Source organism: Shinella sp. GW821-FHT11G07, assembly GCF_058808115.1.
This window is the reverse complement of the sequence record NZ_JBXARJ010000014.1, coordinates 56,890-171,519: the sequence shown is the minus strand read 5'-3', so window position 1 is coordinate 171,519 and position 114,630 is coordinate 56,890. Positions and strand designations below refer to the sequence as shown.

General features: G+C 61.8%; 105 protein-coding genes, 4 pseudogenes and 2 riboswitches (1 of these 111 only partly in view). Of the genes and pseudogenes, 43 read left to right on the top strand and 66 right to left on the bottom strand.

What is annotated here, in order from left to right; translation table 11 throughout:
* The first annotated feature begins 98 nt into the window (after window positions 1-98).
* Window positions 99-221, top strand: a complete 123-nt coding sequence (locus tag AC1RT2_RS24750) for a hypothetical protein (protein WP_493106184.1) — start codon at window positions 99-101, stop codon at window positions 219-221.
* A 45-nt stretch (window positions 222-266) separates the two neighbouring features.
* Here AC1RT2_RS24750 and AC1RT2_RS24745 read toward each other — a convergent pair whose 3' ends face one another.
* Together AC1RT2_RS24745 and AC1RT2_RS24740 are read right to left on the bottom strand one after the other, a co-directional pair.
* On the bottom strand, window positions 267-773 hold the full coding sequence (locus tag AC1RT2_RS24745) for a LysE family translocator (RefSeq protein ID WP_493106183.1): 507 nt from the start codon (window positions 771-773) through the stop codon (window positions 267-269).
* Window positions 774-1,004: 231 nt separating this feature from the next.
* A pseudogene (locus AC1RT2_RS24740) lies at window positions 1,005-1,628 on the bottom strand (Dyp-type peroxidase); the annotation flags it as partial.
* A gap of 50 nt (window positions 1,629-1,678) precedes the next feature.
* On the opposite strand from AC1RT2_RS24740, the gene AC1RT2_RS24735 reads away from it, so the two are divergent.
* The 4 genes and pseudogenes from AC1RT2_RS24735 to AC1RT2_RS24720 all read left to right on the top strand — a co-directional run bounded on the left by AC1RT2_RS24735 (window position 1,679) and on the right by AC1RT2_RS24720 (window position 6,052).
* Window positions 1,679-2,380, top strand: a complete 702-nt coding sequence (locus tag AC1RT2_RS24735; RefSeq protein ID WP_493106182.1) for an IS6 family transposase — start codon at window positions 1,679-1,681, stop codon at window positions 2,378-2,380.
* A 622-nt stretch (window positions 2,381-3,002) separates the two neighbouring features.
* On the top strand, window positions 3,003-4,922 hold the full coding sequence (locus AC1RT2_RS24730; protein WP_493106222.1) for an AI-2E family transporter: 1,920 nt from the start codon (window positions 3,003-3,005) through the stop codon (window positions 4,920-4,922).
* 53 nt (window positions 4,923-4,975) lie between these two features.
* A pseudogene (locus AC1RT2_RS24725) lies at window positions 4,976-5,236 on the top strand (IS66 family transposase); the annotation flags it as partial.
* A 153-nt stretch (window positions 5,237-5,389) separates the two neighbouring features.
* Window positions 5,390-6,052 carry a GNAT family N-acetyltransferase gene (locus tag AC1RT2_RS24720; protein WP_493106180.1) on the top strand — a complete coding sequence of 221 codons (663 nt, stop codon included), beginning with the start codon at window positions 5,390-5,392 and terminating at the stop codon, window positions 6,050-6,052.
* A gap of 152 nt (window positions 6,053-6,204) precedes the next feature.
* Here the strand turns inward: AC1RT2_RS24720 and AC1RT2_RS24715 are convergent, their stop codons facing one another.
* Window positions 6,205-6,690: an NUDIX hydrolase gene (locus tag AC1RT2_RS24715; protein WP_493106178.1), complete on the bottom strand. Its 486-nt coding sequence runs from the start codon at window positions 6,688-6,690 to the stop codon at window positions 6,205-6,207.
* Between the two features lie 175 nt (window positions 6,691-6,865).
* Entirely contained in the window at window positions 6,866-7,753 is an 888-nt protein-coding gene (locus tag AC1RT2_RS24710; protein ID WP_493106176.1) for an NmrA family NAD(P)-binding protein, read from the bottom strand.
* 75 nt (window positions 7,754-7,828) lie between these two features.
* On the opposite strand from AC1RT2_RS24710, the gene AC1RT2_RS24705 reads away from it, so the two are divergent.
* Window positions 7,829-8,767, top strand: coding sequence for a LysR family transcriptional regulator (locus tag AC1RT2_RS24705; RefSeq protein WP_493106174.1), 939 nt, complete (start codon window positions 7,829-7,831; stop codon window positions 8,765-8,767).
* 52 nt (window positions 8,768-8,819) lie between these two features.
* Here the strand turns inward: AC1RT2_RS24705 and AC1RT2_RS24700 are convergent, their stop codons facing one another.
* Window positions 8,820-9,425: a TetR/AcrR family transcriptional regulator gene (locus AC1RT2_RS24700; protein WP_493106172.1), complete on the bottom strand. Its 606-nt coding sequence runs from the start codon at window positions 9,423-9,425 to the stop codon at window positions 8,820-8,822.
* A 653-nt stretch (window positions 9,426-10,078) separates the two neighbouring features.
* Between AC1RT2_RS24700 and AC1RT2_RS24695 the strand changes: the two genes are divergently transcribed.
* The 4 genes from AC1RT2_RS24695 to AC1RT2_RS24680 all read left to right on the top strand — a co-directional run bounded on the left by AC1RT2_RS24695 (window position 10,079) and on the right by AC1RT2_RS24680 (window position 13,258).
* Window positions 10,079-10,831, top strand: coding sequence for an aspartate/glutamate racemase family protein (locus AC1RT2_RS24695; protein ID WP_493106170.1), 753 nt, complete (start codon window positions 10,079-10,081; stop codon window positions 10,829-10,831).
* A gap of 92 nt (window positions 10,832-10,923) precedes the next feature.
* Complete coding sequence (locus AC1RT2_RS24690) at window positions 10,924-11,481, top strand: GNAT family N-acetyltransferase (RefSeq protein ID WP_493106168.1); 558 nt, start codon at window positions 10,924-10,926, stop codon at window positions 11,479-11,481.
* Window positions 11,478-12,389, top strand: a complete 912-nt coding sequence (locus tag AC1RT2_RS24685; protein WP_493106166.1) for a phosphotransferase family protein — start codon at window positions 11,478-11,480, stop codon at window positions 12,387-12,389. The genes AC1RT2_RS24690 and AC1RT2_RS24685 overlap by 4 nt, the downstream gene beginning before the upstream one ends.
* A 53-nt stretch (window positions 12,390-12,442) precedes the next feature.
* Window positions 12,443-13,258, top strand: a complete 816-nt coding sequence (locus AC1RT2_RS24680; protein WP_493106165.1) for an APH(3')-II family aminoglycoside O-phosphotransferase — start codon at window positions 12,443-12,445, stop codon at window positions 13,256-13,258.
* 96 nt (window positions 13,259-13,354) lie between these two features.
* Here AC1RT2_RS24680 and AC1RT2_RS24675 read toward each other — a convergent pair whose 3' ends face one another.
* Together AC1RT2_RS24675 and AC1RT2_RS24670 are read right to left on the bottom strand one after the other, a co-directional pair.
* Window positions 13,355-13,936 (bottom strand): CGNR zinc finger domain-containing protein, encoded by a 582-nt coding sequence (locus tag AC1RT2_RS24675; RefSeq protein ID WP_493106220.1) that lies wholly within the window; start codon window positions 13,934-13,936, stop codon window positions 13,355-13,357.
* 371 nt (window positions 13,937-14,307) lie between these two features.
* Window positions 14,308-14,853: a GNAT family N-acetyltransferase gene (locus tag AC1RT2_RS24670; protein ID WP_493106163.1), complete on the bottom strand. Its 546-nt coding sequence runs from the start codon at window positions 14,851-14,853 to the stop codon at window positions 14,308-14,310.
* Between the two features lie 253 nt (window positions 14,854-15,106).
* Here AC1RT2_RS24670 and AC1RT2_RS24665 point away from each other — a divergent pair, with 253 nt between their 5' ends.
* Both AC1RT2_RS24665 and AC1RT2_RS24660 read left to right on the top strand, forming a co-directional pair.
* Window positions 15,107-16,036: an alpha/beta fold hydrolase gene (locus AC1RT2_RS24665; RefSeq protein WP_493106161.1), complete on the top strand. Its 930-nt coding sequence runs from the start codon at window positions 15,107-15,109 to the stop codon at window positions 16,034-16,036.
* A gap of 145 nt (window positions 16,037-16,181) precedes the next feature.
* On the top strand, window positions 16,182-16,895 hold the full coding sequence (locus AC1RT2_RS24660; RefSeq protein ID WP_493106159.1) for an IS6 family transposase: 714 nt from the start codon (window positions 16,182-16,184) through the stop codon (window positions 16,893-16,895).
* 385 nt (window positions 16,896-17,280) lie between these two features.
* Here AC1RT2_RS24660 and AC1RT2_RS24655 read toward each other — a convergent pair whose 3' ends face one another.
* From AC1RT2_RS24655 to AC1RT2_RS24645, 3 genes are read right to left on the bottom strand one after another with little or no spacing between them, the layout of a single operon-like run.
* Window positions 17,281-18,360 carry a DUF2218 domain-containing protein gene (locus tag AC1RT2_RS24655; RefSeq protein ID WP_493106157.1) on the bottom strand — a complete coding sequence of 360 codons (1,080 nt, stop codon included), beginning with the start codon at window positions 18,358-18,360 and terminating at the stop codon, window positions 17,281-17,283.
* A gap of 9 nt (window positions 18,361-18,369) precedes the next feature.
* Entirely contained in the window at window positions 18,370-19,473 is a 1,104-nt protein-coding gene (locus AC1RT2_RS24650; RefSeq protein ID WP_493106155.1) for an ABC transporter substrate-binding protein, read from the bottom strand.
* A 41-nt stretch (window positions 19,474-19,514) separates the two neighbouring features.
* Window positions 19,515-21,656, bottom strand: coding sequence for a TonB-dependent siderophore receptor (locus AC1RT2_RS24645; protein ID WP_493106153.1), 2,142 nt, complete (start codon window positions 21,654-21,656; stop codon window positions 19,515-19,517).
* A 179-nt stretch (window positions 21,657-21,835) separates the two neighbouring features.
* On the opposite strand from AC1RT2_RS24645, the gene AC1RT2_RS24640 reads away from it, so the two are divergent.
* Complete coding sequence (locus AC1RT2_RS24640; RefSeq protein ID WP_493106151.1) at window positions 21,836-22,978, top strand: helix-turn-helix transcriptional regulator; 1,143 nt, start codon at window positions 21,836-21,838, stop codon at window positions 22,976-22,978.
* A gap of 91 nt (window positions 22,979-23,069) precedes the next feature.
* On the opposite strand, the gene AC1RT2_RS24635 is transcribed toward AC1RT2_RS24640, so the two are convergent.
* From AC1RT2_RS24635 to AC1RT2_RS24610, 6 genes are all read right to left on the bottom strand, one after another.
* Complete coding sequence (locus tag AC1RT2_RS24635; RefSeq protein ID WP_493106149.1) at window positions 23,070-23,360, bottom strand: putative quinol monooxygenase; 291 nt, start codon at window positions 23,358-23,360, stop codon at window positions 23,070-23,072.
* 2 nt (window positions 23,361-23,362) lie between these two features.
* Window positions 23,363-24,298 (bottom strand): ABC transporter permease, encoded by a 936-nt coding sequence (locus AC1RT2_RS24630; protein WP_493106147.1) that lies wholly within the window; start codon window positions 24,296-24,298, stop codon window positions 23,363-23,365.
* The gene (locus AC1RT2_RS24625) at window positions 24,291-25,865 is read right to left on the bottom strand and encodes a sugar ABC transporter ATP-binding protein (protein WP_493106145.1); all 1,575 of its coding nucleotides are present in this window, start codon (window positions 25,863-25,865) and stop codon (window positions 24,291-24,293) included. The genes AC1RT2_RS24630 and AC1RT2_RS24625 overlap by 8 nt, the downstream gene beginning before the upstream one ends.
* Window positions 25,862-27,028 (bottom strand): levoglucosan dehydrogenase, encoded by a 1,167-nt coding sequence (locus AC1RT2_RS24620; protein WP_493106143.1) that lies wholly within the window; start codon window positions 27,026-27,028, stop codon window positions 25,862-25,864. Before AC1RT2_RS24620 ends, AC1RT2_RS24625 begins: the two co-directional genes overlap by 4 nt.
* Before the next feature lie 90 nt (window positions 27,029-27,118).
* Window positions 27,119-28,237: a substrate-binding domain-containing protein gene (locus AC1RT2_RS24615; RefSeq protein ID WP_493106218.1), complete on the bottom strand. Its 1,119-nt coding sequence runs from the start codon at window positions 28,235-28,237 to the stop codon at window positions 27,119-27,121.
* 48 nt (window positions 28,238-28,285) lie between these two features.
* A complete protein-coding gene (locus tag AC1RT2_RS24610) occupies window positions 28,286-29,098 on the bottom strand; it encodes a sugar phosphate isomerase/epimerase family protein (RefSeq protein WP_493106141.1) in 813 nt (270 codons plus the stop codon).
* A gap of 186 nt (window positions 29,099-29,284) precedes the next feature.
* On the opposite strand from AC1RT2_RS24610, the gene AC1RT2_RS24605 reads away from it, so the two are divergent.
* The gene (locus tag AC1RT2_RS24605; RefSeq protein ID WP_493106139.1) at window positions 29,285-30,637 is read left to right on the top strand and encodes an ROK family protein; all 1,353 of its coding nucleotides are present in this window, start codon (window positions 29,285-29,287) and stop codon (window positions 30,635-30,637) included.
* A gap of 10 nt (window positions 30,638-30,647) precedes the next feature.
* A complete protein-coding gene (locus tag AC1RT2_RS24600; RefSeq protein ID WP_493106137.1) occupies window positions 30,648-31,661 on the top strand; it encodes a substrate-binding domain-containing protein in 1,014 nt (337 codons plus the stop codon).
* A 259-nt stretch (window positions 31,662-31,920) separates the two neighbouring features.
* Here the strand turns inward: AC1RT2_RS24600 and AC1RT2_RS24595 are convergent, their stop codons facing one another.
* The 16 genes from AC1RT2_RS24595 to msuE form a co-directional block, all read right to left on the bottom strand.
* Window positions 31,921-32,775, bottom strand: coding sequence for an ABC transporter ATP-binding protein (locus tag AC1RT2_RS24595; RefSeq protein ID WP_493106135.1), 855 nt, complete (start codon window positions 32,773-32,775; stop codon window positions 31,921-31,923).
* Window positions 32,772-33,830, bottom strand: a complete 1,059-nt coding sequence (locus AC1RT2_RS24590; RefSeq protein WP_493106134.1) for a FecCD family ABC transporter permease — start codon at window positions 33,828-33,830, stop codon at window positions 32,772-32,774. Before AC1RT2_RS24590 ends, AC1RT2_RS24595 begins: the two co-directional genes overlap by 4 nt.
* Window positions 33,827-34,870, bottom strand: a complete 1,044-nt coding sequence (locus AC1RT2_RS24585; RefSeq protein ID WP_493106132.1) for a FecCD family ABC transporter permease — start codon at window positions 34,868-34,870, stop codon at window positions 33,827-33,829. The genes AC1RT2_RS24590 and AC1RT2_RS24585 overlap by 4 nt, the downstream gene beginning before the upstream one ends.
* Window positions 34,867-35,670 (bottom strand): siderophore-interacting protein, encoded by an 804-nt coding sequence (locus AC1RT2_RS24580; protein WP_493106130.1) that lies wholly within the window; start codon window positions 35,668-35,670, stop codon window positions 34,867-34,869. The genes AC1RT2_RS24585 and AC1RT2_RS24580 overlap by 4 nt, the downstream gene beginning before the upstream one ends.
* 15 nt (window positions 35,671-35,685) lie before the next feature.
* Window positions 35,686-36,603 carry an ABC transporter substrate-binding protein gene (locus tag AC1RT2_RS24575; protein ID WP_493106128.1) on the bottom strand — a complete coding sequence of 306 codons (918 nt, stop codon included), beginning with the start codon at window positions 36,601-36,603 and terminating at the stop codon, window positions 35,686-35,688.
* Window positions 36,604-36,671: 68 nt separating this feature from the next.
* Entirely contained in the window at window positions 36,672-39,164 is a 2,493-nt protein-coding gene (locus AC1RT2_RS24570) for a TonB-dependent siderophore receptor (protein ID WP_493106126.1), read from the bottom strand.
* A 129-nt stretch (window positions 39,165-39,293) separates the two neighbouring features.
* Window positions 39,294-40,220 carry a FecR family protein gene (locus AC1RT2_RS24565; RefSeq protein WP_493106124.1) on the bottom strand — a complete coding sequence of 309 codons (927 nt, stop codon included), beginning with the start codon at window positions 40,218-40,220 and terminating at the stop codon, window positions 39,294-39,296.
* Between the two features lie 103 nt (window positions 40,221-40,323).
* Entirely contained in the window at window positions 40,324-40,827 is a 504-nt protein-coding gene (locus AC1RT2_RS24560) for an RNA polymerase sigma factor (protein WP_493106122.1), read from the bottom strand.
* Between the two features lie 233 nt (window positions 40,828-41,060).
* Window positions 41,061-42,308 carry an SfnB family sulfur acquisition oxidoreductase gene (locus AC1RT2_RS24555; RefSeq protein WP_493106120.1) on the bottom strand — a complete coding sequence of 416 codons (1,248 nt, stop codon included), beginning with the start codon at window positions 42,306-42,308 and terminating at the stop codon, window positions 41,061-41,063.
* A gap of 25 nt (window positions 42,309-42,333) precedes the next feature.
* Window positions 42,334-43,113: an ABC transporter ATP-binding protein gene (locus AC1RT2_RS24550; protein ID WP_493106118.1), complete on the bottom strand. Its 780-nt coding sequence runs from the start codon at window positions 43,111-43,113 to the stop codon at window positions 42,334-42,336.
* 124 nt (window positions 43,114-43,237) lie between these two features.
* Complete coding sequence (locus AC1RT2_RS24545) at window positions 43,238-44,572, bottom strand: ABC transporter substrate-binding protein (RefSeq protein ID WP_493106116.1); 1,335 nt, start codon at window positions 44,570-44,572, stop codon at window positions 43,238-43,240.
* Window positions 44,573-44,671: 99 nt separating this feature from the next.
* Entirely contained in the window at window positions 44,672-45,712 is a 1,041-nt protein-coding gene (locus AC1RT2_RS24540; RefSeq protein ID WP_493106114.1) for a branched-chain amino acid ABC transporter permease, read from the bottom strand.
* 4 nt (window positions 45,713-45,716) lie between these two features.
* Window positions 45,717-46,613 carry a branched-chain amino acid ABC transporter permease gene (locus tag AC1RT2_RS24535; protein WP_493106112.1) on the bottom strand — a complete coding sequence of 299 codons (897 nt, stop codon included), beginning with the start codon at window positions 46,611-46,613 and terminating at the stop codon, window positions 45,717-45,719.
* Entirely contained in the window at window positions 46,613-47,530 is a 918-nt protein-coding gene (locus tag AC1RT2_RS24530; RefSeq protein WP_493106110.1) for an ABC transporter ATP-binding protein, read from the bottom strand. The genes AC1RT2_RS24535 and AC1RT2_RS24530 overlap by 1 nt, the downstream gene beginning before the upstream one ends.
* A gap of 112 nt (window positions 47,531-47,642) precedes the next feature.
* Window positions 47,643-48,746, bottom strand: a complete 1,104-nt coding sequence (sfnG, locus tag AC1RT2_RS24525; RefSeq protein ID WP_493106108.1) for a dimethylsulfone monooxygenase SfnG — start codon at window positions 48,744-48,746, stop codon at window positions 47,643-47,645.
* A gap of 23 nt (window positions 48,747-48,769) precedes the next feature.
* Entirely contained in the window at window positions 48,770-49,363 is a 594-nt protein-coding gene (gene msuE / locus AC1RT2_RS24520) for an FMN reductase (RefSeq protein ID WP_493106106.1), read from the bottom strand.
* Between the two features lie 393 nt (window positions 49,364-49,756).
* Between msuE and AC1RT2_RS24515 the strand changes: the two genes are divergently transcribed.
* Genes AC1RT2_RS24515 through AC1RT2_RS24500 form a run of 4 tightly spaced genes read left to right on the top strand, consistent with a single transcriptional unit; the run spans window position 49,757 to window position 54,452 of the window.
* Window positions 49,757-51,106, top strand: a complete 1,350-nt coding sequence (locus tag AC1RT2_RS24515; RefSeq protein ID WP_493106104.1) for an LLM class flavin-dependent oxidoreductase — start codon at window positions 49,757-49,759, stop codon at window positions 51,104-51,106.
* A gap of 31 nt (window positions 51,107-51,137) precedes the next feature.
* On the top strand, window positions 51,138-52,106 hold the full coding sequence (locus AC1RT2_RS24510) for an ABC transporter substrate-binding protein (RefSeq protein ID WP_069062078.1): 969 nt from the start codon (window positions 51,138-51,140) through the stop codon (window positions 52,104-52,106).
* 4 nt (window positions 52,107-52,110) lie between these two features.
* A complete protein-coding gene (locus tag AC1RT2_RS24505; RefSeq protein WP_493106101.1) occupies window positions 52,111-52,959 on the top strand; it encodes an ATP-binding cassette domain-containing protein in 849 nt (282 codons plus the stop codon).
* Window positions 52,956-54,452: an ABC transporter permease gene (locus tag AC1RT2_RS24500; RefSeq protein ID WP_493106099.1), complete on the top strand. Its 1,497-nt coding sequence runs from the start codon at window positions 52,956-52,958 to the stop codon at window positions 54,450-54,452. The genes AC1RT2_RS24505 and AC1RT2_RS24500 overlap by 4 nt, the downstream gene beginning before the upstream one ends.
* A gap of 178 nt (window positions 54,453-54,630) precedes the next feature.
* Here the strand turns inward: AC1RT2_RS24500 and AC1RT2_RS24495 are convergent, their stop codons facing one another.
* The 14 genes from AC1RT2_RS24495 to AC1RT2_RS24430 form a co-directional block, all read right to left on the bottom strand.
* The gene (locus AC1RT2_RS24495; RefSeq protein WP_493106097.1) at window positions 54,631-56,583 is read right to left on the bottom strand and encodes a caspase family protein; all 1,953 of its coding nucleotides are present in this window, start codon (window positions 56,581-56,583) and stop codon (window positions 54,631-54,633) included.
* 233 nt (window positions 56,584-56,816) lie between these two features.
* Entirely contained in the window at window positions 56,817-58,007 is a 1,191-nt protein-coding gene (fdhA, locus tag AC1RT2_RS24490) for a formaldehyde dehydrogenase, glutathione-independent (RefSeq protein WP_493106095.1), read from the bottom strand.
* Between the two features lie 185 nt (window positions 58,008-58,192).
* Window positions 58,193-58,392, bottom strand: a riboswitch (cobalamin riboswitch).
* 334 nt (window positions 58,393-58,726) lie between these two features.
* The gene (locus AC1RT2_RS24485) at window positions 58,727-59,842 is read right to left on the bottom strand and encodes an ABC transporter substrate-binding protein (RefSeq protein WP_493106093.1); all 1,116 of its coding nucleotides are present in this window, start codon (window positions 59,840-59,842) and stop codon (window positions 58,727-58,729) included.
* A gap of 58 nt (window positions 59,843-59,900) precedes the next feature.
* Window positions 59,901-60,431: a sarcosine oxidase subunit gamma family protein gene (locus tag AC1RT2_RS24480; protein ID WP_493106091.1), complete on the bottom strand. Its 531-nt coding sequence runs from the start codon at window positions 60,429-60,431 to the stop codon at window positions 59,901-59,903.
* Window positions 60,424-63,231, bottom strand: a complete 2,808-nt coding sequence (locus AC1RT2_RS24475) for a 2Fe-2S iron-sulfur cluster-binding protein (RefSeq protein WP_493106089.1) — start codon at window positions 63,229-63,231, stop codon at window positions 60,424-60,426. Before AC1RT2_RS24475 ends, AC1RT2_RS24480 begins: the two co-directional genes overlap by 8 nt.
* A complete protein-coding gene (locus tag AC1RT2_RS24470) occupies window positions 63,212-63,496 on the bottom strand; it encodes a sarcosine oxidase subunit delta (protein WP_493106087.1) in 285 nt (94 codons plus the stop codon). The genes AC1RT2_RS24475 and AC1RT2_RS24470 overlap by 20 nt, the downstream gene beginning before the upstream one ends.
* Window positions 63,497-63,505: 9 nt before the next feature.
* The gene (locus tag AC1RT2_RS24465; protein WP_493106085.1) at window positions 63,506-64,759 is read right to left on the bottom strand and encodes a sarcosine oxidase subunit beta family protein; all 1,254 of its coding nucleotides are present in this window, start codon (window positions 64,757-64,759) and stop codon (window positions 63,506-63,508) included.
* A 241-nt stretch (window positions 64,760-65,000) separates the two neighbouring features.
* Complete coding sequence (locus tag AC1RT2_RS24460) at window positions 65,001-65,603, bottom strand: TetR/AcrR family transcriptional regulator (RefSeq protein WP_493106083.1); 603 nt, start codon at window positions 65,601-65,603, stop codon at window positions 65,001-65,003.
* Window positions 65,604-65,881: 278 nt separating this feature from the next.
* Window positions 65,882-66,997: a histone deacetylase family protein gene (locus AC1RT2_RS24455; RefSeq protein WP_493106081.1), complete on the bottom strand. Its 1,116-nt coding sequence runs from the start codon at window positions 66,995-66,997 to the stop codon at window positions 65,882-65,884.
* Window positions 66,912-68,297, bottom strand: a complete 1,386-nt coding sequence (locus AC1RT2_RS24450) for an aminotransferase (protein WP_493106079.1) — start codon at window positions 68,295-68,297, stop codon at window positions 66,912-66,914. Before AC1RT2_RS24450 ends, AC1RT2_RS24455 begins: the two co-directional genes overlap by 86 nt.
* A 39-nt stretch (window positions 68,298-68,336) precedes the next feature.
* On the bottom strand, window positions 68,337-69,146 hold the full coding sequence (locus AC1RT2_RS24445; protein WP_493106077.1) for an ABC transporter permease: 810 nt from the start codon (window positions 69,144-69,146) through the stop codon (window positions 68,337-68,339).
* The gene (locus tag AC1RT2_RS24440) at window positions 69,146-70,048 is read right to left on the bottom strand and encodes an ABC transporter permease (RefSeq protein WP_493106075.1); all 903 of its coding nucleotides are present in this window, start codon (window positions 70,046-70,048) and stop codon (window positions 69,146-69,148) included. The genes AC1RT2_RS24445 and AC1RT2_RS24440 overlap by 1 nt, the downstream gene beginning before the upstream one ends.
* Window positions 70,045-71,112: an ABC transporter ATP-binding protein gene (locus AC1RT2_RS24435; RefSeq protein WP_493106073.1), complete on the bottom strand. Its 1,068-nt coding sequence runs from the start codon at window positions 71,110-71,112 to the stop codon at window positions 70,045-70,047. The genes AC1RT2_RS24440 and AC1RT2_RS24435 overlap by 4 nt, the downstream gene beginning before the upstream one ends.
* A 22-nt stretch (window positions 71,113-71,134) precedes the next feature.
* Complete coding sequence (locus tag AC1RT2_RS24430; protein ID WP_493106071.1) at window positions 71,135-72,178, bottom strand: ABC transporter substrate-binding protein; 1,044 nt, start codon at window positions 72,176-72,178, stop codon at window positions 71,135-71,137.
* A 177-nt stretch (window positions 72,179-72,355) separates the two neighbouring features.
* Between AC1RT2_RS24430 and AC1RT2_RS24425 the strand changes: the two genes are divergently transcribed.
* The 10 genes and pseudogenes from AC1RT2_RS24425 to AC1RT2_RS24380 form a co-directional block, all read left to right on the top strand.
* Window positions 72,356-72,931 carry a MarR family winged helix-turn-helix transcriptional regulator gene (locus AC1RT2_RS24425; protein ID WP_069062092.1) on the top strand — a complete coding sequence of 192 codons (576 nt, stop codon included), beginning with the start codon at window positions 72,356-72,358 and terminating at the stop codon, window positions 72,929-72,931.
* 78 nt (window positions 72,932-73,009) lie between these two features.
* Window positions 73,010-73,936 (top strand): hydroxymethylglutaryl-CoA lyase, encoded by a 927-nt coding sequence (locus tag AC1RT2_RS24420; protein ID WP_493106069.1) that lies wholly within the window; start codon window positions 73,010-73,012, stop codon window positions 73,934-73,936.
* A 9-nt stretch (window positions 73,937-73,945) separates the two neighbouring features.
* Entirely contained in the window at window positions 73,946-74,695 is a 750-nt protein-coding gene (locus AC1RT2_RS24415) for an enoyl-CoA hydratase/isomerase family protein (protein WP_493106067.1), read from the top strand.
* Complete coding sequence (locus AC1RT2_RS24410) at window positions 74,692-75,879, top strand: CaiB/BaiF CoA transferase family protein (RefSeq protein WP_493106065.1); 1,188 nt, start codon at window positions 74,692-74,694, stop codon at window positions 75,877-75,879. The genes AC1RT2_RS24415 and AC1RT2_RS24410 overlap by 4 nt, the downstream gene beginning before the upstream one ends.
* Entirely contained in the window at window positions 75,879-76,649 is a 771-nt protein-coding gene (locus AC1RT2_RS24405) for an enoyl-CoA hydratase/isomerase family protein (protein WP_493106063.1), read from the top strand. The genes AC1RT2_RS24410 and AC1RT2_RS24405 overlap by 1 nt, the downstream gene beginning before the upstream one ends.
* The gene (locus AC1RT2_RS24400) at window positions 76,646-78,268 is read left to right on the top strand and encodes an AMP-binding protein (RefSeq protein ID WP_493106061.1); all 1,623 of its coding nucleotides are present in this window, start codon (window positions 76,646-76,648) and stop codon (window positions 78,266-78,268) included. The genes AC1RT2_RS24405 and AC1RT2_RS24400 overlap by 4 nt, the downstream gene beginning before the upstream one ends.
* 5 nt (window positions 78,269-78,273) lie before the next feature.
* Entirely contained in the window at window positions 78,274-79,263 is a 990-nt protein-coding gene (locus AC1RT2_RS24395; protein ID WP_493106059.1) for an NAD(P)H-dependent flavin oxidoreductase, read from the top strand.
* A complete protein-coding gene (locus tag AC1RT2_RS24390; protein ID WP_493106057.1) occupies window positions 79,253-80,683 on the top strand; it encodes an NAD-dependent succinate-semialdehyde dehydrogenase in 1,431 nt (476 codons plus the stop codon). Before AC1RT2_RS24395 ends, AC1RT2_RS24390 begins: the two co-directional genes overlap by 11 nt.
* A gap of 27 nt (window positions 80,684-80,710) precedes the next feature.
* On the top strand, window positions 80,711-82,291 hold the full coding sequence (locus tag AC1RT2_RS24385) for a GMC family oxidoreductase (protein ID WP_493106055.1): 1,581 nt from the start codon (window positions 80,711-80,713) through the stop codon (window positions 82,289-82,291).
* A 189-nt stretch (window positions 82,292-82,480) separates the two neighbouring features.
* Window positions 82,481-82,687 (top strand): annotated as a pseudogene (locus AC1RT2_RS24380) (IS5/IS1182 family transposase); the annotation flags it as partial.
* A 33-nt stretch (window positions 82,688-82,720) separates the two neighbouring features.
* Here AC1RT2_RS24380 and AC1RT2_RS24375 read toward each other — a convergent pair.
* The gene (locus AC1RT2_RS24375; protein ID WP_493106226.1) at window positions 82,721-83,071 is read right to left on the bottom strand and encodes a hypothetical protein; all 351 of its coding nucleotides are present in this window, start codon (window positions 83,069-83,071) and stop codon (window positions 82,721-82,723) included.
* A 340-nt stretch (window positions 83,072-83,411) separates the two neighbouring features.
* On the opposite strand from AC1RT2_RS24375, the gene AC1RT2_RS24370 reads away from it, so the two are divergent.
* Window positions 83,412-83,846 (top strand): pyridoxamine 5'-phosphate oxidase family protein, encoded by a 435-nt coding sequence (locus AC1RT2_RS24370; RefSeq protein ID WP_493106053.1) that lies wholly within the window; start codon window positions 83,412-83,414, stop codon window positions 83,844-83,846.
* Window positions 83,847-83,869: 23 nt separating this feature from the next.
* On the opposite strand, the gene AC1RT2_RS24365 is transcribed toward AC1RT2_RS24370, so the two are convergent.
* The 13 genes and pseudogenes from AC1RT2_RS24365 to AC1RT2_RS24305 form a co-directional block, all read right to left on the bottom strand.
* A complete protein-coding gene (locus AC1RT2_RS24365; RefSeq protein WP_493106051.1) occupies window positions 83,870-85,333 on the bottom strand; it encodes a UdgX family uracil-DNA binding protein in 1,464 nt (487 codons plus the stop codon).
* Window positions 85,333-86,562: a putative DNA modification/repair radical SAM protein gene (locus AC1RT2_RS24360; RefSeq protein ID WP_493106049.1), complete on the bottom strand. Its 1,230-nt coding sequence runs from the start codon at window positions 86,560-86,562 to the stop codon at window positions 85,333-85,335. Before AC1RT2_RS24360 ends, AC1RT2_RS24365 begins: the two co-directional genes overlap by 1 nt.
* Before the next feature lie 383 nt (window positions 86,563-86,945).
* Window positions 86,946-87,410: an MgtC/SapB family protein gene (locus AC1RT2_RS24355; protein ID WP_069062409.1), complete on the bottom strand. Its 465-nt coding sequence runs from the start codon at window positions 87,408-87,410 to the stop codon at window positions 86,946-86,948.
* Window positions 87,411-87,554: 144 nt separating this feature from the next.
* Window positions 87,555-88,298, bottom strand: coding sequence for a siderophore-iron reductase FhuF (gene fhuF, locus AC1RT2_RS24350; protein ID WP_493106047.1), 744 nt, complete (start codon window positions 88,296-88,298; stop codon window positions 87,555-87,557).
* The gene (locus AC1RT2_RS24345) at window positions 88,295-89,131 is read right to left on the bottom strand and encodes an ABC transporter ATP-binding protein (RefSeq protein ID WP_493106045.1); all 837 of its coding nucleotides are present in this window, start codon (window positions 89,129-89,131) and stop codon (window positions 88,295-88,297) included. The genes fhuF and AC1RT2_RS24345 overlap by 4 nt, the downstream gene beginning before the upstream one ends.
* The gene (locus tag AC1RT2_RS24340) at window positions 89,118-90,101 is read right to left on the bottom strand and encodes a FecCD family ABC transporter permease (RefSeq protein ID WP_493106043.1); all 984 of its coding nucleotides are present in this window, start codon (window positions 90,099-90,101) and stop codon (window positions 89,118-89,120) included. Before AC1RT2_RS24340 ends, AC1RT2_RS24345 begins: the two co-directional genes overlap by 14 nt.
* On the bottom strand, window positions 90,098-91,099 hold the full coding sequence (locus AC1RT2_RS24335) for a FecCD family ABC transporter permease (RefSeq protein WP_493106216.1): 1,002 nt from the start codon (window positions 91,097-91,099) through the stop codon (window positions 90,098-90,100). The genes AC1RT2_RS24340 and AC1RT2_RS24335 overlap by 4 nt, the downstream gene beginning before the upstream one ends.
* Before the next feature lie 44 nt (window positions 91,100-91,143).
* A complete protein-coding gene (locus AC1RT2_RS24330; protein WP_493106041.1) occupies window positions 91,144-92,082 on the bottom strand; it encodes an iron-siderophore ABC transporter substrate-binding protein in 939 nt (312 codons plus the stop codon).
* Between the two features lie 137 nt (window positions 92,083-92,219).
* Window positions 92,220-94,694: a TonB-dependent receptor gene (locus AC1RT2_RS24325; RefSeq protein ID WP_493106040.1), complete on the bottom strand. Its 2,475-nt coding sequence runs from the start codon at window positions 94,692-94,694 to the stop codon at window positions 92,220-92,222.
* 77 nt (window positions 94,695-94,771) lie between these two features.
* Window positions 94,772-95,716: a FecR family protein gene (locus AC1RT2_RS24320; protein ID WP_493106038.1), complete on the bottom strand. Its 945-nt coding sequence runs from the start codon at window positions 95,714-95,716 to the stop codon at window positions 94,772-94,774.
* Between the two features lie 94 nt (window positions 95,717-95,810).
* Window positions 95,811-96,308 carry an RNA polymerase sigma factor gene (locus AC1RT2_RS24315; protein ID WP_493106036.1) on the bottom strand — a complete coding sequence of 166 codons (498 nt, stop codon included), beginning with the start codon at window positions 96,306-96,308 and terminating at the stop codon, window positions 95,811-95,813.
* Between the two features lie 320 nt (window positions 96,309-96,628).
* Window positions 96,629-97,389 (bottom strand): annotated as a pseudogene (locus tag AC1RT2_RS24310) (iron ABC transporter ATP-binding protein).
* Window positions 97,386-97,922, bottom strand: a complete 537-nt coding sequence (locus tag AC1RT2_RS24305; protein ID WP_493106034.1) for an iron chelate uptake ABC transporter family permease subunit — start codon at window positions 97,920-97,922, stop codon at window positions 97,386-97,388. Before AC1RT2_RS24305 ends, AC1RT2_RS24310 begins: the two are co-directional and overlap by 4 nt.
* Between AC1RT2_RS24305 and AC1RT2_RS24300 the strand changes: the two genes are divergently transcribed.
* From AC1RT2_RS24300 to AC1RT2_RS24270, 7 genes are all read left to right on the top strand, one after another.
* Window positions 97,869-98,102 (top strand): helix-turn-helix domain-containing protein, encoded by a 234-nt coding sequence (locus tag AC1RT2_RS24300; protein ID WP_493106032.1) that lies wholly within the window; start codon window positions 97,869-97,871, stop codon window positions 98,100-98,102. The genes AC1RT2_RS24305 and AC1RT2_RS24300 overlap by 54 nt on opposite strands.
* Window positions 98,103-98,322: 220 nt before the next feature.
* Window positions 98,323-98,526, top strand: a riboswitch (cobalamin riboswitch).
* A gap of 160 nt (window positions 98,527-98,686) precedes the next feature.
* Entirely contained in the window at window positions 98,687-100,606 is a 1,920-nt protein-coding gene (locus AC1RT2_RS24295; protein WP_493106030.1) for a TonB-dependent receptor plug domain-containing protein, read from the top strand.
* Window positions 100,606-101,454 (top strand): ABC transporter substrate-binding protein, encoded by an 849-nt coding sequence (locus AC1RT2_RS24290; RefSeq protein WP_493106028.1) that lies wholly within the window; start codon window positions 100,606-100,608, stop codon window positions 101,452-101,454. The genes AC1RT2_RS24295 and AC1RT2_RS24290 overlap by 1 nt, the downstream gene beginning before the upstream one ends.
* Window positions 101,451-102,452: a FecCD family ABC transporter permease gene (locus tag AC1RT2_RS24285; protein WP_493106026.1), complete on the top strand. Its 1,002-nt coding sequence runs from the start codon at window positions 101,451-101,453 to the stop codon at window positions 102,450-102,452. Before AC1RT2_RS24290 ends, AC1RT2_RS24285 begins: the two co-directional genes overlap by 4 nt.
* Window positions 102,449-103,246, top strand: coding sequence for an ABC transporter ATP-binding protein (locus AC1RT2_RS24280; RefSeq protein WP_493106024.1), 798 nt, complete (start codon window positions 102,449-102,451; stop codon window positions 103,244-103,246). Before AC1RT2_RS24285 ends, AC1RT2_RS24280 begins: the two co-directional genes overlap by 4 nt.
* The gene (locus AC1RT2_RS24275; protein WP_493106022.1) at window positions 103,227-104,273 is read left to right on the top strand and encodes a DUF6925 family protein; all 1,047 of its coding nucleotides are present in this window, start codon (window positions 103,227-103,229) and stop codon (window positions 104,271-104,273) included. Before AC1RT2_RS24280 ends, AC1RT2_RS24275 begins: the two co-directional genes overlap by 20 nt.
* Window positions 104,274-104,288: 15 nt before the next feature.
* A complete protein-coding gene (locus AC1RT2_RS24270) occupies window positions 104,289-104,951 on the top strand; it encodes an adenosylcobinamide amidohydrolase (RefSeq protein WP_493106020.1) in 663 nt (220 codons plus the stop codon).
* Window positions 104,952-105,270: 319 nt separating this feature from the next.
* Here the strand turns inward: AC1RT2_RS24270 and AC1RT2_RS24265 are convergent, their stop codons facing one another.
* The 6 genes from AC1RT2_RS24265 to AC1RT2_RS24240 form a co-directional block, all read right to left on the bottom strand.
* Window positions 105,271-105,462 (bottom strand): IclR family transcriptional regulator domain-containing protein, encoded by a 192-nt coding sequence (locus AC1RT2_RS24265; RefSeq protein ID WP_493106214.1) that lies wholly within the window; start codon window positions 105,460-105,462, stop codon window positions 105,271-105,273.
* Between the two features lie 96 nt (window positions 105,463-105,558).
* On the bottom strand, window positions 105,559-106,365 hold the full coding sequence (locus AC1RT2_RS24260) for an NAD-dependent epimerase/dehydratase family protein (protein WP_493106018.1): 807 nt from the start codon (window positions 106,363-106,365) through the stop codon (window positions 105,559-105,561).
* Entirely contained in the window at window positions 106,362-107,087 is a 726-nt protein-coding gene (locus tag AC1RT2_RS24255) for an enolase C-terminal domain-like protein (protein WP_493106016.1), read from the bottom strand. The genes AC1RT2_RS24260 and AC1RT2_RS24255 overlap by 4 nt, the downstream gene beginning before the upstream one ends.
* 15 nt (window positions 107,088-107,102) lie before the next feature.
* Window positions 107,103-107,252: a hypothetical protein gene (locus tag AC1RT2_RS24250; protein ID WP_493106211.1), complete on the bottom strand. Its 150-nt coding sequence runs from the start codon at window positions 107,250-107,252 to the stop codon at window positions 107,103-107,105.
* A gap of 93 nt (window positions 107,253-107,345) precedes the next feature.
* A complete protein-coding gene (locus tag AC1RT2_RS24245) occupies window positions 107,346-107,657 on the bottom strand; it encodes an NAD(P)H-binding protein (protein ID WP_493106014.1) in 312 nt (103 codons plus the stop codon).
* A gap of 53 nt (window positions 107,658-107,710) precedes the next feature.
* A complete protein-coding gene (locus tag AC1RT2_RS24240; protein ID WP_493106012.1) occupies window positions 107,711-108,367 on the bottom strand; it encodes an O-methyltransferase in 657 nt (218 codons plus the stop codon).
* A 91-nt stretch (window positions 108,368-108,458) separates the two neighbouring features.
* Here AC1RT2_RS24240 and AC1RT2_RS24235 point away from each other — a divergent pair, with 91 nt between their 5' ends.
* The 6 genes from AC1RT2_RS24235 to AC1RT2_RS24210 form a co-directional block, all read left to right on the top strand.
* A complete protein-coding gene (locus tag AC1RT2_RS24235; protein ID WP_493106010.1) occupies window positions 108,459-109,097 on the top strand; it encodes a TetR/AcrR family transcriptional regulator in 639 nt (212 codons plus the stop codon).
* A gap of 292 nt (window positions 109,098-109,389) precedes the next feature.
* Window positions 109,390-110,382 carry an LLM class flavin-dependent oxidoreductase gene (locus tag AC1RT2_RS24230; RefSeq protein ID WP_493106008.1) on the top strand — a complete coding sequence of 331 codons (993 nt, stop codon included), beginning with the start codon at window positions 109,390-109,392 and terminating at the stop codon, window positions 110,380-110,382.
* A 22-nt stretch (window positions 110,383-110,404) separates the two neighbouring features.
* On the top strand, window positions 110,405-111,754 hold the full coding sequence (locus tag AC1RT2_RS24225) for an LLM class flavin-dependent oxidoreductase (protein ID WP_493106006.1): 1,350 nt from the start codon (window positions 110,405-110,407) through the stop codon (window positions 111,752-111,754).
* 16 nt (window positions 111,755-111,770) lie between these two features.
* Window positions 111,771-112,958, top strand: a complete 1,188-nt coding sequence (locus tag AC1RT2_RS24220; protein WP_493106004.1) for a M20 aminoacylase family protein — start codon at window positions 111,771-111,773, stop codon at window positions 112,956-112,958.
* Window positions 112,959-112,980: 22 nt separating this feature from the next.
* Window positions 112,981-113,523: a GNAT family N-acetyltransferase gene (locus AC1RT2_RS24215; RefSeq protein ID WP_493106002.1), complete on the top strand. Its 543-nt coding sequence runs from the start codon at window positions 112,981-112,983 to the stop codon at window positions 113,521-113,523.
* 33 nt (window positions 113,524-113,556) lie between these two features.
* Window positions 113,557-114,630 carry the 5' portion of an amino acid ABC transporter permease/ATP-binding protein gene (locus AC1RT2_RS24210; RefSeq protein ID WP_493106000.1) on the top strand. Its footprint extends 705 nt past the window's final position, so the window shows 1,074 of its 1,779 coding nt (coding positions 1-1,074); the start codon lies at window positions 113,557-113,559; its stop codon lies beyond the right edge, outside the window.

Here is a 114,630-nt window from a genome sequence, read left to right as displayed (position 1 = left end):
GACCGCAAGATTTAACGGGTTGTCTTGCGCCATCGTCAAAGACAGATTTGCGCCGCCGCAAATATCGTAGCGGCTTGCATGCCTATGAAGGGACGAACATGGCCTACGACTGGACCGGAGAAACGACGCGCAAACGCAATCGATTGAAACTGGCAACGGCCATTTTCCTCACCCTCGTCATCGTTCTCGGCATCCCCGCAGCCCTCGCCCCGCTTATCTGACTGCCTCCGCCATGCTTGGCATCCTGACGCGAAAATTGACCGCACCTAACGAAACCGCTTGGAGGCAAGCCAGGCACCGCCCAATATCAACACCCCTCCTCCGATCCGGCCAATGGGGCGCCTTGCCACCACATTCAAACTGAGCCCGATGTACCCTGCGACAAGGGCATAGCTGCCGTCCGAGAGCGCGGTGAAGACAATCGCGGTTCTTCCGGAGGTCACCATCTGCCACAACTGATTGCGGGTAGGATCGATGAGCTGCGGCAAGAGAGCGCCAAAGAACAGAAGCTGTTTCGGGTTGCCCAACGAGACGAGCAGACCTTGCAGATAGAACCCTCTTCGCGGGAACGCGGACTGCGGGCCTTCCACGTACGCATCCTGGTCGTGGATCATCGTCCAGCCGATCCAGCATAGGTAGACGGCGTCTGCCGGCCTGAGCCAGTCAAACCAGCGACCCGCCAGGGTAATGAGAGGCGCCAGGCCAAGGCCGGGTATAGTGATCATCACGGCGAGGCGAGCAAGTATACCCCTCCACCATATCCGATGGGACATTGTCCTTCAGGCAGCCGGCAAAATCGCGGCATTCGTGCCGCAGCTTCCTTCCGAAGTCGCGGAGGATAGTATCAAGCCTCCCGCAGGGTGGGGTTCAGCATGAATCCACAGACATGACCAACCCAAGGAGCGGCATCGACCCGTCGCCCAGGGCTGGAGCCACAATCCGGCCAACTAGGTTAAACGCGCTTTGCCGAGCAGGAGATTTTCACTTCCAGAAAGAGCGTAAGGTCAGATGCAGGAATGGTGACTAGCGGCGGTAAGTTTCTCCAGCGTGGTCTGAACAAGGGCCTTAAGTGTTGGCCGAGCGGGAGCGAAGAACGTCGTGCCGGTGTGTGGCGACGAGAAATCAAGGAGGCGATCATAGTCGCCTGGCGGGTCGCCGACATACATACGTTGCAGCATCTTCTCGATCACCCAAAGATGTCGGGAATAGCCGATAAAATACGTCCCGAACTCCCGCTGCCCTGGACGGCCGAACGGCATGTTGTCACGCAGGATGTCATACTCGGTCCCCTCGGCATCCGTGATGGTGGCCAGCGACTTGTGCGATTTGCGCGGCGCATCGTCGTCGTCGATTTCGATATTGTCGATCTTCGTCCGGCCAATGATCGCCTTCTGGAGAGGAGTCGGAACCTGCGCCCATGCGCTCAGGTCATGGAGATATTTCTGAACGACGACATAACTGCCGCCCGCGAAATCGGCATCTTCGTCTCCAACGAGCGACGATGCGGGCAAATCGGACCCGGTCGGGTTAGCCGCCCCATCGACAAACCCGAGAAGGTCGCGCGCATCAAAATAGCGAAACCCCGAGACCTCGTCGACCACCGTCACGCTGACACCGAGGCTATCTAGGGGCATCGTAAACTTAACGGAATTTGAAATTCGATTTGGGATGAGGGGCGATGACAGATCGTGATCCTCTATATCGCCGCCATCGCTTTCCGGCTGAAATCATTGCCCACGCTGTGTGGCTCTATCTCCGTTTCCCTCTCAGCCTGCGAATGGTCGAGGATCTGCTGGCTGCCCGTGGGGTTGTGGTCTCGCATCAAACGGTCCGGCTTTGGGCGGAGAAATTCGGCCGTACCTTCGCCAACGAAATCCGCCGTCGTTCATCCGGTCGGCTCGGCGACAAGTGGCACCTCGATGAGGCCGTCGTTTCGATCCGGGGCAAGAGGCACTGGCTGTGGCGCGCTGTCGATCAGGACGGTTTCGTCCTGGAGGTTCTGGTACAAAATCGCCGCAACGCCAAGGCGGCAAAGCGCCTGATGCGCAAGCTGTTGCGGAGCCAGGGCAGAGCGCCGCGGGTGATGATCACCGACAAACTTCGATCCTACGACGCCGCAAAGCGGGATCTCATGCCCGGCGTCGAGCATCGTTCACACAAAAGATTGAACAATCGGGCGGAGAATTCTCATCAGCCGATCCGGCGACGAGAGCGGATCATGAAGCGCTTCAAGTCACAGCGACATCTGCAACGCTTCGTCTCCATCCATGATCCGATTGCCAACCTGTTTCACATCCCGCGCCACGACATTCCCTCCGGCCATCATCGCGAATTGCGAGCAGCAGCGATGGGCCTGTGGGCGAAAATCGCCCGGGCATGAGCGGTGCTTGCCGCTCGTGCAGTACCTTGGATTCTCAGCCGTTAAGTTTACGATGCCCCACCGACGAGAAATAGAAAAGCCAAAATATGGAGAGGTCAACAACGCAGGCGTGCGAGCGCGACGATGGCTTTTGCCGCCCGCGCCGCCTGGCGACATTCATCACCCAGGCTTTCAGCCACGACGATTTCTTCACCCGACTCAACGTGACTTCGGCTGCCTCGTAAAGGGCCGCAAAATAAGCTTCGGAGTATATCAACAAAAAGCTCTGAGTGGTTCGCTAACGCCGCAGTAGCAGCGCTATGAGCAATAAGCGGCGGCGTAAAACCTCATCTTCTACCGTCTGGTTTTGGCGCCGCCGTCTTTCAAGGCCTAAGCGTTTTGGTCCGTTCACCGAACATGCGGCTCCTGTCGGCAACCGGTATGTTTATATCTAAAAGGCGGCAGTTCGCGCGATCGCTGGGCTTGCCCCCCACCGTAGCTGGGCTGAACATATTTCTTCCGACGGCTCGAAATCTTTCCTTCCTGAAGCATTTATATGACTATGCCGGGCCTTCGGCGGCAACACTTTGAATCGAGGATGGCATTGAGCGGCACAGAGCAAAGACCTGACGCAGCAGCGGGAATACCGAACGGATCGGCTTCGCTGACGGCCACAACCCTTTCCGGGCGCACGATCCTCATTCTCATCGGTGTTGCCGTTATTCTGTACGTCGGGCAGGAGGTGTTTGTGCCTATGGCGCTCGCGCTGCTGCTGACCTTCACACTCGCGCCGGTCGTAGGTTTTCTGCGCAAACGCTGCGTTCCCAAAATCGCCGCAGTCCTTCTCGCCGTCACCACCGCGTTCCTCCTCATCACAGTGTTCGGTTTCATCGTCGCCGGACAGGTCGCCAATCTGGCGGACAATATTCCGAGCTATCAGCGCAACATCGTCGCGAAGGTCCAGGCGCTCAGCCAGGCTGGGTCCGGTGACGGTGTTCTCGCGCACCTCAGCAAGGTGGTCGAGCGGATCGGATCAGAAATGAAAGATACCGCAGAGGAAAGCAAGGAGGATTCGCTGCCACAATCCGTCCCTCGCGAACCGATACCCGTGGAAATTATCGCGCGGTCCAATCCCATCCAGACGCTGGGAAATTTCATCCTGCCTCTGATCAGTCCGTTCGCCACCGCTGGGCTCGTCATCGTTCTCGTGATTTTCATGTTGCTGGAGCGAGAAGAACTGCGCGACAGGTTTATCCGCCTTGTCGGACTGGGCGATCTGCATCGGACGACAGCGGCGCTTCAAGATGCCGGGAAACGCGTCGGCAAATATCTCCTGATGCAGCTCGTCGTGAACGCGCTTTATGCGCTGCCGATTTCGATCGGGCTATGGCTTCTTGGCATTCCGAACGCGATCCTCTGGGGATTGCTCACGCTCGTCTTGCGCTTCGTGCCCTATATTGGGCCGATCATCGGGATGATCCTGCCGTTATTTCTGGCGTTGGCGATAGCACCAGGCTGGTCGCTGGTGGCCTGGGTCGCAACTCTGTTCGTGATAACGGAACTCGTCAGCAACAACGTAGTCGAGCCTTGGCTCTATGGAAGCCATACAGGCCTGTCCCCGCTTGCTATCATCATCTCCGCGATCTTCTGGTCATGGCTCTGGGGTCCGGTGGGCCTTATCCTCTCAACGCCCCTTACCGTATGCCTTGTGGTACTTGGACGGCATGTTCCGCAATTTAGTTTCCTCGACGTTCTGCTTGGTAACGAGGCCGTCCTGCAACCAGAGGAAAAACTCTATCAGAGACTGCTTGCCGGAGACCCGAACGAGGCGACTGACAATGCCGAGGAATATCTCGAGAACGAGTACCTCGTCGATTATTACGAGAAAGTCGGATTTCCGGCGCTGTTGCTCGGCGAGCTGGATCGCCAGCGTGGCGTGATGACGGAGGCGCAGCTTGCCTTGTTCGCATCGACCACACAGACTTTGATCGGCAATCTCGCCGAAATTGCGATTGAAGAAGAAGCGGAAGACGACCCGGTTGAAACCGAAGCGGCCGCGATCACGTCAGAACAGACCGGCGACGAAACCGACCTGCCGAGTGGCGACGGCAAAGCTATCCTATGCCTTGGCGGAAGAGGACCGATCGATGATGCCGCCGCCTCGATGATCTCGCAGATTCTGGCGATACAAGGCGCGAGCGTCTCGCAGCTAGATCATCTGGCAGTCAGCGGCAAAACCATCACCCTACAGCGCCTTGCAGAGATCGATACCGTCCTCATCGCATTTCTCAATGCAGGCTCCAAGGCCCATGCTCGTCAGGCTGTGCGCCAACTGAAACGGCAGAAGCCGTCGCTCCGGGTCGGCATCATTATGGCGGCTATCGAGAGCCAGCGTGGAGGCATGGTAGCAGCCGAGGAAATCGATGCCGACTTTGTTGTGTCCTCCATATCCGACGCCGTTCGCAGCGCCCTCACCAACACCCGAGCTGTGGAAGTGAAGGCTGCAAAGCGCATCGGAAGATCGCGCAGGCAGAGGACCGCGCATCCCGTCAACTCAGCATAGTACCGCTGCTCACGTCAGGGGCGCTTCGGCAGGCGGTCTTTAAGTTGATGTGCTCCAACGGGCGCAGGAAGCTGATCAAGGCCACACCGAAGAGCGGATCGCCCATCGTCGACGAGGCGCTGGTTCGCATCGCTGCGCTCTACAAGATCGAAGACTGTACCCGGGGCTCAGATCCCGAACATCGCCGGGCAGTTCGACAGGACCTGTCCCTCCCGCTGGTGGACGCGTTCTTCACCTGGCTGGCAGCACAGGCCAAGCGTCAGGTCAGATATTTTCCACTCAGCGCCCCCAAAGCGTCGAAGATTGTCAGGGAAACGATCTAAAAAAACGTATCGGCTTCCCATCATACGAATAAGCCATCGTTCCGTGACAGTGGAGAACATTGAATATTGCCTCACAGTTCTGACTATCATTGGTTGCAGACCCAATATCACACGCTCTATCGGCTAAGTCCGGACGGGCGCATAGTGGGCGAAAATGATCCGGATTGCTCGCCGGGGCCGCGATTCTGGCTAGCCGGCTCTGCAGAGCGCAACCTGTTTGGGCTTCGCGACGATCTTTCCCCTGACCTGGTGGCGGAGGTGAAAGATCTCGCCGCTACCGAGCCGCCCCTTACCCGCTCGGCGACACCGCAGCATCTTGCGCGCTACCTGTCGTTGTTTTGCAGCGAGAAAGCGACGGCAGCCCATGATCTCGGTCTGATTTATGAATTACCGCACGCGCATCCGTACACCAGCACGGCACGGCTCCTCAGCAGCGAATCGAACGTGGGGCAGGATCTCGTGCGCAGCTGGCGGTCGATCGGAGTGCCCGATAACCTGTTTGAACTTGGCTTCCGCGAGGTAGCCGACTTCTGGGCACCTTGGTGCGCAGCCATGGTAGACGGCGAAGTCGCCTCTCTCGCATTTGCGGCGCGGCTTGCGGATAACGGCGCTGAACTCGGGCTCGTAACAACGAAGGCGTTTAGAGCACAAGGGTTTGCCGCCGCTGCGACAGCTGGTTGGACGCGCCTCCCCACGTTCCGTTCGCGTACCCTTTTCTACAGCACCGACCGAGACAATATCTCATCGCAGCGTGTTGCGGCGCGACTGGGCCTTAAGCTCCGGGGCGCTAGCTTAAGAATTTCCTAAACGATGTGTCCGGGCGCTCTGGGCATTCGGCGGTTGCCAGACTTCGCCTGATGGCCCGCCGCGGATGAGGGTTGGGGTCTTAGGGACGCTGGTCTGTTCCAAGCGAAAATTGGTACGAACCGTGCCACCCGACACTGACGTCTCGTTGACGCTCAAGAGGTTTGCTGACCCGGCGCTAAAGTTTTGGTCACAACAAGGTTGGCGGCCTGCCGGGCGACCTCTGCAACATCGAGGCTTAACGCGAGACGTGCGTCATAAAGTTCATCCATGGAAAACCAATGGGCTTCAAGGGCGTCATCGCCTGCGATTGGGTCGCCCGACTTCCACTGGCATAGCACCGCGACCAGAATGAAGTGTTGAATGATGTTGCCGCTCTCGTCGCGGTCGAAGGCGTCGAGGGCAGTAACGACTGTGCGCGCTTCAGCAAGGACACCAGTCTCTTCGAACAACTCGCGAACCGCGGCTGCTTCGATTGTCTCTCCGCCTTCGATTTTGCCGCCGGGAAACCCCCAGCGTCCGGCATCAGGCGGATTAGCCCTCCGTACCAGTAGTACTTTATCGTGGTGGAAAACTGCGGCGATTGCCGCCGCAACAGGGCGGATGGGCAATCTTGGCCCAGGCGTTTGCGGAACCGACATCTATAAGTGCCTTTGCGCGACAAGGGATAAGGCGTTCAGTCCCTTTTTCGAACTAGCGTGAAGACGGTTGGGGAACCAGTTCATGGGGATTGTAGCTTTGGCTACGTCACCGCCGCCATTCTAGGGCCGACCACCCTTGGTGCCAACCGGAAACCGCCCGCCGAAACAAACCTAATCAGACCGTACCAACTACGGACGAAGTATCAGAAGCCTTCAGAATGCGCGCTATAGCCTCAACTAAGGAGACTGTCCCGCGCCGCCACTCTTGTCCATCCTCTCGTTGGAATTTACCGTTGGCAATTCCGTCGTACATACCGAGAAGTGCATTCCCGATCTCTGGATCCACTCCATCGCTATGCAAAATAGCCGCACGCTGGTCTTGCGGAACAAACGCTGTTTCTACGGGATGGTGGAGCAAATCAGCGAAGGCCTTCGCGACGTCATCGGCGCTGAGGTCCAAAGGCGCGCTCAGTTCGACGACACGGGTGCCGCTCCAGGTCTCAGCAATCAGACTCGCAGCTGTCCGTCCTACATCGACAGTGCTGACCATAGGGATGCGCTGATTGGGCGCGATAAAGCTTGGCAAAACGCCTGATTTCGCGGATTCTGCAACGTCACCCCATGTCTCGACAAAGTAAGCGGACCTTAGGAAAACAACTGACGGCGCCGCGACATCAAGAAGCGATTCAAACTGGTGCAGTGTCTTGATGATCCCGGTACCATCAACATGCTGTGCGCCAATCGACGATAGGGCAACCAGCTTCGGGACGCTCGCAAGTTTCACCGCCCTTGCGAGCGTGTTTCCGACTTGAAGAGTTCGGGCATACGGATCTCCCTCCAATGGCGTGGGGTTTAAGACGAATGCCCCCGATGCCCCGTCAAGCGCCGAGACGATAGACATCATGTCATCTAGATCCGCTATAGCCACCTCGGCGCCAAGCGTCCTCCAAAAATCGCCGTGTTCGGCACGCCTCACTACTACGCGCACGGCGGCGCCCTGCTCAAGCAAAGCACGTGCGGTTTCACCGCCTGCTCTCCCGTTTGCTCCCATGACTACGTACATGATTTCCTCCACTGAAGTCATGCCAACGTAATCTTTCAGATGGCATGCGTCGAATGCATGGTATATATACTTACTATGCACGAAGTGGATTTGAGAAGCGTCGACCTGAACCTCTTGGTAGCCCTTAATGCGTTCATAGAGGAACGGAGCGTCACGCGCGCCGCCCGCCGGCTCGGCATGAGCCAGCCCGCTGCAAGCCGTGCATTGGGTCGACTACGGATCCTCTTTGTCGACGTGCTGCTGGCCGACGGACCCGGCGGCTATATCCTCACCGCTCGCGCAGAAGAATTACGTCCATCGCTACAAACGGCGTTGTCGACGATCGGCGAGATGCTTGAGGGACGTGGCTTCGCTCCTCTCACGGCAACTGGCCAGATGCGGCTCGTAATTCCAGATTTCCTAGCCGCGTCCATCATGCCTCATGTGCTCGACCGTGTGGCGGTAGAAGCGCCCTTGCTGGATTTTGATGTTTCTTCATCGAGCACGGATACCCTTACCGCGTTGGAAACTGGTGCCGCGGACGTGATGATAGGAATAATTGACGACGCGCCAGCGGGGATACGGCGCAGGCACCTGTACGATGAAGAGATGGTCACTCTTATGCGGGCTGAACACCCCGCAGCCAGCAATGAGCTCACACTCGACTTGTTTATGGCGCTTGAGCATGTCGTGGTAAGTGTTCCAGGGCTCCAGATGGCTCCCGTTGATGAGGCGCTTGCTCATCTCGGCCGCAGGCGCCGGATCAAACTTAAAATTTCGAACTTCTTCGCGGCGGTAGAGATCGTCGCTCGCGCGGACCTGGTTATGACTCTCCCGGCGAGTTTAGCGCGGACTGCCGTGGATAGCAGGCGCTTCGTCATGCGAACACCACCTCTTGACCTCGGAAGCTTTCCCATGAGCCTTGCTTGGCACGCCCGTTTTCAGGACTCGCCTCGCCACATTTGGCTGAGAAGGATAATCGTCGAGGCAGCGGCAGCGGCGCATTCTCCAGGCAAGCGTCGGAGCGCGAAATAATCACCTGTTACTTAAGACTAATGCATCTCAGGCGATCCGACCGAGACAGCGATCAGCCGCTCTCTGCACCTCGATCTCTGCGCAATCCACGCAGGAGTTGCCCGAGCGCCTCTATGTATCCCTTGATTGCTTCCTCAGGTGCATCACTGTTTGCGCAAGCGATACCTGCCTCGGTGACGGCGCCGAGAATTAGCGTTGATAGTGGTTCGATTGGCTGATTGTCGATGAGTCCCCGTTTCATCGCTGCAGATAGTGCCGACGGCACCTTCGCGCCAAAATGCTCTCGGTCGATATCGCGCCAAAGCTGCCAGCCTAGAACCGACGGGCCATCCGTCAACATAATGCGGCCGAGAGGACCTTCACTGCAGACCTTAAAGTAGGTTTGCGTACCTTGGATTATTCCTTCAAGCGGATCCTTCGCGAGGCGACCGGCCTCCGACACTTTCTCGACGACCTCTATCGCGGCCTGCTCAAAAACCGCCCCGAAAATCGCCTCCTTGTTGGCGAAATGGTGGTACACGGCCCCTTTCGCGACACCGGCGACAGCTGCGACCTGGTCTACGGTGGTGGACGCGAATCCTGCGCCACCGAACAGCTCCCTCGCTGCATCGATGATTGCCTTGCGTGTTGCTTCCCGTCGATCCGCCTGCGTTACCATCCCGTTGTCTTATCCCATCGATCCTGGAAGTCTATTGACTTTTTGACCGCCAGTCGGTTATTTACCGACTCACGGTCGGTATTTGCATTAGTACCAGCTTCCTGAGGAGAGTAATCACTCCCTTCACGCATGCGGGCGCAAACCTTCGTATCTCGGTTCCAGAATTCTTGAGGGCGATGAGCGATGATGTGGTCAGGTTGGACGCAAGGACAGGAAAGCCCAGATAGTCTTGAGGGCGCGAACAAGTTGTTCGTGAGCGTCACGCATTTCCAGGCGTCTAAAATTACGCATATGCCACGAATCGTCTTTGACGGGTGGCGTTTAAAGCGCCGGTGGCCTGAACTTACCGGCGCTGTTGGCACCTGGCTCTGGATGGATTGGCAACAGCTGAGTTCAGGATCGGTTTCGGTTTGGCGTACCCCTGCAGACATGCGGGCGTTTGTATCCTGGCCACCCCATAAAGTTGTCGCAGCCCGGTACAGAAAAGTCGGCCGAATGACCTCAACCAGCTGGGTCGTGAATAAGCTGAATCGAAGAGAGATTCGCATCGCCGCCATGCAGTGGCTTTCCACCGGCCGGCCGAGTGTTGACCGCGAAGATGCTAATGCGCTGGATTAGGCGACTTCAACTGTATTTTGGGAGAGTAGACGAGCATGAAACACATTGGCGTCCTGGCCCACAGTGCCGAAGGTTCTGCCCTATGCTATCTGACCATCTGTCACGCTGGCTCCGCGCGTCTCGGGGCGCACCTTCATCCGGACATCACGATGAGCGTCATCCCGATGGGCTTGAGTATGCCCGCGTGGGAGGCCGGCAATCTGCCGGAGATACGCGACACCCTAGCTTCGACGGTTGAAAGCCTTGCAAAGAGCGAGTGTGATTTCTTCGTTTGCCCGGACAATACAGCCCATCTCGCTTTGGAGGTCGAAGGGCGGAATTTGGCGCTGCCGGGACTGCATATCGCGGACGTGGTCATGGCCGAGGCCGCAAATCGTGGCCTTTCCAAAGTGGGTATCCTCGGCACTAAGTGGATTACCGGCGAACGGATGTACTTCGATGCGGCACGCCGTCGGGGGCTTGAGGCCATCGCTCCACCCAGCGCGGATCGATATTACGTGAATACCGTGATCTTCGAGCAATTATGTCGGGGAATCTTCACTGATGAAGCCCGGGCAGAGCACTCGCGGATCATATCAGAGTTTGGCAACGCTGGTTGTGACGCGGTTGTGCTCGGATGCACGGAGCTTCCTCTCCTCGTGTCGCAAGAGGATTCGATACTTCCAATTCTGGACTCTACGCGGCTGCTTGCCACCTACGCGCTCGACACGGCGCTCGGTGTTCATGCCATGCCGATTTGGAAAGGCGGCGCGATGGTCTCTGATCAATTGCCGAGCAACAGGCCATAAAGCCAAGGCAGCCCGATTTCCATCTCCGCAATCAACCTTTCCCATCGAACGTTTCAACCCAACTTTAGCAATACGCCGGGAGTGGAGTATCAATGCAGCTTGATAGCCTTCGTCTACCGATTACGACCGATCGGCTCTCTTTGAGACATTTTGTCGACAGCGATTTTGAAGCCTATGCCTCCTATCACTCCCTGCCGGAAGTCTATCGATATCTGTATGCAGATCCGCCCAGCGGGTCTGATCTGACGCAAAAATTTCGCTCGTCCCTCGCGGCGCAGTTCGCCGTCGACGGCGATTACCTGGTCTTGGCTGTTTGCAGGTCGCACGACGAAACGCTTGTAGGCGAGGTCGTTCTAAAGCTTGCCAGCACCGCGGCTCAACAGGGCGAAATTGGCTACATCTTTCATCCTGCATTCCGCGGAATGGGATATGCGACTGAGGCTGTGTCTGCACTAGTCACCGCTGCCTTTTCCACGCTTCGCTTTCATCGCCTCTTCGCGCGCCTGGATCCAAAAAACCTCGGATCAGTTGGCGTCGTTGAACGGCTGAAATTTCGAAAAGAAGCACATCTCCATCAAAATGATTACTTCAATGGCAAGTGGGGTGACGAGTTCATCTATGCCGTTCTGGCGTCGGAATGGGGGGCATGAGTAAGCCTGTCATAACAATTCAATCCGTCGGCGCATTTCTCGCGCGCGAATTTGGCGATGTCACGAGTTTAGTGCAGCTCGTCGAGGGGGAGGAATCCCGGGCATTCGGGTTCACTCTTGGCGCCCAGGGATACGTGTTGCGCATTAACGAAGCGATGGAAGATTTCCGTAAAGACGCCTTCGCTGCGCAGGCATTTGGATCAGTTGATGTTCCCATCCCGGCGATCATCCGCATCGGCGCGTTCGATGACGTTTACAGTTTCTGTGTCTCGCGGAGAGCCCCGGGCCTGACGGTTCAGGACCTGCCCGAAGCCGATCTCCCGGCGTCCGTTGGGTCCGTTGCGCATGTACTGGATGCCATTTCCACGTCAGATACTTCCCTCTTGAAAGGCTTTGGTCGCTTCGGGCCGGATGGGATTGGCACGCATAGGACGTGGAAGAGTTATGTGCTGGCGATCACCCGCCCGGATGAATACGATTGGCCGATCGTGTCAACCCGCCCGATGATGCAGCAAATTCTCCCATTATTGGATGAGCTCGAACGGTGTGCAGAGCACTGCCCCGAACGCTGCGCTCTCGTGCACGGTGATTTTGGGTCAAACAACGTATTGATGGATAAACAGCGGGTCACGGCGGTTATAGACTGGAGTGAAGCTCTCATTGGCGATCCACTCTACGATGTTGCAAACCTATTTTTCTGGCGCACCTGGCTTCCTTGCATGGAGTACCAAGCGCGCTACTACGAGCGTCGAAATCCTTCGCTTCTTCACGCTCCTAGCCTTCGAGCATATCAATTGCGTATCGGCCTCGATCAACTTTACCAAGGTCTGCGAGACCAGGAACATCAAGATGCAACTTGGGCGCTTGCGCGATGTGAAGAGCTCGTCGCCCATGGCGAACTCCCCTGAGACAGGCAGAACTTAAGTCGCGACATAGCGACCCATAGACGGAAAATTTCTTTATGCAGAACCTCAACGATTCACACGGCGTCCTTCCAGCCGCGCTAGCAAGCTTCGCGCCAGATTGGGTGCTAGACCTTACTTCTTACACTTGGACCCGACAGACAGAAGGCTGCTCGGAGGCAACTGTGTTTCGGCTGGACAGTGACGGCCTACCGTCATTGTTTCTCAAGACTGAGCCCAGTGGCCCTCTAAGCGAGATCGAAGATGAAGCGCATCGGCTCCGCTGGTTGGCATCGTCCGGGATTTCGGCGGCGCTGGTAATCAATGAGCATTACGACGCCCGAGGAAACTGGGTGCTACTAAGCGCCGTGCCAGGTTCAAACCTCCTTTCCGCTGACATCGATGCAGCCCAGAAAGTCACCATTTTGGCCGATGCACTTCGCCTTCTTCACGGCATCGACCCCTCCAATTGTCCCTTCGACCATCGGGCTGCAAATCGTATCAAAATCGCGCGTGCCAGGATGGAAGCCGGCCTGATCGACCAAGACGACCTTGACGAGGAACATCAGGGCCTGCAGCCCGCCGAGTTATTCGCGGCGCTAAAGGCGAGACAGCCAGAGAGCGAAGATCTTATCGTAACCCATGGCGATGCCTGCTTGCCGAATGTCATGGCATATAACGGCAGCTTCTCCGGGTTCATAGACTGCGGTCGCTTGGGCCTCGCCGACCGCTACCAGGATATCGCGTTGGCCACGCGAGATATCGCGGAAGAGCTAGGCGAGGAGTGGGTCCGACCCTTTCTCGACCGCTACGGAATTAGCGAGCTGGCCTCCAAGAAGGTCGCCTTTTATCGCCTACTCGACGAGTTCTATTGACTAGGGCCGGTTTTGACGCCCGCTGGAAATGCTCCGGGCACCGGCGCGCTTCTGGTTCTATCGTTGTCATCTAGGGTCGCGACAGATTGGTCAGTGTCAGTGGTCAGCCCCTTCGCGGTGACGCGTCACCTTCTCCCGGTTTCCGCAAATCCGCATGTTGCACCAGCGGCGCTTCCCCCCGCGTGACCTATCAACAAAGAGCCAGCCGCAACGCGGGCACGCGTGTATGCGATCACGCGGGAGGACGAAGAATGCTTCGATCGACAAAAGCGCCAATATCGAGGTGACTACGTGAGGATCCTTCCATTGGCTGATGCTGGGTTTCGGTCTGAAGTCTGAAATTGTCAGCGCGTCTGTCGTTAAACCGTGTCCGACGCACCTGAACAGACAACCTAGCTCGCTCGCGGACGGCTCCCCTTCGGAAGCAATGGCATTAAAAACTCCAAAGCTGGCTTCCCTAACCTCGCGAACCAGCGGGACAAACTCTTTGCTGGTAATACCCGCAACCGCCTCGGCTTGGCGGCCCTCGACAAGCCCAGAGGCGAGGAACCAGTTCCCAACGTCCCGAGCAGACGTGAGTAGCTCATTGCTTTTGATGGGATTCCGCCGATCATAAACCGCGTTGCAAAGATCCAAGGCGGGATGGCCGCCAATGAAGTGCTCTGGCACCCAGGTCATGTGCGAATTCGCCATGGAACTTAACCACATTAATCGTATTATCAGGTTACAGAATACGTAACCTTTAACAGCTTTTTATCCAGTTTCACAGCTGAGAGGAATATTAAATACGAACGATACTGGAGCTTATGTCCGATCAAACCTCGGCAATGCCAATCGATCGGACTAACCTCGCCTTGATTCCATCCCGGTTAGAAGGTAACGTCAACGCGCTCCCACGCTAATGCTGGACACGATATTTGAAACAACCGGACACCCGCGAGCTAAGGCGCGTTTGTCTCTGGCATGAGCCAATCGCCCCAGTCTCTGACGGCCCCCAACGCAACTGTGCCAGACGACCGTGATGGTGAGGTCCCCACGTGGCGGGTAGGTTATGAGGCGTCCTCACCGCCGTCCTCGTTGATCAAAGCAAGCATGCGGTAATCGAGAACCCGGTAGCCGCCTCGACCATAAACCAACAGCGCATCGTCATTGCTCTTGGTAACGAAAACCTCCGATACCGGCACGTTCTTAGCTCTCAACCACTCATGACCTTCAGCCATGAGCTGGCGTGCAATATTACGGCGCCGGTGGGACCGCGCCACATAGATCCAAGATAAGACGCCGGTCTTTATCGTCAGATAGCGATCCGTGCGCTGCTCTAAATAGATGATGCCTACCAAGGCACCTTCTACTACCGCCAGACGAACAAACCGTTCGGGATCGGCAGCCGCAGCAGCAATCTCCTCCCATTCCCGCTCCACAAGACCATGCTCCGCTATGTGCGTGTCGATGTCGGCGGTAGTCCAGGTCAGCCCATAGGCTTCACACCAGCCTGCAACATGCTCGACCAGCCAATCTGCAAGCCACGCACGGATGCATTCTCCATCACTCCCGGTAATTGTTCGAACACTGACGTCTTGTTTCGCAAGCTCCATTGCCCCCATCCCTTATTCCCGCAAGACGATTCCGGCCTCCTCAAGGCGCCGCCGACGCTGAAGTGTGTCTCACCGACACATCGATCGATTCCTCGCTGGCAGGCATCAGGATCTCGCATGGCGTGCAAATTCATTATGGAACGTAACCGTATGAACGGCGTTATCAGGTTACAAATTCTGTAACCTTTTTCAGCTTATTATCCGGTTTCAGGGCTGAGAGGAATGTTAAAACACACAAGACAGGGAGAAGGAGATGCAGAGCCCTTTGCATAGAACCGTTCATCGCACGATCGATATCGAAGGCTTGGAAATATTCTATCGGCATGCAGGTAACCCCACTCGGCCGGCGATCTTGCTGCTTCATGGCTTTCCTAGCTCCTCGCATATGTTTCGCAATGTCATCGAGCCTCTCGCGCAAGTAGCCTATGTAGTCGCGCCCGATTTGCCCGGGTTCGGCTTCTCTTCTGCTCCCTCAGCGGAGGCGTATAAGTATACTTTTGAGAACCTTGCGCACACGATCGAGGCTTTCCTCGACACTTTAGGGATCGATCGCTTCTACCTGTTCGTCAACGACTTCGGCACGCCCGTCGGGTACCACATTGCTACGCGGCACCCACATCGCATCCTGGGTCTGATTGTGCAGAACGGGAACGCGCACGATGAGGGATTGGGACCTGAATGGGATGCCCCAAAGGCATTCTGGGCCGATCCGAGCGAGGCGAATAGGAGCAAACTGCCAGATTGGCTTAATTTTGAAGGAACCCGCGATCAGTATACCGGCGGCCTTCCCGAGCGCCTCAAACCTTTGTATCCCCCGGAAGCTTGGCACCTTGATTGGGAGCGCATGCAAAGGCCCGGCAACATTGATATCCAGTTTCGTATCTTTACGGACTACCGGAGCCACGTTGAACGGTTTGCGGCAATCAAACTGTACCATGAAGAGCACCAACCCGCTTGCCTCATTCTATGGGGTCGGCATGACAGCTTTTTTCAGCTCGATGAAATCATGGCGTATAGCCGAAACTTGAACGATCTTGAGATCCATGTCTTCGAGAGCGGCCATTTTTTGTTAGAAACCCATCATCGCGAGTGCGCCGCTCTAATCAATCGCTTCATTGGCCAGGTGGAGACGGGTGTTTCCAGTGAACCCTCGGGTGGTGAATCCAAATTGAGTCTCGGGTAAATTATTCGGGGGCAAAGTTGTCCGTGAGTACAGATCTCAGTATTGGCGACAGAAACAAATCGAAGTGTCCCTTTTTGCGCCTCAAATTGGGGGGGCGGCATCGTCAACTTAACGGCTTGTGGAGATTGATCTGGGAAGATGCGGCATGACCCGTTGCCATGATCCACTGTACCGTCGTCATCGATTTCCAGCCGATGTGATCGCTCATGCCGTCTGGCTCTATTTCCGGTTCCCACTCAGCTTGCGCATGGTCGAGGACCTGCTGGCGGCTCGTGGTGTCATTGTCTCACACCAGACGATCCGCCTGTGGGCGGAGAAATTCGGAAGGCAATTCGCCAACAAGCTTCGCAAGCAGTCCGTAGGCAGCCTCGGCGACAAATGGCATCTGGACGAGGTCGTCGTCAGCATCAGAGGCAAAAAGCACTGGCTTTGGCGCGCCGTCGATCAGGATGGCTTCGTGCTCGACGTTCTTGTTCAGAGCCGGAGAAACGCCAAGGCGGCCAAACGCCTGGTGCGCAAACTGCTGAAAGGACAAAGGGCTGCACCGCGTGTCATGATCCCCGACAAGCTCAGGTCCTACGATGCTGCCAAGAGGGAAATCATGCCCGGCGTCGAGCATCGCTCACATAAGGGGCTGAACAACCGAGCGGAGAATTCTCATCAACCGATCCGGCGGCGTGAGAGGATTATGAAACGCTTCAAGTCAGCACGGCACCTTCAGCGTTTCGCCTCCATCCACGATCCAATCGCAAACCTGTTTCACATTCCCCGACACGACATTCCGTCTGGCCATCATCGCGAACTGCGAGCCGTCGCCATGCAAGCATGGCGCCACATCGCCCGCCTTCAAACTGCATAAAATGCGACCGCACCGCATAAACGTGGCCAAAACTCTTTAAGTTTACAGTGCCTGTACCGCACGTAAAGGCCGTACATATGACCGCAACGTCCGCATGCGTGAAATCGACTGCGAAGCCTTGCACTGCGGGCCGCTCCACATATGAGGTTGTACAGGCCCGAGAACCGGGCCGTTAATTGCTGTGGGCTCAAACCGAGGATCCGCTCACCTAGGAGAAATTCGATGCCACTCGGATGATCGATTGACAAAAAACTGATGTGAGGGATTTGAACCGACAAAGCGCCAGCCTCGTCTAATTAAGTCACTAATTTAGTTAGCCAAGACTGGCGCGTGAATCTATTGCGTCAAGATCACCCGGTGTTTTCTTGACGAACGGTAACCAAATCTATTCGTCCTCCGTGGCGCCACGACGCCAGTAAGAAACGACGAGATGCTGATTGTTGGCAAGCTGCATTTCCTGGCGAGCAAAAGCGCGGATGGCGCGGAACGTATTGAATTCGCAACCGGCCCATAGGTAAAGCCGCTCGCCTTTGTCAGGGAAATCGGCCTGACGGATTGCATCCATGAGAAGTGTCGTGGTGCCGGGGGGGGGGTCGCCGCGAAAGAGCCATTCGATCTCAACCAGCGCCGCCGTACTGAGAGTTTGGACCTCTGCCGCATCCGCGACTTCGAGAAAGACCTTGCCACGCACGCCGGCGGGCAAGTGTTCCAGCATGCGCGCGATGGCCGGAAGCGCGGTTTCGTCGCCGGCAAAGAGATACCAGTCTGCCTCGACCAGACCGCCACCGCCGGGGCCGACAACACCGACGCGGTCACCTATGCGCGCCGTTTGCGCAAAGCCCGAGCCGGGACCAGCATCGGCATGCAGCACAAAATCGATGTCGAGCGTACCGGCGGCAAGATCGAGAGAGCGCACCGTATATTTGCGCATGAGGGGGCGAAGCTCAGGACGATCCCAGGCGATGACGCCATTGCTTCCGACATGCGGCCATTGCGGCTCGATCGCCTCGGGGTGCTGGATCATCAGGTTGACGTGCAGCGCATCGAGGCTGGCAAAGCGTGCGACATTTTCACCGGCCAACGTCAGTCGGCGCATATGGGGTGTCAGCGTCCGACAGCCGACAACATCGAGGATGTGAAAATTCGGAGGTCGGGCGATTTCCCCGCCATCGCCCGTCCAGGAGATGACCGGCGGATCGTCGCCGGCAAATTCCAGGATATGCGAGGCGACGGACATGCGCGCGAGATAAAGGCCTTCGAGGTCCGCAGCAGTAACGTCGACAAGCGTTTCCTCGCCATCGTGTGAGAAGGCTGCACGGATGGAGCCAAGGCGCACTAGGGGGCCTTCCGGCCCCTCCTCCACCTCGGCATTATGTTCCAGCATATGATCGCAGAATTCCGCGATGACAGGGCCGGGATTGCGAAGAGCGATCCGGGCCCGGGCGGTGTATTCGCTGCCTTGCATGTCCTGTCCTTACGGCTTGAAATCGATCCAGAACGAGCCTTCGAGCGGCACCGCCAGAAAGCGTTCGTTGATCTCGGCGAGCGTCTGGTCGGGATCAACATCCGAAAAGATCGCGGGATGCATCCACTTCGCGAAACACTCGAAGACGAGGATGTTTAGCACGGAGATCGACAGCTGGTGCGAGATGGCGTGGGCACGCCCCTCTTGCACCGCGTTCAGTGCGCCACGGAAGTCCTTGCCAAGAATATCGGAGAAAGATTTTTGCGCCGCTGGCGCTCCGACGCCTCCTCCCAGCACCAAGCCACCCTGTAGGGCAAGATGTGGTCCGCCGGTCGCGATGTAGACGGCCGGATCCGCGCCGAGCACGTATTCCGGGCTAAGCAGTCCGTCATAGCCCGGCACGTCGGCGCCGATGCTCTTTCCGCCTGCAAGGCGCAGATACTCCGTCATGCGATTGCCCTTGCCCGGCGTGGAACAACAAGTCGCGCCGGCATGGGCATCGACGAGCACCGAAACAGGTTCGAGTGCCGCTGTGCGATCCGTAATGCGCTTGTAGCGGGGGCGCAGGAAATCGCCGAAGGCGCCGCCTTTCTCCCCCTGCCCAATGGCTTTTGCCAAAAGCTCGACGGAAAATACGGTCGTTTCCGCCTGGCCCTTGCCGTCATTGACAGGCCCGTCGAGGAAGAGCACCGGCACACCGGCCGCTTCCAGCGTCGTCATAGCCTCCGCCCAGCCGCTCTCCCAGATCGAAACGACGAAAAGGTCCGGTTTGACGGAGAGGATCGCTTCGACCGAGGTCTTTGCCGGCAGCACGCCGCCGACAGTCGGTATAGCCTCGATAGCGGGAAAGCGGCGGCGATAGGCCTCGTACATGCCACGGTCGATACGCTGGGGCGCCGCCCAGCCGGCGATACGCGCCACCGGATCGGGATCGACGAGAGCGAGCGACAGGAGAATGAGGCTCTCGTTCGTAGCGATGCGCCGAGCTGGTTCGGCGAGCCGAACCGTACGACCTGCCGCATCCGAGAGGAGGATTTCAGCCCGCGCCGGACCTACAAGCGCGGTCACAAGCAGGAACACCCCGGCCAGAATCCGGCAGAGGGCAGCCGGCAAACCGGCTGCCCCTCCTCTCGCATGGTCTTGGCTGTCCATGCTCACCACGAATATTTCAGGGTCGCAGTGATGGCGCGGCCAGCGCCGTAGTTGCAGCTTCCACCCGTGCTGTTAAGGCAATGGGAAACATACTCCTTGTCGAACAGGTTGGTGACATTGACGCGTAGCTTTGTGCCGGCAAAGTCCTTGTTGATCACGGCAAAATCATATTCCGCGCCGATATCGACAAGCGCCCGTCCCGGAATGCGTAGCTCGTCCTTGTAAGTGCTATCGGTCTGGTAGGACGACAAAGCGCGCACGCCGGCACTCAGTGTCAGGCCTTCCATGATGTCCGGCCGGTAGGCGAGCCACAGACCGCCCTGATGCTCGGGCAGGCGCAACACTTCCCGGCCCAACTCCGCCGGATTGTTGGATTCCAGCACCTTCGAATGCGAATAGGCATAGGAGGCCAGGATATCAAGGTTGGGCGTCAGCTCGTACTTACCCTCGATCTCAATACCGCGAACGCGCTGGCGGCCGGACTGGGCATTATAAAGCACATCGGTAGGATCCGGCGTCAGCGCATTTTCCAAAGTTAGGTTGAAGAGCGAGACGGCGACCATGCCGCGCCCCTCCAGCGGCTCGTATTTCAGGCCGATCTCGTATTGTTCGGCCGTCTGCGCCTCGAAGGCATTGCCCGCCTTGTCCGTGCCAAGCGTCGGCAAGAAGGCTGTGGAGTAGCTGGCGTAAGGTGCCAGGCCATTGTCGAAGAGATAGGTGAGACCTGCCCGCCAAGTCAGCCTCTGGTCCTCGGTCGAAACGACCGGCGAGGGCGTCAGCATGCGGTTCGTGCTATCGATGTCGGAAAAATCGTAGCGCATGCCGAAGGTGCCGACCCAGTTGTCGTACCGGATCTGGTCCTGCATGTAGATGCCGACCTGCTGCTGTTCCTGCAAGCCCGAGCGCTGGATGGCCGGTACGGGAATATCGACCTCGCCGTATCGCGGATCGAGGAAATCGATCGGCGGCACGCCGGCAATGGCATTGCCGAAATTGGTCGATGACGTCGCCTTCAGATAATCAAGGCCGAGTAGCAGCGTGTGATCGAACGCCCCGGTATCGAAGCGCGCTTCCACCTGGGTATCGACATTGAAGCTCGATACCCAGTCGTTGGAGATCGCCGAGGCTCGGTTCAGCGTGTGGCCATCCGCCCCATAGGCAAAGGCCGGATTGACGAGAACGAGGAACATGTTCTGATCGGAGCGGCCATAACGAAGATTCTGCCGTACCGTCCACGTCTCGTTGAATTCGTGCTCGAACTCGTAGCCGAGCATGTAGAAATCACGCTCGAAGACATCGGCATTCGGGTCCCCGAAGTTCATATCGCGCGGGATCTGGCCGAGCGGATTCTCAAGGAGCGTGCCAACGGCGGGATAGAAGCGCGGGTTGAAGTCCTCCGGGCGATCCTTCTGGTAATAACCATAGAGAGTGAGCGAGGTCTGATCGGTCGGCGCCCAGGTAAGGCTCGGCGCGAGCACCAGCTGGCGCTCGCGCTCCTTGTCGACCTGAGTCCCCATATTCTTGCCGAGCGCGACAATCCGGTAGAGCCAGTCACCGTCCTGCGTCAACGGGCCGGTCATGTCGAGCGTGCCTTGCAGGCCGCCGTGCGAGGAAGTCTGGATGCCGACCTCGTGATGCGCCGTCGCCTGCGGCCGCTTGCCGACCTGATTGACGAGCCCGCCGGGAACGGAGCTGCCGTAGAGCATCGATGTCGGCCCCTTGATGACGTCGATGCGTTCCAGTGCGAAGGGATTGACGCTCGGCGTCGCGTAATTGCTCGGGTCGCCCGGCAAGACGAGCCCATCGAGCCACATCGTGCCGTAGTTGTTGAAGCCGCGGATGTAGAGCCAGTCGTAGCGGATGTCGTAACCGTTCGGGTCAGGAAGCACGCCCGGTGTATAGCGCAGCGCCTCGGCGACCGTGTTGACGCCCTGTAGATCCATCTGCTCACGCGTAACGACACTGACAGCTTGCGGCGTCTCGCGTAGCGGCGTGTTCGTCTTGGAAGCGCTGCGGCCCCGCTTCGCGACGATGCTCCCGTCCGGCCCACGGCCGTTATCCCAGCCGCCATCGATCGTAATGGTCTCCAGCGCCGTGGCACCGGCATCCTGCGCACGCGCCGGCCCGGAAAGGCCCGTAACCAAGAGCGCGACGGACGAAGCTAGCCACAGGCGCCGGGCTGAAATCCCGCGCCTCGTCCTCTCGGCTCCGCCTATGCTCTTCATTTCAACCAAATTCATCATCACGGCCCCAACAGTCCCATCACCACACTTAAACTTGACTACTTAAATCAAGTTAATGTACTCCTTAAGGCAGCATTGGCATGACCAGCAATGTCGGTTCCTTTGCGGAACACTCAGATACCTTTGTGATCCGAGAAATCTCGGCACACCGTGAAGATTCGATAATATGGGCGGGTCAATGTCGGTGGTTCGCATACGGCAGGCGTAAAGGATTGAGCATGGCGGCCGCATCAGGCAAATCCGGGCAGGATGCAAACGAAGGACATGTGCGCGTGCGCGATTTTCTGCGGCACGACGGTATCGCGCTCGACAGCCCTGACGACCGGCTCTCTCCCGATGATACGCTGATGAAAGGCGCCTTCCTGCACCGGGAACTGCGCCGCGGTCTGGTCCTGCATGTCAGCGACGCCGTCGAGGAACGTGCCTTCACCGCCACGTCCCTGCTGCCGGAGGAGCTTTCCTGCATCTTCTTCCTCGAGGGCAAGGTGGACCTGTCGATCGGCGACCGCCATTTCGCCTTCCAGGCGGATCGAGGCGTTGCGCGCGGAGCGGCGATCATGAATGCCTGCCCTGAACATTTCGCGCGCGCTTCACGCGGGCGCCAGCACTTGCGCCATCTCGTGGTCTCCGCCACGCCGGAATGGCTGCACCGCGACGCACTGGAAGCCGTCGCCGATAGCAAGGGCGGCGCGCGGCTGCTGCGTGATCACCTTGCCGAGCATCGCTGGACGCTGACCCCGCGCATGGTCGAGCTCGTCCGCCAGATTTTCGCCCCCTCGCCGCTCATTCCGGACCTGCGCGACCTATATCTGGAAAGTCGTGCCGTGGAGCTTGTGGCTGAGACCATGGCCGCAGTCCTGCAGGCCGATCGCAACGACAGCGGAGGGAGTCTTCTAACCCGGCAGGACGCAACCTGCTTGCAACGCGCGAAGGATTTCATCGAGGCGCACATCACCGAGCCGCTCCGCGTCGACGCCATCGCACGCGAGGCGGGCATCAGCGCCAGTGGCCTGCAACGCCTATTCCGCGCGTCGGAGAACCGCAGCATTTTCGACTACGTGCGCAACATCAGGCTCGAACGCGCCTTCGCTGTCCTCGCCAAGGGTGACGCCAGCGTACAGGATGCAAGCATCATTGCCGGCTACACCAACCCCGCCAACTTCGCCACGGCCTTCCGTCGTCGGTTCGGCATTGTTCCCATGGCCGTAAAAAACAAGATTTGACGACCGCGCTATTGAACCAAAGAGAAGCGATAATGTGGCGTTGAACGGATTCGAACCGATATCCTGTCAGGCATCGTGTTAATCAAGCGTCTTAGCTCAACATTATCAAGCGGCGCACTTCTATTGGCTTTGCGACCAGCCGCGCAGCCTGATTGAGCAACGGCTTAAGATGCGGCATCGCCATGTGAGCACTGAAGTCCGCCTCACTTCTCCAATTCTCATAGAATACATAGATGCAGGGATCGGTTGCGTCCACGTGGAAGTCGTAGTTGAGGCAACCCGGCTCAACGCGCGTTGGCGCCACCTGTGCGGCGAGCACGTGATACAACTCTTCGCGCGTCTCGGGGCGGGCTACAATCGTGCCGATGAAAGTTACGCTCATTCTCAGCTCCTCTTCTGGCTGAGCGCGACGGCGAGAATGATGATGCCGCCGCGGGCGATCAGCTGCTGGCTGAATTCGAGACCCATCAGGATGAGGCCGTTGTTGATGAGGCCGATCATCAGCGCGCCGACGATCGTGCCGATGACGGTTCCCTTGCCGCCAAAAAGGCTCGTGCCGCCAAGCACCGCAGCGGCGATGACCGAAAGCTCGTCGCCTTCGCCAAGCTGGAAACGGCCGGATTGCAGGCGTCCGGCATAAAGCATGCCGGCGAGCGCTGCTGCCGAGGACGAAATGACCAGCACCTTGAACTTGATGGCCTTCGTGTCGATCCCGGAGTAGCGCGCCGCCGTCTCGCCGCCGCCGGTCGCCAGCACCCGCCGGCCAAAGCTTGAACGGCGCAAGACGATATGACCGATGCCGCCGAGAACCGCCATCCAGAGCAGCAGCACGGGGACCGGCCCGAGATTGCCGCCGCCAAACAGCCAGGAATAGCCGGGCGATAGGATCGGCACTGCCGAGGTCGCTGATATCCACATGGCGACACCTTTGGCGATGCCCATCATGGCGAGCGTGGTGAGGAAGGACGGGATGCCGATGCGGGTAGTGAGCCAGCCGTTGAACATGCCGACCGCAAGCCCCGTGGCGATACCTGCGCCCACGCCGACGATCGGCCCGCCCGCCGCGATCGCCATGGCGACGGTGACGGTCGAGAGGCCCGCGACCGCACCAACCGAAAGGTCGATCTCGCCGGCCGAGAGCACGAAGGTCATGGCAATGGCCATGACGGCAATCATCGCCGTCTGACGCACGATGTTGAGCAGGTTGTTGGGGTTGAGGAAGCCCTTGTCCGCCAGCGTCGCCGCGAAGACGAGGAAGATGACGACGAAGCCGATATAGATGATGTTCTGGCGCCAGTTGGCGAAGAAGGCGTTAGCCATGGGATACCTCCTGAACCGCAAGGGCCTTCTGGATTTCGATCTGGAGCCGTCGTTCGGCGGCCTGGAGACGGTGAGCGAGGTCGTCGGCGGGCACTGACGGATCTTCCAGCGCCTCACGCGGAAGATCCTGGTGTACGCGCCCCTCAGACATGACGAGGATGCGGTCGCACGCGGTCAGAAGCTCGGAGAGTTCGGACGAGATCATGATGATGCCCTTGCCAGCGGCTGCGAGTTCACGCACGAGGCGGATGATCTCGGACTTCGAACCGATATCGATGCCTGCGGTCGGCTCATCGAGAATGAGGATGTCGGGGTTCGTGGCGAGCCATTTGCCGATGACCACCTTCTGCTGGTTGCCGCCCGAAAGCGTCGAGACGGCATGGTCGCGGCTCGCCGTCTTCACGCGCAGGCGCTCGATTTGTTTGTCGGTCAGGTCGTTTGCCGCCTTCGTGTCAACGAGGCCGCCCTTGGACAGCCGGCCGATGACGGCGAGGATCATGTTTGAGGCGACCGAATGGGCGGGAATAATGCCCTGCGTCGCGCGTGCTTCCGGCACCAGCGCGACCCCCGCGGCAATCGCATCTCCCGGTTTGCGGATCGCGACGGCGCGGCCCTTGATACGGATCTCGCCCCTGACCGCAGGCTCGATGCCGGCGATCACACGCGCAAGCGACGAGCGGCCCGAGCCGAGCAAGCCGGCAAGCCCCACCACTTCGCCGCGATGCAGCGTCAGGGAAATGTCTTCTGGCTTGTGAAAGCCGCTGACCTTATTTAGCTCCAGCAGCACTTCGCCCCTCGCGGAATGGCCGCGCTCGACATCGGAGAGCCCTTTCGAGCGCCGGCCGACGATGTGTTCGATCATCGTATCGATCGGCAATTCGCCAAGCGGCGCGGTGATGACATGCCGGCCGTCGCGCAGGATCGTCGCGCGGTCGGCGATGCGGGCAATCTCGTCCATGCGGTGGCTGACATAGATGATCGCAACGCCCTTCGCCTTCAGCTTGCGCAGGAAGATGAAGAGCCGCTCGACATCGGAAACGGCGAGCGCCGTGGAAGGTTCGTCCAGAACCAGCACCCTGGCATCCTGCGAGATCGCCTTGGCGATTTCGGTGAGCTGTTTCTGGCCCGCCCCCAGGTCCGCGACCACGGCCTTCGGATCGACGAAGACTTCGAGCAGCGCGAAAATGTCCGCCGCGCGCCGCTCGGCTTCCCGGTCGTCGATAAGCCCCATACCATCACGGCATTCGCGCGTCAGGAAGATGTTCTGGGCGACCGTCAAGGTCGGGACCAGGCTCATTTCCTGGTAGTTCATCGCGATGCCGGCTGCCCGCGACGCCTCCGGCGTATGCACCGTCAGGGGCACGCCGCCGACCTCGATTGCGCCCTGGTCGGGGCGATGCACCCCATTCAGCACCTTGAGGATCGTCGACTTGCCCGCACCGTTGCCGCCGAGCAGCGCGTGAACCTCGCCTGGCAGTACCTCGAAGGAGACGTCGTCCAGCGCGCGCACCCCTCCGAAGGCCTTGCTTATGCCGGTCATGCGGACGGCAGCGGCGCTCGCAGTCATCCCACCTTCTCCCATTTTCCGGTTTCACCGGAGCGGATAAGGGCGTCGGCGACGAGTTCCGTCAACAGGCCGTCTTCGAAGTTCGGGCTCGGGAGCCGGTTCTTCGCGATGGCCGAGAAGAAATCGTAGCACTCGACGATCTTCGTTTCCGAATAGCCGATGCCGAGGCCGGGGATCGGCCAGAGGCCATTGCCATAAGGATGCGCCGGACCGGTATAGACGGTGCGGAAGCCGCGGGCATCGGCCGGGTCGTCGGCGAACATCACCTGCAGCTCGTCGCGGCGCTCGTAATTGAAGTGGATCGAGCCCTTGGTGCCATGGATTTCCAGCGTGATGAAGTTGTTGCGGCCATAGGCGTTGCGGGTCGCTTCCAGGCTGCCGATCGCGCCGCCCTCGAATTTCAGCATCGAGACGACCTCGTCATCGACATCCACCTCGCCGCGTTCGGCATCCTTGGCCTTCTCGGCCGCGCCGAGCTTGTCGACGCCGCCCTGCTGGAGGGGGCGCGTCTTGTTATAGGTTGTGGTGAGCGCGCTCACCTCGGCGATCGGGCCGACGAGATAGTGCGCGAGATCGACCACATGGGTTGCGATGTCGCCGACCGAGCCGGAGCCGGCGATCTTCTTCTGGAAGCGCCAGGAGAGCGGTGAATCCGAATCGGCCGACCAGTCCTGCAAATAGGTGCCGCGGAAATTCAGGATCTGGCCGATGCGGCCCTCGTCGATATACTTCTTGGCAAGCGCCACCGCCGGCGTGCGGCGATAATTGAAGGCGACCATGTGGATGACGCCAGCGGCCTTCACCGCGTCGTACATCGCCCTCGCCTCCTCGACCGTGCGGGCGAGCGGCTTTTCGCAGATAATATGCTTGCCGGCCTTCGCCGCCTCGATAGCGATTTCGGCGTGCACGTTGTTGGGCGTGCAGATGTCGACGACGTCGATATCCGGCCGATTGACGACGGCGCGCCAGTCCGAGGACGCCTCTTCGAAACCATAGCGGCGGCGCGCTTCCTCCGCCATGCCGTCCGTCACGTCGACGACGACCTTGCGGTGTGGGATGGCCGGTGCGGGCCAGAAGAACATCGGCATGGAGGCATAGGCCATGGCATGCGCCTTGCCCATGAACCCGCCGCCGATCATGGCGACGTTCATCACTTTGGTCATCGGGTTTCTCCTGAAAGAGGTCGGCTTCGGCCGTCTAGGCCGGGTCAATCCTTGCGGCACGGGGCACCTTAGTGCCCCGTGCCGGGCACATCACTGGCCAAGGCTCGTCTTGATGTTGTCGGTCGCTTCACTGGAATAGACAGCTTTCCAGCCGTCCAGCAACGTCTCCCGCGTTACCGGAAGGGCGGGAAGTGCCACGAAGGCGGGGGCTTCCTTGCCGAGCAGGGCATAGCCGGCAAGCTTGGCCTCGACCACGCCCGCATCATAGGGCCGCTGCGCGCCGAGCCCCTTGACGAAACCGCCCTGGGCCATCGAGATCGCCACGTTCTCGCCGAGGTCGATGGTCGTGATGACGAGGTCATCGCGACCGGCGACGCGCGCGGCCGAGATCACACCTTCGGCCGGCACGTCCCAGACCGCCCAGATGCCCTTGATGTTCGGGTTGGAGGTGAGGATCGCAGACGCCGCCTTGTCGGCGTCGCCCGAGAAATCCGGCCCGCCGATGCCCTGCTCGGCGACGATCTTGAGGTTGGGGTAGTCGGCGGCGATCGTCGCCTTGAAGGCTTCATAACGCTGCTTGGTGACGAAGAAATCGGCGGCGTGGAACACCAGGCCGATATCGCCCTCCCCGTTCAGCGCCTTCGCCATCAGATGCGCGGACGCGACGCCATTGCCGTAATTGTCTGCCGAGACGACCGACACGTAGTCCTTGCCGGCCACAAAGCCGGTCGGCACGTTGTCCATGAAGACGAGCTTGGTGCCGGCCTCCGCCGCCGCCTTGTAGGCTGCGGCCGTTGCCGTCGGGTCGGTCGGGATCGAGACGATGATGCTCGGCTTTTGCGCCATGATGGTCTCGATATCGGCGACCTGCTTTTCCGGCTTGAAGCCGGCATCGGTCACCGCAAGAACCTTGATACCCATGGCGGCGAACTGGGTTTGAAGGCCGTTGACCTGGGCGCGCGACCAGTCATTGCCACCATAGTGCATGACGATCGCCGCGGTGGCGTTCATACCCTTGATCCTGGCGAGTTCCTCGTCGCTAAGCGTGACATCGGACGCCGGCGCCGGGTCTTCGCCGGAAGGCCCCTTGGAGAGAACTGTCTTCTGAAGCTCCGCCAGCGCGGTGTCCGGATCGGCCGCGGCCGGTGCAGAATAGGCAAGAGCAAGCGCCAGCGCGGCAGCCGTGCCCAACAGGAATCGTCTCGTCATCATCACTTTCTCCTCCCGAAAGTGGGGCTTGCGCCCCGGTCGCGGCCGTCAGGCCGATTTAAGATAGGCCATGCTCGCTTTCGCTCCCTCAAGCGGATCAGGCCATGAATCGAGTTCGGTACAAACCCAGCCGGCAAAGCCGGTCTCCCGAAGGGCCGAGATGATCCCGTCCGTCGGGATGTCGCCTCGGTCGATGGGCGTGAAGGCGAAGGGCTCCTTCTGGAAACCCTTGAGATGCACATAGGAAATGCGCGCCGCATGCTCGCGAATGAGGGCGGCAGGATCGCCGCCGGCGGCCGCGAGATGGGCCGTGTCCGGGCAGAAGTGGATGCCGGTGAGCCCGAAGATCTTGCGCACTTCCGCCGGCCCTTCGACGATCGTCGAAAGATGCGGATGGTAGTGCGCGGTGAGACCGCGCGCCTCGGCGATCTCCTTCACGCGGTCGAGTGCGGCTGCGAGCTTGTGATAGTCCGCCTCACGGATACCGTCGAAGCGCTTGGCGCCGCCACCGATAACGAGATGCGGTGCGCCGAGCTCGGCGGCGCGGTCCGCAGCACGCACCACGCGGGCCAGTTCTTCCGGCAGGATGTCGTCGAAGATGAAATTGCCGCCAGCATAGGTCGCCACGAGCGCAAGCCCGTTGTCGGCGAGCAGGGCACGCATGTCGTCGGTGCTGAAATCGAGAAGGTTGCCGTCGAAGAGCTCGACGCCCTCGTAGCCTGCCACGGCAATGTCGGCGAGGGCGCGGCGCATGTCGCCGAAGGTGCGGTAGGCGAGATTGGTTATCGACGTGACGCCGACCGCATCCCCGCCGAGATTGCCCCAGCAGTTCGCATGATAGGCGAGCTTGAAGTTCGACATCGGCGCCTCCTCCCAGTGACCGTCGTGACTTTCAGATCGTCTTACGGCGTGAAAAATCTGATGTCAATTATTTACACGCACATCTCCCATATCTTTTGCTGATTTAATGCAAAAGTCAGATATTGCCAGTCGAAACAAGCGGCCTTATCAAGGGAAAGAAGGCGAAGCCGCCAGAAAGGAAGCCCCATGCCGACGACGGCGACCGCGCAAACTGATGGCCAATCCCGCCGCAAAGGCCGTCCGCGCGTCTCCGAAACCGCTGCACCCAGCCTCGTCGACATCCTCAACCTCGTGCGCACCGAGCTGGCCACCACCCGCCAGGAAATCGAACGACACAGCGAGCTTGGGCGCGCCGTCGTCGCTGATCGGCTCGGAACGCTCGGCGAACTGGGCCTCATCGATGAAAGCGAGCTCGGCACCGCCACCGGCGGCCGCGCGCCGCGCCTCGTGCGGTTCGCGGCGGATCGCGGCCGTATTCTCGTTGCGACGCTCGACCAGACCGCCATCGGCGTCGGCGTTGCCGATCTCGCCGGGTCCCTGCTCATGGAGCATCATGAGGCAGCCGAGCTGACCCAGCCGGTTTCCGCCCTGACAGAGCGACTGATCACGCTCTTTCGCTGGATTCTCGAGCGGCAGTTGGATCCGCAGCTCTATGGCATTTCCATTTCCGTTCCCGGCGCAGTGCCGGATGGCGGTGAAGCGCTTTTCCAGCGCAGCACGCCCGGTGTCCTGCCCGGCTGGGAAAGCTTTCCGCTGGTCGAGACGCTCATCGCCGCTTTCGATGCCCCGGTCTGGCTACGCTCCAGCGTCGAAACGATGACGATGGGCGAACTCCATGCCGGCGCCGGCGGCGGCCGCAACACCATGCTGTTCGTCAAGGTCGGCAAACGCATCGGCGCCGGTCTGGCAAGCGAAGGCACGCTGTTCCGTGGTGCGCAGGGCGCCGTCGGCCTTATCGGTTCGGTTCCGGTGACGGTGGGCGACAGGACCGGCACGCTGGAAGCCATGGCCGGTTCCGACCACATCGCCCAGGACGGCAAGGTCGCGGCCGAGCAGGGCGCGAGCCCCATCCTCGCCGAGCATGTGCGCCGCGGCGGCGACGTCACGGCCCTCGAAGTCGCGCAGGCTGCACAAATGGGCGATGCCGCGGCGATCGACATTCTAGCGCAGAGCGGGCGGCTGATCGGCCAGGTGGTCGCGACGCTGGCCAACATGCTCAACCCGGCGCTCATCGTGCTGTCGGGCTCAATCGCCCAGACGAACGACATCCTTCTTGCGGCGGCGCGCGAAGCGATCTACGGCGCCTGCCACCCGCTGGTCAGCCGAGACCTGCAGATCATCCGCTCGCAGATGGGCAGTTCGTCAGGGCTCGTCGGGGCCGCCATCGTCGCGACGGAGGGCCTGTTCGCCCCTGCCATGCTGAGGGACTGGATCATGGCTGGGCGACCCCAGGCGCATCCACTCTTCCAGCAGGTGAAGGGCGAGATTGCCCGACGCAAGACTATAGAGGGAAACACCGTGCGGCCGCCGGATGTTTAAGGAGGAAGCAATGGCGATTACGGGTCTCGGCCCTCACGGAGAGCGGGCATCGGCGCCCGAGCGGGTGCTGCTGCTGCCGGAAGATATGGCGCGCGCACGGGCAAGCGGCTTCCGCGTCGCGATCGTGCTGCACACGCTTGCCAGCGACTGGGCCAAGCAGCAGCTCTCCGGCATCGTCGGCATGCTCGGCAATTGCGGGGTCGCGGTCATCGATGTGGTCGATTGTGCCTTCACGCCGGAGGTGCAGATCGAGGCGCTGGAGCGACTGATCGGCGAGGCGCCGGACGCCATCATATCGCTGCCCGTCGCCAATTCCAAAGTGGCCGCGGCGCATGCGCGCGTCTCGGCGGCGGGCATAAAGCTCGTCCTGCTCGACAACGTGCCGACCGGCCTACTTCCGGGCAAGGACTATATCTCGCTCGTCTCGGCGGACAATTTCGGGCTCGGCAAGATCGCGGCGGAAGGCTTGTCACCGCATGTGCCCGATGGTGCGGAGGTCGGCGTGCTCGGCTACGACGCCGATTTCTTTGCAACGAACGAGCGCGAAATCGCCTTCGTGAAGTGGATGCAGATCAACCGCCCTGATGTGACGCTCCGCGTGCAGCGGTTCCCTTCCCTGTCGGACGTCGCGAAGACCACGCGAAACCTTGCCGAAGCCCATCCCGAGCTTGCCGGCCTGTTTGTCGTCTGGGACACGCCGGCCATGACCGCCGCCCAGGTTCTCGAAACGATGGGCCGCAGGATTTCGATGGCGACGGTGGACCTTGGACAGGAGGCCGCAATCGGCCTTGCCGCCAGCGAACCGCTTGTTGCCATCGCCGCCCAGCAACCCTTCCGCCAGGGCGAAACCGCCGCCTCCATCGTCGTGACCGCCCTACTTGGCCGGCTGGCCCCCGCCTGGGTCGCCCTGCCCGGTCTTGCCGTCACCGCGCGCAATGTCGTGGAATGTTTCCAGACGGTCTGGCGCATGCCGGCGCCGCGCGAAGTATTGCGCAAACTTAGCCTCGTCGGCCCGGAAAAGTAACTCCATTTTTTGCTCTTGATGGGATACGAACTATCGCTGCCTATGGGCGGTGAGCTCCCAGAGCCTTCCGATTGAAAACGTTTAGACTTTTCCGCAGCTTGGGCTGCATGCGCAGGCGCCGCTTGCTGAAGCAACCGCCTGTTGATTGGGTGCCCATATGACTCCCAATCAAGACTGGCGCCACCTCGGATGCGTTGCCAGCTCGGTGGGCGAAAAGACTGCCAATCCTGTCCTTGCTACTGCGTATCGGCGAGGACGATCAAAGCCTTGTTTCTGCCGTGTTCGGTCCAATCTCTCGTCTGCCAGCGATTTTCCCTCGCCCTTTCGGTACGACCATAGGCGTTCTGGAGACGGGATCGTCAATGACGATGCAGGCGAGGCCGAAGACGGTTTCGATGACCTGTTCGGTCACAATCCTGGCAGGCTGACCCTCGGCGATGAGGCGTCCCTCCTTCATGGCGACGAGATGGGAGGCGTAGCGGCAGGCATGATTGAGGTCATGCAGCACGGCAACGATGGTGCGGCCTTGATGGTTGAGGTCGGCGAGTAGGTCGAGCATCTCGATCTGGTGCGCGATGTCGAGGAAGGTCGTCGGCTCGTCGAGCAGCAGGATCGGCGTTTCCTGGGCGAGCAGCATGGCGATCCAGACGCGCTGGCGCTGGCCGCCGGAGAGTTCGTCAACGAGGCGGCCGGCGAGGTCCGTGACATGAGTGGCGTGCATGGCCGCGACGACGGCGACCTCGTCCGCCTTCGACCATTGCCGCAGGAAGGACTGGTGTGGATAGCGGCCGCGGGCGACGAGGTCGGCGACAGTGATGCCTTCCGGAGCGATCGCGCTTTGTGGCAGCAGGCCGAGCTTTCGGGCGACTTCCGTTGCCGGCAGGTCTCTGATTGACCCTCCATCCAAAACAATACGCCCCTTAGACGGCACGAGCAGGCGCGACAGGGCGCGCAAAAGCGTGGACTTGCCGCAGGCATTCGGCCCGACGATGGCGGTGAAGGACCCTTCTGGAATCGAAACTGACAGGTCCGTCGCGATGATGCGTTCGTCATAGCCGAGCGTCACGCCATCGGCATGGAGGCGCGGATCGGACGGATAGGGAGATCGGGTCATGTGCGGCCCTCCCGGACGAGCAGCCAGAGAAAATAGAAACCGCCGATACTGACGGTCATGATGCCGACCGGCAGCTGAGTGGAGAAGGAATGTTGTGCGGTCCAGTCGGCCGCCGTTAGCAACAGCGTCCCCACCAGGGCCGACGGTAGAAGTGCCACGCCGGCCGAGCGGGTGAGACGCCGTGCGATCTGCGGGGCGGCGAGCGCGATGAAGGCGATAGGACCCGCGGCGGCGGTCACGGTCGCCGTTAGCGCGACGCCGAGTACCATCAGCGACAACCGCACACGGCCGACGTTCACGCCGGAGGCGCGCGCCGCATCGTCGCCCATCTCCAGTTGCCGCATCGGCCGGGCAAGTACCAGCATCGGCGGCGCGAGCAGGGTGAGAACGAGGAGGACGGGGAGGAGCTGATCGATGCCAAGGCCGTTTAGCGACCCTGCACCCCAGATCGCGGCAGTCATTGCCACCTGCAGATCGGCTTCGCGGATCATCCAGGCGTTGAGCGCGCCGAGCATTGCCGAAACGCCGATGCCGACGATGATGAGCCGGAACCCCTGCACGCCGCGTCGATAGGCGAAGAGGTAGACGGCGAGCGCCGTGAGGATACCGCCGACGAGTGCGCCCGCCGCCGTCTCGTAGTAACCGCCTGATAGGAGAAGGATCGCTGCGAGCGCACCCGTATAGGAGCCGGCCGAAAAACCTATGATATCCGGTGAACCTAATGGATTGCGCGTCAGCGACTGGAAGATCGCGCCGCTCAAGCCCAGCGCGCCGCCGAGCAGAAAGGCCAGCCCAACACGCGGGAGGCGCCATTCCACGACGATCATGCGGATGACGTCCGTGTCAGGTCGGAGAAAGGCAGTGGCCACCTGTGCTGGTGTTACAGGATAATAGCCGGTCACCAGCGACACTCCAGCCAGGCCGATGACGAAAAAGAGAATGAGGCTGCCGACCAGCAGCGCGCGTCCGTCGAGCCGTCGCGACAGGCGGTCGCCGAGGATGCGGATGGCAAGCATGCGGCGCCCGAAATCCGGCGGGATAGGAGGACTGCTCATAGGCCATGCGCTCCCTTGCGCCGCCCCAGCAAGATTAGCACCGGCGCACCCAGTGCGGCAGTGACGATTCCGGCCTCGAGTTCGTCCGGGAAGAGAACCAGGCGTCCGGCAATATCCGCGGCCAGTAGCAGGATCGGCGCGAAGAGCATCGTGGCGGGGATGATGCGGCGCTGGTCCGGTCCGGTGAACCAGCGCACGGCATGCGGCACCATCAGTCCCACAAAGCCGATCGGCCCCACCGCCGCTGTCGCAGCACCCGCAAGAAGCGTGACGGCGAGAATAACGAGAAGGCGCAGGCGTCCGATGCCGACGCCGAAGGCGCGGGCGAGATCGTCGCCGAGCCCGACGGCATTCAGCGGCGGCGCCACCGCGAGCCCGATCGTCAACCCTGCCAGGACGAACGGCGCGACCATCGCGACGATCGCCATATCACGGCCGGCCAGTGCGCCGATGGACCAATGCCGCATGCCTTCGAAAACATCCGGATCGAGCAGCGCGATTGCTGAGCCGACTCCACCGAGCACGGCGGAAAGCGCAACGCCGGCTAGCACGAGGCGGAGCGGAGAGGCCCCGGACCGGCCGGACGCGCCGATGGCATAGGCAGCCGCAGTGATCACGAGCGCGCCGAGAAAGGCAAAGCCGAGAGAGCCCCATGCGGATTGCAGATCGAGGAGCCAGACGGCGAGTATCATGCCGAAGGCGGCACCCGCATTGACGCCGAGGATACCCGGATCGGCGAGCGGGTTGCGTGTCATCGCCTGGATGAGCGCACCGGAAACACCGAACGCGGCACCGGCCAGAAGGCCGAGGAGGGTCCGCGGCAAGCGATAATCGCGGATGACGACCGCGTCGAAGGACGCCGCATCAAACGCGAGGAATGCGCGCAGGACGGTGGTAGGCGACACCGGCCGCACGCCGACGAAGAGGCTCGCGCCCGAGAGCACGCCGAGAAGCAGGACGCCCGCGACCATTGCCAGACGAAAGCGCGGCCGCGCCACGTCCATGCCGCCACCGCTCGCTTCTGCCGCCAGCGCGCTCATACCCGGGCCTGCCCTTCGATCCAGTAGCCGACGGCATCGATTGCCTGTTTGTCGAAGCCTAGCCGGTCGCGAAAGTGCTTGCGGCAAGCGGACGCGGCGCGAGCTTCCCCTGCGATGTAGATGTAACCGGGGCCGTCCGGCAGTGTGGTGAATCCTGCGGCGATTTCCGGAAGACGGGTAGGCGCTTCGCTCCCATCCCGCTGGCCATGCGTCTCATGCCAGACCAACTCGACATCGGCCCGGCTTCCGAGCCTCTGCCGGTCGGCAGCGGACGGGATTTCGACATGCACGATGGCACGCATCTCCGCCGGCAGTTCCTCCAGAATGCGGCCGGCGGCCGGCAGGCCGGTGATGTCTACCAGCAACAGCATCCATTTGGCACCCGGCGGCGGCTCGAAGCGGCCCTCCGGATTGCAGATGCCGACCACGTCGCCGACGCGCGCAGCCATGGCCCAGCCGGCAGCGACGCCGCCCTCATGGGCGACAAGATCAATGACCATCTCGCAGGTTCGTGGGTTCCAGGCGCGCACCGTATACGGCCTGTTGGGGCAGGCCAGCGAGCCGTCGGGCCGACCCCACCGGCCATTCTCCATCAGCACCGGCAGTGTCACCGGCGTCTGGGGATCGGGGCGAAGCGCCAGGCGTACCCATTCGTCAGGGTGATCGGTCGCGACCAGCCGCTCGCCGTCCTGCACCTTGAGAACCACACGGATCATCGATGGCGTCAGGTGGATGACGGCCTCGGTCGTTGCGAGGAAATAGTCCTCCACATAGGGTTCGTGCTCGTGCTGGTGGGACATGCCGGCGCCTTCCGTTCAGGCCTTCAACGCCGCTTCCATCCGCGGGAGGAAGGCGGGGAAAGCATAGGGGATGGAAAGGACATTCGGCCACGAGGCCGCCCAGATCGATACCGGGTCGTCGAAAGTGAAGCAGCGGCCACGCCGCACAGGCTCGAAAAGGCGAAACAGGCTCTGTGCCTCGAGTGCCGCCCGCGCACTTTTCTCCAGCCACATGACGAGAAGATCTGCCCCGACGCTGTCGATCACTTCGAGGCTGACATCGACAGAGACACGGCCCGGATTGCGGGATGCGAGCTGACGTACACCTTCGGAGGGAACCATGCCAAGCTGGATAAGCCAGTCCACCCGCGTTTCGCCCGGAAGATAGACGACGATATCGCCGCGGCCCGGAAAGAAGGTCGCGAAGGTGAAGCTCCGGCCGCGCAGGGCCGGCCAGCGGTCGCCGTAGCCTTTCAACAGCCCTTCCGTTTGCACGACGAGCTGTTCCGCCTCTTCCGCCCGTCCAAGTGCTGCGCCCGCGATCCGCGTCTGCTCGTGCCAACTCGCCTGCCAGGGTCCCGATCGGTAGGCGACCGTCGGCGCGATGCGTGAAAGCCGGCCGTAGGAGACGCTGTCGAGGCCGGAGAACACGCCGAGCACGAGATCGGGCGCCAGATCAGCGACCATTTCGTAATCCGTCATGCCGCCTTCGAGCAGCAAGGGAATGTCAGCGCCAAAACGCTGCGCGCACCAGGGCGTGATACCGCTGTCGAACATGCCGGACCGCACGATGCCAAGCGGCCTCACCCCGAGCGCGAGCAGCGCGCATTCGTCGCCATAGCCGACGGTGACGACACGCTTGGGCGGTGACGCGATTACCGTGCGGCCGAGCGCGTGCTCCACCGTCGCAGGAAACGTCGCCGTCGCGCCAGACACCCGTTGCGGTTCAAGCAACAGCGCCCCGGCTCCCGCAAGGAAGCCGCGGCGTGTCGTCCCCAGACTGCGGGACGAGGATAAAAGCATCAGAACTTGAACTTCGTCGAGATGCTGAAGCTGCGCGGCTCGCCATAGAAGCCGGTATCGAAGTTGCCGAGGCCGGCAAAGTACTTCTCGTTGAAGAGGTTCTTGACGTTGAAGGTCACGTCGATCTTCTCGCCGAACCGGTATTTCGCCATCGCGTCGACCAGAAGCACGTTCTTCTGCGTAACATTCTGATAGACATTCGCCGGGCTCCAGACAAAGCCGTGGATCTCGTCCTGCCAGCGCAGGGCCCCGCCGATCGTCAGGTTTTCCCATTCGCCGGGCAGCGTATAGCTCGTGTAGAACTTCACGACATTGTCCGGCGCGCTCGTCTGGATGAAGGAATAGACGAGATCGCCATTCGCCTTGCGCGCGCGAGCATGAGTGTAGCTCGCATAGACGTTCCAGTCCGGCAGGATCTCGCCCGAGGCCTCAAGTTCGAAGCCCTTCGTCGTCACGCCCTGCACCGCCCGATAGTAGTTCCCCCCGCGGATCGGATCATATCCGGCAACTTCCGCGAGATTGTCCTGCTTGGTCATGAACACCGCGGCACCGGCATTCAGCGCGCCGTCGAAGAAGCTGCCCTTCACGCCGGTCTCGTAGCTTTTGCCCTCCTCCGGCGCGAGGTAGGCGCCGTCAACGTCCTGATTGCCCTGCGGCCTGAAGATGTCCGTGTAGCTCGCATAAACGGAATAGGAATCGTTGAGATTGTAGACGATGCCGGCATAGGGCGTGAGCTTGCCCTTGGCCGAGTAGGCACCCGGCGCGTTCCATACATCCGTGGCGATGTCATAGGTTCCGCGGTCGTTGAAATCCCACCAGCTGATGCGACTGCCGAGAATGAAGGACAGGTCATCCGTCGGCTTCAGCCGCGTGGCCGCATAGACGCCATACTGGGTCAGCGAATCCTCATAGTGCCCTGCGAGTGCGAAATCCGGCTCCTTCGTGTTGCCGTCCCACTCGAAGAAATTCGGAACGGACGGATCGTAGTCGACGCCACCATAGCCATACCAGGGTCCGCTGTCCGTTCGCCGGGAGGCGGTCGCCCCAAACATCAGGTCGTGTTCGCGGCCGAGCAGCTCGAACGGGCCTGACACCTTGGCATCGATGGTATCCTGCACGATCCGGCCCGAATATTTGCCGACAAACTGCGAGACACCGGCGCCCGTGACCGGATCGGGGAAACCGCCGCCGGCGGAGCCAAGAACACTGTCATGCCCGTTGCGGCGATGGTTGTAGGTCAGCTCCGCCTTCCAGCCATTGTCGAATTCATGGTCGAGCGAGACGAAGAAATTGTTGGTGAACGTATCGCGACGGCTCCAGGTCGTGGCCGGGTTGGTGGAAACATCCCAGTCAGTACGGGTTCCATCGGAGAAGAACATCGGCAGGCCCGTCCAGCTCGAGCCGCGCGGGCGGTTCTGCTGGTAGTCGGCACCAAGCGACAACGTCGTGCTGTCGCCGATATCGGCTTCCAGCACGCCATAGAGCGTGAAGGACTTCTTCTCGTAGTGATCGAGATAGGATTCCCCATCTTCGAAGGATCCGGAAAAACGTCCGCGCAGCGAACCGTCGTCATTGAGCGGCCCGGAGACATCCAGTTCGCTGCGATAGGTGTTCCACGCGCCGAGCGTGCCGGTCACCGAACCCTGGAAGGTGTCTGTCGGGCGCTTGCGCACGAGATTGACCGCCGCACCGGGATTGCCGGCCCCCATCAGGAGGCCGTTGGCACCCTTCACCACCTCGATATGGTCATAGATGGTCATGTCGGCATTGCTCAGGCCGAAATCGTAGACGCCATCCGTCTCGACGGCCACGCCGTCATACTGGAACTCGGTGATTGCGAAACCACGCGCGGTATATTCGGTGCGGTCGCTGTCATATTGCTGCGTGGTCATGCCGCTTGCCGATTCAAGCGCGTCACGCAGCGACGTGCTCGCCTGATCCTCCATCCGCTTGCGCGTGACGACCGTCACCGATTGCGGCGTCTCAGCAATCGAGAGCGGCAGGCCGGTCGCCGTCGTCATTTCGCGTGTCGTGTAGGAGTTCGTTCCCTCGGTCGTAGAACCATCCCCCTCGACATTGATCGTCTGCAGCACGGTCGAGCCGTCCGCCAACGGCTGGACCTGGGAAGCGGACGACGCCGAAGGATCGACGATCGTCACCGTATTGCCGACGGTAAGCTTGTAGCTCAGCCCGGATCCCGAAAGGATCGCCGCAAGGCCGCTCTCCACGGAATGCGAACCGGACAGGCCGCCGCTCGTCTTTCCGCGCACGAGGCCGGCGGGGTAAAGGATCTGCAGGTTGGCGCGATTGGCGAAGCGGGAGATCACCTGGCCGAGCGGGCCGGCCGGAATGGTGTAGCTAACGGCCTGAGCGCGAGCCTGCTTTGCTTCCTGGCCATAACCCGACGTCGTCGCCGCTGCCGTCGCCAGGACAATCGCCATGCAGGCGACGCCGCTGCGCAGGCCCCTGCCGGTCTTCGAAATCATGCTCATGCGCCTCAACCTTTACCGTCATTCTCGAGGCGTTCTGCCCCATCTACCCCACATGACGCATGCCGGCGCGCACGTCCTCACCCCTAAAGTGGAATTTTTTTATCAAATTTTAAAAGAGACCCGCGGCGCTCACGCCGGCCGCAGCACGACGAAGTAGTCGGTGAGCCTGTAGGCGGAGATGGGAAGCGTGCGGGTGATCGTGTCCAGCACACCATCCGGATTGGCCATGTCGAAGATGCCGCTAACGCGCAAGGCCTGCAGGCCCTCGCCATAGATCCGGATCGAGCCGCGTCTGTACCGGTTCACGTCCTCGATCACCTGGCCCAGCGGTTGATCCTCGAAGATCAGCTTGCCATGGCGCCACGCGGCAGCGACCTCGGTATCGATGGTGCCAACGCGCGCCACGCCATGCTGCCCGTAGGACAGGGTTTCCGGCGCGTTGAGCACGACGGTCGATGCATCCGGCGCCACCACGGAAACAGTGCTTTCCTCCACGTCGACCGTCACGGATGTCTCGCGCCGGTGGACGGAGAACCGTGTGCCGAGTGCCGTGGCGACACCTTTCGACGCCTCGACCGAGAAGGGTCGCGCCTTGTCTGCGGCAACATCGAAGAAGGCACGACCCTGCAGGAGATGGATGCGCCGGGCACGGTCGTCGAAGCCGACGTTGATCGCGCTGTCAGCATCAAGCGTCACCTGGCTGCCATCGGCGAGCCTGATGGTGCGCTGCTCGCCCGTGCCGGTTGAAAAATCGCTGAAGCTGCCGAGATAGCCGCCCTGCCAGGCAGCGACACCGGCAAGGCCCGCGGCAAGCCCAGCGCCGGTCCCCACGAGAAAGCGTCGCCGGCCCCCGTCGACCGGATCGATCACCGGGCGCGGAATGGCATCGAAATCCGCCCACAGGCCTTCGAGCTTGAGGTACTCCAGACGATGTTCGTCGGCCTCCGCCAGCCAGCGGGCATGGGCAAGACGCTCGGCCTGCGTCGTCTCGCCGGATTGCATCCGGACGAACCATTCCAGCGCAACCGATCGCGGATCCGTCTCTTTGTTCGCCATGGCGCTCATCCAACCCGCATGCCCGGTCGATTTCCTCGACGCTCATCTGGAGCAAAGACGTTTCTCACGCAATGACACCTCAGCCCCGTCCTGATGTTTCCCCTCATTCGAGATGCTCTCCAAACCGGTCGCGGCAGGTCGCGAGCGCCTTCATCAGAAGTTTTTCGACGGCACTTCTCGATATGCCGAGCTTTGCGGCGATCTCTTGATGGCCAAGACCGTCGAACTTGTGCAGGACGAAGGCCTGCTTCTGGCGCGGCGGCAGGTCGTCGACGATGCGGGTGAGAAGCACGAGGCGCTGGCGGTAGTCCACCTGTTCTTCCGGCGATGGTGTATCTGCCGGCTGCTCGATTGCCTGCTCATCCGAAGCGAGGCGCGTGCGCACCTTCTGCCGACGCAGATGGTCGATCGCCGCGTTGTCCGCCATGCGGAAAAGATAGGAACGGGGATTGTCTACGACCGTATCGCCACCCATCCGACTGATCTTGAGAAAGGTTTCCTGCGCCACGTCATCCGCATCGGACCGACTGCGCAGCTTGACCGTCAGATGCCGTACGAGCTCGTTGTAGCTATCCACAAAGGTCCGAAAGAGGAACTTGTCTTTCACGAGGCGATTCTGACGGCGACTGGAGGATTAAGACAGGGCCAAGCCCAAACTTCGCCTCCAATAGGCGCGAAACCCGGGGAGGTCAATAAATCTGGAGTTTGAAATTCCAGATTTATTGACCTCCCCGGACAGCGAGATGATATCCTTCAACCGGCAGGCCGTGCGTCTGCCTATACAGCTTCCCTCAGCGGACCGATGCGCCTGAAGAAGACGCATCGGTGGTCTCTACGAAATCAGCTCCAGGCATGAAGCGGCGGCTTTTCGCCGTTGAGGAAGTACTTTCCGAGGATGGCGTATTTCCAGCGCACAGGATCGTGAAGTGTATGGGTGCGGGCATTGCGCCAATGCCGGTCTAGGTGATGCTCAGCGAGCGTAGAACGCGTGCCGGCGAGTTCGAACAACTTGTTGGTCGCGGTGATCGCGATTTCGGTCGAGAGGATTTTTGCCTCGGCAGTGACGATCTGGGCCTCTGCAACCGTTTCCGCATTCGGATTCGCGACCGCACGGTCGATGGCGTGGCCGGCCTTTTCGAGCAACGCCTGGGCGGCGTGCAGGCGAAGTGTCAGGTCGCCGACGGCCTGGATCGTGTAGGGATCGTCCCAGGCATGGTCCAGGCCACTGTCGATCCATGCACGGCTCTTCGTGCGCACGAAGGAAACCGTTTCGTCGATGGCGGCCTGCGCGATCCCGGTATCGACGGCGACCTGGATGATCTGGAAGATCGCGCCGTCAGCCGTCGGCACCTCATAACCCTTGTAGCCAGGCACCAGATGGGTCTTTGGAACCTTCACATTGTTGAGGATCACCGTGCCTGAGAGCGTCGTGCGCTGGCCAAAGGAAGACCAGTCATCGATGACGGTCAGGCCTGGCGCATCGCGCTCGGCAATGGCGTACCAGGCACGGCCCTCCTCATCGAGTGCGACGACCGGCACGAGATGGGCGAGGAGCGCGCCGGAGGAATAGAATTTCTGGCCGTTGACGACGACATGGTCGCCGGCATCGACAAACTTCGTCTCGAAATCGGCGGCGCGTTTGGAACCGAATTCGGAGAAGGCATTTCCAAAGCGCGTGCCGCTCAGCACCTCGGCAAAGAGCAACTTCTGCTGCGCCTTATCGGACACGGTGCGGATCGCCGCCACGACGCCGAGATGGTTCTGGGCGATCTGACCGATCGAGGAATCGGCCGCCGAGACGATCTCGATCACCTTGGCGAGCGTGGCGTAGGAGACTTCGGGACCGCCGAATGCCTTCGGCACGTTGATAGACCAGAGGCCGCTCTGCGAGAACGCATCAAGCTCCTTCACCGGCCAGATGCGGTCACGGTCGCGGATCGCCGAACCCGGCGCGATCTCCGCTGCGAGCGTCTTCGCCACCGCGATTGCCTCGGCGTCGCTCTTGATGATGTGCGCCGGCTCGCTCGGACGCGGCACGGCCGGAACGCCCTCGACGGCATCCTTCGTGTTGACGTTGGAAATGGTCATTGTCTGGCTCCTCTTCGGGTTGAATTCAATGGACGAGTGCGGCCGCGGCCGCGGTGGGTTTCTGGCCGAGATAGAAGGCCTTCACGTCGTCGCGCGACTTGAGATCTGCGGCATCGCCGGTGAGCACGCTGACGCCGTTCTCCAGAATGACCGCCCTGTCGGCAAAGGTGAGCGCGACGGCTGTGTTCTGTTCGGCGACAAGGATCGAGAGCCCCTCCTCGCGGTTAAGGCGCTTGAGGGTGCGGAAAATATCCTGCACGACGAGGGGCGCGAGCCCCATGGAGGGTTCGTCGAGCACAAGGAGACGCGGGCGCGACATCAATGCACGGCCGATCGCCGTCATCTGCTGTTCGCCACCGGAGGTGAGGCCGGAAAGCACCCGGCGTTTCTCGCGTAGTCTGGGGAAATGCGCGTAGACCTTTTCGAGGTCGATCGCGATTTCCGCGCGTGACGCACCGCGGCCGAGGCCGCCGGAGACGAGGTTCTCCTCGACCGTCAGCGTCTTGAAACAATGCCGGCCTTCCAGCACCTGCACCAGCCCCAGACGCACGAGACTTGCCGGCGTCTCGCGCGACACATCACGGGCTTCGAACAGGATGCGGCCGGCATTCACCTGACCGCGCTCGGCCGGGAGGAGGTTCGAGACGGCCTTCAGCGTCGTCGTCTTGCCCGCACCGTTCGCGCCGAGAACGGCGAGGATTTCGCCGCGCGCGATCGAAAGGTCGACACCATGCAGCGCGGTGATGGAGTGGTTGTAGGTCGCATGGAGGCCCTCCACGGTCAGTATCCGGTTTTCCTCGGTCATTTCAAACTCCTCTGGCGGATATCGTCGGGCTCTCGGCGAAAATCCGCGGCCGGGCACCAAGCGAGGAAGAAGTCGCGTGGCGGCCGGCCGCAGGACCGCGCGGTAGGGCGCGCGGCCGTCGGCATCAGTTCGTCACCGCACCCGCATCATCGGCGGTACGAAGCGTGATGCCTTTCTCGGCCGCATAGGCCTCGGACGATTTTTCGATGATCGGCCGCAGCAGTGCCCAGTCCGGCGCGATCCAATCGGAAACGACGTTCCACTTCTTGCCGTCCCATTGCTGGAAGGTCACGTAGCCGTTGCCCTCGTGGTTGTCCCATGTGACGTTGATCGAGTGGAACAGGTCCTTCGCACCGAGCGCTTCGACGCGGGCCTGGTCGAGTTGCAGATGCTCGAAGCCCCAGCGCACTTCGTCGCCAGTCAGCGTGCGCTTGCCGAACTTCTCCTGCGCGATGCGGACCGCTTCGACGTTCAGGATGCCATTGACGATGCCGAGATTGTGGTAGACGGAGCCGATGCGGCCCTTGTCCTCAAGGTTACCCTTGCCGGCGTCATAGACCGTCTTCACGATTTCCTTGACGACAGGGTATTCGGCGCCCGAAGCCTGCGTGGTGATCGCCGTATAGCCCTTGGCCGCATCGCCCGCCGGAATGACGTCCTCTTCAGAGTTCGACCAGACATTGCCGATGATGTGATCGACCGGGAAGCCGGTCTTGGCGGCAGTCTTCAAGGCGACCGGGTTCATGACGCCCCAGCCACGCAGCACGACATAATCCGGCTTGGCGCGGCGGATCGTCAGCCATTGCGACTGCTGCTCATTGCCCGGATGCGGAACCTCGATCTGCTGCAGTTCGAAGCCGTATTTCTCGGCAAGCAGTTCGTAGATCGGGATCGTTTCCTTACCGTAGGGCGAGCCGTGGTAGAGCACGGTGATCTTCTTTCCCTTCAGGCTTTCGACACCGCCCTCCTTCGAGGCGATGTAGTTCACGATACCGGATGTCTCGCTGTAGGGGTTGAGCAGCAGCGGGAAGACGTAGGGAAAGACGCGGCCGTCCGTCGAGTCGGTGCGGCCGTGGTTGATCGTGATCAGGGGCACCTTGTCCTGCGCAATGCGGTCGATCATTGCATAGGCGATGCCGACCGAGAGCGGGTTCCAGGCGGCAATACCCGGATTGCTCTTCAGGCGCTCATAGGCTTCGACGCCGCGCTCGACCTCATACTGGGTTTCGGCCTCCGACCACGTCAGCTTCACGCCGTTGACGCCGCCATCGCGGGTATTGATGAGGTTCAGGTAGTCGATGAATCCGCCGAAGAAGCCGGTACCGCCGGCCGCATAGGGTCCGACACGATAGCTCTGGAGGGGGAAGTGCTGCTCGTCGGCCTGCGCCGGGAACGCGATGGCCGCAAGGCCGATGCCGGCAGCGAAGGCGGCCGCTCTGATCTTGGTAGAAAGGGTCATTTGTGGACACACTCCGTCTGTCGGATGGCCTTGCGCCGTCCGGTTTCGTTTCTGGGTTCAAGGGCTTTTGTTGTTGGAAGCCGAAGCGGCTTCGTGGTCTCACGTCCGTCGGAGGACGGCCGCAAAGCGTGACTTCAACCGATCCCACAGCGCGACCAGACCGTCCGGCTCGAGAATCAGGAAGAGGATGATGAAGGCGCCAATGACGATGCGCTGCGTCATGTCGAGCACACCGGAATCGAAGACATCGCCGAGCAGGAATGCGCCCAGTCTTGAGAGCACCAGGGGGAAGACGACGATGAGTGCTGCGCCGAAGAAGGCGCCGCGGATCGAGGCAAGGCCGCCGATGATAATGATGAAAAGGATCTGGAACGAGCGATCGAGGTTGAACCCGGCCGGCTCGACCGTACGCAGGTAGGCGAAGGCCCAGAGCACGCCCGCAACGCCGATGATGAAGGAGGAGATGGCAAAGGCGAGCAGCTTGGTTCGCAGCACCGGAACACCAATGATGCGGGCGGCGGTCTCGTTGTCTCGCACGGCGATGAAGTTCCGACCGGTCTGCGACGACACCAGGCGATAGGCGAGGAAGGTGAAGACGGCCACCACCGTCAGCGCAAAGAGATAACGCCCGACCGCCCCTTCGAAGGGCAGGCCAGCGATCGAGAGCGGCGGTGCATCGATAACGCCGGAGGCCGAATTGTTGGAGAACCAGCTGAACTTCGTCAGCGCCCATTGCACGAAGAACTGCGCCGCAAGCGTCGAGACCGCGAGGTAGAAGCCGCGCAGGCGAAGGCTCGGAAGACCGAAGACAATGCCGACGGCAGCGGCCGAAAGGCCGGCGAGCACGATGGAGACGACGAGCGGCAATCCATCGATCCGGAGGTTGAAGTTGTAGGCCGCAAAGGCGCCGACGGCCATGAAGGCGGCAGAGCCGAGCGAGACCTGTCCCGCATATCCCGTCAGAATGTTGAGCCCCACGCCGGCGAGGCTCAGGGCGAGGAACGGCAGCAGGATCGCCTCGAACAGATAGCTGGTCCCGACGAAGGGGATGACGAGATAGGCGATCGCCAGCACGGAGATCGGCCCGGCATAGCGCGGAAGGGAAACGGAGGGCGAAAGATCTGTTGCGATGGCGGACATGACGTCAGACCCTTTCCAAAAGCTTCTGGCCGAACAGGCCGGAGGGGCGGATGAGCAGGAAGGCGAGCGCCACGACATAGGCGAACCAGCCCTCGATGCCGCCGCCGAAATATTCGCCGATATAGACCTCCGCGAGCTTCTCCGAGGCGCCGACAAGCAGGCCGCCGATGATGGCCCCCAGAATGGAATCGAAGCCGCCGAGAACGAGAACCGGCAACGCCTTCAGGACGACGAGAGAGAGCGAGAACTGTACGCCGAGGCGTGCGCCCCAGAGAAGGCCCGCGACCAAAGCCACGAGGCCCGCGGCAGCCCAGACGCTCGCCCAGATCCACGGCAATTTGAGACCGATGGCAAGGGCGGCGAACTGATCGTCCGCAACGGCGCGGAAACCGAGACCGATGCGGGTGTAGCGGAAAAAGGCGGAGAGCAGCGCCACCATGCCGGCCGCGACGACAGCGGCAAAGATATCAAATTGGCTGATGAACACGCCGCCGACATCGAAGGGAATGTCCTCGATACCGAGATCGAGGCCATGAACCTGTGTGCCCCAGATCAATTGGGCCGCGCCTTCGATGATATAGGACAGGCCTAGCGTCGCCATGAAAAGCGTGATCGGCGGCTTGTTGGTGAGCGGTCTCAGCACCGTGCGCTCAATCGCGATGCCGATGGCCACCATCGCCGCGAAGGTGATGGCAAAGGCGGCGGCAAAGGGCACGCCCTTTTCGACGAGGCTGACGAAGGTCAGCGCGGCGAAGAGCAGGAGTGCGCCCTGCGAAAAATTCAGGACGCCGGATGTCTTGTAGATCAGCACGAAGCCGATCGCGACGAGCGAATACATGACACCGGACAGGAGCCCGCCGATCAGCACCTCGGTGAAGAAAAGCCAGTCGAACCCGGCCATCAGATGCCCTCCCCGTCTTCGTTTTCCGGCGCCACGCCGAGATAGGCGTCGATGACGCGCTGGTCGCGTGCGATCTCCTGCGGCGTGCCGTCGGCGATCTTGCGGCCGTAGTCGAGAACCGCGATCCGGTCGGAAAGCCCCATGACGACGCCGATGTCGTGCTCGATCAGCACGACAGTGATCTGGTACTCGTCACGCGCCAACCGAACGTAGTCGGCCAGTTCGTTCTTCTCCGTCGCCGTCATGCCGGCCATCGGCTCATCGAGCAGGAGGATGCGCGGTTCGGCGGCAAGTGCACGGGCGAGCTCGACACGCTTCTGCAGGCCGTACGGCAATGTGCCGGCAAGCCTGTCGGCATAGGGTGCGAGATGCAGGAAATCGATCACGCGGCTTGCCCGTTCGCGGGCATCGACCTGTTCGCGGCGCGCGCCCGGCAATCCAACGATCTGGCTCAGGAAGCTCGACCGCCCGACGAAGGCGCGGCCAGCCGCGACATTGTCGAGGACGCTGAGGCCCTTGAACAAAGCGAGGTTCTGGAAGGTGCGGGCAATGCCAAGGCGCGCAAGCTTCTGCGTCGGAACGGGACTGTAGACAGCACCGTCGATCGCCACATGGCCACGATCCGGACGATAGACCCCGGAAATGACATTGATCAGCGAACTCTTGCCGGCACCATTCGGGCCGATGATCGCGCGGATTTCGCCATGTCGCACGGCAAGGTCCACGTCCTTGAGCGCGACAACGCCGCCGAAGGACAGGTCGATGCCGTGCAATTCCAGTGCGAGCGCCTCGTCCGCGCACGGCACAGGACGGTCCGACGCCGCACGCACGCCGCGTAGCTCAAGGTGCTCCCGGATATCCGGCGGTATCGCTACCTCGCTGCCGAGGCCCGCGAGCAGAAAATTCGATGCCGACATGTCTTATCCCGTCTTCCGGTTTCAAACCGGCGCAATTTCCCGATCGCGGACACCCTGGTGCTCGCGTTGCGAGGAGCGGCGGCAATCGCCGCCCCGTCTGGTCGTCTCTCGTTTATTCGGCGGCGATGGCCGCGCTCTCCTCTGCCTCTTCCAGCGCGCGTACGAGCGGGATGACGTGTTTGCCGAAGTACTCGACCTCTTCCTGGAAATGCAGGAAGCCGAGCAGGATGAGGTCGGCACCGGCGTGCTTCAGGCGCACGATGCGTTCGGCCACCTGCTTTGGCGTGCCGATCAGGTTGGAGCGGAAACCGTCATTGTATTGGACGAGGTCTTCGAAGCTCGATTTCGCCCAGTTGCCCTCGCCTTCCGGCGAGGCCTTTCCGGCATTCTTCACCTCGTGGCCAAAGGCGTTGACCGCTTCCGGATTGGCCTTCTCGATGATTTCGGCAAGGACGGCCTTCGCCTCTTCCTCGGTCTCGCGCACGATGGCAAAGGCGTTGACGCCGACCTTGACCGAATGATCGTTTTCCTTCGCCTTTCCGCGGATGTCGTTGACCTGCTTGGCGATTTCCTCCGGCGTGTTGCCATTGGTGAAGTACCAGTCGGAGACGCGCGAGGCCATATCGCGTGCCGCACGCGACGAGCCACCCTGGAAGATTTCCGGCTGCGGATCGATCGGTTTTGGCTTCAGCGAGTAATTGTTGAAGCGATAGAAGTCACCGCGGAAGGTGAAGCTCTCTTCGGTCCAGATGCCGCGCAAAGCACGGATGAATTCTTCGGAACGGCGGTAGCGTTCATCATGGTCGAGCCATGGTTCACCGATCGCATGGAACTCGCCACGGAACCAGCCGCTGACCACGTTGACCGCGACGCGGCCGTTCGTGAGGTGGTTGATTGTTGCGATCTGTTTGGCCGCAAGCGCCGGGTTCCACGGCCCCGGCAGGATCGCCGCGATGACCTTCAGGGTCGTCGTAGCTTCCAGCAGCGAATGGCTAAACGATACGGACTCATGCTGGAACTCCGCACCGTAGCCTGCCGTGAAACGGATCTGGCTCAGCGCATAGTCGAAGCCGCTTGCCTCGGCGATCTGCGCGAGCTTGCGGTTATAGTCGATCGTCCAGCTCGTGCGCTGCTCGATGTTGGAGATGACCAAGCCACCGGAAACGTTCGGCACCCAGTAGGCGAATTTGACGGGATCCCTGCTATGTTCTGTCATGCGAAACTCCTCTCTTCCTTGTATCAGTTGGTTGCCGCGTCGCCGGCGACGAGGCGCAAGCCCGGATTGGTTAGATCGCCTGCGGCCGGGGCCGCGCCGGGCAGAAGATCAAACAGCTCGCTGACGGCGCGCTCGATACGCGCTTCGACGATCGTGTTGGTCAGCGTGTATTCGGTGAAATCCACCTCGACCGCATAGACAGTCGTGGGGACCGTGACTGCGCCGAAGAAACCAAAAAGCGGCCGGAACTGATGCTCGAGCATGAGGCCATGCAGTGGTGTTCCGCCCGTTGCCGCCAAAATCACACGCCGACCCTGGAGGGCTCGGAAATCGACAAGATCGAAGAGATGCTTGAGGGCGCCGGTATAGGATGCTCGATAGACTGGGGAACCAACCACAAGCACGTCGGCGGCCTCGACTGAATCTACAATCGCGCGCCCAGCATCGTCGAGTTGGTCGGCGCGCAGCGCCCGGAAAAGCACCGGCGCCGATTCAGCGAGATCGAGATGGCCGGTTTTCACATCTGCTGTGCGGGCGATGGCCGCAACAATTTGCTCGACAAGATGCGCCGTTCGCGATGGCCGCTTGACGCTACCCGAAATGCCAAGGATCTTCATGTCGTCCCCCATCTTCTATTGTTTATATTTTCTATCGTTTTGATAGATTATCAAAGGCGCGTATTCCAAACTGCGCATATTTTGTGGAAAGCCTTCCCGCCCAAAGACACTTCGGCAAACGATGTGAAGCGTCACCGAAGCCCGGAAACATCACGGCTTATAGTTAGCGTGGATTGGGACGCCGAAGGCTGGCTGCAGCTATCGTGACAGTCGCGAATGATCTTGCGTGACGCTCAAGTCATGCAAGGAGACATCACCGCCAGCGCGCCTGCTCGCGGACACGGGCCGGATTTTCTTTTCCTACATAATAGATAAATTAAATGGGAATTCCTCGCTGACGGTATGGAGTACGGTATTTTCAAGCGGAAATTTTCCCTTTGAGACACATCAATCATGCCCACCCGCAAAATCGTTCTCGGCACTATCCTCTACCCCAGCGGCCACCATGTTGCTGCTTGGCGGCATCCGTCGACGCAGGTCGCCGCCAATATCTGCGTCAGCCACTACATCGCCGCTGCACGTGCGGCTGAAGCCGCCGGCTTCGAAATCGCCTTCATTTCGGACCGTCTCGGTGTCCCGAAGGGCCGTGCCGAGGCGCTGCGCCGCGTGGATGAATGGTCGCACGGCTTCGAGGCGCTGACGCTTGCGTCGGCGGTGGCGACGGCGACCGAGACGATCGGCATCGTTGCAACGGCGTCGACGACCTTCAACGAACCCTACAATCTCGCACGCCAGCTTGCCTCGCTGGATCTCATCAGCAATGGCCGCATCGGCTGGAACATCGTTACCTCCTCCCTCCAGCAGGAGAGCGACAACTTCAACATCGGTCCCGACTTCGACCACGCGGCGCGCTACGACCGCGCCGGTGAATTCGTCGAGGCCGTGCAGAGGCTCTGGCAGAGCTGGAACCCGGACGGTTTTGTCCGTGACAAGCAGAGCGGTGTTTTCTTCGAGCCGGATGCCGTGGAGAGCGTGAATCATTCGGGCACGTATTTCCGCAGCAAAGGCCCGCTCAACGTCATTCCTTCCCGGCAAGGCCGCCCGCTTCTCGTGCAGGCCGGTTCTTCCGATGCGGGCAAGACACTCGCCGCCCGGACGGCCGATGTCGTGTTTACCGCACACAGCGATATCGTCTCCGCGCGCGGTTTCTATCAGGATGTCAAGAAGCGCGCCGTTGCCTCCGGCCGGCATGTTGATGACGTTCTCGTTTTGCCCGGCATCTTCCCCGTCATAGGGAAGACCAAGACGGAGGCGGAAGAAAAATACGCCGCCCTGCAGGATCTGATCCAGCCAGACGTCGCTCTTTCACTGCTTGAGACCTATCTCGGTGACGTCGACCTTTCCGGCGTCGATATCGACGGCCCGCTGCCCGACCTGCCGGTCTCCAACTCCATCCGCAGCCGACAGACGCTTTTGACGGAGCTTGCCCGCAAGGAAGGCCTTTCCGTCGGCGCACTTGCCCGCCGGATTGCCGGCGCGCGCGGCCATTGGCAGGTCATCGGCACGGCCGAAGCTATCGCCGATGAGATCGAGGACTGGGTAGCCGGCGGCGCGGCCGACGGCTTCATGCTGCTGCCACCGACCTTCCCCGCGGGACAGGACGATTTCATCGCAGGCGTCGTGCCGCTGCTGCGCGAACGAGGGCTTCTCACACCGGGCCCGACCGATGGCTCGCTACGCGAACGGCTCGGTCTGCCCCACCTTGCGCGCTCCGAGGCTGGCAACACCCGGAACCACGCCTGACCTTGAAAACCCAACCGGAATGGAAAACTCTATGCACACCGCTCTCAAAATCCTTTTTGCAACATCCACAGCCCTTGCCGTCTTGATCCCGGCCGCAGCGCAGGCGGCCCCCATTACCGTGGCCGATCCCGGCTACGCTACTGCGCAGGGCACAGCCTATGTCGTGAAAATCCTCCTCGAAGAACAGCTCGGCAAGGAAGTCGAGGCCATCAAGGCCGGCTCCGTTCCGGTCATCTGGGAAGCGCTGAACCGCAATGGCGGCGAAATCGATATCTGGACCGACGTCTGGTTGCCGAACCAGCAGGCCCTTGTCGATCAATATGCCGGCGAAAACGGCAAGGTAAAGCTCGCCGCCAATTCCTATGCCGGTACGCAGGGCTATTGCACGACAAAGGTGACGGCGGACAAACATGGCATCCATTCCGTCTTCGACTTGGCCGATCCGGCCAAGGCAGCCGTCTTCTCGGCAGACGGCAAGGGTAAGGGCAAGATCTGGCTCGGCGCTGCCGGCTGGCTTTCCACCAACATCGAAACGGTGCGCGCCCGCGACTACGGCTTTGCCGATTTCTTCGACCTGCAGACGACTGACGAAGCCGTCGCCACGGCCGATCTCGACGCCGCTGTGAAGGCTGGTACTGGCTGGATCGGCTACTGCTACGGCCCACACCAGAATTTCGCCCGCTACGAGCTCGAAGTGCTGGAAGAACCCAAGCACGACGACGCCGCCTGGAACTTCGTCGAGCCGTCAGATCCAAACTGGCTGGAAAAGTCGTCGATCAAGTCGGCCTACAAGGATGCGGCTATCCATATCGCCTACTCGAAGTCGCTTGCCGAAAACGCACCTGAGGTGGCGGCAATCCTCGAAAGGGTGACCTTCACGACAGACGCCGTCAGCAAGCTCGCCTTCGCCATTGCCGTCGAAGGCCGGAACCCCGATGATGCTGCCAGGGACTGGATCGCAGCCAATCCCGACGTCGTCGCCGGTTGGGTCGGGAACTGACCATATGATCGAGCTTGAGGACGTCTGGAAGGTTTTCGGCAACGACGAAGCAGCGGTTCTCACCGAGGCACGTCGTGCCGAACCTGACGAAGCCGTCCTCAAGCGCCTTCGCGCGGTTGTCGGTGTGCGCGCCGCCAACCTCTCCGTCAAACAAGGAGAGCTGATCTGCCTGATGGGGCTCTCGGGCAGCGGCAAGTCGACGCTCGTGCGCCTCATCAATCGCCTGCTCGAGCCGAGTGCAGGAAATGTGCGCATCGATGGCAGCGATATCCTGTCTCTCGGCCCCAAGGCGCTGCGCGAATTGCGCTCGCACCGTATCGGCATGGTGTTTCAGTCCCACGCGCTGCTCGCGCATCTCTCGGTACGCGACAATGTAGCCCTGCCTCTCGAAATCCGCGGCATCGCCCGCACGAAGCGCGAGGACCGGGCTGACGAATTGCTTGTCCGCGTCGGGCTCGAGGGGCTGGGAGACCGACGTGTCGGGGCACTCTCCGGCGGTATGCAGCAGCGCGTTGGCCTAGCCCGGGCGCTCGCCGCCGATCCGGATATTCTTCTCATGGATGAGCCTTTCAGCGCGCTCGACCCGTTGATCCGCTATGATCTCCAGACGCAGTTCATGGCGTTGTCGCGTGAATTGGGGAAGACGACCGTCTTCGTGACGCACGATGTCGATGAGGCCTTCCGCATCGCCGATCGTGTCGTGCTGATGCGGGCAGGCCGTATCGTCCAGACCGGAACGGCCGAGACCCTCGTCAACCGGCCTGCTGACGACTATGTCCGCCGCTTCGTCCGCAATGCCCGTTTGCCTGAACGAGACGAGCTCCCACCTGTCAAAACAAGAGCCATCGCATGACCGAGCAAACCGCACGCGACGAAGCCATCGCCCGCTTTACCGGCAGCAGCGGCGCCTACTACCGGCAAGCGTTTCAGCGCATCGGCGAACGGCGCGGCTATACGCCCTCCGTCAACGCCGCCGCCGTCCTGCTTGGCCCGATCTGGCTTGGGGGGCGCCGGCTCTGGTCAGCCTTCTGGCCCTTCCTGATTGCTGATCTTCTCGCCGTCGTGGTGATCGCATTCGCACTTTCCGGGGGAGCGAGTACCGAACAGGGTGCACGCGCCGACCGCCTTGAACGGCTCACCGCCACCCGTCTGTCCGAGGCGAAAGCCGCGAACGACAGGGATTCAACATCCACGATCGCAAAGTCACTTACCCGCTCCGCCACCGCACTAGAACAGGCAGCCCGCGAGGCGCGGCAGACCGCCACCGACGCCAAGGCCGCCGCCTCCCTGATACTGGTGCTCGGAGGCGGACTCCTTGCCGCTACCCGTCTTGGCCTGGGGGCCATCGCCAACCATCTGGTGGAACGCCGCTTTCGCGAATGGCGGCTGGAAAGCGACACGGCCAAATCCGGCTTCAGCCCGCTGCACTCCGCTGGCGCCGCAGCCCTGCTCGCTATCCTCATTCCGATCATCGCGCTTCATTTTAGCGATCGGACACTACTGGACGCCTTCCCGAGCGACCCGGCCTGGAACTCCGCGGCAGCGGCTTGGCTGGACCAGGTCATCAGCTCGATCAGTGGCACCCTCGCGCCGGCCGCCGGAGCGTTGACCAGCGCGATCAATGGGATGCTGGGGCTGCTGGAGGCGGCTCTTACCGAGACGCCATGGCCCGTCGTCATGGCGATTATCCTCGCCATCGCCTGGCAGCTCGCTGGATTCCGCGTCTTTCTTCTGACCTTAGTCGCGATCAGTTATATGGCAATCCTCGGCTACTGGGAAAAAAGCATGCAGACCGTAGCGCTTCTCGGCACCGCGGCGCTGATCTCGATTGCCATCGGTATCCCGCTCGGCGTTCTCTGCGGCTACAACCGGCGCGTCGCCGCAATTGTGCGTCCATTGCTCGATTTCATGCAGACAATGCCGGCCTTCGTCTATCTGATACCGGTTATCGCCCTCTTCGGGATAGGCAAGTCCTCCGGCATCATCGCAACCGTCATCTTTGGCATCCCGCCCGTCGTTAGGCTCACGGCGCTCGGCATCGCTTCAGTGCCGTCCTCCGTGCGTGAAGCCGCGATTGCCTTCGGTGCGTCCCGCAGCTTCATCCTCTTCAAGGTCGATCTCCCGACCGCCGCACCGTCGATCATGGCCGGCATCAGCCAGACCATCCTGATGTGCCTGTCGATGGTCGTCATCGCAGCGCTGATCGGCGCAAAGGGCCTAGGAGAAGACGTGCTGCACGCCCTGCAGTATGCGGCGCAAGGACAAGGCCTGCTCGCCGGCTTGGCAATTCTCCTGTGCGCTATCGTACTCGACCGGATGGTCCAGGGACGTCGAGCGGACGGATAGAGGAATTTCGCTGCTGTCGATCTCCAGGACGTGCGGCGATCCGTCCACCCTTCCAAGAAGATAAACGCAATTTTCCATGGCTTCGATGGTTTGAGGTCCAACACGCTCGTCGACGCTAGTTCTCGCTCCCAGCCGATTCACACGGGAGCCACGCTGGTCATTGTGTGTTGATTGCCTTTTAGCCGCCGAGTGCCGCCAGACATGCTTCCAGCATGGAAAGCATCGCACGGGAACCGTCCAGACTTGCAGCACCGTCGTGCAGGCGCACTTCGCGCCCGCCCTTCAGGAGCGCGAGGACTTGCTGCGTGGAGGCAATCTTGTAGAGGATTTCATCCTGGGACCTGATGCGTGTGATGTACTGCATCTCCTTCTCGTCAACAAAGAAAGTGAACGGCCGGCCCGACACGTCCATGAAATCCCGGTCTCTGTCACGGAAGCCGATATCGATGCCACCAGAGGCATCCAAGCGGATGACGCTCGACCGACCCGCATCATGGCGACGCGTCGCCTGGCAGTTTTGAAGGTAATTTGCCTGATCGAGATTGGCCAGAACCTCCCATCCAGCCACCGACTGAACCTTGAGAAAGGGCGATGTCAGCACCGCGTCTTCTCGTTTGAGTGCGGTCTCCTTAAGAGCTTTAGCCCGCTCATTCTTGATCTTGGCGATCGTGTTCTGGTACTTCCATGTCAGTCCGAGTTCGGCGGCATTCACCACTTCGAACCGATAGACCATAAGTTCTTCTTCGGGGATGGCCCGCGCCTTCACGAGGGCTGTAACACCAAAACAGGTCCCTTCGCAGGACTCGATGTCGATGTAGTCCATGGCCGCCTTCGCCGGCTCCGACATTTCGAGCAGAATATCGCCTTCTTTGTGCATGTTGCGATAGGTAAAGAAGAGCTGGTCGAACTTCTCCAGGAAATGAACGTAGGGAGCCGGATCGAAAGGGATATGGGATCCGCGCCGGTAGAATTTGTCGCCAAAATAGTCGAAGATAATTCTGTTTTTACTGACCCCGCCTCCGTCTATATCGATCAAGGAATCGACGAACACCGTGTTCTTGCACGGCTGATCCGGGTAGTTGAAGAACAGGTCGAGTAGGATGATCTCGCCGTCGGCTATGTCCTCACCCACCTTCTCGCCGCCGGCAAAGCTTCCCCTTCCACAAGGATCGTCCGGCGGTGTGCTGAACGTGAAGTTACGAAACGCCTCGTTCTGCCGACGGAAGCTGAAATCCTTGTCCATGAACTCGATCTTCTGTTTCGCAAGGTTTGCGAACATTCCCTGTGGATAGCGGGACAGATATTTCCGGTAAGCCTCCTGACTGTCGGCGAGCGCGGCAAATTCGAAGAAGGCGACCTCGTCACCGCCCGCCTCGGCCGGTTTTCCTGCGACGAACTGGAAGTCGCCGTAGACCGCGCTGTTTTCCCAGGGTTCCTGCTTGCCGCCGGTGCGCTCCTGCACGGTGGCGCGTACGCGCTTGAAGACATTCTCTATGGAAAGGCCGGGAATCGTCACGGATTCGGCGAGCGCCGCCGCATAGGGACTAGCACCGGTATTGCCGTCGGCCGCGAGATTGCCAGGAGAGGTCGAGAAAGCGACGATGCGGCCGAGCCGTTCCGGTGCCGTCGCAAGGCCGCGCCTGAGGCCGCGCGTCTGCTCGAACGGGTTGTCGCGGCAAGAATCGAGTACGACGATCTGAAGGCTAGTCCTCACCGCATCGAGCCGGCGCGTGAGTTCGCTAAGCGAGAGCGCGACCGAGCGCAGCTCCTCTTCGGTACCCAGCTTGACATCGACAGGTAGCAGGTAGTTCTGCCCGGAGATCTGGACGCCGTGGCCGGCGAAGTAGACCATGACAACAGGATTTTCAACGGTGGCCAGGCGCGCCACGAAGGCATCGACCGCCGCCAATGTATCCGCCGCCTTGGCATTCGCGACCTTGGTGACGGCAAAGCCGCTCTTTGCCAGCGCGGTGCCGACGATCTCGATATCGTTTTCCGGATTGCGCAGGGGTGTCGCTACCTCGTAGCGGCTGTTGCCGATGAGAAGCGCGTGCCGCACGGACGCCGCCGCCTCGATGGGCAGCAGCAGGATTATGAAAACCAGGATTCGCCGCACCGACATCACTCTCATGTGTCCCTCCCCGACCCATCAAAGCTTGCGTCCAGACGCGAAACGGGTGTGCGAAAGGTTTTATTCACCTTATCTAATTTGCGGCGTGAGCCAGAGGAATGGACCGCTTCGGCCAGTGCCAGGCACCGACACCGCGACGTCCTGATGCGCCGCGTGGCGGAAAAGGGCGGCATGCGATCTATCGGGTTCGGTGCGCCGACCGTCGGAAACGGCCGGCGCACGTCGTTTTCTCGTTATGCTGCCTTCAGCAGATCACCATGCGGGTCGAGCACGAACTTGGTCGCGGCACCCTGGTCGAAGCTCTCATAGCCCTGGACGGCATCGTCGAGCGCGATGATCTTCGCGTTGACAATGTCGGCGATGGGCAGGCGGTCGTGCAGGATCGCCTGCATGAGCTGACGGTTGTACTTGAGCACAGGGGTCTGGCCGGTATGGAAAGACAGCGCCTTCGCCCAGCCGAGACCGAAGCGCAGCGACAGGCTACCCTGTTTGGCCGCGACGTCCGCCGCACCGGGATCTTCCGTGACGTAGAGGCCCGGAATGCCGATCGAGCCGGCGGCACGGGTGATCTCCATCATCTGGTTGAGCACGATGGCCGGCTGCTCACCGCCTGCATGGCCACGCGCTTCGAAGCCGACGGCGTCGATAGCGCTGTCGACCTCGTTTGTACCGACGACCTCGGCGATCATGTCGCCCAGCCTGTCGCTCTTGGAGAGATCTATCGGCTCAAAACCGACCCGCGCCGCATGGGCGAGGCGATCCTTGTTGAAGTCGCCGATCATCACGACAGCCGCACCGAGGATGCGGGCGGAGGCGGCAGCGGCAAGACCAACCGGACCCGCGCCCGCCACATAGACCGTGGAACCGACACCGACACCGGCACGCACGGCGCCGTGGAAACCCGTTGGCAGGATGTCGGAGAGCATGGTCAGATCGCGGATTTTTGCCATCGCCTTGTCGCGGTCGGGGAATTTCAAGAGGTTGAAGTCGGCATAGGGGATGGTGACGTAACGCGCCTGGCCGCCGATCCAGCCGCCCATGTCGACATAGCCATAAGCGCCTCCGGCGCGTGACGGGTTTACGGTGAGGCAGACGCCGGTATCCTGCGACTTGCAGCAACGGCAGCGCCCGCAAGCGACGTTGAAGGGCACCGAGACGATATCGCCGACCTTGAGCATCTCGACGTCGATGCCCTTCTCGATGACTTCGCCGGTGATCTCGTGGCCAAGGACGAGGCCGGGCATCGCCGTGGTGCGACCGCGCACCATATGCTGGTCGGAGCCGCAGATGTTGGTGGAAATCACCTTGAGGATGACGCCGTGCTCAATGCGGCGGCCGTCCGGTGCCTCCAGCTTCGGGTCATCGATGTCGCGAACCTCGACCTTGCCGGGTCGCATATAGACGACGCCTCTGTTTCTGCTCATAGTCTTGTCTCCTCCTGAGTTGAAGCCTGTCCGGCCCGCTCCTCCGCGGGCCGAATCATGGTCGGAACGCATGCGAAAACCGCCAAGCGGCCTGCAAAACGTCTCTCGACGAAGGATGGAAAGAAGAAGGAACAAAGCGGCCCAGAGGCAACGCTGTTCGCCTCTCGATCGCCCACCGCAATCGGCCGAGTCTTGTATTCAAGGCTGGTTTCCGGGCTTCGGAACCGTCCGTCAGGACGCCCTCGACACCTTCCCGGCCGTGGCCAGTGGCAATCGTCGAGGTTTTCGTTCCGCTACCGTTGCGGGGGCAGCACCGGCCTCAGACCGGTTTCCCAATTATCCACCCTGACGACGTCCGGGCGGCACCTTGAATGCCGTCAGCAAACCATGCGCAAGAGGAACTAGCCTTCGGGAATACGACATCCCTGACGTCGCCAACGACACCAGGCAAAAAAGGCCATCGATGGTACGAGGCACGCACGCCATGTGTCGCTTGGCATTTCACTACCATCCTGCGGAGTCGCGTTCTGGAGACAATATGCGGCGAGGGCCAGAGAGCTCCTGACTGCATCAAGGATGCTTGGTTTCCTACCCTAACAATCACGCTGTCTCGGTGGTTTCCACGGGACCGCTCCCAAGGTTTTGCTGGGTTCGGCAGACAAATAGAAAGGCGGCCCGGCATTTGGCCGGGCCGTTGAACTTCGCCAACGATGTAAGCGTTACTTGGCAATCGGCGCGTAGTTGCCATTGCTCCAGCGGTTGATGTCGTAGCTCGCGTCTTTCAGGTCGCCCTTCTCGTCGAAGGTGACGGTGCCGACCACGGTGTCGATCGGTTGGCCGTTCTTCAGTGCCTTCGCGACTTCTGTCGGATCATCCGAACCGGCGCGTTCGATACCTTGGGCGAAGGCCTGGATCACAGCATAGGAAAACAGCGTAAAGCCTTCCGGCTTGAAGCCGCCGGCCTTGATCTTTTCCACGGCTTCCTTCGCTTCAGGCTTTGCCTGCGGATCGGAGGGGAAGACGAACATCGTACCTTCACCGGCCGGACCGGCGACCTGCCAGAATTCCGGCGAGGCGATGGAATCGGGCATGATCAGCTGGAACTTGTAAGCCTGCTCGGCAGCCTGACGCAGGATGAGGCCTGCTTCCGGGTGATAGCCGCCGAAATAGACGACATCGACCTTGGCCTCCTTCAACTTGGTAACGAGAGCATTGTAGTCCTTCTCGCCGGCGTTGATGCCTTCAGCAAGAACTTCCTTGAGACCGTTTGCGTTCATCGTGGCACGCACAGCGTCCGCAACGCCCTGACCATAGGCCGTCTTATCGTGCAGCACGGCGACATTCTTGCCGGCATACTCCTTGGCGATCCACGGGCCGATGAAAGCGCCCTGAGCATCGTCACGGGTGTAGAGACGCATGATGTTCGTCCACCCCTTGTTGGCCGCATCGTCCGTCATGACCGGATTGGACGAGGCCGGGCTCATCATCAGCGTACCGTTTTCGGCGTAGACGGCCGAGGCCGGAATGCTCGAACCCGAGCAGGCATGGCCGTCGACGAACTGGATGCCGGCGGCGGCAATGCGGTTGGCAACCGAGACGGCCTGCTTTGGATCGCACTGATCATCTTCGAACTGCAGCTTGATCTGGCGGCCCATCACGCCGCCCTTGGCATTGATGGCGTCAGCCGCAGCCTGCGCACCCTGCTTGAACTGGTCGCCGATCGTCGCGAGCGGACCGGTGAGCGGGCCGGCGACGGCGAAGGTCAGGTCTTCTGCTCGCGCCGCGGTGCCCATGAGCAGGCCGAGCGCCGTACCGAGGATTAGAATTCTTTTCATTATCTCAACTCCCTTTTTTCGCCCGCACCAGCGCGGGTCTCCTTCCAGACATGAAAGTCTATGCTTGCAAAACGAGTGGCTGGCATTCGAACCACTCCCAGAGGTAGGCAGCAAGCCCCCTGTCGATATGAATGCGCAAGGTTTCGGCATTGGTATGCCGGTAGACAGTGCCCATCACGCCGCCGAACGGCATGGCAGCGCAGGGTCCGGGATGATCAGGATCGACCGTCGTCGCCCGCGTGAGAAGATCACGGACGCCCTCGCCCGTCGCCTCGAAGAGGCGCAGGGCGGAACTGACGGTGGAGACCGCATAACCCTCATCGTACCAACCGTCTGCCACATCGCCAGATGAAAGCCCGATGACCAGCAAGCGATCGCGGGCAACGCGCACCGCATAACGATCGCCGAAGGCAAGGCCGAGCGCGCCGACATCCCTGCCGAGATCATAGCGAGCGAGGAAGCGGTCGATATCGCCGCTGACGAGGCGCTGCGTCACGCCTGTGAGGGCTCGGATGTCAATGGCGCGGCCTGTCAGCCGTGCCTGCACCCAATCCGGTTCGGGCTGCCATTTGCGGGCAATATCAAGCATGAAGGCGGCTCCCTTCCCCATCGAAGGCACAGGAGGAGACGATGCGCGCGCGCCTGATATCCCCGAGATGCTGCAACTCGATAACGTCACCCATGCGCGACAGGCCGCGTTCGATCAGCCCGAGCGCGATCGGCCTCTGCAGGGCTGGGCTGAAATAGCTCGACGTGACATAGCCGGTGCTGCGAGGTTTTCCCGCTTCCCGTTCGATGCCATGCGCGCCGGTCGGCAGCACACCCTTGCCGTCTGCTGCCTCGAGGCCGACGAACTGCCGCCGATCGGGCCGGGCCGCATCCTCGGTGATCAGCGAGCGGCGGCCGATGAACTCCACCTTCTTGCGTTCCAGCGGCGCGGTAAGGCCGAAATCCATGGGGCGGCTCGTGCCATCGGTATCCTTTCCGATGACGATATAGCCTTTCTCCGCACGCAGGATCATCAGGGCCTCAAGGCCAAGCAGCGTTGCACCGAAAGCCGCGCCGGTCTTCCGCAGCCGCGCCCAGAGCACCGCGGCAAAATCAGCCGGTACGGAGATTTCGTAGGAGCGTTCGCCGGTGAAGCTGATGCGGGCAATCCGCACCGCAACGCCATCGACGCTGCCGGCGACGACGGCCATGTGCGGCAGGGTCACATCGTCAAGCGCGACGCCGAAGCCAATGCTTTCCACAAGTGCCCGCGCCCGTGGGCCGGTGACCGTCAGCGTCGCCATCTCAGCCGTGGCATTGTGAATGAAGACACGCCGCTTGTCGAAGCGATCCTGCCGCCATTCCTCCAGAAGGGCGTGCACGCCTGCCACATGCGAAGACGAGCAGGACACGACGAAGCGATTTTCATCAAGCCGAACCAGCACGCCATCGTCGTAAATGTTGCCGCCCTCCGTCAGGATGAACCCGTAGCGGCAGCGACCAGGCGCCAGCGTCGACATGGTGTTGTAATAGACGAAGTCGAGGAACGATGCGGCATCCGGGCCAATGACCTCGATCTTGCCCAGTGGCGAGCCATCGAAAAGCGCCACGCCCTCCCGGGCAGCCTTCGCTTCCGCCTGGATACGCTCTTCCGGCGCACCGGCACCGTAGAAGGCGGGCCGAAGCCAGCCGCCATATTCACGAAACACGGCACTATCGGCCCGATGCGCCTTTTCAAGCGGCAGACGGCGCAGCGGGTTCATGCGCGTGCCGGACCGGGCGCCTGCGAAGGAGGCCAGCGGCACCGGCGTGAAGGGTGGACGATAGGTTGTCGTGCCGACCTCGGGAATACGGCGGCCCGTGATTTCGGCCATCAAGGCAAGACCGTTGACGTTTGAGGTCTTGCCCTGGTCCGTCGCCATGCCGAGTGTCGTGTAGCGTTTCAGGTGCTCGACGGAGACGAAGTTCTCCCGCACCGCCAGTTCAACGTCCTTGGCAGTGACATCGTTCTGCAGGTCGATCCAGACCCGCTCCTTCGCGCCCGGTTTCGGCCAGGCTGCGACGATGCCAAAATCGCGGTTCGTGCCGTCCGCAAGTGCTCTCGGAAGGCCGAAATGCCCTGCAGCAGCCCCGACCACCTCAACGCCCTCGACCAGCCGGCCGGGAACGAAAGCGAGGATATCGTCGCACCAGTCGAGCTTACCTTGCGCCTGGCAATAGAGATGCACGGTCGGCGTGAAGCCGCCCGAGACAAGCACCGCGTCCGCTTCCAGCACGCTTCCATCGGACAGCCTCACCGCGTTGACGGCGTTGCGGCCGGCCGCCGCGACAACCGTGACACCTCTCAGCACCCGCACGCCCCCAGAGGATGCGGCATCGCCACGATAGTCAACGACCGTAACATCGGCCCCCGTCGCCGCCAGCGCTTCGGCCGTCTCGTAGGCAAACCCGTTATTCGTCGCGATGACCACTTTTCGGCCGACGGCGACACCGAAGCGACGGAGGTAGACCAGCGCGGCCTCTGCCGACATGACACCGGGCAGATCGTTGTTGCCAAAGGGCAGTGGCCGTTCGATCGCACCGGTGGCCAATATGATCGACCCGGCGCGAACACGCCAAAGCCGGTCGGGGCCGTCGCTTTCGCCCTTCTGGTTGAGGCCGATGAGATGGTGATCGTAGATGCCAAAGGCAGTCGTGCCGGTCAGCAGCAAAGCTCCGGCCTGCTGCAGTTCAGCGGTAACGTGCGACGCCCATTCGGCACCGGATTTCCCCTCGATGGTCGCCGCGCGGTAAAGCAGGCTGCCACCCGCGTGCAAACCATCGTCGCACAGCACAACGCGCTTACCCGCCTGCACTGCATCGCGCGCGGCAAGCAGACCCGCAGGCCCCGCACCAATCACCAGCACGTCGCAATGATGGTTCACCTGCTCGGCGAAGGCAGGCCCTTTGGCAGCCTCGTCCAGCTTCCCTAGACCGGCCATCTGCCGGATGCGCGGCTCGAAGAGATGCCAGTCCGGGAACATGAAGGTCTTGTAGTAGAAGGCGGCCGGAATGAAGCGGGAAAAGGCATCGAGGAAGGCATGGCGATCCTTTTCCGCGCTCGGCTCCGCGTTGACGCTGCGCACCGCAAGGCCGTCAGCGGCGAGCACCTGCGTGGCGCGCGTGTTCGGCATGCCGCCTGCAATATCCACGAGGGCGTTTGGCTCCTCGACACCCGCGCCCCAGAGGCCGCGCGGACGGTGATACTTGAAGCTCCGGCCAAGCACGGAAATTCCGCCGGCAAGCAGCGCCGACGCGACCGTATCCCCGGCAAAGCCTTCGACTGTCTTGCCGTCAAAGGTGAAGGTGAGCGGTCGCGACCGATCGACGGCCGTGCCGCCCTCAGTGCGCCAAGGCGTCATTGTTGCCTCCTTCGCCAAGCACGACGGACTGCGCCACACGGTGGCTCACCGTGTCCCGCTCCATGCGGAAAATCTCGCCGCAGCTCATGTGCATCCAGATTTCGTTTGCTGCGCCACGCCGGTTGTTGCGCTGGTAGAGATAGGCGGCCCATTCGCAATCCGTTACGTCGCGAAACCCTTCCGGGCGATGGTTGCCGGCGTCGCCGCCGAAGTGGAATTCGCTTTCGCTTCGTGGTCCGCAGAAGGGGCACGGGAAAAGCTGCATGAAAACCTCCTAATGCGCGATGCCGGAGCCGGCAGCCTCGTCGATCAGTCGCCCGCGTGAAAAGCGGTCAAGATCGAAGGGGCGGCTGACATCGTGGTGTTTGCCCGTCGCCAGCAGATAGGCGAGCAGCGTGCCGCCGGCGGGAATGGCCTTGAAGCCTCCCGTACCCCAGCCGCAATTGAGGAAGAGGCCCGGCAACGGGCTCTCCCCGATGATCGGCGACGAGTCCGGCGTCACATCGACGACACCGGCCCATTGCCGCATCAGCCGGAGCTGGCGGAACGACGGGAACATTTCAAGCAGCCCCGAGACGACCTCTTCCAGCACCGGCAGGTTGCCGCGCTGGCCATAAGAAGGAACCCGGTCGAGAGCCCCGCCGAGAACGAGCTCCCCCTTGTCCGACTGGCTCGCATAGGTACCCGTGCCGGGCGATAGCACGACGGTATCGAGCACCGGCTTGATCGGTTCGGAAACACAGGCCTGAAGGGCATAGGAGGTGATCGGCAGGCGGAAGCCGGCCTTGGCCGCGAGATGCGAGGAGTGGCCAGCAACGACCATGCCCGTGCGCTCCGCACGGATCTCGCCACGGCTGGTCTTCACGCCCCGGCACCGTCCGCCCTCGATCAGGAATTCCTCCACCTCACAGGACTGGATGATATCGACGCCCAGCCTGTCTGCGGAGCGCGCATAGCCCCAGGCGACGGCATCGTGCCGCGCCGTACCGGCCCTGCCCTGCCAGACGCCGCCGAACACGGGATAGCGTGCTTCCGGAGAGAAATTTGCGAGCGGCAGGACGCGGCGCACATCCTCGACGCCGAACAATTCCGCATCCGTACCGTTGATCTGCATTGCATTGACCGTCCGCGCCGCCATCTCCATCTCGGCCTCCGAGTGGGCGAGCGTGATGATGCCGCGCTGCGACAGCATGATGTTGTAGTTGAGATCCCGGCCGAGCGTTTCGTAGAGGCGCAACGCCATGTCATAGAGCGCTGTACTCTCTGGGAAGAAGTAGTTGGAGCGCACGACGGTCGTGTTGCGGCCCGTATTGCCGCCACCGAGCCAACCCTTTTCGATAACCGCAATATTTCTGATGCCGTGCACTTTGGCGAGGTAATAGGCCGTCGCCAGACCATGCCCGCCGCCGCCGATGATGAGAATGTCGTAGCGCGGCTTCGGCTCCGGCGAGCGCCAGGCTTGCTGCCAGCCCTTCTGACCCCGAAGGCCTTCCTTGAATAGCGAAAGTGCAGAGTAGTGCCGCGTCATCGGAAAGCACCCGCACGCGCCTCGGCGCAGCGATAAAACGACAAGGCTGAGTGCGGCTTCATGCGCTGCCTCATGGATAAGGAACCGGTCGATCAAGCCCCTCCGCTTGATCCGACGATATGCATATTTCTACTGGACACAAATGTCCAGAAAATTGCAAGGGAATATGCGTGGCGACGGCCATCCGTCGCTTAGCATCCATAATTCCAGCAATCCGTAGACGTACAGCAATGCCTATTGCTCAACCGCCGGGCTGAACACGGCGCATCAATGTTTCGAAAGCCTCAACTTCGGCATCCGATGCCTCGCGACCAGTGAAGCTGAGGAGATAGGGGCGCAAGAGACGCAGCCGCATCTCCCTGTCATCGCGCATGCCGAGTGTGAAATGACCGATCTGCGTAAAGTAGAGAACCCGGGCCCGAATGAAGGCTTCGTCCTGCGGATAATCGTAACGCAGGAACATGCGAGTGACCGCATCGACGCGCTGGTCGTCCGCCTGATCAACAATGCTGCGCACCGATGCATCCACCTGCCCCCACGAGCGGACGGCGGCATCGAGGCGCGGGCTGAAGAGATCAGGGTCAACCCAGCATTCGAAAATGTGGCATACGGCCCTGGTGACGGTCGGCGCCGGCCGAAGCGCCCGCTCTATGATAGGACTGGTGTTCTTGCGCAGCCAGTATTCGATGAGCTCGCGGTGCAGTTCCTGCAGGTCGGCGAAGAACCAGTAGAAGCTCGACCGCGAAACGGCGAGCGTCTTGGCCATAACCTGGATCTTCACATTGGCGATGCCTTCTACAATGAGTGCCTCGATTCCTGCCACGATCCAGGCCTCACGCGTCATGCGGCCGGCTGTCTGTTTGGAAGCAGATGGCCTTGCCACCGAAGGCCTTGTAGCACTCACGAGTTTTCCCCTTGGCGGGCTTCATCGCCGCGCACACCGAATTCGGTGTGCCATGTTGCCCAAAGCCAAAGAGATATCAAGTTCGCGGCACAGACGCGCAACGTCGCCCAGGCCGATTTAAAAAACGCTTTTGGCGTTGATGAGGTTCGACCTCTGCCGTCACAGATCTGGCTGGAGCACTGACCGTTTCCCCTGTGTTACGCATACGCGTCTGCCTGCTACTGCGAAATGCCAGAGATGAAAGCTGCCAAAGTTGCGGCAAGGAAGGGTGAAACATAGCCTCCCTCCTGAACTATGACGGTCGGGATTCGTAACTTCGCGATGTGCTGCCCGATGCGGTTGAAATGCCCGTCGTCCACTCTCATGCAAGCAAAGGGATCGTTCACGGATGCGTCAAGGCCGAGAGCCAGGACAAGGAAGTCGGCGCCAAACCGTCGGACGTCTTCACATGCCGTCCGCACCGCCACCAGATACGCCGCGCCGTCGCTGCCGAGTGGAAGGGGGAAATTGCGGTTCTTTCCCGCCCCCGCGCCGCCCCCCGCCTCATCGGCATAACCAGCATAGTAGGGGTAGAGATACGCGGGGTCGCCGTGCACTGACAGCGTCAGCACGTCACCGCGATCATAGAACATCGTCTGCGTGCCGTTGCCATGGTGCACATCGATGTCGAGGATTGCGACACGCCGCCCCGCCACGACCGCCTGTTCGGCGGCAAGGGCGGAATTGTTGAGATAGCAGAAGCCGCCGGCCTTGTCGCGATAGGCATGATGGCCAGGCGGACGACACAGGGCATAGACCATGTCCTCGCCGTCAAGCACGCGCCGGGAAGCATCGAGTGCGGTCAAAGCGCTCGCTTTTGCAGCTTCCCACGTTCCTTCAACAAGGACGCAGCCTGCATCCGCCTGGTAGAAGCCGGCACGACCGAGAAGATCGTCCGGGCGCCGGTTCATGTAGATATTCGGGTGAATGCTGGAGCGCAACTCCGGGCCATTGCCGGGGATCGCGCGCCAGGCGGCAAAACCGTTCTCCAGAAAATCAAGATAGCCGGCATCATGCAGGCGATGGATCAGGGTCGTATCGTCACCAGCAGGGGCGACGACACTGACACCGGCCAGCGCCAGCCCTTCGCAAAACTTCTCGATGCGCTCGGGAACCTCGAGATTGGGCTGCAGCACGCCACCTGCAATACGCGTCAAGGGCCGGTGCAGCGACTGCCGCTCGTCATAGATCGCCAGCACCGCAGCCTCCTCACTGCTTGCCGAGCCGGCCGCCGCCCGCCAGGTAAGCGTCCAGGGATCGGTCCAGCGCATCGCGGAACCGCGAGACGATCGCATCGATCTGCTCCGGTGTGCTGATCAGCGGCGGGGCAAAGGCGATCGCCGTGCCGAGCGACCGGCAAACCAGCCCATTCTCGAATGCGCGGTTCTGGATACCGACACCGAACTGCATGTCGGCCGGGAAGGCTTCGCGTGTTTCCTTGTCTCGGACAATCTCGACGCCCCACATCAGGCCGACGCCGCGCACCTCGCCGACGAGCGGGTGGTCGATGAGCGGTCGCATTCCCTCGGCCATGCGCTCTTCAAGTGCGGCGACGCCATCGATGATCCCGTCCTCCTCGTAGATCCGCAGCGCCTCGACGCCCACCGCACAGGCCACCGGATGAGCGCCATAGGTATAGCCGTGCCCAAAGACGCCGATCTTCTCGCTCTGCGCCCGCATGCCGGAATAGAGGCGCTCGGAAAGAAGCACCGCCGAGAGCGGCATGTAGGCGGCCGTGAGTGCCTTGGCGCAGGTGATCATGTCCGGCTCCAGCCCGAATGTCTGGCTACCCCACCACGCGCCGGTGCGCCCGAAACCGGTAATAACCTCGTCGGCCACCAGAAGCACGTCGTGCTTCTTCAGGACCTTCTGGATCTTTTCGAAATAGGTTTTCGGCGGGATGACCACACCGCCGGTGCCCATGGCGGGTTCGGCAAAGAATGCGGCCACCGTGTCTGGCCCTTCGGCCACGATCAGCGCATCCAGCTCGTCGGCCAGGCGCGTGGCAAACTCCTCCTCCGTCTCGCCCGGCAGGCCCTCGCGATAGAAATGCGGGCATGTCACGTGCAGGAAGCCGGGAAGCGGCAGATTGAATTCACGGTGCAGGTGCGGCAGGCCGGTGATGCTGGCCGAGGCGATGGAGGTGCCGTGGTAACCACGGTTGCGGGCGATGATCTTCTTCTTCTCCGGCTTGCCCTGGGCGTGGAAATAGTACCAGGCGAGCTTGACGGCCGTGTCGTTCGCTTCGGAGCCCGAGCTTTGGAACAGCACCTTCGACATCGGCACGGGCGCAATCTTCAGAAGACGTTCCGACAGCTCGATCGCCGGCTCCGTCGCGCGATGGGCGAAGTTCTGGTAGTAGGGCAAGGTATTGAGCTGACGCGTGGCGGCATCGACCAGCCGCTTCTCGCTCATGCCAAGCGCCGCGCACCAGAGGCCGGACATGCCCTCGATATATTGCTTGCCGTCGTCGTCATAGACATAGGCGCCTTCGCCCCGCGCCATGATCGTCGGTCCGACGGCTTCATGGGTGGCCAGATTGGTTTGCGGGTGGATTTGGGACGCGATATCGCGCATGCGGAGCGAGTTGTACATGGTTTTCCTCCTGGAATTACAAACGGCGCGCGGCGCGTACTACGCGTCCTTGCGCTTTACGAACTGGGCAGCGATGAGCACGACGATCGAAAGCGCCACCAGCATGGACGAGATGGCAGCGACGGTCGGATCGACCTGATCGCGGATATTGGCGAACATGCGCTTTGTCAGCGTGGAATTGGAGCCGCTGGAAACGAACAGCGAAACGACGACCTCGTCGAAGGACGTAACAAAGGCAAACAACATGCCCGAAAGCACCGAGATACGGATCTGCGGCAGCGTGACGGTGAGGAAGGCGGCCACCGGCGACGCTCCCAAGCTGCGGGCCGCCCGTTCGAGATTGGGATCGAAACCCTTCAGCCCGTTGCCGACCGCGATCATGACGAAGGGGATGGCAAGCGTCGTATGCGCCAGCACGAGGCCGGTGATCGTGTTGTTGAGGCCGAAGCGCGCATAGACGAAGAAGACACCGATGGCGACGAAGATCAGCGGGATCATCATCGGCAGCATCAGGAGACCACGTGTCGCCGGCGCCAAGAGACTGGTGGTCTTGTAGAGACCGTAGGAAGCCAGGGTTCCGAGTACGGTGGCCAGCACCGTCGTCAGGCTCGCCACCTTCAGCGACACGACCGCAGACTGGATCCATTCCGGCGAAGTGAAAAAGGCTTCATACCAGCGGAGGCTGAGATTGCGCGGCGGAAACTCGAGATATTGCGAGTCCGAGAATGACATCGGGATGACGAGCATGCAGGGGATGATCAGGAAGGCCATGACCAGGGCGACGGTCACATAGAGCCAGAGGCGCTGGCCATGCGTGATCTGGGTGGATGTGGCAGGCGTGTTCAGCATCACGGTCTTCCCGCAGAAAAGCTCAAGGCGTCGGTCAACTTGCGAACACCCCAGAGAATGACGGCCGTCACCACCAGCAGGGCCACGCTCAGCGCACTTGCCGCCCCCCAGTTGGAGAATTTCGAAACGGTATCGGCGATCTGCGTGGACCACATCGCAACACGCCCGCCCCCGAGGAGCGCCGGCGTCAGGTAGAAGCCGAGGCAAAGAACGAAGGTCAGCGCGATCCCCGCGGCAAGGCCGGGCATCGAGAGGGGCAGGAAGACCTGCCGGAATGCCTGGCTCGGAGAAGCGCCGCAATTTGCGGCGGCGCGCAGCAGTACCGGATCGATCGCCTTCATCGAGGCATAGAGCGGCAGGATCAGGAAAGGCAGCATGACATGCACCATGCCGATGATCGTGCCCGTCAGATTGTGCACCAGGGCGAGCGGCTGGTCGATCACGCCGATCGACAGCAGCCAGTCATTGATGACGCCCTTGCGCTGCAGCAGAACCAGCCAGGCATAGGTGCGCACCAGCACGGAGGTCCAGAACGGCAGGATCACGAAGACCATGAGGATTTGCGCCGTGCGCGGCGAAAGCTGCGAAAGCAGATAGGCGACCGGGTATCCAAGGACGACGCAAAGCGCCGTCACCAATCCCGCGACCTTGAAGGTCGTGAGGAAGCTTCCGACATAGGCGGGCCGCAGCAGCCGTGCATAGTTCTGGATCGAAAGGTTCCCGGCAGCATCGAACAGCGACAGCCATGCAAGCCAGGCGAAGGGTATGAGGAGAATGCAGGTGACGAGGATCAGTGCAGGCAGGGTGAGCCCCTGGAACATCCTCTGCTCACGGTTTCCAGCACTCATTAGCATGGTGCCGTTGAGCGGCAAGTCGGACGCTCGGTCGATAGCCAGCGTCATGGCGCGGCACTCCCCATGACCAGGCTTGATTGCGCCGGCAGCCACAGGGCAATGCTATCACCCGGCTGCGGCAACGCTTTGCGCTCGCTGCCCGAATGCCGAATGGCAATTTCATGCCCGCCCGAAAGCTCGACCGAGACCTGATTGCAATCGCCGCGGTAGACGACATCGAGTACCCTGCCCTCGATGCAATTGTCGCGTCCGATCTCGCCTTCCCAGCGTAGCCGCTCCGGGCGAACCATGAGCCAGTTTTCGCCACGGGAGGATACAGCCCGCGTATCGGCAAGCTGGAGAGGCCGCCCATTCAGGAGATAGGAATGATCGCGGCATTCGACGGGCAGGAAGCGGGTCTCGCCCATGAAGCCGGCGACGAACTTGCAATTCGGCCGATCATAGACCGTTGCCGGCACGTCGAGCTGGACGATCCTGCCCTTGTCGAGCACGGCGATGCGGTCCGACATGGTCAAGGCTTCCTGCTGGTCGTGCGTCACATAGATCGTCGTCATGCCGAGCTGCTTGTGCAGCCGCTTCAACTCGATCTGCATGTGCTCGCGCAGGTTCTTGTCGAGAGCGGAGAGCGGTTCATCCATCAGCAACAGCCGCGGCTCGAAGACGAAGGCACGGGCGAGCGCGACACGCTGGCGCTGGCCGCCCGACAGTGCCGTGATCCGGCGATCGGCGAGGTGCTGCATGTGGACGATTTCCAGGGCGCCCATCACGCGCTTGCGGATAGACGCGCTGTCCACCTTGCGCAGCTTCAACGGATAGGCGACGTTCGAAAAGACATCCATATGTGGAAACAGCGCGTAGTTCTGGAACACCATGCCAAGGTCGCGCTTGTGCGGCGGCCGCGTGATGAACTCCACGTCATCAACCAGCAGGCTGCCCTGGTCGGGCCGTTCGAAGCCGGCGATGACGTTGAGAAGCGTGGTCTTTCCCGAGCCGGAAGGACCAAGAAGCGTCAGGAACTCCCCCGCCTTGATATCCAGGGAAACGCCGTCGAGCGCCCTGAAACTGCCATAGGCCTTGTGGACCTCGCGAAGGTTGACTCTGCCCGAGCGCATCCTGTCCTCCCGGTTCGTTCGATCAGTTCGACATCAACAGGCTATAGTCCTCGCGAACCAGCTCGTTGTTGTCGCGCCACCAGTTCGCATCGAGGAAGGTCTGCTTCTTGACGTTCTCCGGCGACATGTTGGACTGCGCCAACACCTCCGGCGAAAACGCCTTCACCTCGAAGGCGAGACTGTTGGTCGGACCATAATACGGCATCATTTCCGGAATGCGGGCCTGCACTTCGGGGGATACCACGCCGGCGATGAACTTCTGCGCGCTGGCGGCATGCGGTGCACCCTTGAGGATCGCGAGGCAGCCATAGCCGAGGACCGCATCCTGATAGGTGAATTTTACAGGCGCGCCGTCTGTTATCACCGAGGCAACGCGGCTGCCCCAGATCGCCATCATATCGACCTCGCCGTCCTTCAGCAGCTGCGCGGATTGTGCGCCGGACGACCACCAGACGCCGACATCGCCCTTGATCTTCTCGAGCGAAGCCAGCGCGCGTTTGGTGTCGAGCGGATAGAGGCCGTCCTTGTTCACCCCATCCGCGATGAGCGCGATCTCCATCATCTCCTGCGGATAGGTGCTGAGTGCGCGGCGGCCAGGAAACGCGTCGACGTTCCAGAAGTCCTGCCAGCTTGCCGGCGCCTTGTCCTTATAGACATCCGTGCGCCAGGCGAGAACCACCGAATAGGTGTTCGTCGCAATCCAGTGCTCACCGTAGCCGCGCGTATCGAAACCCTTGGTGCTGATCGTGTTGTAGTCCAGCGGTTCGAAAAGCCCCTCCTTGCCGCCGACCGCGCATTCGTCTGCGCCGAGATGCACGACATCCCAGGTCGGGGAACCGGACTGCACCTGCACACGCACGGCGGCGAGGCCATCATGGGTCTCCTCGCGCAATTCCACGCCTGCGGCATCCGCCGCCGGCTGCCAGATCGTCTTGCGCAAGTCGGCCTGGAGATTGCCGCCAAAACCGGCGACGATGAGTGCTTCCTGTGCCACTGCGGCGCCGGCGAAGGCCAGTACACCGGCTGCCGTGGCGACGGTCAAGAATGCGCGATTACACGATGCCATTACCAAACTCCTCCTCTGGTGATGATCGGCCGGAGTCATCCTCCACGGTCCGAATACAGGATCGACATTCCATTCCCTGCGTGCCAATCTAGTTAATGAGATGAACTATATTGTTCACGTTGTCAACCAAATTTATCCGCATAATATCCGTCCGCCGGAACCGTGAGGAGCAACCACTTGAATAAGCAAAACGAAAACCTGACGGATCGCTCCAGTCGCAACGACGGCCATTTCTTTCGCGGCCACACATCACCCCAAAAGACTGAGCCCGACATCCGGGACCTATTTTCCTTCGAACTGCAGCGGCTTGCGGGCCTATCCACCCGCATTGCCGCCCTGTCGATCCGCCCGAAATACGGCATCACCGCCCGCGAATGGCGCGCACTCGCCGTCCTTAAATATCTCGGCGAAGTGCCGCTACAAGAGCTGGCAAAGCACAGCGGACTGCTGAAAAGCCAGATGAGTCGGACGGTTTCGGCGATGATCGACCGCGGCTACATCCTGAAAACGGCCAATCCGGAGGATGGCCGCAGCATCCTGCTCAAACTCAGCCCGGAAGGCCTGGAATTGTCGCAGGCGATCCTCGCGGACTCCTTCGAGCGAAACGAACACATGCTTTCAACCCTCAGCCATGCCGAGCGGCAGATCCTGATCGAGCTTCTGCAGCGTGTGGGACGCAACAGCGCACACTACTTCCACGACCTGAAAACCAATGCATCGCAGGAAGACCTGCGCGAACTCGACGAGGATTAGGTCGCATCGTCAGAATTATAGTTGACAATATGAACTAAATTTCGCATCACTATCCCCATGAAAACCGGGAGGATCGAGATGTCGGGAGAGCTGACGATCTGCGAGTGCTTCGCAAGGGACGGCTTGCAGCACGAGACGACAGATCTCGCCACGCAAACCAAGATCGCCCTGATCGACGCCATTTCCGAGGCCGGCTTCGCGCGTGTGGAGGCAACCAGCTACAGCAGCCCCCGCCATGTTCCGGCCTTCGCCGATGCCAGTCTCGTGCTGTCCGGCATCCACCGCCGCTCCGGCACCACCTACAAGGCCACCTGCCCGAACCTGCACGCCGTCAAGCGGGCGCTTGACGATCACGCGGCGGGACGCGGGCCGGAGGAAATCAGCCTGCTCGTGTCGGCAACACAATCGCACACCGAGAAGAACCTGCGCACGACACGCGAACAGCAATGGCGCAATGTTGCCGAGATGGCCGCGCTGGCCGACGGCCGGTTCCGCCTGATCGGCGTGATCTCGATGGCGCTCGGCTGCCCCTTCGAGGGCAAGGTCGACCCTGCTTCCGTCATCGACGACCTGAAGGCCTTTGCCGGCCTCGGCGTGCGTCACGTCTCGATCTGCGACACGACCGGCCATGGTACGCCCGGCAGCGTACGCCGCCTCTTCACACGCGCCGTGGCCGAAGTGCCGGATGTCACACCCATCGCCCATTTCCACGACACGCGCGGCACGGGCATCGCCAATTGCATGGCCGCCTACGAGGCCGGATGCCGCTGGTTCGACAGCGCCATCGGCGGCGTCGGCGGGCATCCCACCCAGATCCGCTACGGCGGCGGCTATACTGGCAATGTGGCGACGGAAGATCTCGTCAATCTCTTCGAGGCCGAAGGCATTGCCACCGGCATCGACATCGACAGGCTCCAGACCGCTTCGCTGCAATGCGAACGGGCTCTTGGCCGGGAATTGCAGAGCAAGGTGGCGCGAACCGGTTTCGGCCATCTGGCAGCATAGGATTTGTTCATGACACAGAATAACGCTTCACGGATCCTCATCATCGAAGACCGCGGTCCGGTCCGCATCCTCTCGCTCAACCGGCCCGACAAGCTGAACGCCCTCGACACAGCCCTGACGCAGGCGCTGCACGACGCGCTGCTGGCCGCCGATGCCGAAGAATCCGTGCGGGCGATCGTGCTGACGGGAAGCGGTCGCGCCTTTTGCGCCGGCGCCGACCTTTCGGAATTTTCCACGCTGACACCCGCCAACCAGGACCTCGTCGAAAAGCGCGCCGACCTCACATGCCGCACGCAGGCGATGATGCAGAGCCTCTCCAAGCCCATCGTGTCGGCGGTGCGCGGCGCGGCCGTTGGCGGGGGCGCAGGCCTGGCCATCGGCTGCGATATGATGGTCGCGGGCAGCGACCTGAAGTTCGGCTATCCCGAACTCAGGCACTCGATCGTGCCGGCGCTGGTGATGACCGGCCTGCAACGCTCGCTCGGGCGAAAGGCCGCCTTCGAGCTGGTCAGTCTCGGCCGCCTCATCGGCGCGGAGGAGGCGCGCGCCCTCGGCCTCGTCAACCGGATCGTGGCACCTGAAAACATTGTCGAAGCGGCCCTCGAGATCGCCAGCCAGTGGGCGGCGGCGCACCCGAAGGCCATGGCGGCGGTCAAGTCGCTCTATTATCGCGTGGCGGACCTTCCCTATGACGCGGCGATGGCGGCTGGCCGCACCGTGAACGCGCAGATGCGCAGCTTCCGGGAGGAGAGCCAATGAAGCCGCTAGAGGGTATCCGCATTCTCGATTTTTCCCGGGTGCTTGCCGGCCCCATGGCGACGCAGATCCTGGCCGAGCTCGGCGCGGAGGTCACCAAGATTGAGCGACCGGGGACGGGCGACGAATCCCGCCTCTTCGAACCCCGACTGCCGGGCGGCGAGAGCGCATATTTCTTCGCCTTCAACCGCGCCAAGCGCTCCATGACGCTGAACCTCAAGTCAGAGGAAGGCCAGGAGATTGCAGCACGGCTTACGGAAGGACACGATGTCGTTGTCGAGAATTTCCTGCCCGGCGAGATGGATCGGTTCAATCTCGGCTATGAGACTTTGTCCGGCCGCAATCCAGGCCTGATCTATGTCTCCAATACCGGCTTCGGCCAGACCGGGCCCTATCGCCTGCGCAATGGCTACGACACGATCTTCCAGGCGCTCTCCGGCATCATGCATCTCACCGGGCATCCCGACGCGCCGCCTGCCAAGAGCGGCATTCCGGTCTCCGACATGACGTCGGGCTTGTGGATGGCAATTGCCATCCTGACGGGGTTGGTAGGCCGCGCCCGTACGGGAAAAGGATGCCACGTCGATCTTTCCATGATGGACGTGCAGACGAGCCTTCTGGCGCTCGCAGCAGCGCGGCTTTTTGCACTCGACGAAGATATAGGGCGCTCGGGAACGGAACATCCCGGACGCGTTCCCTCCGCCGCATTCCAGTGCGCCGACGGATCATGGCTGCATATCAGCGGCAGCGACCAGCATTGGCACGACATCTGCACGGTGCTGGGTCTCGACGATCTTCTCGTCGATGAAGCCTTGCAGAAGAATGCCGCCCGCGTCGCTGCGCGGGACCGGGTCATGGCACGCATGCGCCAGGCGATCGCGAGCCGCGACCGTGCGCCCCTCGCCGAGGCGCTGCGAAGCCGCGGCGTGCCGGCCGGCGAGGTCAATACGGTGCGCGAGACCCTGAACGATCCGCACAGCGTCGCCCGCGGCTTAGTCGGCACGTTCGACCATCCCGCCGAAGGCACCGTCCGCGCCCTGCGCACGCCGCTGCGCTTTGCCGGCTACGACGATCCGGCCATCGGCTGCCCGCCACCCCTCGGCGGCGATACGGCGGCCGTGCTCGCGGGAGAACTGGACATGCCGGCCGAAACCATCGAGCGACTGCGCAATGAGGGAGTGATCTGATGAGCGGCCCCAAATCCCCGATTCTCCTGCGCAAGGCGGATGGTGTTGCCCATGTCGTGCTCGACCGCGCGGAAGCACGCAATGCGCTCAACCTTCCGATGTGCCTTGCGCTGAAGGAGATGTTCGAGGCACTCGATGCGGATGCGGATATCCGTGCCGTCGTCCTTTCCGCAAACGGCCCCGTCTTTTGCGCGGGCGCGGACCTGAAAGAGCGCAACGGCCGCGATGAGGCCTGGGTGATCGCACGGCGTAGGGCTTCGTTCGCCGCCTATGATGCCATCGCCCGTTGCCGCAAGCCGGTGGTTGCTGTCACCCAGGGCCCGGTGGTCGGCTCCGGCGGTGAAATCCTCATGAGCTGCGATTTCGTCATCGCATCCGACAAGACAACCTTCCGTTTCCCCGAGCCGCAATGGGGCACCGTCGGCGCGACGCAGCGCCTGCAACGCACGATCGGCAAGATGCGAGCCAAGGAACTGCTGTTCACCGGCCGCACCATGCCGGTTGAGGAAGCCTATCAGTTCGGCCTCGTCGCCCGTATCATCCCGTCAGACGCTCTTGCCGAAACTGTTGCCGGCATCGTCAGCGCAATTGCCGCCGCGCCGCCGCTCGCCATGGCACTGACCAAGCAGGCGGTGGATCTCGGCAGCGAAACCGACCTTAACAACGGCATACGCGTCGAAATGGCCGCGATCGAACGGTGCCTGGCGGACGGCGGATGGCGGGATGGCCTGGACCGCTTCACCAAAAACATCGGAGGCAAGGAACCATGATCGCCGACCGCCACACCGCGTTCGACATCGACGCTCTCTGCCCGACTACGATTACCGCCGCGCTGGAACGGGCCGCAGCCCTTGCCGGCGACGTCGAAGCCGTCGTGGCGAGCGACAGGCGGCTTACCTATGCCGCCTTGGCCGGCGAGGTCGCGCGTATCCGCAATGGGCTCGCAGCACAGGGCGTGAAGAAGGGCGATCATGTCGGCCTCTGCCTCGGCAATTCCACGCTATGGGTCTCCATCTTCCTCGCGATCGGTTCGCTTGGCGCCGTCACCGTGCCGATCAACACACGCTTCGTCGCTACCGAGATGGCATATGCCCTCCGCCAGTCGAAGGTTTCGCGCCTCATTCTGTGCGACCGGTTCCTGAAGATCGACTTCATCGGCATGCTACGGCAGATCGATCCCGCCATTACACAGCAGTTGCCGGTTCCCACCCTTCCCGATCTGCGCCAACTGATCGTCATCGGAGAGGACGTGCCGTCCGCCGCAATCTCCTGGCAGGCCTTGCTGACGAGCGGCACGGAAACCGTTTTAGCGGCTTGCAGCCCGGACGCCCCCCTTCTCATCCAGTATACATCCGGTACCACGTCCTTCCCGAAAGGTGTGCTGCTGACCCAGCGCAGCATGCTGGGCAATGCCTTCGTATCCGGCCACCGCATGGGGCTTCGCGTCGGCGACCGTTTCCACAGCGCCCGACCGTTCTTCCATGTCGCAGGCACGACACTGTCGATCCTCTCCTGCCTCCAGCACATGGCGACGCTCGTCTCCATGGACCGCTTCGAGCCGGGCGAAGCGCTGCGCCTCATGGAGGAAGAGCGCTGCACGCATTTCTCCGGCAACGACACCATGGCGCTGATGCTGCTCGACCATCCGGACCGCGCAGAACGACGTCTCGTCCTGCGCGGCGCCTGGCTTGCCGCGTCACCCACCATCGTCGCCCGTGTCATCGACGAACTCGGCGCTCGCGAATGCGTCGTCGGTTACGGACTGTCGGAGGCTTCGCCCAACGTCGCGCAATCCTGCTGGTGGGAGCCCGAGGCAATCCGCATCTCCGCCGCGATGCGACCGCAGCCGGGTGTCGAGGTTCGCATTCTGAAGGAAGACGGCGAGGAGGTCGGCTGCGGCGAACCGGGTGAAATCCACGTGCGCGGCTGGAGTGTCATGCAGGAATATTTCGACAAGCCCGCCGAGACGCACGCGGCGCTTTCCGCGGACGGTTGGCTTTCCACCGGCGACATGGGCGCTCTGGACGAAAATGGCAGGCTCACCTTCCTCGGCCGAGCCAAGGAGATCGTGCGCGTCGGCGGCGAAAACGTTTCGCCGGCGGACGTGGAAAACGTCCTGCACCGCCATGCCGCCATCCGCCAGGCAGCGGTGGTCGGCGTGCCGGACCAGCGGCTTGTCGAGGTCACCGGCGCCTTCGTCATTCTCAAGCAGGGCGCCCATGCGGAGCCGGCGGACATCATGGACTGGGCGAAATCCCATATGGCCGGCTTCAAGGTGCCGCGCCATGTCTGGATCGTCGAAAGCTTCGAAGCAATCGGCATGACGGCAAGTGCGAAGATCCAGAAGAAGCAACTCGCCGAGCATGCACGCAAGCTGATCGGAGCATGACGGACATGCGGATCGAAACCAACGTGACCCGCCTTCTCGGCATCGACCTTCCGATCATCCAGGCCGGCATGTCCTGGGCATCGTCGAATTCCGCGCTGCCGCTCGCCGTCTCGGCGGCAGGGGGCCTCGGCGTGATCGCCGCCGGTCCCATGTATGCGCATGACCTTGCGGCGGCAATCGACGCGGTGCGGGCCGGCACGGATCGGCCCTTCGCCGTCAACCTGCCGCTCTACCGCAAGGGCGCCGACGAAATCATGGACATGCTCGTCGAAAAGCGTGTGCCGGTCCTCATCGCCTCGCAGGGTGGGCCGAAGCGTTATCTCGAACGGTTCAAGGCCATCGGCACGGTCTGCCTGCATGTCGTCGCCGGCGAGGAACACGCTGTCAAGGCAGCATCGGCTGGCGTCGACGGCCTGATCGCCGTCGGCGGGGAAGCAGGCGGGCATCCGCCGCCGGACCTCGTCTCCACACTGGTTCTCGGTCGTGCGATCGCCAAGGCGGTACCAGGCATGCCGCTCATCCTGAGCGGGGGCTTTGCCGATGGACAGGGCCTAGCGGCCGCGCTGGCATTGGGTGCCGGTGCGGCGCAGTTCGGCACCCGCTTCATGCTGTCGCGCGAAGCGCGCCTGCACGCCGCCTATAGCCAGCAGCTGCTTTCCGCTTCCGTCGCCGACACGATGGTCGTCGGCCATGGGCTTGGCATGATCCGCGTGCTGCGCAACGGCTTTGCCGAGCGGATAAGCATCGCGGAGGCGGAAGGACGTCCTTTTGACGAACGCAAGGCGATCTTCGCCGCCGCTTCGCTTAAGGCAGCAGCCTTCGACGGTGACATCGAGGGCGGCAAAATCGAAGCTGGCCAGAGCGCAGGTCTCGTCAACGACATTTCTCCGGCGGCGGATATCGTCGCCTCCATTGCGCGGGACTATGCAGCGGTCGTTGCCGCCCTGCCCCGCCCTAAGACACTCTCTCATGAAGGACTGAGCCATGCTGGATAAACCGCTTCTCATCAATGGCGAATGGCGCGCGCCTGCCGGCAATCGCTCGGTGGAGGTCCGCAATCCGGCAAGCGGCGAGGTGATCGCGACATTGGCGCTCTGCGAAAACGCCGATCTCGATGAGGCGCTCGAAGCCGCGCAACAAGGTTTTGAGACCTGGCGCAGGACGACCGCCCTCGAGCGCGCGAAGATCATGCACAGGGCGGCGGCCCTGGTCCGCGAGCGCGCGGAAACCATGGCGCAGCTCATGTCCCGCGAACAAGGGAAGCCGATCGCCGAAGCGCGCGGCGAGGCTAATGCCGCCGCCGAGCACATCGAATGGCATGCCGAGGAAGGCCGGCGCGCCTATGGCCGTGTCATTCCCGCCCGCGTGCCCGGGGCACGGCAGGTCGTGCTGCGCGAGCCGGTCGGTCCCGTCGCGGCGTTCACGCCCTGGAATTTCCCAATCAACCAGCTCGTGCGCAAGGTGTCCGCAGCGCTTGCCAGCGGCTGCTCGATCATTGCCAAGCCGCCGGAAGAGGCGCCGTCCGCCTGTATCGAACTTGCCCGCGCCTTCCAGGACGCCGGACTGCCATCCGGCGTTCTCGGCATCGTCTTCGGCCCGGCGGCCGAAGTCTCCGAGCATCTCATCGCCTCGCCGGTCACCCGCAAGATCTCGTTCACCGGCTCGGTTCCAGTCGGCAAGAAGCTCGCGGCAATGGCGGCGGCCGGCATCAAGCGCGCGACGATGGAGCTCGGCGGCCACGCGCCCTACATCGTCGCGGAGGACGCCGATGTCGAGGCGGCGGTCAAACTCGGGCTGATGCTGAAATACCGCAATGCCGGCCAGGTCTGCGCCGCACCCACGCGCTTCTACATCGAGCAGGAGGTCTATGATGCCTTCCGCGCCGGCTTCGTTGCCGGCGCCAAGGCGATCAAGGTCGGTGACGGTCTGTCGGACGGCGTGCAGATGGGACCGCTGACCCACGCCCGGCGGCTCGATGCGATGGCGCGCTTCGTCGATGATGCCGTCTCACAGGGCGCACTGCTCGAATGCGGCGGCAAGCGCATCGGCAACAGCGGCTATTTCTTCGAGCCGACGGTGCTGTCCGACGTGCCGGAGGAAGCCGCCATCATGAACGACGAGCCCTTCGGGCCGCTCGCAGCACTCGTGCCCGTTTCCAGCATCGACGAGGCAATCCGGCGGTCCAACCGCCTGCCCTTCGGCCTCGCAGCCTTCGGCTTCACACGGTCGCTCGCCACGGCCGACCGGTTCTCCGCCGAACTCGAAGCCGGCATGATCTCCATCAACCACTTCGGCCTTGCCGCAGCGGAAACGCCGTTCGGCGGCATCAAGGAAAGCGGCTACGGCAGCGAGGGCGGCAGCGAGACGCTGGATTCCTATCTCACGACGAAGTTCGTCAGCCACATCGGCGTCTGAACCACGGCGGCACCAGAGTAACAGGCCATGAAAAGCTACGACTACATCATTGCCGGCGGCGGTTCTTCGGGCTGTGTTCTGGCAAACCGGCTCGTGACGGCGGGCAAAAGCGTCCTGCTTCTCGAAGCGGGACCAGCCGACAACACGCCTTACATCCACATCCCCGCCACCTTCGTGAAGGTGCTCGGCACGAAGCGGACCTTCATGTATGCCACCGAGCCGGAGCCGGGCGCCAACAACCGCGTGCTCGTCGTGCCACAGGGTCGGACGCTGGGCGGCGGCTCATCTGTCAACGCCATGATCTATATCCGCGGACAGGCCGAGGACTACGATACCTGGCGCGACCTCGGCTGCGAAGGGTGGGGCTACGAAGACGTGCTGCCCGTCTTCCGCCGTTCGGAGGACAACGAGGTGCTCGCCGACGACTATCATGGTACCGGGGGGCTGCTGAAGGTTTCGGAACCACGTTTCCGCCATCCGATCAGCACGGCATTCGTCAAGGCCGCGCAGCAGGTAGGCCTTGCCTATTCGCACGATTTCAACGGCGCCCGGCAGGACGGCGTCGGCTTCTACCAGACGACGACGACAAATGCCCGGCGCGGCTCGACGGCCGCCACCTATCTCAAGGCCGTGCGCCGCTCTCCCCTGCTGGATGTCAGCATCGAGAGTATCGCAACCAAGATCATCCTGGAGAACGGAGCCGCCGTTGGCCTTGCCTACCGGCAACGGGACGGCAACATGGTCGAAGCCCGGGCTAGAGAAGAGGTCATCCTGTGCGCCGGAGCACTCGCCACACCGAAGATTCTGATGTTGTCGGGCATCGGGCCTGGCGACATGCTCTCGCGGCATGGCATCCCGGTCATCCGCGACCTGCCCGGCGTCGGCGAAAATTTTCAAGACCACATCGCTGTTTCCGTCTACGGCGTCACCGACAGGCCCATTTCCCTGAAGGATCAGGACAAAGGCCTGAAGGCCGTCACCAACGCTTTGCAGTATCTGTTCGGGAGATCCGGTCTGTTATCCTCAAACGTCGTAGAAAGCGGCGGCTTTATCGATACGAGCGGCTGCGGGCGTCCCGATGTGCAGATCCACGTCACCCCGACCCTTGTCGGCGACGCGACGCGCGGACAAATGGACGGCCACGGCGTCTCGATAAATCCCTGCATTCTACGCCCCGCCTCAAGGGGCAAGGTCTCCCTGCGCAGCGGCCGCGTAGAGGATGCGGTCCATTTCGTCGGCAACAACCTGGTCGCCCAGGAGGATGTCGACACGCTGGTGCGCGGCATCAAGCTCTCGCGCAAAATCCTCGCCGCTCCCGCAATGAAGGCGCTTGGCTTCAGAGAATTCGCGCCTGGACATGAAGCATCTGCGGATACCGACCTGGAGTCTCATGCACGGGCGAACGCCAAAACCGTCTATCACCCGGCCGGCACCTGCAAGATGGGGCGGGATCCGTTGGCGGTCGTCGACGATCGTCTCCGTATTCACGGTGTGCCAGGCCTTCGGGTAGCCGATGCCTCCATCATGCCAACACTTGTAAGTGGCAATACGAACGCGCCCTGCATCATGATAGCGGAACGCTGCGCCGATTTCCTGCTTTCGAATTGATGTGCCTGTGCGGGCGCTGCGGTATTGTTTAGGGATACGAACTACCGATTATGCAAAATCTGCGTGCCGACAAATCAAAATATTGTCGGCAAAGAAGCAATCTTCTTGTCATCTCGAGTTGCTCTTCGGCTGAAATGGTACCAGCAGGCATTTATCAGTCAGCCGGAAGTACTTTCGACTTTTCCCTGTTTGAAAGCGCACTGCACGGCCTCGAGCCTGCGCCTAGAAAGGGAGGCTTGCACGACTGATCGGGCACACGAAAAGCAGCAAGAATACAAAGCTGCATGCCGATGCCGATGGCAGACCGCTCTACGTCTTCAGAGCCGCGGGTCAGATCAGCGAGATTATACCGACGCAGCCACCTTGCTCGATGAATTGCCCAAGGCGCAATGGATGCGGACTCGTTGGCGACCACCTGAAGACCTTAGCTCAATTCCCACCAATACAACGTGGCTCCTCGATCGACATGTCGAACGTCGTGGAGGATTTCCTGGAGCGGTCAAAGGAATGACGTGAGACGACCGAAAATGTCCAGTATTTACGCGAAGCCGCCGCCCCCGGCCACAGCGTCGCGGTCAAGTTGCGGGCGGGACCGCGCTTACGGTTCAGAATAATATCGGGAATTAGGCCCTCAAGGACGAGGCGGAGCGATGGAAGCTCATGATCATGGGGGTCCTTGGCGTTACCGACCTCCCGGTGGCGGCGCTCGCCGCGACGCTTCGCCTCTAACCGTGACCGGAAAGAAGCCCCGCCGAAGCGGGCAAGATGCGTCTTGACCATAGTCAACTCCGGAACGAAGAGATTGTTCCCTGCCGCCCAAGAAAAAATGCGAAGCGAAATGCAAGTCGTCGCCCAACTCGACTAAACAGCCGCACTCTCACATTTAAGTGCCAAGTGACAACGCCCTCGAATGGCCCTCGGGTCAAATCGGGCTCGTATTTGGCCCAGTGTAATCCCGCGGAACCTTCCAGCACCTTCTCCATTTCCTTCACTAGCGCGGGCTGTGTCGGTTGGACGAGAAACATGGACATTGTGGTTTTCCGCTTTCTCACCACGGCCAGCGAAATGCACTCAGGCGCGCAAGTGTACGCGTCTCACTCTTTTTCGAAGGTTCTGCGCCATGTCCGAGACTCTGCTTGCCGATATCGCCCGAAAGCTGAAGAAGATCGACTTCTGCATGATGTCGACCCACGGAGGATCGGGGGCTATCACCAATCGCCCGATGAGCAACAATGGCGATGTCGAGTACGATGGCGACTCCTGGTTCTTTTCCTTTACCGATACCAACAAGGTCGCCGATATCGGCCGTGATGCGCACGTAACGCTGTCCTTCACGGAACCGCCGAGCCTGCTTGGAAAGCCCGGCATGTTCATATCGATCGAAGGCGAAGCAAGCCTCATTCGCGACATGGCTCAGTTCGAGGAGCACTGGGTACCTGATCTTGACCGCTGGTTCCCGCAAGGTGTTGAAACGCCCGGCCTCGTGCTGATCAAGGTCCAGGGCAAGCGCGTGCAGTACTGGGATGGCGAGGAGAACGGAACGATCCAGCTTTAATGCAAGGACACGTCGCCGGCTCACTACAGCGCCTCAAGCCTCTCCACCAACTGCCGAACATGCCTTATGTCCTCAACGAAGCGGGCCTGTTGGTACCGGCGTTCGGCCCCGTCCGGCACGCGGAGCAGGTAGGAGGGGTGGATGGTCGGGTAGAGCACGATGTTGCCTTGCATGGTGAGCGTCTTGCCGCGCACTTGGTCAAGTGGCTTGCGCTCCCCGCTCAGCGCATAGAGCGCGGTGGCGCCCAGCGAAACGACAAGGCGCGGCTTGATAAGCTCCACCTCCTTTGCCAGCCACCAGCGGCAATGGTCGATCTCCCCCTTGTTGGGCTTCTCATGGATGCGCCGCTTGCCGCGTGGCTCATACTTGAAATGCTTGACAGCATTGGTGAGGTAGACGGCATCGCGGGCGAGGCCCGCCTCTTTCAGCACCGCATCGAAGACCTTTCCCGCCGGGCCGACGAACGGGCGACCGGCAAGGTCCTCCTGATCGCCCGGCTGCTCGCCCACCATCATCAGAGGCGCACCTTGCGGCCCTTCGCCGAAAACGGTCTGCGTTGCCATGCAATGCAGCGGGCAGCGCGTGCAGCCGCGCGCCTCCTCCCGCAGCGCCTCGATGGTCCCGGCTCCAAGAGGCTCGATCCTGGGCATGGCCTGCGCCGTTTCCTGAAGACGGTAGTGAAACAACCGCGGATCTTTCGCCGCCTGTTCGGCCATGGCCCGCACATTGGCCTCGGCATTGGCGATCATGCCGGGAATGAGATCCGCCTCCGGCAGGTTGCGCCAGTATTTCTTCGGCATTTCCGCCTGCATGGCTTTCAGCTTGAGGCGGGCCGGATTGAAAATGCTCGCATAATAGGTCCGCCAGAGATCGTCCGTCGGATCGCCATGACCAGGATTTTCGCCCGGCCGGGCATCGAAGATCAGGCTGCCGCCATCCCAACTGGCCGTGCCGTTCGGCGTCGCGATAATCCAGTCCATGTCGGCAAAGCGCCGGCGGAAGAAGGGTGCAGTCCGTGCGACGACGAAATGGGACGGCTCGAACCAGGCGAAGAAGCGCCGCCGGCCGTTCATCTGGCCGCCGATCTCTTTGAAGCGCACGAAAGCCGTCATCTTGTGGCCGTCGCGATTGACGTTCTTGGCAAGCAACCGTGCCCAGGCGACATCCGTGTCCGCGTCCAGTTCCAGCAGGTGGCGGTCGGATTGCAGCCGCCACAGCAGCCTGTAGAGCAGGTGGAAACGGCCGGGCTCCGTGTGACAGACGACCGCCTCGGCCAAGGACAGGAACGCGGGCGGCACGGTGAGCGGCGGCGCACTCTTGTCGGGCTTCGGCAAATCCGGCAGCGCATCGGCAGCAAACAGTTCATCGCCTAGGCCACGGATGCGCCAATCCACCATGCGGGGCGAAATGCCGGCCGCGGCCAGGGCCCGCGCCGCATCACGCCACTCGAAAAAATCGCCTCGTCCGGAAAGCGGGATCGTCTGCATCAGAGCAACGAGAGTTGTTCCGGCTTTGGCGCGAAAAGCGCTTTCAGGTCGGCACGATCGGCGAGCCGCCGCGGCACCCAGCCCTCCGCCTCGATGAAGGCACGTACCTTGCGCAGCGAAACGCCGAGCCGCGCTAGGTCCTCGAGCCTGAGACGCCGGAACCGGCGGCTGGAGAGAATGGACATGACCGTCTTCGTGCCGAGGCCAGGCACACGCAGCAGCCGCTCGCGCTCCGCCCGGTTGACGTCGACCGGAAAATCCTGGCGGTTGGCGAGCGCCCAGGCGAGCTTGGGATCCATGTCGAGATCCAGCATGCCGCCCGTCGCCCCGGTGATCTCCTCCACGCCGAAACCGTAGAACCGATAGAGCCAGTCCGCCTGGTAAAGCCGATGCTCGCGTACCAGTGGCGGCTTGATGAGCGGCAGCGCATGGGAGGCATCGGGAATGGGGCTGAAGGCCGAATAGTAGACGCGCTTCAGCCCGTAGCCGCTATAGAGCCGGGCACTGGTTTTCAGGATAGTGGCGTCGTCCGCACCATCGGCGCCGACGATCATCTGCGTGCTCTGGCCGCCGGGAACGAAACGCTTGCGCCGCTTGGTCTGCAAGGTCGGGTCATCGGCCGCCTCGATCTTCCGGCGCAATTCCCCCATCGCGCGGCGAATTCCCTCGGGACGTTTTTCCGGCGCGAAGCGACCAATGCCGGCATCGGTCGGCAGTTCGATATTGAGGGAGAGGCGATCGGCATAAAGCCCGGCCTCCTCGATCAGCCCCGGAGCAGCATCGGGAATCGACTTCAGGTGGATGTAGCCGCGAAAACCGTGCACGGTGCGCAGGTCCCGCGCCACCCGCACCATCTCGCTCATCGTGTGATCCGGCGAGCGGATGATGCCGGAGGACAGGAACAGCCCCTCGATATAGTTGCGTCGATAGAATTCGAGGGTCAGCCACACAACCTCCTCCGGCGTGAAGCGGGCGCGCTCCACGTTGCTGGAGGAGCGGTTGATACAATAGGCGCAGTCGAAAATGCAGAAGTTGGTGAGAAGGATTTTGAGGAGCGAAATACACCGCCCGTCCGGCGCATAGGCATGGCAAATCCCCGCCCCTTCCGTCGAGCCCAGCCCGCCGGTCCGAGCGGAGTCGCGCTTGACCGTTCCGCTCGAGGCACACGAGGCGTCGTATTTGGCGGCATCCGACAGGATGGCCAAGCGTTGCTGCAGCGATTTCTTCATGCACGTTCACTATATGTTCTTATCTCTGCAGTCAATTGGAAAGAATGTGTCAGCGTATTCTGGGCGGAAAACCGGCCTCAAAAAATCTTTACCACCGCCTCATGGAAGCGACGTGCCGGCGCGGCAGAGCTGCGATTGGGTGTCAACCATTCGATGCGGCCTTCGCGCTGAGCGTCTTGATGAGGATTAGTCCGGAAAGGCAAATGCAGATAGTTCGTCAGGATGGTCGCACTCGACGCGCAGAATACAGAACGCCGTTCAGAGGGCGAATCCTGTGACGGTCAGACCTGCGGAACAACGCTAGTGATGGATGAAGCCTATGCGAGATAGCCGACGAGCAAACTCCGTGGGTTATTTCACCGTCATCAGCGACCCAGGAGGCGTTATTCGCCCTCCCGGCGGTCATCCTTGCCCTCTTCTTTGAGGTTTGAGAGGGTGCGTAACGTCAGAAATGTTACGAGAGAGAGCACGATTGCTGTGTCGAAGGAGCCAAGCCCGACAGCGGTTCCGATTGCGCCCGTCGCCCACAGGCTTGCGGCCGTTGCCGTACCGCGTACGCTAGCCTTCACGACGAGGATGGCGCCGCCTCCGATGAAGCCCATTCCGGTGATTAACCCTTCGACGATCCGGGCGGTGGCTTCAGCGTTGCCACTAATGAGCGGTTCCGCCGCCTGAATGAAGCCACAGCTTGCGATGGCCACCAGGGGAAACGTCCGGAGCCCGGCACTTCTCTCGTGCTTTTCCCGATCCCAACCGATCGGTAGGGCAAGCACATAGGCGAAGAGGAGCGACCCCAGATGCGGAAGGAAGTCGAAGTTTGCCCCGATCGTTTGCAGCCACTCGGTCAAGCACGTCCCCCTCTGTCAACCTGCAGTTTAGATAGCTTTCCACCCCCGCGGGACAAGGTGTAGAGGTTTAGTTGTTCCATCTTATTTGCTATCGACTGCGCCGTTCTTGCGGACATCAGGCTCGCTGAAAAACCGTTAGGTACGCTAATTCACGCCTTTATCTGCTGCGGGTGTGTCAGCCGATAAAGGACACGTCGAACAGTATCCCAAGCCATCGACCAGATAGCGGATGCAGCAAACGCGCCGACGTCGTTCCACGCCAGCCTGATGATCGGTATAAAGCGCGGGCTTGTAGAGGGTGTTGGTGCGTCCGTCGTGGAGGTGCCGCAAGTCCATCAACCTAAAAGCATCTTCGACTGCTGCCGTTTTGCCGAGAAACGATTCACCTCGGCGGGTAGCGATGTCGAATATGTTGCCCGCATTGCTCCACAAAACCCGAGCGGATATGCGGCTCTCGGCCGCAAGCGCTTTGATGACTGGTGCGAAATGGTTCTCCGTAAGGTTGCCGAAGCGGCTTTCCGCGTCGACCGCGGTGCAGGTCCGCCCCGTGTTGGCGAGGTGAATATGTTTGATCGTGCCGTCTGGCGCAAAAGTGCAACCGATCGCGCCGAGATCGATAGGCACAGCACGCTGAAGAACCAGCATAAGTGCCATGAACGGGGGGATTACGGTCGCGAAATAGGTCTTTGACCACAGAGAGGCGACCGCGCGTCGATCTCCTCCCGGGTAGTAGGTTTCCGCGAAGAGCGAAAGCTGTCGAGAGAGAAACGCCCTGTCGGCGAGGGCAGAGCCGGGAACGGACGCCGGAGTGTCGGCTGTAAGCACGAAAAGCGCGCCGTGTTCGGCGAGCTTGCCCGAAAACAAAGGTGCAAACTCGGGTATCGTCACGGGGTCACCCCCGCTTCACTGCGTTCCGGCTGACGGACGTATGGTATGAACATGGGGCTACCCGTGAAGGGATCGGGCATGACGCTAGCATGCACGCCGAAGACGGTTGCAATATTCTCGGCGGTGATCACCTCGTTCGGCGTGCCATTCGATACGATCCGGCCCTTGTCGAGCAGAAACATCCGTGTGGCGTAGCGCGCGGCCTGGTTGAGATCGTGAAGAACCGCAACGACCGTTTTGCCCCGCTCGCGCACGAGGTGATCGAGCAGGTCCAGTATCTCGATCTGGTGCGAGAGATCGAGATAGGTGGTCGGCTCGTCGAGGAGAAGGATATCGGTTTCCTGCGCCAGGGCCATGCAGATCCAGGTCCGCTGCCGCTGCCCGCCTGAAAGACTGTCGAGCGGCCGGTTGGCGAAATCCAGCATCGAGGTGAGGTGGAGCGCTTCATGGCAGGCGGCCTCATCTTCTGCCGACCAACGGCCGAAGAACGATTGATGCGGATATCGTCCCTGCCTGACCAAGTCCCGAACCGTAAAACCCTCTGGTGCGCAGGGCGCTTGCGAGAGCAAGCCCACGCGACGCGCGAAACTGCGCGACGGGAGGGAAGCGATCGGCCGGCCGTCGAGCAGGACTTGTCCCTGTCCGGGCTCAAGCAATCGCGCCAGTGCGCGCAGCACGGTCGACTTGCCACTGCCATTCGGCCCGATGAGCGCCGTAAAGGCGTGGGGCGGAACGACGAGGCTGAGGTCTTCGATAACCGGGGTGCTGCCGTAGGAGACGCCAATGCGGTCGAAAGACAGCCGGCTCTCCGCGATCGTTTCAGGTTGGGCCATGACGCCTCTTCCACAGGAGCAATGCAAAAAATGGCACGCCGATCAGTGCCGTCACCAGGCCCGCCGGCAACTGTGCCGGTGCGATGAGCACACGGCCCAGAAAATCCGCGACCACCACCAGCAAGCCGCCCAGCAGTGCCGCAACGGGCAACAGGCCGGCATGGCGATAGCCGACCATACGACGCGCCATATGGGGCGCGACCAGTCCGACGAAGCCAACCAGCCCAGCCGCCGCGACGGCCGCAGCCGATAGCAGGGCGCAGGCGAGGATCATCAAGCTGCGCACAAGATCGACACGCTGGCCGACCGAACGCGCCGTATCCCCATCGAGACTGATGGTGTCCAGTTCTCGCGCCAACAGAAAGACGGCCGCCAAGGGCAGCGGCAGCCAGAGCGACAAGGCGGTCACCTTCGCCCAGTTTGCCCCTTGCATGCTGCCGGCTAACCAGATCATCGCCCGCTGGACATCACCGATATCGCCGAAGGCGGTGAGGATCGTTGTTGCGGATCCTCCAAGCGCGCTCAATCCGATGCCAATTAGGATGATCCGAAGCGACGAGGTGCCGTTGCGCCAGGACAAGGCCCAGATGGCGAAGCAAGTGGCTGTTGCTCCAAGAAAGCTTGCAAACGAAACGAGGTGCCCGTTTGCAGCGCCGAGCCCCACGATGACGAACGTGGCCGCGGCCGCCGCGCCGCTGCTGATGCCGAGAAGGCTCGGTTCGGCCAATGGGTTGCGCATGGTCGCCTGCGCGATCACCCCGGCGACCGACAGTGCCGACCCGACCAGAAAGGCGAGGATGACCCGCGGTAGGCGGATGTCGAGAACGATCATCGCGACCTGCTGGTCGGGCGCCTCCCCGCGAAGGGCTGCGAAGACCGCCCCGGGAGCGACGGGATAGTCGCCAAAACAGAGTGCTATGAGGAAGGTCACCGCGCTGATGACAAGGAGGACGCCGCTTATCCGATTCATCGCCCGCCCTCGATCCGATAGCGGGCCAGATAGATGAAGAAAGGTGCTCCGACCAGCGCCATCGTCGCACCGACAGGAAGGCCCTCACCGGGTAGCAGCAAGCGCGCGAGCGCGTCCGCGGTAACGACCAACAAGGCGCCGGCCGGTGCGCTGAACGGAATGATCCAGCGATAGTCGACCCCAACGATCAGGCGGGCAACATGCGGCACGACCAGGCCGACAAAGCCGACCGGCCCAGCCAGAGCTACCGCGCTTCCCGCCAGCACGACGACCAGCATTGCCGCCAGAAACCGCCAAAGGGCCGTACTCTGACCGAGGGAACGCGCCACATCGCTTCCCAGGCTGAGCGTCGTGACCTGCCCTCCGATGACCAGCGAGACCATCAGCCCTGCCACGATGTAGGGCGCCACCGCAAGGGATGCCGGCATCGTCCGCCCTGCCAATGACCCGAGTATCCAGAGCCGGATCTGGTCGAGCGTGCTCTGGTCGAAAATCAGGATCGACGTCGTCAAGGCGGCGAGAAACGCCCCGAGCATCGCACCGGCGATGGCGAGCTTCAGCGGCGTCGCGCCGCCACGGCCAACCGAGCCGATGGTGTAGACCACGACGGCGGCAAGCGCGGCTCCGAAGAAAGCCGCAAAAATGAGATCGGAGGTCGCGTTTGCTCCGCCGAAGACAATCGTCAGGACAACCGCGAAAGCCGCTCCCGCGTTGATGCCAAGCAGATCCGGAGATGCGAGCGGATTGTTGGTGACGGCCTGCATGATGGTACCCGCCACTCCGAGCGAAGCACCGACCAGAAGGCCGGCCAATACGCGTGGCAGGCGTACATTGGCAATGATGAGGTGTTCCCTGGAACCGTCAAAATGCGTGAGCGCATCGACGATCTTTAGCATGGAAAGGGGCATGCTGCCGATCGTCATGGCCCAGATCGATGTGAGGCAGCAGAGACAAACCGCCGACAGGATGGCAAGAGTGCGCGTGCCATTGCCGCCCATACCCGAGCGGGCTCGCGTGACCCTCGACTGCATCGATACATGGCTCATGGCTTGGCGATAATGTAGCGCTCGATGTCGTCCAGCACGCGGCTTGCCGAGGACAGGCCGGAAAACTCCATCCATGTCGCCGCATCCACGCGGTGAACCTTGCCGGCGGCAACGGCTGGCAACATCTGCCACAAGGGATTGTCCAGCACCTCCTCATGGCGCCCGCTCGTGTCGGAATTGTTGGCACCGCCGACGATGTAAAGCAGGACGTCGCCATCGAGGGCGGCCAGTTCCTCCCAGTCCGGACGTTTCAACGTCGTTCCATCCGTTGCGGTCTCATAGGCGGGACGCTTGACGCCCACCTCCCGCAAGATAGCGAAGGGGCCGTAGGCGTTCGGCGCGTCCAGATAGACCTGGAAATCCCACGCGGTGATGCGCACGACCGACACCCTCACATCTGGCAGCCGGCTCTTCAGCGCCTCCAGCCGTGTCTCGAATGCGGCAATTGCCTTCTCGGCCTTTTCACCCTGACCAGTAATATCCGCGATCGTGCGATAGAAGACCTTCCAGTCCTCGGCTGTTATCAGAACGGTCGGCGCGATCTGGGATGCGAGTGCCAGAACGTCCGTGCCCAGCATGCCACTGCCGATGATCAGGTCCGGTTTGAGAGCAACGACTTTTTCGATGCTAGGCGCGGTGAAGGCCCCGAGATCTTCTACCGAAAGCGCCGTGGCTTTCGCTTTCAGCTGTTTGTCGCTCATGCCGAAAAGCGGGGCACCAACAACAGGCAAACCAAGCTCGATGCTCATGCCGAGACTGAAGGTCGGGTCGAGCACGACGATCCGCTTGGCATCGGCCGGTACGCAGACGAGCGAGGCCATGATGGCCGCACTTTCGAAAAGTCGGCCGTCACAGGCGGCAAACACGCCCCCTGCATTCAACAGAAGACCGGCTAGCGTAAAGGTGATTCGGCGTTTCGCTTGCGTCAAGGTCATTGGCTCATTCCAATTTCAACTCACTTTGCATCAAACTGTCGAGGCACCGCACGGGTCTTGGAAACGCGAAGAGGAGCAGCCGCGGCAGCTCCTTTCGATTGCCAGACCAGCCTGCTCTTTCGCCGGCGCACGACAGCTCAGAAGCGTCCGGTGGCGCGGATGCCGAAGACGCGTCCATCGCCGATCGTCGCTTCCACGCCTGTGGGGGAAATGTTGGTCAGGTACTCCTCGTTCAGGAGATTGCGGGCGAAGGCGGTAACTGTGAAGTTCTTGGCCTCGTAACCGACCTGTGCGTTGACGACCTTGAAGGAATCGACGAACCGCCCGGGTGTGTTGGCAAGATCGCCCGCACTGTAATAGCCGTCCGTATACGTGACGTCCGCGCCGGCGAAGAAACCATTTTCATGCCGCCAAAGCCCGCCGAGCGACGCCGTGACTGTAGGCGATTCCGGGAATTCCTTGCCGGAGAGCGCAATTCCGTTGTTTGTCGTGCCATCATCGAAGCGCGTGCGCAGAAGGCCGAGCGAGGAATAGACCTCAAACGCTTCAGTTGCCATGTATCGCAGTTCCAACTCCGCGCCGTAGGCATGCGACTGCCCGCTGTTTTCTGTCACTGTCTGCCCGGGGAACCGTGGATTGGAGGTCAGGATCTGCTGGTCTTCATAGTCGTAATAGAACACGTTCCCGTTGACCTGAAGGCGATCCTCAAGCCACTTGGAACGGTATGCCAGCTCATAGGACCACATATATTCAGGCTTGACCTTGTTAATTTCAGTGGTGCCGACAACGGCCTCTGAATAGCCTGCGCGATAGCCCTTTGCCGCCGTCAGCGCTACCGCCTGATTCTCGGCGAAGTCAAAGGCCACGCCGAACTTCGGAAGGAAGACGGTGTTGGACACGGAATTGTTCTCGTCAAGCGAGCCATAGACTGGGAAGCCGCCGCCGATGGTGGCATCAAGATCAAGCGCCGATCCTCGGTAGTCGGCAGAAACCTTGTCCCGCAGCAACCGACCGCCGGCCATCAGAGTCCAGTCATCGGCCAGACGATAACGCATATCGGCATAGGCGGCGACGGACGTGGTCTCGTTCTTGGCATCCAGCACCTGGATATCGGCCAGCGGAATCCCGAACGGGGCAAGCAGGGTCGTCTGGATGTGTGAGTCGAGATTGCTGTCAAAGCGACCCGCAAAGATGCCGAACACGCCGCTGAACGGGGAGTCGGCGGAATCATAGATGAGGCGCAGGTCCTGCGAAAAATCCATGCCGTCGCGCGTGTCGTTCCTCAGAAAGTTCGACGTGGCCGGCGAGTGGATGGTCATGTCCGTATCCGACAATGCGGTCACCGACTTGATCGTCCAGTCCGGTGTCAGCTCGTAACTCAGGTCCGCCACATAGCGGTTGACATAGGTGTCACGGAACTCGGCGGTGGAATTGGTGGTGTCTTCATATTTACGGTCGAAGAAATCCGGCCCCGACACCAAATTCCAGCCCGGCTTGTCATGCGTGCGGCTGATCGTAAAGAGGCCTGTGAACTCCGGTATGGCTTCCGGCGTCACGAGGATTTTTCCGCGCAGCTCCTGAAACTCATCTTCTCCAAGTGATGCAATGGATGGGTCAGCGTAGGTGATGTCCTTTGTCTCGCGCGAGGCATTGCCAGAGAGGCGTACCGCGAGCTGATCTTCGATAAGAGGGCCGGAGAACACGAACCCGCCAGACAACAGGTCCTGTCCGCCCGCCTGCCCTTCGATGATGTACTCGGGTTCCCAGGTCGGATCCTTCGTTTTGACAATGATGGTGCCGCCGAGCGAATTTCGCCCCTGAAGGGTCGACTGGGGGCCGCGCAGGACTTCGACCTGGTCCACGTCCCAGGTCCCGCGGCTACCGCGGCGTGTCGCCTCCACACCCTGCGCTGCGCCGTCGAGGATCACGGAAATCACTGGCATCGCGCGACTAGGCTGCGTCACACCATCCGAATTCAGGCCGCGGATTACGAATGAACTGTTGCCGCCGGACGTCGGCAGGGATCGCACGTTCGCCATCCTGTTCAGGGTCTGGTTGAGGTTCGGCAGGTTGTAGTCTTCGATCTCCTCGCCGGTCGCAATACCTACGCTGGTATAGGTGCTGAAGAGGTCGCGCGGCACTTTCTCGCCCTGCACGACGATCGGTGCCAGAAGGGTGCCTTCCCCCACGCCCGCGGTGGATGCCGCAGCCGATCCATCGAAGACGGAGACAGTCGAGGCATTGGAAAACGTGTAAGAAAGACCGGAACCTTCCAGAATGCGCGCGACGGCGTCAGCAGGGTCGAGTGTTCCAAAAGCACCCGCCGATTGCTTGTCATTGGCGATCGCGGGATTGTAGGTCACCTGAAGGCCGGATTGCCGACCGAACGCTGCGAGCGCGGCGTTGAGTGGACCGGCCGGCACGGAGAAGGTTTTTTCGGCGCTTTGAGCAAGCGCGACACGCGTCGAGACAAAGGAAGCCCCCATCGTTGCCGTTGTCAGCATCAGCGTAGCAGTCAGTGCCTTGCCGATGTTTCCGCAACCGTTCTTCAGATACCCCTGCCGCATGTTCCCCAACTCCAAAAATGACCTGCACGATGGGGCTGCGTTCAATGAGTGTCCAAGAGCAGTCCGTCCCCGTTTCTGAAGACGAGGGACGTTTCTGAATTTTCGGCCTGTTCAGGAATTACTTAGACAAGGGAGACGACGGCAAGCAGGGGTGAAATCTCGCGGACCTTGCCGCCATATGGGTGAACGACGGCCTCGAGCGCGATCACCGGGTCGCGAAGGTCGAAGACGCCACTGATGCGCTGAGCGCTCAACCATGGGCTCATCAAGACGACCTTGCCCCGCCGCCAGCGCGCAATTCTCGCGACAACCGCCGAGATCGGCTCCTTCTCCGCAACGATCACGCCATCCCGCCAGGCGGCGACCTGCCCCGCCGCGCGCTTGCCGGTGTTCATCGATTGCTTCTCGTCCAGGCTTACCCAGTCTCCGCGCCCAAGCCGCAATTCGGCGCCGGCCGAATGCCAGGGCCCTTGTGCAGAAACGACGCCACGATCGACCGTCGCGGTGATAAAATCAGCATCATTGCTCACGTCAAAGGCGGCATCCAGGGCGGTCAACGTGACAGACCCGGCCCTGACCGAGAAGGGACGATCCTGACCTGGGTCCACCTCGAAATATGCCATTCCTTGAAGAAGCGAAACGCCGCGTCGATCGCCCATGCTGTCGAGCGCAATAGCGCTATCCGGCCCCAAGGTGGCCGTGCTGCCCTCAAAAAGGGATACGCGACGGAATTCAGCGGTGTCGCTCGCAAAATCGGCCCTGGGCGAGACGGCGCCCACGCCGGAAAGATAGGCACCGGCGGCAACCGACCCGATCAAAAGCGGAGCGCCGACAAGCAGCTTCCGGCGTGACATCGACACGTCGTCCTGTCGTCCGCTGGCGAGTACCCTATTGGCCATTCCCTGGATTTCGCATGCCTCTGTCCAGGCCCGTTCATAGGCTTCACCGCGCAGGCGCCACCGCCGAATTGTCTCCAGCGTCACGCCGTTGTCGGAATCGTTCTGCAGGCGGATGATCAGATCCACCGCCTCATCGAACAATTGATCGTCTGGTAGCGCTTCGTTCATTCCATTCTTTCGGGCGCAGGGCACAACTGGAGCCATCTTCTAGCCAATTGAACGAACAAACGTCAGAGATTTTCGCTGTCGACACCTCGAAAGGTCAAATATCGTGCAATCTGTTCCGGATGTGACGATATGCATTGCGGATGACCGTCCAGGTCTGCGTCGTGGACAGGCCAATCTCCGGACCGATTTCTGCAACCGTCAGTTCGGCGAGTTGATGCAGCAGGAATGCCTTGCGTGTCCTCTCAGGCAGTTCCGCAAGCGCCGCGTCAACAATTGCCAATCGCTGCTTGTCGTAGATCGCGGTCTCTGGCGATGGCGCCGGGTCGGGAACGGTAAGGATTGCTTGATCCGCAGCCTCGTCAAAAGGCGATATGCGCTGCCTGCGCTGATGGTCGATCAGCAAATTTCTGGATATCCGGAAAAGGTAGGCACGGGCATTGTCGACGCCGCTGCGTGGCTGCGACGAAAGAAGACGGACAAAGGCGTCTTGCGCAAGATCGGCGGCGACATCCTCGGTCACGCCGCGGCGGCGTAAAAAGCCAGCCAGCTCTTTCGCATGCCGCCTGAACAGGTTCTGAATATCCCACGTCACCTAATGCTTCTCCGCGCAAAGAGGCCTCATCGTGTCACCAACACTGGCGACAGACGACTTGGACACGCCAGGCGGCGCAAAAATGAAACCATGCACGTCTCATGTCGGCGGAGAGTCCAGTAGACAAAAACAAGCGATGAGCATCTGCATCAGCACCTTTACGCGCCACCGCAAGACGGACAGATAATATTTGTCTCAAAAAGTCAAGTTTTCTCCTGGGCTCCGGCGGATCGGCCAGGCACGCTGGAAACTGCAGAGTTCTGTTGACAGGGACCGAATAGCCGTTGGGCGCCGTGGAGCGCGATATGTTCGACCGGCAGCTACAGGTGATGCAGCACAAAAGGTTTGCCGACGATCATCTCGACACGTATTCGGAAACCGAAATTCTCTTCCAACACGTCAGGATTTAGGATGGCGTGCGGTGTGCCATCAGCCACGATCATCCCGTTCTTCATCGCGACAATGCGGTCAGCGCAAGCGCTCGCCTGGTTGATGTCGTGCAGCACGATGACGACAGTCTTGCCACTCTGATCGACAACGGTGCGCAGCGACCGCATCAAAGCGCGGGCATAGTACATATCGAGATTGTTCAGCGGCTCGTCGAGCAGCAGATAGTCCGTCCCCTGCGCGAAGGCCATGGCGACGAGCGCACGCTGGCGCTGCCCACCGGAGAGGGTCTCGATGAAGCGGTCGGCCAAATCGGAGAGATCGAACTGAGCGATTGCCGCTTCGATAAGCGCGTGATCCCGGTCCGAGAGGCGTCCGCGACCATGCGGGAAGCGGCCGAAGCCGACGAGTTCTCGCGTATGGTGAGCCGGCTCGCCACAAGTGTGTCCTGCCGCAAAATGGCGATCGTCTTGGCCAGTTCGCGGCCAAGCGTCGTGTTCACGGGCAGGCCATCCACCGAAATGGTCCCCGTCTGAAGTGGCTGGAGCCGCGCGACGAGCGAGAGCAGCGTGGACTTTCCGGCACCGTTCGGACCGATCAGCGCAATGACGCCGCCCTTCGGGATCGTCAGGTTGACATCCGTGAGGACCGGCGTGCTTCGATGCTTGAAGGAAATGTTCTCGATCCGGATCATTTGCGGCTTCCCAGGAGCAAGAGCAGAAGGAAGACAAGTCCGCCGACGAGCACGACGACGCCGGTCAGAGCGGCCGCGGGCAATAGCCTGGCATGCCGACGCGTGTCGACGTTACGCTCGGCAAGTGCCGCCACGAGCAGGCCGAAGAACGCTACCGGGCCAACGAGCGCGGTGGAAACAGCAACAAGCGCCGATACCAGCAGCAAAAGGCCGGTGACGGTTCCCGCCCAGTCCACTCCAAGGCTCGTTGCGGTATCAGGCCCGAGCGATATGACGTCCAGCACATGTCGTAGACGCCAGGCAAGGATCACCGCAAAGACTGTCACCATGGCGGCAAACACCAGAAGGTCGGTGCGCACCGCATTGAAATTGGCAAAACTCGCTGTCTGTGCCACCGCGAAGTCGTTGAGATCAACGAGCCGGGCGCCGCACACAGCCTGCAATCCCTGGCGCGCGAAGCGGGCCTCAGCATATCCGGCTTGAAAACGAAGTTCCGGCACGTCTATGGGCAGACGGTCTTTTCCTTCGTCCATGACGTGCGCATGGAAACGGCGCGGGCAGGGCTGGAGGGACAAGACTGGACGGTCGCGCAGGCAGCCCATTTCACCGGCTACAACCATGCCAGCAACTTCTGCACAGCCTATCACAAACATTTCGGCCACCCGCCCGGAAGCACCGGCAAGCGATACTCCCAGTCTCGAACTCCGGTTTAAAAATATCCGACCGGCAGCGCGGCGGATCGATTCAGACGAACAACATCGGGGCCAGCGGCCTATGGTGCCGCACCAACAGGTCGCAGACATGACCGCACCCGACCCGCAGGGCTGAAACATCGCCCAAAATCACATTGCCAAGCAGGCGCCATTCATTGAATCCAAATCGGCCTGTGGGTAGGATCCTTCATCCCTTGACCCCGGCTCACAACCGTCAATATATGTTGATTACGGAACAGGTTCCGTCAGTACGACGGATGAAAAGGGAACACGGTGAGGATTACCCATCAGGGGCCGAGACCGTGACTGCCCCCGCAACTGTAACCGCCGAGCTTGCCTCATGATGCCACTGCGCGAATGCGTGGGAAGGCGGGACAAGCGATGACGCGGAAGTCAGGAGACCTGCCTGTCCCGGTCACCCATGCCAGGATACGGGGAGTGTCCGGGCGCGGCCGGTCGTAGTGGTGACATTGTCGAAGATGTCGCCGCGTCGGTGGACGGTTTAGGGAAGCGCCAGCTCTCCGGAAATCCTCACTCGCCCGCGGTTGGTAACCGTGCAGGGATCAGCCTGCCGTGGGGGAAATATGAAGAACTATCTGGCGGGGGCTTCCCTGCTTGCGATCGTATTGTGTCAGCCCGTCCTGGCGCAGGATCAGCCGGTAGCCGAAACGCCGACCATGCTCGACGAGATCGTGATTACTGACGGTCTCACCTCGGTGGAACTAAGGAAGTCCGGCCGTGCCGTCACCGTCATCACTGGCAAAGAGATCGAGAAGAACCAGGTTCGCTACGTGGCAGATGCGCTTCGGTTCGTGCCGGGTTTTGCCGTATCGCGGACAGGGTCCTACAGTGGCCTGACGCAGGTGCGCGTGCGCGGCGCGGAAGGCAATCAAGTGCTTGTCGTCATCGACGGCGTCGAGGTCAATGACAATGGCCAGGGCGAATTCGACTTCGGCAGCCTGCTTGCCGACGATATCGATCGCATCGAGATCCTGCGCGGCCCGCAGAGCACTTTCTGGGGCGCCAACGCCATGTCCGGCGTCATCAACATCATCACTAAAAAGGGCGAGCGCAATTCGACCAAATCGACGGCCCGTACAGAAGTCGGTGCGGATGGCACGGTGATGGGCGCGCTCTCCACCCGCGGCGGCGGCGAAAATTTCGACTATTCGCTCGCCGGCGTCCTGCGCCGTTCGGAAGGTTTCAACATTTCCGACATGGGGAAGGAAGACGACGGCGACCGCAACGGCACGCTGAACGGCAAGTTCACGGTGGACCTGTCGCCCGATACGGTGGTGGATGGTACGCTGCGCTACGTCAACCGCCGCAGCGATCTGGATCCGCAGAACTACGACACCGCGATGACCTATGATGCGGACGATTATACGAAAAGCCGCGAGTTCTTCGGCTCGATCGGCCTCACCAACACCGCGCGTGACGGCGCGCTAACGCAGAAGGCGCGCTTTTCCGGCAACGACATCTATCGCTTCAACCACTCCGAGGACTTCGGCGACAGCTGGAACGATGGCAACCGCTACAACGCGACCTACCAGGCCTCCTACCGCTACGACGACCTGGACAACCAGGTCCACCAGCTGACCGCCGGCTACGAATGGCAGCGCGAGACCTTCTCGCCCTCGCATCTTACCGAAACCTTCAGCCGCAACGCCCATTCGCTGATCGGTGAGTATCGCGGCGAGTTCTTCGACCAGCTCTATCTCAATGCCGGCGCGCGACAGGACTGGAACAACGCCTTCTCGGATGCCGCGACCTGGACGGTGAGCGCCGCCTGGCAGATACCCGACGCGGAAACACGGCTGCATGCCTCCATCGGCACGGCCGTGACCAACCCGACCTTCTACGAGCAGTTCGGCTATATCCCCGGCACGTTCAAGGGCAACCCGAACCTGAAGCCGGAGGAAAGCTTCGGCTGGGATATCGGCGTGGAGAAAAGCTTCTTCGATGGCGGCCTAGTCGTCGACGTCACCTATTTCAACCAGAATCTCGAAAACGAGATCGCTACGGTCTACAATCCGGACTTCACGTCGACGCCGGTCAACCGCAACGGCGAAAGCCGCCGGCAGGGCGTCGAGATTTCCACGACCGTCGATTTCTTCAATGGCTTCACGATAGCGGGCACCTACACCTACACCGATGCGAGCGAGCAGACGGTGGTCGGCGGGCCGCGGCTTGCGGAAGTGCGCCGCCCGCGCCATACGGGCTCGCTGAACGCTGCCTATCTCTTCTATGAAGACCGTGTGCGAGTTTTTGCCGAGGCGGTGTTCAACGGCGAGATGGTGGACAGCGTGTTCGCTAGCCGGCTGCCGCCGCGCGTGACGCTCGGCGGTTATACCGTGGTCAATGTCGGCGGAAGCTTCAAGGTCAACGAAACGGTCGAGGTCTTCGGCCGCATCGACAACCTGTTCGACCGCGACTACCAGGAAGTCTATGGTTTCAACACGCCGGGCCTGTCGCCCTTTGCCGGATTGAAGGCGACGTTCTGATGCGAGCAATGCGTCGGCATGCGATGATCCTTGCCTGCCTGTTCTGGCCGGCGGCAGCGTCGCGCGCCGACGCCTTTCCGCAGCGCGTCATCTCGATGAATGTCTGCACGGACCAACTGGCCATGCTCATCGCACGGCCCGGCCAGCTTCACTCGGTTTCCTATCTCGCGCGCGATGCAGATACCTCGGCAATGGCAGAAGAGGCTGGCGCCTACGTTGTCAATCATGGATTGGCGGAGGAAATCTTCCTGATGAAGCCGGATCTCGTGCTGGCCGGCACCTACACGACGCGCACAACCGTCTCCCTGCTCCGCCGGCTCGGTTTCCGCGTGGAGGAGTTCCAGCCAGAATCTTCCTTCGACGACGTTCGCGCGAACCTCAGGCGGATGGGCGACCTGCTCGGCAATCCAGCGCGGGCCGGCACGCTGGTCGCCGCCATGGACCGGGAAATCGCCGGGCTCGAAGCCGCCGGAACGCCGCGCTTGCGCACGGCGCTCTATTTCGCCAACAGCTATACGTCCGGCGCCGGCACGCTGGTGTCCGAGGTGGTCAAGCGCGCCGGGCTCGAAAACATTGCGGAGACACTGGGCCTGGCGGGAACCACGCGCCTGCCGCTCGAGCTGCTGGTCCTTTCCGATCCAGAACTGATGGCCGGTGGCCGCTCGCACTGGGACAAGCCGGCGCTAGCCGAGCAGAATTTTGCTCATCCGGCCTATCGCGCCCTTGCGGCGGCCACCGCCGAGGCCCCGCTCGAAAACCGGCTGACCGTCTGCGGCGGACCGTTCACCCTCGAAGCCGCCCGTGTCCTGCAGGATGCGGCCCGCGGGGCGCGAGGCGCTGCGCCATGACGATCCGCTCCCATTTCCGCGAAACCCTCGCCATCCTTGCCGCGGCGGCCCTTGTGCTCTTCCTCCTCTCGCTTACCATCGGCCCGGCCGAGGTCACCGTCGCCGAAAGCCTGCGCGCGCTGTTTGGTGGCGGTGACGAGCTTCTGGTCCTCGTCATGCAGGAAATCCGCCTGCCCCGCGCCCTGCTCGGCCTCCTCGTCGGCGGAACTCTCGGCCTTTCGGGAGCCGCGCTGCAGGGCTATCTGCGCAATCCGCTGGCCGAGCCGGGGCTGATTGGTGTCAGCGCTTCCGCCTCGCTTGGCGCGGTCATCGCCATCTATACCGGGCTTTCGGCGCTCTTCGCACTCGCCCTGCCACTCATGGCGCTCGCTGGCGCAATGCTCGCCGTATTCGCCCTCAAGGCGATGGCGGGCGCTGATGGGCGACCGCTCACCGTCATCCTCACCGGCATCGCCATTTCCAGCCTTGCCGGCGCGATCACCTCGCTGGTCTTGAACCTCTCGCCCAATCCCTTTGCGGCGATGGAGATCATGTTCTGGATGCTCGGTTCGCTCACCGACCGCTCGATGCCGCATGTCTGGCTGATGCTCCCGTTCACGGTGGTCGGCTGGCTGTTGCTCCTGCGTCTCGGCCGGGCGCTCGACGCCCTCTCTCTCGGCCCGGATGCCGCCGCGAGCATGGGCATCGACCTCAAGCGCGTGCAGCGACTTGCGGTCTTCGGCACTGCGCTCTCGGTCGGAGCCGCCACGGCCGTCGCGGGCGCCATCGGCTTCGTCGGCCTCGTCGTGCCGCATGTGCTACGCCCCTTCGTCGGCGCACAGCCCTCCCGGCTATTGCCGGCGAGCGCGCTTGGCGGAGCGGCGCTGCTGCTTTGCGCTGATATCCTCGTGCGCGTCATCGGGCCGGATCGGGACATCAAACTCGGCGTGCTGACGGCGATCGTCGGCGCTCCCTTCTTCTTCTGGCTTGTCTGGTCGTACAGGAGGAAGGGGCTGTGAGCATCCTTGCCATCGAAGACCTTTCGGCCACGTTGTCCGGCAAGCGCGTCGTGAACGGCGTATCGCTCACCGTCGAGAAGGGCAGCTTCACCGGCCTCATCGGCCCGAACGGTGCAGGCAAGTCAACGTTCCTGCGCGCCTGCCTCGGCCTCGTTCCCGCAAGCGGTACTGTCCGTCTCGACGGCGTCAACCTTGCAACCCTGCGCACCGCCGAACGAGCGCGCCACCTCGCCTACCTGCCGCAGGAGCGCGAGACCGCCTGGGCGATGAGTGTGGAGGTCGTGGTGGCGTTCGGCCGAATGCCGCACCATGCACGTTTCTCTGCTCTCATAGAGCGCGATCGGGCGGCAGTCGAGGCGGCAATCGTACGCATGGACCTTGCCGCTTTCCGCCATCGCGCCGTCACCAGCCTTTCCGGCGGCGAGCGGGCACGCGTCCTTATCGCGCGGGCGCTCGCGCAGGAAACGCCGGTGCTGCTGGCGGACGAGCCGCTCGCCGGCCTCGACCCTCAGCACCAGATCGCGCTGATGCGACTGTTCAGGGAACTGGCGTCGGAGGGCCGGATCGTCATCGCCTCGATGCACGACCTGACACTCGCCGCGCGCTGGTGCGACCGGCTGCTCCTGCTGCGCGAGGGCCACACCTTTGCGGAAGGTCCGCCGGAAGCCGTGCTCACGGCCAAAACACTGGAAGACGTCTACCATGTCGAGGCCTTCATCGGCGCTGCAGCCGGTGGCCTGATCGTGCAGCCGGTCGACCTGTCGAAGAAGAAGGATGAACACTATCGTGGCTGATATCCGCAATATCCTCGAGATCCACCTCGTCGACGAGAAGGCGGGCTGGAGCATGGGCTCCTTCGGTGCCGTCGCTGAATTCCATCAAGACAGGGGCGAATATCTGGAGGCCGATGCACCCGCGCTCTTCGTGCGCGCGACCCGCCGCGGTGCCATCCGCCTCAATGCCGATACGATCGAGCGGATCGAACCCGTCGCCTACGAGACGCTAAGCCCCAAGCCGCATCGCTGGAGCCATGCCTTGGCGCTTTGCCTTCCAGTGAGGGAGGCCGCCGGGAACAGGCGAAGCGCCCTCACCGAAATCGGGCCGGACAAGGACGCCGTCCGCCCCGGAGACCGCAAGGCGATTCTCTTCGACATGGGTCTTGCTTTGCCGCAATGCGACTTCTGCGTCCGTACGGACGATCCAGCCCTCCTCGCCCTCCTGCGCGAAAATGCCGGGCGCAGCCTGTTCGACCCAGCCAATCCGGCGGGCGGCGCCATCCTGAAGGCCCATCCGCACCGCGTCGCGCTGACCCGCATCGGCCGCGTTGAGGTGTTCCAGATGATCGGCGGGCCAGATACCAGCGGCGTCTCGCCGCCCGGCCCGCACACCCACCTTCTGCCGCAGCTCCTGAAAGCGGGCCGCACCCATTCGGCCAACACGCCGATCCCGGATCATCTGGTGCCGCTCGGCTACCTGCACCCGGCCAATCCGGTCATGGACGAAATGGGCGTGGACACGGCGTTCGACATCGACAATCACGCCCGCTTCCAGGCTCTGTACGACCGGTTCGCCCGTCCCGACCTGCCGCTCCTGCGCAAGGCCGTGCTGGAGGCGTTGGGCAGGAAGGACGAGCCCGAGCGGTTCACCGCACCCACAGACCGGTTCGGCCGCGCGGCCTTGCGCCTGACGCTCCGCCAGCAGCATCGCCTCGCCGAAAAGTTCGCCGGAGGCACCTATTGCGATCTGGTGGCGCTCTGGCGCAACGTCTTCGACAAGGTCACCGACACCACGGCGGCCGATGACGACGCGCCCGGCCACTGAGCCGCCGGAAAGCTGATGCACGCCTTTTCCACCCGCTGGACACCGCCCTTCCTCGTTGCAGAATTTGCCGAGCCGCAGAACATGTTGAGCTGGGCGCTAACCCGGCCAGGATTCGTCGTTGCCCGCTCCGTTGTCTGGCTCGAAGTCCGGAATGCGGACTTGCCCGTCGATGTCGACCCCGTCCAACTCCTGCAGAGGCGCATGAGCGAAGCGGACCACGAAGGGGCAGTGCACCTCATGACATCGCGAAACCTCAAACATCACCATCTCGCAAGCGCCGTCGCCGGGACTGCCACCTCTTCCTGCCTTGCCACGGTCGGTCTTTCCAATGCTGGCCGGGTCGGCGATGCCCTCGATGAGAACGCACGGCTCGGCACGATCAATCTCCTCGCCCATGCCGATGCGCCCCTATCCGAGGCTGCGCGCCTGGAGGCGCTGTCAATTGCCGCAGAAGCCTGCACAGCCGCCATCATGGACCTTGGGCTGGCCCACAATGGTCGGACGGTGACCGGCACGGGAACCGATTGCATCGTCGTCGCCTCACCATGCGGAAGCCCGGAAGCGCCCTTCGCCGCGCTGCACACGGACATCGGCGTTTCATTGGGACGGGCAGTCTATGACGCGATCACAGCAGGCGGTATGCACTGGCTTGCAGAGCGATCTGCGGAGCCTTTTTGAGCAACAAGCCAATCCGGGTGTGGCGGCAGCAACCCGTCATCCCTTAGGCTTCATCAAGAATTAGACTAGCGCTTGCAGCAGCGTCGCAAAAAGCAGGCGCTTTGCCGCCTACGTCTATCAACCCACCCAATAGGCGCTGGAGGCGTGGGCATGATCAAATCCGCGGTCTTGAACCGACCAGAACGGGCGGCATCGTAAAGTGAACCTTTCGGTCACACCTAATCAATCCATTTGGCAATTGGCTCAACCCTGCCTGCCCCAGAGATCCGCCGTGCAATATCGGCGATCTCGAAACCGAGCTGCTCAGCTCGGTCGGGACTCATGCGATAGGTCGCTGCGGCAACAGTGATCGCGCAGCGATGGGGCGATGCTCCGCATCGAGGATCGGCGCTCCTACGCACCGTGTTCCGAGGACGATCTCCTCGTCGTCGATGGAAAAGCCCCGCGCCCGGATGATGGCAAGATTGACCCGGAGCCGCCAGCGGAACAACGATGTCGCCGCCTGACGCACGCGCAAGGCGCGTCAGGCGGCCGCCGAGGTCCGGGCGGAACTGGGCCACAAGGCCGGCGGAAGCGATTGTGATCGGTTCGGTTCCGCCCCCCACCCCTACCATTCGTAGATCCGCTCCAACGAGCCTTCAAACTCACCATTCGCGAAATGGCCGCAGATCACATGGGCGCCGACCTTGCCCTTATCCTCCGGCGGGTTTGCCTTCAGCACCTCTTCGGCAAAGGCTGTACTGTTGTCGAAGAACGAGCGGTCGTTGTTCGAGATGCCGTATACGACGGCGAAGCGTAGCGCCGGGTTGGAAAAGCCGATATCGACCAGTTGTGGAAGATCGCGCCAGCTTGTCCAGATCGCCAGCCTGCGCCGATCGACGGGCTCGTGATTGGTGAAACCGATGCGAATGGCGAGATTCCGCATGCCGTACTTGTCGGCATAGAAGGCGCCGAGCTGCTCGCCAAAACCCTTGGTCAGGCCGTAGCGGCTGTCAGGCCTGAGGACCACATTTGCATCCAGCCTTCGGCGACGGGGATAATAACCGACGACGTGGTGGGAACTGGCGAAGACGACGCGGCCCACGCCGTTCAGCCGAGCAGCCTCGAACACATTGGCCGCCCTGACGATACTGCCCTCGATTTGCACGCCCATAGCCGCATCACTGGTGCAGCCGGCAAGATGCAGCACGCCACCGACGCCGGCCGTCGCCTCGAGCAGCAGCGCGGGATCATTGATGCTGCCGACGACGGCGCGTTCGCCAGCCACAACCTCCGCCGGTTCGATGAGATCGAGAAGCCGCAGCGTGTAGCCGCGTTCACGCAGCTCTTTCCGCAATGCCGTGCCGACGAGACCGGCCGCGCCCGTGATAGAATTTCTATGTCCTTGTTTCCTAGCTCCGTAGGTGCGGATCACATCCTCGTCGGGCGCAAACCCGATCCCCTACCCGGCGGCAGCGCCACCCGCCCACCGATTGGCAGCGGCGTATCGAGGCCAATGAAGACATGCGGCTTGACGTAGAGGAACTCGAAGAGGCTGTCTTCGCCGAGCGCGGCGAACAGGTTGAGCGTGGCAAAATAGCCAGGGCCGAAATGGGGCATCAGCGCCTTGCCGATCTCCGCGGCAGTCCGCACGATCTCCAGGAAGACCGAAACACCAACGACCTTGGTCAGGCTCGGCTGGGGATAGGCGATGGATTTGGCAAGGGCTCGGAATGGAAAGGCCGTGCAGGCATTTTCGCCTGCGCCGATGGGAATGCCGTGCGCCTCCAGCAGCGCAAGTGTCTCATAGTCCTCCGGCGGAAAGATCGGCTCCTCGAGCCACATCGTATCGGCCGCTTTGAGAAGGGGAACCATCTCGATGGCGAAGTCCGACGTCCAGTTGCAGTTGACGTCGACCATAAGGCCCGCCGCGTCGCCCATGGCCGGCCGCGCGGCGGATATGGCATCCGGGGCGATCTCGTGCAGTTTGACATAGCCATACCCCTCCTCCACGGACTGGCGGGCATAGGCCGGCACGGCGCGGCGCGCGGTGGAAGAAATGAGTTCGGCCAGGGTCTTCCCGGCGCGCTGCCTTGATATCCCAAGCGCGATATCCACGCCCGAGAGCGCGAAGATCGTGATGCCGTAGTGGCCCAAGATATGCAGCGCCTTCTAGATCGCGAGGTTCCAAGTGGGGATGTCATCGGTCTCCTTGCCGACAACGAGCGGTGCCGCCATGGTCTCGATCGCGGCGGCCACGGCCGGCGCGCAGAAATAGGCGAACGCCTCCCCCCAACCGACCAGGCCGTCCTCGTTCTCCAGCGGCTCGGCGTGATGCCCTCCCCGCGGCCACCGTCCTCGAAGGGGATTTCGGCAAAGATCGTTTTCAGGCTAGTGATGCGGGCCATGTTTCACTCACACTTTCTGGCTTTTCACGCGGCCAACGAGCTGCGACGGATCGACGAAACGCAGCGCGATCAGGAGGCCGGTCATGATGAAGTCATGGTTGAAGGCCGTGTGGATGACGGCATCTGCCGTCGCTGCGGCTTCGCGCAGGATATCAAGGTCATCGAGCGAGCCCTGGATAATATCGGCACCGGAGGCGACAAGATGCGCTGCCTTCTCCATGGAGCGTGCGAGGCCGGTGACCTGGTGGCCGGCGCTCAAGAGGTCGTCCACGATGGCCGAACCCACCCAGCCGGTGGCGCCGGTTACGAATACGTGCATGGTGTTTATCCGATCTTTGAGAGTTGTCTTTTAGAGTAAGGGCAGCGGCGGATTTATCCGACCCGCATGGACAGTTCGACATCCTCCGCGAAAGGCACGGAGATGAAGCCTGACCCGGCTGGACGGACATGGGCGAGGTAATCGGGAGAATCGTCGGCGTTATCCGCGACGATCAATGCGCCGGGCTTGAGACGACTTTCTACTAGGTCCAGGACCTCGCGATAGAGGGACTTCGCTCCATCGAGCAGCAGCAGATCGATCGTTTCGGGAAGGTCGGCGGCGAGCGTCGTAAGCGCGTCACCTTCCCCGATTTCGACAAGGTCGATAAGGCCGCCATCAGCGAGGTTTTGACGCGCCCGTGCAATCTTCGAGGGTTCGAACTCGCTGGTCACCAATCTCCCGCCACCATTGTCCCGCAGCGCAGCCGCAAGGTGGAGCGTCGAGATGCCGAACGATGTGCCGAACTCCACGATCGACTTTGCGCCGCAACTGCGGGCCAGCATGTAGAGCAGCCTGCCCGTTTTGGGCGATACCGGAAGCCAGAGATCCTTCAACCGCTCGTAGAGATCGAGATACTCCGTCTTGCTGCGCAGGAGACGGTCGCGCTCGTCGCGCGAAAGCGCGGCCATCGCCGGGTTTGATGGCGCGTCAGCCTCCACGAACAGGCGGTCGAGAAGCGGTGCGAGAGGTGCCGTCGTCAGCGTGGTCATGAAAGTCTCCGTGTCAGGAAAGCGACTTGTGTTGGCAGCGAAAATACGAATAATTCGTCGCATTCTCTAACCGCATTTGACGAGTGCCCTGATGACGGATCGCCCAAGTGCCCGTATATCCTCGAGAAAACAGCCGCGGCAGGCGCGTTCCAACGAGCTTGTCCAGGCCATTTTGCAGGCTGCTGTTCAGGTTTTGGCAGCGGAAGGGGCGCAGAGATTCACCACAGCCCGTGTGGCCGAAAAAGCCGGCGTGAGCATCGGATCGCTCTACCAGTATTTTCCGAACAAGGCCGCGATCCTCTTTCGGCTGCAAACCGATGAATGGCAGCAGACCACGGATCTTCTGCGGCGCATCCTCGACGACCGTTCGCAATCGCCATTCCAGCGGTTGCGAACCCTCGTCCATGCCTTCATCCGATCCGAATGCGAGGAGGCGACGGTCCGCGTTGCGCTCGATGACGCCGCCCCGCTCTATCGCGATGCGCCTGAAGCGCGAGAGGCAAAGGAAGCGGGCGACCCGTTCTTCGGCAATTTCATGCTCGAAGTGCTTCCCCACAGCACCGATACCGGCCGGCAACTGGCCGCCGACTTGATCATGACGACGATGAGCACTGTCGGTAAGGAGTTTTCGGAGAGGCCTCGGAGCCTGTCCGAGATAGAGGCCTATGCCGATGCCATGGCTGACATGTTCTGCGCTTACATTGATAGCCTGACTGAAAGAAAACCATAGACGGTCGGTGCGCCGGAGCGATCTCTCGATCTACGCAGCAGCACGCGTCTCTCGTCCGAACACCGCGTTCCATAGCTGCGGTTCGCACCTTCGCATTTTGGGATCGGTCATCGTGGATTTTGGCTCATCGCGCTTGAGGCGACTGAGCCACCGCGTCCAGACAAGTGCCGGAAACTTCTGCCATCAATGAACAACGATTTTTCGCATCCAATCGCGCGAAGAGAATGTCGTACCTTAATTTTCCATAAAAACTATAGACTATTAATGCATCTGTCTCAGCACTGGTGCGTTCATGTCCTATCATCTCAGCCTCCTCGACAAAAGCCCGGTCGAATCCGGCCAGACCACTGCAGAAGCGCTGCAGACGACGGTGAAGCTTGCTTTGAGAGCGGAAGCACTGGGCTATCACCGGTACTGGGTGGCGGAACACCACAATATGGCCGGTCTCGCCAGTTCGGCGCCCGAGGCGCTGATCGCCTATCTTCTGGCAAGGACCTCGCGCATCCGCGTTGGCTCCGGCGGCGTCATGTTGCAGCACTACAGCGCCTACAAGGTCGCCGAAACGTTCAATCTTCTGGCCTCGCTAGCGCCCGGGCGGGTCGATCTCGGCGTCGGCAAGGCGCCCGGCGGTTTTCCGGTGTCGACCAACGCGTTGCAGGCGGCCGTCGATCCTGTGCGCAAGCCGAAATTCGACGACCAGCTTTCCGATCTCAACCGCTACCTGTCGGTCGCGCCCGATGCGACGGATCTCGCGGCGACGCCGGTCCCGACCATAGCGCCCGAGCGCTTCCTGCTCGGCGCCAGCGTCGAAAGCGCCAGGCTTGCGGCAGACAAGGGCTGGCAGTTGGTCTTCGCCGGCCATCTGAACGGCGACCCGGAAAACCTGCGCAAGACCTTCGAGGCGTATCGCGAGGCGAGCGGCGGCAAGGCGCCGATCCTGGCGCTGGCGGCCTTTGTGGCGGAGGACGAGGCGCAGGCGCGCGAGCGTGTTTCGGGGCTCCGGATCTTCAAGGTTTTCCTGTCGACCGGCCAGAGCGTCAATGTCGGCAGCGAGGAGCAGGCGGCGGAGTTCGCGCGGCAATCCGGCGTCACCGATTACCGTGTCGAGGAGAAGGTGCCGAGCATCCTGCATGGCACGCCGGCGCAGGTGCGCGCCGAACTCGACGATCTCCACCGCCGCTACGGCGTCTCCGAATTCATCATCGAAACACCGGCGCTGACAGCGGCCGAACGCTTCCAGTCCATCGAGCTGCTGGCCAAGGAGCGCCTGTCGCTCGCGGCCTGAATTTTCCGGAAAGGATGATCCCATGTCCCAGAAAAACGTCACTTTCGGCATCATGCTGCAAGGGCCGGGCGGCCACATGAACGCCTGGAAACATCCCAGCGGACCGGCCGATGCGAGCGTCAATTTTCCCTTCTTCGTGGAGACGGCCCGTAAGGCCGAAAACGCCGGCATCGCCTTCGCTTTCGTCGCCGACGGTCTCTACATCAACGAGCAGTCGATTCCGCATTTCCTCAACCGGTTCGAGCCGATCTCGATCCTCTCGGCGCTGGCCGCATCGACCTCGAAGATCGGCCTCGTCGGAACGGTTTCGACCTCCTACAGCGACCCTTTCACCGTCGCGCGCCAGTTCGCCACGATCGATCTGATCAGCGGCGGCCGGGCAGGGTGGAATGCCGTGACGACGCCGCTCGAAGGCTCGGGCCGCAATTATAGCCGCGAGCACCCCGAACACGAGCTGCGCTACGAGATCGCCGACGAATATCTCGGTGTCGTCAAGGGCCTGTGGGATTCCTGGGATGACGACGCCTTCCTCCGCGACCGCGAGACGGGCGTCTATGTCGACAAGACCAAGCTCCGCCGGCTCGGCCACAAGGGGCGGTTCTTCCGCGTCGAAGGGCCGCTCAATATCGGTCGCTCGAAGCAGGGGCAGCCGGTCGTCTTCCAGGCAGGCGCGTCCGATTCCGGCGTGAAGCTCGCCGGCAAACATGCCGATGCCGTTTTCACCAATGGCGGGCCGTTCGAGGATGCGGCGGTCTTCTACAAGCAGGTGAAGCAGAGCGCGATCGCGCAGGGCCGCCGCGCGGCCGACGTGCGCATCTTCCCCGGTATCGCCCCCATCGTCGGCGCGTCGGCCGAGGAGGCGGAGCAGAAATACCTGTCGATCCGCAATCTCGTGACCGTCGAAGAGGCGCTGCTCTATCTCGGCCGCTTCTTCGACCACCATGATTTCAGCGCCTATCCGCTCGACGAGGCCTTTCCGGAACTCGGCGATATCGGCAAGAACAGCTTTCGCGCCACGACCGACCGCATCAAGAAGACGGCGCGCGAGCAGAACCTCACGCTCCGCGAAATCGCGCTCGACGTCGCGACGCCCCGCACCGCCTTCATCGGAACGGCCGACCATATCGCCGACGAGATCGTCCGCTGGGTCGATGGCGGTGCCGCCGACGGCTTCATCCTCGGCTTCCAGGTGATCGCCGAAGGCCTCGACGATTTCGCAGCGCATGTCCTGCCCGTCCTTGCGGCCCGCGGATATTTCGACCCGTCGCTCGAAGGCCAGACGCTGCGCGACCATCTGGGCCTGCTTTACCGCGAAAGCCGCTATGCGGCCGGCGAGGACGCCGTCGAACCCGGAAAGGCGGTCGGCGCGTGAGCGCCGGGGAAAAGTCATGAACGCTATTACACCTCCCTCGCGCCTCAGCGATCCCGTGGAACAGGGCATCGCTGCCTTTCTCGACGAGATCGTCGCGCTGCGCCGCGACCTTCACCAATATCCGGAGCTCGCCTTCCAGGAGCGTCGCACCAGCAAGCTCATCGCCTCGCAGCTCTCCTCCTGGGGCTATGAGGTGACGACCGGCATTGCCGGGACGGGTCTTGTGGCAACCCTTTCGAACGGAAAGGGCGAGCGCCGGCTCGGCATCCGCGCCGATATGGACGCGCTGCCGATCGAGGAGGCGACGGAGCTTACCTATGCCAGCAGCAATCCCGGCGTCATGCATGCCTGCGGGCATGATGGCCATACGGCGATCCTGCTCGCGGCCGCCCGCTATCTTGCGCAAACCCGCGCGTTCAACGGCACGCTGCACCTCATCTTCCAGCCCGCGGAGGAGATCGGCGCCGGTGCCCGGAAGATGCTTTCGGAAGGCCTGTTCGAGCGCTTCCCGGTCGATGCGGTCTTCGGGCTGCACAACTGGCCGGGCGTGCCGGCTGGGCAGTTCGGCTTCGTGCCCGGCGCGGCAATGGCCTCGGTCGACCAAGCCAATATCCGTATCGTCGGCAGGGGTGGCCATGGCGCCGAGCCGCAGAATGCCGTCGATCCGGTGGTGGCGACCGCGTCCCTCATCACGGCCTTGCAGAGTGTCGTCTCCCGCAATGTCGATCCGCAGGAGATGGCCGTGGTGACGGTCGGCTCCATCCATGCCGGCTCCGCCTCGAACGTGATTCCTGAAAGCGTCGAGCTGAAGCTGACGATGCGGGCCTTCACCGAAGGCGTGCGGGAGCAACTGCGCGCGCGCATTCCAGCGCTCGCCCGGGCGCAGGCGGAAAGTTTCGGCGCGGTGGCGGAGGTGGACTACCGCCTCGGCTTCCCCGCCCTGATCAACGATGCCGGCTCGACCGTGCTGGCGCGCAAGGTGGCGCTCGATACGTTCGGCCCGATGCAGGTCGAGGAAGGCTTCAAGCCGCGCACCGCAAGCGAGGATTTCGCCTTCATGTTGCAGGCGCAGACGGGAAGCTACGTCTTCGTCGGCAATGGCGACACGGCGCCGCTGCACAGCGCCCGCTACGATTTCAACGACGCGATCATCGCGCCCGCCGCCCGCTACTGGGTGCGCCTCACCGAAACCTTCCTCCAGTGACGTCAGCAACAGGACCGGCGACATGAGCGATACGTTCCTCTACACCACGCCTCTCGATCCCCGCGCCAAGCCGCTGATCGACGAACTGACCTACGAATATGACAAGCGCTACGGTTCCTATTTCAGCGAGGCGGGCGCCGTCGAGGAGATGAACCGCTATCCGGCCGAGGCCTTCGCGCCGCCCTACGGCAACTTCCTGCTTCTGCTGCGCAATGGCGAGGCGGTCGGCGGTGGTGCCTTCAAGCAATACGATGATCACACCGCCGAGTTCAAACGCATCTGGACGCGCTCCGACCTGCGCCGCCAGGGGCTTGCGGTCAAGGTGCTGATCGAGCTGGAGCAGCAGGCGGCGCGGCAGGGCTATTCGCGCATCTACCTGACGACCGGTTTTCGCCAGCCGGAGGCCGTCGGCCTCTATCTGAAATATGGCTACACCGCCCTTTTCGACGTGGATGCCGACCCGGAAATCTACAAGTCGCTGCCCTTCGAAAAACAGCTCGGCGCGCATGCGGCGGCCGTCATTCCCGTGCAGCCATCGCTGCAGCTTGCAGCGGATCACCGCTGACCGGCTTGCGACTAAAACCATAAGGGGAAGATCATGGCACTCACGACAGATTTCGCCGGGATCGGGGTCGATCACCGATCGGCCGAACATCAAAAGCAGGATTATTCGCGCTACCGCATCGTGCCCGCCCGCCATCCCGGTCGCCTGGTGGGAACGGTCTTCGCCGCCGTCGTCATCGCCGCCGTGCTCTATTCCACCTCTACCAATCCGCGCTGGGGCTGGGGTGTCTTTGCCGAATGGTTCTTCGCTGAGCCGGTCCTTGCAGGGCTCGGCAGGACGCTGCTCCTGACCGCACTTGCCACGATCTCCGGCTCCATCCTCGGCACGGCGCTGGCGCTGGCACGGGTTTCCAAATCGCCGCTGCTCTCCAGTCTTTCCTGGGGTTACATCTGGCTGCTGCGCTCGATCCCGCTGATCGTGCTGCTGCTGGTGCTCAACAATCTCGGTTATCTCTACGAGACGATCCGCATCGGCGTGCCGTTCAGCGATACCGTGCTGGTCGACTATCCGATGGTGCAGCTCGTGACGCCGTTTGGTGCCGCCTTCCTGGGGCTGACGCTCAACCAGTCGGCCTTCTTCGCCGAGATCGTGCGCGGCGGCATCCTGTCCGTCGACCAGGGGCAGCATGAGGCCGCCGCCGCTCTCGGTCTGCCACGTCACCGGCAGGCATTCCGCATCGTGCTGCCGCAGGCGATGCGCTCGATTCTGCCGACCGGCTTCAACGAGATCATCGGCTTGGCCAAGAGCACGTCGATGGTCTACGTGCTCGCGCTGCCGGAGTTGTTCTACACCGTCCAGGTGATCTACCGCCGCAACCTCGAAGTCATCCCGCTGCTGATGGTCGCGACCGCCTGGTACCTCGTGATCATGACGGTGCTGTCGATCGCCCAACACTATATCGAGCGCCATTTCTCCAAGGGCGCCGTGCGCAATCCGGTGCCGCTGCCCTTCCAGTCCTTCCTCGCCCGCTTTCGCGGGCCGGCATTGCCGGAGACCGTGGCTGTCCCGGCGATCCGTCATGCCGGTTTCCAGGATGCGGCGCAGCTGCGCACCGGCGGCACCGTGCGGATCCAGAAGATCTCGAAGAGCTTCGGCCCGCTGAAGGTG

Coding starts and splice junctions, on each gene's coding strand:
- AC1RT2_RS24750 (WP_493106184.1), top strand. CDS start 99: ATGGCCTACGACTGGACCGGAGAAACGACGCGCAAACGCAATCGATTG.
- AC1RT2_RS24745 (WP_493106183.1), bottom strand. CDS start 773: ATGTCCCATCGGATATGGTGGAGGGGTATACTTGCTCGCCTCGCCGTG.
- AC1RT2_RS24735 (WP_493106182.1), top strand. CDS start 1,679: ATGACAGATCGTGATCCTCTATATCGCCGCCATCGCTTTCCGGCTGAA.
- AC1RT2_RS24715 (WP_493106178.1), bottom strand. CDS start 6,690: ATGTCGGTTCCGCAAACGCCTGGGCCAAGATTGCCCATCCGCCCTGTT.
- AC1RT2_RS24710 (WP_493106176.1), bottom strand. CDS start 7,753: ATGTACGTAGTCATGGGAGCAAACGGGAGAGCAGGCGGTGAAACCGCA.
- AC1RT2_RS24705 (WP_493106174.1), top strand. CDS start 7,829: ATGCACGAAGTGGATTTGAGAAGCGTCGACCTGAACCTCTTGGTAGCC.
- AC1RT2_RS24700 (WP_493106172.1), bottom strand. CDS start 9,425: ATGGTAACGCAGGCGGATCGACGGGAAGCAACACGCAAGGCAATCATC.
- AC1RT2_RS24695 (WP_493106170.1), top strand. CDS start 10,079: ATGAAACACATTGGCGTCCTGGCCCACAGTGCCGAAGGTTCTGCCCTA.
- AC1RT2_RS24690 (WP_493106168.1), top strand. CDS start 10,924: ATGCAGCTTGATAGCCTTCGTCTACCGATTACGACCGATCGGCTCTCT.
- AC1RT2_RS24685 (WP_493106166.1), top strand. CDS start 11,478: ATGAGTAAGCCTGTCATAACAATTCAATCCGTCGGCGCATTTCTCGCG.
- AC1RT2_RS24680 (WP_493106165.1), top strand. CDS start 12,443: ATGCAGAACCTCAACGATTCACACGGCGTCCTTCCAGCCGCGCTAGCA.
- AC1RT2_RS24675 (WP_493106220.1), bottom strand. CDS start 13,936: ATGACCTGGGTGCCAGAGCACTTCATTGGCGGCCATCCCGCCTTGGAT.
- AC1RT2_RS24670 (WP_493106163.1), bottom strand. CDS start 14,853: ATGGAGCTTGCGAAACAAGACGTCAGTGTTCGAACAATTACCGGGAGT.
- AC1RT2_RS24665 (WP_493106161.1), top strand. CDS start 15,107: ATGCAGAGCCCTTTGCATAGAACCGTTCATCGCACGATCGATATCGAA.
- AC1RT2_RS24660 (WP_493106159.1), top strand. CDS start 16,182: ATGACCCGTTGCCATGATCCACTGTACCGTCGTCATCGATTTCCAGCC.
- AC1RT2_RS24655 (WP_493106157.1), bottom strand. CDS start 18,360: ATGCAAGGCAGCGAATACACCGCCCGGGCCCGGATCGCTCTTCGCAAT.
- AC1RT2_RS24640 (WP_493106151.1), top strand. CDS start 21,836: ATGACCAGCAATGTCGGTTCCTTTGCGGAACACTCAGATACCTTTGTG.
- AC1RT2_RS24635 (WP_493106149.1), bottom strand. CDS start 23,360: ATGAGCGTAACTTTCATCGGCACGATTGTAGCCCGCCCCGAGACGCGC.
- AC1RT2_RS24630 (WP_493106147.1), bottom strand. CDS start 24,298: ATGGCTAACGCCTTCTTCGCCAACTGGCGCCAGAACATCATCTATATC.
- AC1RT2_RS24625 (WP_493106145.1), bottom strand. CDS start 25,865: ATGACTGCGAGCGCCGCTGCCGTCCGCATGACCGGCATAAGCAAGGCC.
- AC1RT2_RS24620 (WP_493106143.1), bottom strand. CDS start 27,028: ATGACCAAAGTGATGAACGTCGCCATGATCGGCGGCGGGTTCATGGGC.
- AC1RT2_RS24615 (WP_493106218.1), bottom strand. CDS start 28,237: ATGACGAGACGATTCCTGTTGGGCACGGCTGCCGCGCTGGCGCTTGCT.
- AC1RT2_RS24610 (WP_493106141.1), bottom strand. CDS start 29,098: ATGTCGAACTTCAAGCTCGCCTATCATGCGAACTGCTGGGGCAATCTC.
- AC1RT2_RS24605 (WP_493106139.1), top strand. CDS start 29,285: ATGCCGACGACGGCGACCGCGCAAACTGATGGCCAATCCCGCCGCAAA.
- AC1RT2_RS24600 (WP_493106137.1), top strand. CDS start 30,648: ATGGCGATTACGGGTCTCGGCCCTCACGGAGAGCGGGCATCGGCGCCC.
- AC1RT2_RS24595 (WP_493106135.1), bottom strand. CDS start 32,775: ATGACCCGATCTCCCTATCCGTCCGATCCGCGCCTCCATGCCGATGGC.
- AC1RT2_RS24590 (WP_493106134.1), bottom strand. CDS start 33,830: ATGAGCAGTCCTCCTATCCCGCCGGATTTCGGGCGCCGCATGCTTGCC.
- AC1RT2_RS24585 (WP_493106132.1), bottom strand. CDS start 34,870: ATGAGCGCGCTGGCGGCAGAAGCGAGCGGTGGCGGCATGGACGTGGCG.
- AC1RT2_RS24580 (WP_493106130.1), bottom strand. CDS start 35,670: ATGTCCCACCAGCACGAGCACGAACCCTATGTGGAGGACTATTTCCTC.
- AC1RT2_RS24570 (WP_493106126.1), bottom strand. CDS start 39,164: ATGAGCATGATTTCGAAGACCGGCAGGGGCCTGCGCAGCGGCGTCGCC.
- AC1RT2_RS24565 (WP_493106124.1), bottom strand. CDS start 40,220: ATGGCGAACAAAGAGACGGATCCGCGATCGGTTGCGCTGGAATGGTTC.
- AC1RT2_RS24555 (WP_493106120.1), bottom strand. CDS start 42,308: ATGACCATTTCCAACGTCAACACGAAGGATGCCGTCGAGGGCGTTCCG.
- AC1RT2_RS24550 (WP_493106118.1), bottom strand. CDS start 43,113: ATGACCGAGGAAAACCGGATACTGACCGTGGAGGGCCTCCATGCGACC.
- AC1RT2_RS24545 (WP_493106116.1), bottom strand. CDS start 44,572: ATGACCCTTTCTACCAAGATCAGAGCGGCCGCCTTCGCTGCCGGCATC.
- AC1RT2_RS24540 (WP_493106114.1), bottom strand. CDS start 45,712: ATGTCCGCCATCGCAACAGATCTTTCGCCCTCCGTTTCCCTTCCGCGC.
- AC1RT2_RS24535 (WP_493106112.1), bottom strand. CDS start 46,613: ATGGCCGGGTTCGACTGGCTTTTCTTCACCGAGGTGCTGATCGGCGGG.
- AC1RT2_RS24530 (WP_493106110.1), bottom strand. CDS start 47,530: ATGTCGGCATCGAATTTTCTGCTCGCGGGCCTCGGCAGCGAGGTAGCG.
- sfnG (WP_493106108.1), bottom strand. CDS start 48,746: ATGACAGAACATAGCAGGGATCCCGTCAAATTCGCCTACTGGGTGCCG.
- msuE (WP_493106106.1), bottom strand. CDS start 49,363: ATGAAGATCCTTGGCATTTCGGGTAGCGTCAAGCGGCCATCGCGAACG.
- AC1RT2_RS24515 (WP_493106104.1), top strand. CDS start 49,757: ATGCCCACCCGCAAAATCGTTCTCGGCACTATCCTCTACCCCAGCGGC.
- AC1RT2_RS24510 (WP_069062078.1), top strand. CDS start 51,138: ATGCACACCGCTCTCAAAATCCTTTTTGCAACATCCACAGCCCTTGCC.
- AC1RT2_RS24505 (WP_493106101.1), top strand. CDS start 52,111: ATGATCGAGCTTGAGGACGTCTGGAAGGTTTTCGGCAACGACGAAGCA.
- AC1RT2_RS24500 (WP_493106099.1), top strand. CDS start 52,956: ATGACCGAGCAAACCGCACGCGACGAAGCCATCGCCCGCTTTACCGGC.
- AC1RT2_RS24495 (WP_493106097.1), bottom strand. CDS start 56,583: ATGAGAGTGATGTCGGTGCGGCGAATCCTGGTTTTCATAATCCTGCTG.
- fdhA (WP_493106095.1), bottom strand. CDS start 58,007: ATGAGCAGAAACAGAGGCGTCGTCTATATGCGACCCGGCAAGGTCGAG.
- AC1RT2_RS24485 (WP_493106093.1), bottom strand. CDS start 59,842: ATGAAAAGAATTCTAATCCTCGGTACGGCGCTCGGCCTGCTCATGGGC.
- AC1RT2_RS24480 (WP_493106091.1), bottom strand. CDS start 60,431: ATGCTTGATATTGCCCGCAAATGGCAGCCCGAACCGGATTGGGTGCAG.
- AC1RT2_RS24475 (WP_493106089.1), bottom strand. CDS start 63,231: ATGACGCCTTGGCGCACTGAGGGCGGCACGGCCGTCGATCGGTCGCGA.
- AC1RT2_RS24470 (WP_493106087.1), bottom strand. CDS start 63,496: ATGCAGCTTTTCCCGTGCCCCTTCTGCGGACCACGAAGCGAAAGCGAA.
- AC1RT2_RS24465 (WP_493106085.1), bottom strand. CDS start 64,759: ATGACGCGGCACTACTCTGCACTTTCGCTATTCAAGGAAGGCCTTCGG.
- AC1RT2_RS24460 (WP_493106083.1), bottom strand. CDS start 65,603: ATGACGCGTGAGGCCTGGATCGTGGCAGGAATCGAGGCACTCATTGTA.
- AC1RT2_RS24455 (WP_493106081.1), bottom strand. CDS start 66,997: ATGCGATCGTCTCGCGGTTCCGCGATGCGCTGGACCGATCCCTGGACG.
- AC1RT2_RS24450 (WP_493106079.1), bottom strand. CDS start 68,297: ATGTACAACTCGCTCCGCATGCGCGATATCGCGTCCCAAATCCACCCG.
- AC1RT2_RS24445 (WP_493106077.1), bottom strand. CDS start 69,146: ATGCTGAACACGCCTGCCACATCCACCCAGATCACGCATGGCCAGCGC.
- AC1RT2_RS24440 (WP_493106075.1), bottom strand. CDS start 70,048: ATGACGCTGGCTATCGACCGAGCGTCCGACTTGCCGCTCAACGGCACC.
- AC1RT2_RS24435 (WP_493106073.1), bottom strand. CDS start 71,112: ATGCGCTCGGGCAGAGTCAACCTTCGCGAGGTCCACAAGGCCTATGGC.
- AC1RT2_RS24430 (WP_493106071.1), bottom strand. CDS start 72,178: ATGGCATCGTGTAATCGCGCATTCTTGACCGTCGCCACGGCAGCCGGT.
- AC1RT2_RS24420 (WP_493106069.1), top strand. CDS start 73,010: ATGTCGGGAGAGCTGACGATCTGCGAGTGCTTCGCAAGGGACGGCTTG.
- AC1RT2_RS24415 (WP_493106067.1), top strand. CDS start 73,946: ATGACACAGAATAACGCTTCACGGATCCTCATCATCGAAGACCGCGGT.
- AC1RT2_RS24410 (WP_493106065.1), top strand. CDS start 74,692: ATGAAGCCGCTAGAGGGTATCCGCATTCTCGATTTTTCCCGGGTGCTT.
- AC1RT2_RS24405 (WP_493106063.1), top strand. CDS start 75,879: ATGAGCGGCCCCAAATCCCCGATTCTCCTGCGCAAGGCGGATGGTGTT.
- AC1RT2_RS24400 (WP_493106061.1), top strand. CDS start 76,646: ATGATCGCCGACCGCCACACCGCGTTCGACATCGACGCTCTCTGCCCG.
- AC1RT2_RS24395 (WP_493106059.1), top strand. CDS start 78,274: ATGCGGATCGAAACCAACGTGACCCGCCTTCTCGGCATCGACCTTCCG.
- AC1RT2_RS24390 (WP_493106057.1), top strand. CDS start 79,253: ATGCTGGATAAACCGCTTCTCATCAATGGCGAATGGCGCGCGCCTGCC.
- AC1RT2_RS24385 (WP_493106055.1), top strand. CDS start 80,711: ATGAAAAGCTACGACTACATCATTGCCGGCGGCGGTTCTTCGGGCTGT.
- AC1RT2_RS24375 (WP_493106226.1), bottom strand. CDS start 83,071: ATGGTCAAGACGCATCTTGCCCGCTTCGGCGGGGCTTCTTTCCGGTCA.
- AC1RT2_RS24370 (WP_493106053.1), top strand. CDS start 83,412: ATGTCCGAGACTCTGCTTGCCGATATCGCCCGAAAGCTGAAGAAGATC.
- AC1RT2_RS24365 (WP_493106051.1), bottom strand. CDS start 85,333: ATGCAGACGATCCCGCTTTCCGGACGAGGCGATTTTTTCGAGTGGCGT.
- AC1RT2_RS24360 (WP_493106049.1), bottom strand. CDS start 86,562: ATGAAGAAATCGCTGCAGCAACGCTTGGCCATCCTGTCGGATGCCGCC.
- AC1RT2_RS24345 (WP_493106045.1), bottom strand. CDS start 89,131: ATGGCCCAACCTGAAACGATCGCGGAGAGCCGGCTGTCTTTCGACCGC.
- AC1RT2_RS24340 (WP_493106043.1), bottom strand. CDS start 90,101: ATGAATCGGATAAGCGGCGTCCTCCTTGTCATCAGCGCGGTGACCTTC.
- AC1RT2_RS24335 (WP_493106216.1), bottom strand. CDS start 91,099: ATGGGCGGCAATGGCACGCGCACTCTTGCCATCCTGTCGGCGGTTTGT.
- AC1RT2_RS24330 (WP_493106041.1), bottom strand. CDS start 92,082: ATGACCTTGACGCAAGCGAAACGCCGAATCACCTTTACGCTAGCCGGT.
- AC1RT2_RS24320 (WP_493106038.1), bottom strand. CDS start 95,716: ATGAACGAAGCGCTACCAGACGATCAATTGTTCGATGAGGCGGTGGAT.
- AC1RT2_RS24305 (WP_493106034.1), bottom strand. CDS start 97,922: ATGGACGAAGGAAAAGACCGTCTGCCCATAGACGTGCCGGAACTTCGT.
- AC1RT2_RS24295 (WP_493106030.1), top strand. CDS start 98,687: ATGAAGAACTATCTGGCGGGGGCTTCCCTGCTTGCGATCGTATTGTGT.
- AC1RT2_RS24290 (WP_493106028.1), top strand. CDS start 100,606: ATGCGAGCAATGCGTCGGCATGCGATGATCCTTGCCTGCCTGTTCTGG.
- AC1RT2_RS24285 (WP_493106026.1), top strand. CDS start 101,451: ATGACGATCCGCTCCCATTTCCGCGAAACCCTCGCCATCCTTGCCGCG.
- AC1RT2_RS24275 (WP_493106022.1), top strand. CDS start 103,227: ATGAACACTATCGTGGCTGATATCCGCAATATCCTCGAGATCCACCTC.
- AC1RT2_RS24270 (WP_493106020.1), top strand. CDS start 104,289: ATGCACGCCTTTTCCACCCGCTGGACACCGCCCTTCCTCGTTGCAGAA.
- AC1RT2_RS24245 (WP_493106014.1), bottom strand. CDS start 107,657: ATGCACGTATTCGTAACCGGCGCCACCGGCTGGGTGGGTTCGGCCATC.
- AC1RT2_RS24240 (WP_493106012.1), bottom strand. CDS start 108,367: ATGACCACGCTGACGACGGCACCTCTCGCACCGCTTCTCGACCGCCTG.
- AC1RT2_RS24235 (WP_493106010.1), top strand. CDS start 108,459: ATGACGGATCGCCCAAGTGCCCGTATATCCTCGAGAAAACAGCCGCGG.
- AC1RT2_RS24230 (WP_493106008.1), top strand. CDS start 109,390: ATGTCCTATCATCTCAGCCTCCTCGACAAAAGCCCGGTCGAATCCGGC.
- AC1RT2_RS24225 (WP_493106006.1), top strand. CDS start 110,405: ATGTCCCAGAAAAACGTCACTTTCGGCATCATGCTGCAAGGGCCGGGC.
- AC1RT2_RS24220 (WP_493106004.1), top strand. CDS start 111,771: ATGAACGCTATTACACCTCCCTCGCGCCTCAGCGATCCCGTGGAACAG.
- AC1RT2_RS24215 (WP_493106002.1), top strand. CDS start 112,981: ATGAGCGATACGTTCCTCTACACCACGCCTCTCGATCCCCGCGCCAAG.